The following is a 115343-nucleotide window of genomic DNA, read 5'->3' on the forward strand; positions in this document are numbered from 1 at the left end:
GTTGATGCTTTTTTAGTTGGTTTTTCTTTAATTTCTTTACTAGCTCTTGCAACTGGTTTTTGTTCAGTTTTAACTACATCATTAGATGTAACTACATTAGCTTCTTCTTTATTTTCAGTTTCTTGAATATTATTACTTTCCATAACAGCATCAGGTGTTAATGAAGGAACGTCGTCAAAGAATCCAAAATTTTCTTTTTCTTCTTGATTTAAAGGAGTATCTTTATAATTATTTGATGCATTTTCTAATGCTTCATCATAAAAACCAAAGTTTTTTTGATCCTCATCTACATCATCAGCAAAAATTCCATAAGATTTACTTCCAATTTGATCATTTAAATCATCATCAAAAAAACCGAAATTATCATCATCTGATACTTCAATTTCTTTTTTAACAGGTTCAGGTGTTGAGACAACAGGTACTACAACTTCAGGTTCTTCTTTTTTTACAGCTGTTCCATTTGTATATGCACGAATCTCAACTAATAAGCTAGACGTCATTTCTGTAAAAGTTTCTTTTGTTAAATCTTCTGCAACTTCAAGATCTAAAATCTCTTTCATTACATCTAAACCATCAATTAAAGTTCCAGCCATTTCAGGAATAAACTCAATTTGATGATTTCTTAATTTATCCATCATATTTTCTACATCATGAGTGAATTCAGCAAAAAGTTTTAACTCAACTGATGCACCACTACCTTTTAAGGTATGCACATCTCTAAATAATTGTCCCATTTCATCGTCTGTTAAAGAACCATTATTTTCTGCTTCTAAAAGTACATTATCTGCTGATTCAAAAAGTTCTTCAGCTTCTTCTAAAAACATTTCTCTATATTTTGAAATATCAAATGACATCTTAGATCCTTTTATTATCTACTTAAAACGATATTTACCGCTTTTAACAATTGATCAGGAACAAAAGGCTTAACTATCCAACCAGTAGCTCCAGCAGCTTTACCTTTAGTTTTCATTTCATCACTTCTTTCAGTTGTTAGTACTAAAATAGGTTTTTTAGAATATTTTGGTATTTTTCGAAGTTCGCCAATAAGTGTAAGTCCATCCATATTTGGCATATTTACGTCAGTTATTATTAAGTCAAAATCAGCGCTATTAGCTTTTGCTAAACCATCTACTCCATCAACTGCCTCAGTTACATCTGTGTAACCACCTTCATTTAATGCATAATTTAACATATCTCTTAGCATTGTAGAATCATCTACGATTAAAAGCTTCGCCATATCTAGTACCCCTTACCTTGTATATTAAAAAGTTATTAATCTATACTAACGTAAGAAGTATTAAACTAGGGTTAATTATTAAATTGAATTAGAAGCTAATTCAATTCTGTCTTTTGTAACTTTAAGTACTTTTATTTCTATTTCATCTGCAACACTTAAAACATCAGAAACATTTTTTACTCTTTGTTTAGATATTTTAGAAATATGAAGTAGTCCTTCTCCACCTTTTGGTAAGGCAACAAAAGCACCAAAGTCAACAATTCTTTCTACTTTACCCATTACAACATCATCCACTTTATAAAGTTTTTCAAAATCTAAATCTTTTGAATGTGGTTTTCTAGAAACTGCATTGTTTGAAATTGTTTTAATATGTTCACAAGCATCTAATACATTTTGCTTATTATTTCCACTTACTTTAACATTACCACTATCTCTATCTAAGTCAATTCCTACCGAGAATTTCTCAATTATTTCTTTAATTGTTGAACCAGCTTTTCCAATAACAACCATTATTTTACTAGGATCAATTGCAAATTGTTCAATTAATGGTAAAGCCTCACTTGGAATAATCTCTGCTGCTGCTGTTTCCATAAGACCTAAAATATGTTCTCGTCCTTCTTTTGCTTGTAATAATGCTTCTTCTAAAACACTTAACTCAATTCCACCAAGTTTAATATCCATTTGTAAAGCAGTAATACCTTTTGCTGTACCTGCAACTTTAAAGTCCATATCACCATCGTGATCTTCAAGTCCCATAATATCAGTTAGTACAGAATATTTACCATCTTCAACAACCATACCCATTGCAACACCAGCAACTAAATCAGAAATTGGAACACCAGCTGCTTTAAGTGCTAAAGAACCACCACATACTGTTGCCATTGATGAAGAACCATTTGATTCTAAAATTTCTGATACTAATCTTACTGTTTCAGAATAATCGTTATCAATAGTTGGTTCTAAGGCTTTTTTACCTAAATTACCATGACCTAATTCTCTTCTTCCTACTCCAAACATTGGTTTAGCTTCTCCTACTGAGAAACCTGGGAAGTTATAATGAAGCATAAATCTATCTATTAATGTTGATTTTTCAGTTAACATTTCATACATTTGTCCATCTTTAGCTCCAGCTAAAGTTCCTACAACTAATGCTTGTGTCTCACCTCGAGTAAATAAACAAGATGAATGTGCTGAAGGTAAAATATTTGTATCAATTGAAATTGGTCTAACATCTTTTAAACCTCTACCATCAGCTCTTACCTTATCATTTACAATCATTTTTCTTACGATTTCTCTTTTAACAACAGAAACTGCTTCATAAACAACTGAAAATTCAATTTCATTTTCTTCACAATATGAATCAATAGAAATCATTTTTGCAACATCTTTAAGTTCAGTAGCTCTTTCACTTTTAGCTAGTTTTTCAATAGCCGCTGTAATATTTGAAGAATAAGTGTTTCTTACATAAACAATAACTTCTTCAGGAATTTTAAATTCAACTAATTCAACTTCTTTCATATCTTTACAAGCTTCTTCAAAACCTGCTTCATAAGCACTATTTGCTTCAAATAAAGCTTTTTGTGCAAAAGCAATAGCTTCAACTAAATTAGTTTCATTAACTTCATTTGAATTATGAACTTTTGTAAAAGCTTCAATATCAACTTCAACCATATCAGTTGAAGAAATAGATTTCATTTCAATCATTAATAATTCATCTTTAGAACCTGCTATATATAAATCTAAAGTCGAGTTTTCTAATTCACTCATTTTTGGATTTGCTACATATTCACCATCAATTTTTGCAACTCTAACACCACAAACAGATTTTTTAACAGGTAAGTTTGATGTATATAATGCAGCATTTGCAGCATTTAAAGCTAATGCTTGAATATCAACTTCTTTATCTGCACTTAGAACCATTACAGTAATAGTTGTAGGATAAACATAACCTTTTGGAAATAATGGTCTTAAACTTCTATCAATTACTCTTGAAGTTAATGTTTCAAATTCACTGGCTTTTGCTTCTCTTTTAAAGAAACCTCCAGGTAACTTTGCTGCTGCGTATGTTTTTTCAATATATTGAACTGTTAAAGGAGTAAAATCTTCACTAACAGGATTATCAAATTCACTTACTACTGTTGCTAATACAACTGCATTTCCTAATTTTGCTAATACAGATCCATTTGCTTGTTTAGCTACTTTTCCAAACTCGAAAATCTCTTGTTTTTTACTTAATTCAAATTCACAAACTGTTGACATTTATCTTAATCCTTTTTTATTGTTTCTATATCTTTAAATTTTATTTCTTCTAATGTATCATAATAAAAATTAATAGATATAAAATGATCTAATTTTTCTACATAATACAAATCATCTGCAATTGATTCAATTGTTTGAATACTTGCAGTGGGAATTACTGGTGTTGCCACTGATATTGATTTTGCACCTAATTTAATTGCACTTTTAATACAAGCCATCATTGTTAATCCTGTATTTAATCCTTCATCAATAAGAAGTATATTTCTTTCATTTAAATTAGTTAAAGTTGCTTCATTTCTGAATTTACTCACTTCATACGATAGCTCATTTTCATATAAATATTTAGATTGACCATATATCAAATCTAAATTTATATCAAAAGATTTTACAAGTTCTTCATGAATTAGAACTTCCTCAGCTTCTGTTACAATAGCAATTTCGCATTCATTATTACTAGGTGCATATATTTTCTTTGAAAACATCATATCTAATTTGGCATTTAACTCTTTTGCAATAATACTTGCAATTGGATAACCACTACAAGAAGTAGATAAAACAGTCCAATCTTCTAGTTTCATTTTATCAATAGGTAGAACATCAAGTAATCTGTATGCAGCAACTTCTCTATTTTTAAAAAAAATTGGATCAGTAGTCATCTAGTTTTCCTCAAGTTCATATTGTTGTTTTATTCCACCAAGAGGTTTTAATTCTAGATTGAAGTATAATATTTTTTGATCAATACTAGAACTTGTACTTGTAGAAGGAATTCTTTCTCTTTCATATTTTATATCAAAATTCCAACATGCATCATTTATATTGAAGTTAATACCTTGTTTACTTTTTACTTCTTCCAAAATATTATAGTTTTCATAATAAGAAACTTTATAATCTTTTGAAATTTTGTAATCTGCTTTAACTCTATAAGACTCTAATTCTTCTTTATTAGAATTAGTTGTTTCTTTTGATTTATAATACCCTGCACTTAATGTTAAATCTTTAATTTTATATTTAACATCTAAAGAAGCCTGAGTAAAATAATTATCTTCAACATTGTATGTAATCTTATTTGAAACAGAGATGTCATTGTAATTTAGCTTTATATAATTTTCTGCATCTTGAAGTTTTGGCTTGTCAACGCTATTATATAGAATTGATTGAGTTAATTTATGATTTATAACTTGTTTTAAATTTTTATTATCATATAAAGATTGATTTAATGAAATGTTAATTTCTCTATCTTCTTCAGTATTAGCAAATGAAGATAATTCACTTGTAGAATCTTCTGTAGTAATTCCATATAAATCACCATCTTCTCTTAAATTTTCAGGATGAGAGTATTGGGCATTTAAATTTATAGTATGAAGATAATTATCATAAGGTTTTATTAAATCAGTTCCAACAGAAACTGAAAAAACATTTTGTGCTAATGTCCCATCATCATAAGTTGAAGCATCATTAGTATATTTATATTTACTAAGCACAACTTTGTTTTCAACATTTACATATAAATAATCATCTAAAAAATATCTACTATAATTTATAGGTAATGAAAGTTCATAATACTGTGCATTTAAACCTTCTTCTCTAGTGTAATTTCGATATTTAGTATCAAGTGAATATAAAAGATTATCTATACCAAATAGTTCTTTATTATATGAATGGAATTGTAAATGAGGTAATTCTTGTAATGTAGAATCATTTGAATCTTCTGATGTATCAATATAGTATCTTCCATATACTCCACCATAATATCTTGGAGTGTTATAAAAGTAGTTTATTTTTGATTCTACTTTTTCATCTGTAGAAATAGTACTTTCTTCATCTTCTAAAGTTTCATATTCAACATCATTTAACCAATTAATTGAAGCATAAAAACCATCTTGATGGTTTTTCTTTGAAAATAGTTTAGTTCTTTCATACTCTAAACCCCAACCATAATGCTTTTGGTTGTCTAAGTCATTTTCTATTTGATAAGATTTTTGTTCTTTGAAAAAACCTGCATTTAATTTTAGTAAAGAATAAGGTGAGTCTGCATATCTAAAGTAAGTATATGCTCCATATCCTCTATCACTTCTAATTTGAGGTTTTATTTCTAAATCATAATTTGCTGCAGGTGCTATAAATAAGGATTGAGAATAGTAAATTCCTTCGCTATTTGAATATCCAATTGTTGGAGGTAATAAGCCAGTTCTTCGTGTAGTATCTGTAGGAAACCCTAAATAAGGACTATAAAATACGGGAACATCTCTAAAATATAATCTTGGATTATATGCATGAACCCACTTATTATCTGTATCATAAGATGCTGATGATACACGTATACTCCAAGCAGGATCAACACAATCACAAGAAGAAATTATTGAACTTTCTAATTCTATATTTGTATCATCTTTAGTCGATTTTTTTGAATTAACCCATAGATTACTTTTTTTATCAAAAAGTAAAACAGGTGATTGCGAATAAGAATCATTCTTTAAATTAACTAAAGCATAATCACTTTGAGTTTGAATTGTATTATCTTTTAATATTAATACATTATCAAATAATTCAAAAGTCTCTTCTTCTTTATTATATATTACCTTTGAGGCAGAAATATAGTATGTAGGAGAGAAAATAACTACATTACCACTTGCTATTACTATATTATTCTCAGTATTAATGTTTTGAGATATAAGCTGAAATTTTTCATTCTTTAATTCATCAGCATTAGCTAATGTAGTAAGTAATAAAAATGAAGCTACATAATTTCTAAGCATTAACAACCAATGTTTTACCTGTTAAGTCATGGAATGTTTTTCTTCCATCATTAAAGAATCCGATTAAAAAACCAATATAAAAGAACATTTCAGAAAAAATTCTACCAATTGATCTCAAAATTGCAGAAAACAAAGTTACTCTACCCCAATTATTAGAATCAATAACTCTAATTTTAGTAATAATTTTACCAATAGTTGCACCATAATACCAAACAAAAACTGTTTGATATACAAGTTTTAGAAATATTAAAGGCATAACTAAATCAGTTTTCATAAAATACATCATTGCATTAACATCATGACTAACAGCCATTATATTATTCCAAAAAATGATAAGAATAATTGCAGTTACAAGTAAATCATCAATTACAAAAGCAGTTGCTCTTGATCTCATTGATGCTAATTGTAAATCGTCTGTATTATTACTCATTGAACTACTTTAATGCTTGATATGCAATATCAGTTCTGATTTTTTTACCAGCAAAATGTACTTGACCACATAATTCATAAGCTCTATCTCTAGCTTCTTTAATACTTGTTCCAAAACCTACACAAACAAGAACTCTTCCACCATCAGCCATTAATTTATCATCAACTTTTGAAACACCTGCATAAGAGATATGTGAATTATTTAGTAAGTCTTCATCAACAATTTCATCTACAATTATTTCAGCAGGAGTTGAGCTTGAATATGGATAGTTTTCACTAGCCATAACAACACCAACACCAAATTCGTTTTTAATTTTAATATCTAATTTATCAAGTTGTTTTGTAGCACCTTTATAAAATAAATCAGAAACAGGAGATGCTAATAATGGCATTAAAATTTCACACTCAGGATCTCCAAATCTTACATTATATTCTAAAATAATTGGTTCACCCTTTACAACCATTACACCAATAAAAAGTACACCTTCAAAAGGAGCACCTTCTTTTTTCATTCCTTCTAAAGTTGGTTTAATAACTCTATCTTCAACTTTTTGGTATATATCATCATTCACAAGTGGAGTTGGAGCATACGCACCCATTCCACCAGTATTTGGTCCTGTATCACCATCCCCTATTCTCTTATGATCTTGAGCTGCAGGTAAAACTTTATAGTTTTCACCATCACAAATTGCAAAAATAGAAAGTTCATATCCATCTAAAAATTCTTCAACAACAATTGAAGTTCCAGCATCTCCAAAAGAAGTACCTGCTAGCATGTCCGAAGCTGCTTGTTTTGCTTCATCAAAACTTTGTGCAATAATTACACCTTTACCACCACATAAGCCATCAGCTTTTACAACAATTGGTAAATTCATTGTATCGATAAAATCATGAGCTTCTTTTTCGTTAGTTGTTTCTATAAACGCTGCTGTTGGTATGTTATATTTTTTTAATATATTTTTCATATAAACTTTTGAACCTTCAAGTTCAGCTGCTGCCTTACTTGGTCCAAAAATTGTTAAATCATTTTCTTTAAATATATCAACAACACCATCTACTAAAGGAGCTTCAGGTCCTACAATAGTTAATTCTATTTCATTTGTTTTAGCCCAAGAAGCTAATTCATTGTAATCTTTGATATTAATATTTGTCCCTAAGTTATCCGTAGCACCATTTCCTGGCATAAAAAATAAATTATGTTCTGTTTCTTCTTTAGAGATAGCAAGGCCAATAGAGTACTCTCTACCACCACTTCCAAGTATTAATATATTCACGATTATTCCTTGTATTTAATTATTATTTATAAATTTTATTTAGTTTTCCAAGTAGCCGTTAACCATAAATTTGGCCCTGAAAAGCCAATAACTGCACGTAAGAGAAATACTTTAGGAGCCTAAACACAATGAAAGGCTGCACACCATACTTCTACACTTACACACAAAAATAAATTATCGGACCCTCAACAATGGAAATCCCGTACTACTTAGATGGCAATATTTTATCTAAAGATGGTTAAATTAGAGTTTAAATAAGTAATTGCTTTGCAAGTTTTATACATTCGTCTATTGATGTTTTTTCACTTATTTGATATTTAATATTTGATGGTAAATATTTTGCAGTTGTTTTACCAATTACAATAGCTTTATAAGAATTATCCCATGAATAATTTTTAAAAAAACATTCAACACTAGAAGGCGCAGAAAAAATAAATACTGAGTTTTTTTCTAGTTTATTTGAAGATTGTAAGCATGAAGTTTTATAAGTAATTAATTCATCAATCTTGATATCATTTTCTTTTAGTATTTGTGTGATTTTAGAAACAGTTTTTAAAGCTCTTATATATAGAGCTTTTTTATTCTTAAGTATTGGTATAAGCTCTTTTGCGAAATCATTTCCATGAGAACTTATACCTGTAAAAACTAGTTTACCTTTATATTCATTTATTATATTCGCAGTCTTTGGAGCAATTGCATAAGAAGGAATTGATTTCCAGGATTTATTAAATGAATCTAATGAATATATTGCATTTTTAGAAGTAAAAATCAATGCATCATATTTTGATAAATCAATTTGTGATTTTATATATTCAATACCAAAAACTTCTAAATTTTCAACACCTTCATATTTTAAATTATTTAATAAATATATTTTAGACATTTTGCTCCATTTGCAATTGTTGTGTATAATTAATTGCATCATCCATATGAAAAAACATTTTATTTTTTTTGAAAGAACCATCTGTATCTACAGCTAAAATGTGTCTTTTATGTGCATGTTTTAAAACAAGAAGTGTTTTTATATTTCTATTTTTTAATTTTGCAATCATATCTTCAATTGTAAAAATTGCAGATATATCTAAAAATGAAACATTTTTACAATCAAGTATAACTATTTTATTTTCAGATATTTTATCTAATTTATTATCTAGTTCAGAAACTGTACCAAAAAATAAAGAACCATCAATCTTGATAATTTCAATATTATTGTTTCCAATATCAATTTCAAAAGAACTTTTTGATCTTTTTGTTTTCATTCTAGTATTTCTTGATATTTGATATACAGCTAAAATAGATGAAATTGTAATTCCAACTCCTACAGCCATAATTAAATCAACAAAAATTGTAAGTAAAAAAACTGTAATCATAATAAGTAAATCTTGTCTTGACACCTTGTTCATAATTCGTAAGAACTTATAATCTAAAATATCAAAACCAACTTTTATTAAAATACCTGATAATACAGCAAGAGGAATTTCAGATGCAAGTGGAGCTAAAAATAAAATGATTAATAAAAGGGTAAGTGAATGAACCATTCCTGATAATTTCGTTGTTCCTCCACTATTAATGTTTATAACAGTACGCATAGTTGCTCCTGCTCCTGGTATTGCACCAAAAAAAGAACAAGCCGCATTTCCAATTCCTTGACCTATTAACTCTTTTTTAGGATTGTGTTTTGTTTTAGTCATAGAATCAGCAACAAGTGAAGTTAATAAAGAATCAATTGAACCTAATAACGCAAGTGTAATAGCCAAAGTTATAATTGAACTTAATTGTAAAATATCAAAAGATATAGGTAAAATAAATTCAGGTAAACCAACAGGAATACTTCCAATTGTTGCTACTTCATAGTTTGTACTAATTGTAAAATAAGTAACAACAAATAGAGCAATTAATGCTGAAGGTACATATTTTGTAATAAATTTTGGAGTTAAAAACATAATTCCTAATGTGATATAAGCCACTACTAAAGCATGGTCATCTGCATTATGAAGAGTATTTAGGACTTGCGTTAATGTATGAATTACAGAACTATTAGATTCAACACCTAAAAATGGATTAATCTGTAGTATGATAATAATCACACCAACACCTGACATAAAGCCAGAAATTACAGGATAAGGAATATATTTAATCCATTTCCCAATCCCTACTAATCCAAAAGAAATTTGAATTAGTCCAGATAGAAAAATTACTGTCATAACAGTTGAAAAATCATTTGGGAAAGTTGCAATAGCAGCAGCAGTTACTACTGTCATTGGACCAGTTGGTCCTGAAATTTGTGTAGAAGTACCTCCAAAAACAGCTGCAAATAAACCTAATATAATCGCACCGTATAAACCAGCAATAGCACCAGCTCCACTTGCAACTCCAAATGCTAAAGCTAGAGGAAGTGCAACAACGGCAGCTGTAATACCAGCAAATATATCATTTTTTATAATATGCATTACTGCTCCTTAGAATTAATTATCCTCTTCTAAATATTCCTCATCACCAACTTTATCATTTTTACCACGAGCAATAATATGAATTGGACAACCTTCAAAATTAAAATTATCTCTTAAGAAATTAATCAAATATCTTTTATAAGAGAAATGAAGAAGTCTTGGTTTATTCATTACAAGTGCAATTCTTGGTGGTTTAGTTTCAAATTGTGTTGAATAATAAATTCTTAAATAAGCACCATTTGGACTTGGAAGAGAGTGTCTTATAACTGCTTTTTCAATAACTCTATTAAGCTGTGATGTTGGAATTCTTTGTGTATAGTTATCATATATTTCAATAATTTTATCTTTTAATCTATCAATAGAACGACCAGTTTTAGCCGAAACTGCAATAATTGGAGCATAATAAAGGAATTTAAATCTACCTCTAATTAGTTCTTCCATTTTCTTGAAAGTCTCCATGTTTTCATCCCATTTATTAAGAACAATAATAGTACCTAATCCGTACTCATCAACTAAACCTGCAATTTTTTCATCAAGGTCTGTTAATTCAGAAGATGCATCTAGAACTAATAAAGCTACATTAGCTTTTTCTAACATCTCTTTTGTTCTCATTAAAGCAAACTTTTCAATTCCTTCAATTCTTCCACGTCTTCTTAAACCAGCTGTATCAACAAAAGTAACACTTTTATCTGCATATTCGTAAACTTCATCAACAGGGTCAATAGTTGTACCTGCAATTGGAGAGACTACAGATCTTTCTTGTCCAACAATAGCATTTAATATTGAAGATTTTCCAACATTTACTCGACCAATGATTCCAACTTTTATTTTATTATCAACAACAAAAGCATCAGGATTTTCAATTTCTTCGTCATCAAAAACAATGTCTTCTTGAATTTCATAATCTTCTAATTCTTCACTAGTTTCCATTTCATCTAAGGGAACAATATGAGATTCTGTAATGATTTCTTTAACTTCAGAAGATTCTAAAACTTCTTCTTCTGGTTCAGGAAGTTGATTATAAAGCCAATCAAATAAATTCTTTGTACCTCTATTATGTGAAACAGAAATTCCAAATAAGTTTTCATCTGAAATACCAAATTCAAAGAATTCCCATAGTCTTTCAAGCTCTTTATCATTATCAATTTTGTTTACAATTAGAGCTAATTCTTTACCTAATCTTTGAAGCTCATAAAATAATTCTTTATCTTTATCATCAGGTATATTTTTACCATCAACCATAAAAAGTATTATATCAGCCTCTCTTGCAGTCTCGATAGCTTTTCTTTTTACATTTGAAAATATTGCATCATTAGTTTCATCAATACCACCAGTATCTAGCATTAATGCTGTCTTATCCATAATTGTAACTTCATGTCTTCTAATATCTCTTGTTGTTCCTGCTAAATCAGAAACAATTGCAATTCTTTTTTGAGCAATTCTATTGAATAGCGAAGATTTTCCTACATTTGGTTGACCAATAAGTGCAATTTTTTTTAATGTTTTATTCATAAACTTTTAATATCCTATTTGTATATTATTAAAATTAAAAAAGGCATTAGTCATTAGACTAATACCTTTTTCATTATAAAAATTCGAGATTAGTATAATCCGAATTTTCCTTCTGTACTACTTTTATATAATACTCTCATATTATCATCTTTATCATAGAATACTTTGAATTGTGCATCAGAACCTTTTAATTCTTTTAATGCTTCTTCAATATCCATTGGTTTGTATGAGTTAAGTCTTGCAGGTGCAATCTCATCTTCAAATCTTTCTAATTCAACAGCAATTTTATCTTCAATTTCTGAAGATACAACTTCAGTTAATTTAGTAGCTTTATGTGCTGAAATTTTATCATGATGTCTTCTTAAAACTTTTGAAACTCTATCTACTGCAATATCAATTGCAGAATATAAATCTTTGTCTTTTTGTTTTACAACAACTGTGTCTATATGAGCAACATTTAAAGTGAATTCAAATGAAAATGCTTTTTTACCATTTTTCTCATCTTGAGAAATAATTGAATTTACAGAAATAATATCTAAATTATATTTTTTAAATACTTCTATTGAACTATTAATATATTCTTTAATTGGCTCAGTTAAATCTATGTGTCTTCCTACAATACTTGTATTCATAACAAACTCCTTATAATAATTTATTTATTTTATCATAATTAAAATAAAACAAGGCTCTATGCTAGATTAGATAAAACTTAAAACAGTTATTTAAACTAGTATTTCTCTATTTCCTTTGATATTTGGTTCAGATAATACTCCTGTTTGCTCTAATTGCTCAACAATAGTTGCAGCTCTGTTATAACCAATTCTAAGTTTTCTTTGAATATATGAGATTGAAGTTTTTTGATCGTTTAATACTACCATCTTTGCAGATTCATATAATTCATCAACATCACCAAGTTCTGCACTTGTAGATGTATTAGAACTTCCTTGAGAATTCCTATCTTTTATAAAATCCATATCATATTCAACATCTCTTTGGCTTTTTAAGAAATCAACAACTTTTTCAATCTCATCTTCGCTTGACCAAGGAGCGTGAATTCTTACAAGTCCAGACATTCCAGGAGGAGTAAATAACATATCTCCTCGACCAAGAAGTGATTCAGCACCCATTGAATCTAAAATAATCTTAGAATCTATTTTTTGCCCTACTTTATATGAAAGTCTACTTGGTAAATTCGCTTTAATAAGACCAGTTACAACATCAACAGATGGTCTTTGTGTTGCAACAATTAAGTGAATCCCTGATGCTCTTGCCATTTGTGCAAGCCTTGCAATTGAATATTCAACATCTTTTCCACTTGTCATCATAAGGTCAGCTAACTCATCAATTACAACAACAATATAAGGTAAAGTTTCAAAACCTTCTTTTTTACCTTTTTCATTATAGTTTTCAATATTTTTTGTTTTTGTCTGAGACATTAAAGTGTAACGTCTTTCCATTTCAGCTACCATATTTGCTAAGGCATTGATTGCATCCCCAGCTTTTGTAATAACTGGTGTTAATAAATGTGGAATATCGTTATACATTGAAAATTCAAGCATTTTTGGGTCAATCATTACAAGTTTTAAATTATCTGGTGAATTTTTATATAATAATGAAAGTATCATAGAATTAATACCAACTGATTTACCAGAACCCGTAGTTCCTGCAATTAGTAAGTGTGGTAATTTTTTTAAATCTGTAATAAAAGGTTTTCCTACAATATCTTTTCCCAAAATCATTGTTAATGGTGATTTTGAATTTTCAAATAGTTCACTCTCTAACATTTCTTTTAAATAAATTGTTTGAGTATCTTCATTAGGAACTTCAATACCAACAACATCTTTTCCTGGAATTGGTGCTTGAATTCTAATAGTTTGGGCTTTTAAAGCCATAGCTAAATCATCTTGTAGATTTAAAATCTTAGATACTTTAACATTTGGAGCTGGTTTAAACTCAAAAGTTGTAACAACTGGTCCTGTATATGTTCTTACAACATCACCTTCAATTTTGAACATTGAAAGTTTATCTAATAAGTCACAGATTTTTTGATCAATTACTTGTTCAGATACTTTAGATTTTTTTTCTTTTGGAGTTGATTGAAAGAACTTTGTTGGTGGTAATTCAAAATCATTTGGTTTTTCAGTAGCACCTTGTTCAATTTCATCTAAAAGTTTTTTATTTTCTTCTAATTCTTCAACAATTATTCCATGAGCCTCAGTAGTTTCTACAACAGGTCCAGTATTTTCATCCAAGTTTGATTCTGAATTTATTTCAGCTTCTTTAATTTCTTCTACAACTTCAAGAATTTCCATTTCATTATTTATATTAGCATTATCTTTTACTTCAGGAATTGATTTTTCAAAGATAGGAGTAATTACTGGATTATCTACAATAATTTCAGCAGTATTACCATTTTCTTTTATTGAAACTTTTTCTTCTTTTCTTTTTTGCCTAGTATTATTTTCAATTCTTTTAACTTTTGATGACTTATTAGTTTTTAAATTACTAACTATTTTTTCTACATCCATATCAGAATTTTCAAATAAAACTAAAAAAGAGATGACAAAACCTACTAATACAAAGATATAAAGTCCTGCATAGCCAATAAATGGGCTTAAACTCTCTACTAAAATATTTCCAATTTCTCCACTGAAAATACCTTTTTCAACAATTAAAGATTGTAAAATCAAAGATACAAATAATATTAATAAGACAATAATAATATTTAAAGTTAAATCTTTACCCTTAATATTTTCTTTAAAATTTATTATATATAAAGGATAAAGGAACAATAAGAGATATACATAAGATAAAAAACCAAAATATATATGTGAGTTTTGAGCAAAAATGAATCCAACTTTTCCAACACTATCTTTAGTACTGAAAAAAGTTGAAAACTCAAAATAAACTATAATAAATAGAACAATTAGTGATAATATTTTTTTAGCTATGGGATGGCCTTTATTTTAATAATTTTGCAATTTTTCCTTGAAGTCTAAGCCATTGCTTATGCTTCATTAAAGGAAATCCTGCCCAAGATTGTTTGGGTTCTGTAATATTTTTTGTTACACCACCACGTGCTGCAATAGTTGTAAATGGTGCAATTTCTAAGTGCCCTGCTGTTGCACTTTGACCACCCATAATTACATAATGATTAAGTGTAGTAGAACCAGAAAGTCCAACTTGACCTGTTAAAATACAACCAGGCCCTATTTTACAGTTATGTGCAATATGAACAAGATTATCAATTCTTACACCATCAGAAATTACAGTTGATTTAAATGCTGCTCTATCAATTGCAGTATTAGCTCCAATTTCAACATCATTTCCAATCTCAACATTTCCATTTTGATAAATTTTTATATATTTACCTTCTTTTGTATTTGCAAAACCAAAACCATCACTTCCAATAACAGTTCCAGCATGAATAATACAATCATTTCCAATATTACAATCTCTATAAACTACAACATTTGGATGAATAATAGTATTATTTCCAATTTTTACATTATCTCCTATATAAGCTCCAGACATAATAGTACAATCAGAACCAATAATTGAACCTTTTCCAATATAAACATTTGGCATTACTTTTGTAAATCCACCAATTACTGGTTTCTCACCTTCAAGTTCAATTACCTCAGGTGCAAATAATTTTGATAATTTTGCAAGATTTAAATATGGTTCTTCACAAATAAGAGCAATAGTACCCTCTGGAACTTTACTAGCAAACTCTTGATTAATTAAAACAGCTGCTGCTTTTGTATTTTGTAAATCATTTAAATATTTTTTATTTTCTAAAAATGTCACTTCTGTTTGTGTAGAATCTAGTAAAGTACTTAAACCTGATATTTCTTTTGTATTTTCACAATCAATATTAATAGATTGTGCAATCTCTTGTAGAGTCATTTGTTATCCTTTTATAGGATAAGATAAGAAAAAGCTTTCTTATCTTTCCATTGCTACAATACCACTTCTTACGACTTCAAGTGGATTGAATTTTTGCATTACTTTAATAAAGTTCATAATTCTCATTGATGAATCAGTTGCAGAAACTATAATTGCTTCATCTGTAACATTTTGTATTGAACCATGATAAGCACGAGCAATAACATCAATATCAGATAAATTATTTTCAATAGAGAATTTCATTAAAACTGTATCTTTTTCAACAACATTTCTATGTTCATTTACTTTTAATACTGGAATTAATTTATTTAATTGTTTTACAATTTGATCAATTACTCTTTTATCACCTGTTGTAACAATAGTCATTCTTGAGTATTCACTACCTTCCATAGGTGCAACTGTTAAAGAATCGATATTATATCCACGTGCTGAAAATAATCCAACAATTCTTGATAAAACATTATGTTCGTTCATTACAACTACTGAAATTACTTGTCTTGTAGTTTCTGAATCATAATAGTGATTAAAATTATTCATTATTTTCCTCCTTCAATTAGTGTCATTTCATTTAGTGCATGACCATTTGGTACCATTGGAAGCACTTCTTCATTTCTAGCAACAATAACTTCAATCATTGCAGGTTTTTTCTTTTCAACTGCATCTTTTAATGCTGCATCAAACTCTTCTTTAGTTGTAACTCTATATCCAAGTCCACCAAATGCTTCAATAAGTTTTGGGAAATCTGGTTGTGCTGATAAATCTGTTTCTGATAATCTATTTTCATAAAACATTGTTTGCCATTGTCTTACCATTCCTAAATAATTATTATTTAAAATAATATTTATTACAGGTAAATTATACTCAACGCAAGTCATTAACTCTTGAATATTCATTAAAATTGAACCATCACCTGTGAAGTTAATAGAAACTCTATCTGTTCCTTGAAGAGCACGTGCTACACCCATTGCTGCAGGTAGTCCAAATCCCATAGTTCCTAATCCACCAGATGTAATCCATTGTCTAGGCTGTGAGAATGGGTAAAACTGTGCTGCCCACATTTGATGTTGTCCAACATCAGTTGAAATAACAGCTTTTGAACCTAACAGTTTTCCAACTCTTTGAACTGGCCATTGAGGTTTAATAACATCATTTGAGTCAATAAATCTTAATGGTTCTTTTTCTCTGTAATCACTTAATAATTCAACCCAATTTGAATAATCATTAAATTCAATATCTTCAATTGATTCAAGCATACCCTCAACTGTTCTTTTTAAATCTCCAACAATTGGATAATCAGCAGTAACTAACTTACTAATACTTGCTGGGTCAATATCAACATGAATAACTTTTGCTTTTGATGCAAACTCATCAAGTCTTCCAGTTACCCTATCATCAAATCTAGCACCTAGTGAAATTAAAAGATCCGTTTCATGTGCTGCCATATTAGCTGCAAATTCACCGTGCATTCCTAACATCCCAAAGAACAATGGATTTTCATCTCCCATTGCACCTCTAGCCATTAATGTTTCAACTGCAGGAATATTAAGTTTTTTAGCTAATTCTCTAATTTCATATGAACAGTTAGCTAAAATTGCTCCACCACCAATATATAATAATGGTTTTTTAGCTTTACTAAGTTGATTCATAGCTCTTTTTAACTGTTTTTTATTGTAATTTACAGTTGGTCTATATGTTGGTAAATGTACCTCTTTTGGATATACAAAATCTGCCATTTCTGCTGTAATATCTTTTGGAATATCAACATGAACAGGTCCTGGTCTTCCAGTACTTGCTATATGAAAAGCTTCTTTTATAATTCTTGGTAAATCTTCTATTTTATTTACTAAGTAATTATGCTTAGTACAAGGTCTTGAAATTCCTACAGCATCAATTTCTTGGAAACCATCAGTACCAATAATATGTGATGGTACTTGTCCCGATATTACAACCAAAGGAATAGAATCCATATAAGCATCTGCTAAACCTGTAACTGCATTTGTAAAACCAGGTCCAGAAGTTACAATAGCAACTCCTACTTTTCCTGTTGATCTTGCGTAACCTTCAGCTGCTATAATAGAAGCTTGCTCATGTCTGTTAAGAATATGTTGGAAATGATTCTGTTTATAAATTTCATCATAGACGTTCATAATAGCGCCTCCAGGATATCCGAATACGACTTCAACCCCTTCTTGATGTAATGATTCTACAACCATTTTAGCGCCACTCATTTTCATTATACTTCTCCGTTTTAAAATAGTTGGTATTCTACAAAAGATAATATTAATTATTGGTTAACATCTATCATCTAAATATTAGATTTTAGATTGCTTTTAGTTTAATTAACATATAATCACAATAGAAACTAATTATAAGGAGTTAATTTATGGATGTAAGTAACATAAATAACAATATTAGTAACCTTAATCAATCAACACAACTTCAAATTGATAAAGCAGAACAATCAAAGCAAGTACAAAAAGTTGATAACGATTCAGCCTCTTTTCTTTCAATAAATGAATATAATCAAAAAAGAGATGAATTATCTTCAAATGTTCAATCACTTAATAATGGTATTGCAATTAGCAATATTGCAACAAATGCTCTAGAAAAAGAACAAACATATATAAGTAATATTCAAGAAGAATTAGAAAACTTAAAAAGTGATGATAATCAACTACAAGATAAAAATGATATTAAACAAGTTATAAATGAAAATCTTAAAGATTTTAATGCAACTGCATACGAAACGAAATTTAAAAATGAAAACTTATTAAGTATAGATTATTATGATGAAAATAAAAATATTTCTATTAACACTGACTCAGAAAGTTTCTCAATAGATAAAACTAACACACCAGATTTTGCAACTGGAATATTTGAAACACTAAATGCATCAAATTTAAATGATCCAAAACAATTAAATGAAGTAATTTCAAAAGTAGAAAGTACTACAACTCAAATTCAAAATATTGCAGAAGAGTTTAAAGAGTTTGGGAATAAAATAGAAGAAACAGCAAGAGAGAATATAAAAGAACAAGTTTCTTTATATAATGAAAATAGAGATTATGGAAAAGAGTCTGTAGATTTTTCAAAAAATAATATATCTGCTAACCTTGGCTATTTAGCTGCTTCACAAGCTAATATTGTTCAAGCACAAAGTGTAAGGTTATTATCTTAAACCTTACTCTTTAAACATGCATTAAGAGCAACTCCTTCTCTTAATCCATCATCTAAAACTATTGATTCATTTTTTCCTAAAACTTCAAAAATAGCTCTATAAATATAAATTCCAACTTGTATAAACTCAACTCTTCCACTTCCTACTAGTTTTGTAATTTCTTCTTTTGAACATGTATCAAAAATACTTAAACAGTCTTCAAGATCTTTTAAATTAACAATTGTTCCATTTACTGTTTGTCTATCATAAGAGAAAAAATCTTGTCCAAGTTTAACAGCAGCAATTGTAGTAGGAGTTCCAGCTGTTGCTACAAAAGTATAATCTTTTAAATTTACATTTAAAGAATCTAAATATTTTTTTACTTGTATTTTTCTATTTTTTAAATCATTATGTAAATCGTCATATTTTAAAAATTCTTGAGTCATAGTTACAATACCAAAATCAAAGCTATTAGCTTTATATTCATTATTAGTATTTACAATTATTTCAGTTGAACCGCCACCTATATCTAAAAGAATAAAATTAGAAGAATCAATTTTTTCTCTTTTTAAAGCATATTTAACTGAAAGAAGAGTTAATCTAGCTTCTTCGTTACCATCAATAATAGTAAACTTTACACCTGTTTGTTCTTCAAAGTTTTTTAAAACTTCTTGATTATTACTAGCTTTTCTCATTGCAGCTGTTGTAACTGCAACGGCACAACTAGGTTTATAATCAACAACTTCAATAGATTTCTTTAAAGCTTTTATAACTCTTTGTTGTGCTTCTTGCGATATTAATCCCGTATCAACTAAACCATCTGCGGTTCCTACAACTTGGTTATATTCAGCAACAATTTTGTGATTTTTACAATCATATTTTAAAACTCTAAAAGAATTAGAGCCTAAATCAATACTTACAACTTCTTCACACATTTAATACTAATCTTATAAATGAGGAATTTTTATTTTAGAGTTTAATAAGTATCCAATAATAATCATTAAACCTAAAACTACATGTTCGTGCATAAATCCAGTTAGATATATTAAATAAACAAGCCATAATAAAATTGCACCTAAAGGAGTTGGAATTCCTACAAAGTGTTTTGCAACTTCACCTTCTTCTGCATTAATATTAAATTGAATTAATCTTCTTAATCCTGATATTACATAATAAACAAATGCAAATACAATAAGTGGTGTATTAAGCATTAGCTCTTTTGTATCTATTACTGCAAAATAAATAAACATTGTTGGAACGATTACAAATGATAAAAAGTCTGCATAAGAATCTAATTGAATTCCAAATTCTGTAGAAAGATTGTATTTTCTTGCAATTTTCCCATCAATAATATCAAATCCACCAGCAAGCCATGCAAAAAGTGCAGCCGCAAAAAACTCATGATGAGTTAAAAAATAAATTGCAAAAATACCTGCTGCAATATTAAAAAAAGTTACTATGTTTGCTAAATTAAAATGATTATTTTTATTAAATAAAAAAGACATTATTTTCCTTTATGTATATGGTATTGGTTTCTACCATTATGTTTTGATTTATATAAACTATCATCTGCTTTTTTATAAAGCTTATTTGCAGAGATATATGTATTTGGTTCGTACATTATTGCACCTATAGAAATAGTAACAACATCTAGAACATCACTTGTTTTATGTTCAATTTTAAGATCAACAATTTTTTGATTTATATCATTTAGACATGATTCTAAAATATCTAAATCAATATCAAATAAAATTACTCCAAACTCTTCTCCGCCTAATCTAAAGACGAATTCATATTTATTATTAAAATACTCTTTTAATACTTTTGCAACTTTTTTTAAAGTTTCATCACCAGCATCATGTCCATAAGTGTCATTATATTGTTTAAAATAATCAATATCAAACATTATAAAAGCACATTCCCAGTTATTTGCATTTGCAATAAAAGGCATATTATCGAATATTGTATCAAAATATTTTCTATTATAAAGACTTGTCATAGAATCTGTAATAGAATCAATCTTGTATTTTGTATTTAAAACTCTTAATTGATTATCTTTTTTTACTACTTGATAAATAATATACGCAACAATACCAAAAGTTAGAACTAAAAGAAGAACAATATTAATAAACAAGTAGTCTTTCATTCTTTTATATTCTTCTACAAAAAGTTTTCTTTGCTTAAATGCCATTTTAGTTTCATAATCTATTAAGAATTCTATTTTTTGTACTATTTTTTTAAATTTGTGAAGCTTATTTATTTTGAATGTTTCTTTTAATGCAATATCAACATTATTTATAACGTTTCTTTCTTTTTCATTTTTATAAGCGTTGTAATAATAAGACCAATCTTCTAAAATGATTTTTTGTTCTTTTTTAAAATCGCAAATATATTTAAGAGTACGACATGAAATGATTGTTTTATAATTATCTTGAATGTTTTCTAATTTAACAATAGGAATAAAATTACCAAAATAAAGATTATCTATTTGTACTTTTAATTTATCAATTTGAGAGTTAAATAAGATTGATGTACTAATTAAAGCAAAAAGAACAACAAGAACTAATAGAATTAGTTTAAATGTGACAGATTTAAATAGCTTTAATTTCATTACGATATTTTATCTAAAAATCATTTAACTAAGATTAAATTTCTACTTCGCTATAATCGCGAATTATTGAAAACAAAAATGTTAAAAAAGGTTTAAATTTGTTAAATATAAAAGATACTTTTATAGGGAAAAATGCAAAAAGTGATATTTTGTCAGGACTTGTAGTTGCTGTTGCACTTGTACCTGAAGCTATTGCTTTTTCATTTATAGCACAAGTTAGTCCAATAGTTGGATTATATGCTGCATTTATTTTAGGATTAATTACAGCTCTTATGGGTGGAAAACCTGGAATGATTTCAGGAGCGACTGGTGCTGTTGCAATTGTTTTAGTAGGAGTTAGTCTTGCTTCTAAAGAGATTTTGATCTCGCAAGGACTAAGTGGTGATGAATTATCATTTGGAATAGTTCAGTATATTACATTAACAGCAATTGTTGCAGGTATTATTCAAATAATAATTGGTGCTTTTAAAATGGGTAAATTTATTCGTTTAGTTCCTCAACCTGCACTTCATGGATTTGTAAATGGACTTGCAGTTGTAATTGCAACAAGTCAATTTAAATTTCTTGATGGTGCTGGAATTATTATGTATGCAATTATTTTAGGAACAATGGCTACTATGTACTTTTTACCAAAGTTTACAGCAGCAGTTCCTGCAGGACTTGTTGCTATTATTGTATTTACTTTAGGTGTTTATATTACAAGTGCTGATACTAAGCTTGTAGGAGATTTAGCTAACTTATCAGAGTTTAAAGGATTACTTCCATCTTTTCATATTCCTGATGTGATTCTAGATTTTGAAGCATTAAAACTTGTTCTTCCTTATGCTGTTATTGTTGCACTTGTTGGAGTTATTGAATCACTTTTGACACTTTCAGTTTTAGATGAAATTGGTGGTTCAAGAGGTAGTGCAAATCAAGAATGTATTGCACAAGGAACAGGAAATATTACTTGTGGTTTATTTGGTGCAATGCCAGGATGTGCAATGATTGGTCAATCAATTATCAACTATACATCTGGTGGATTAGGACGTCTTTCAGGTGTTGTTGCATCAATTGGATTAATTCTTTTAGTAGCAACTTTAACAGACCTTTTAAATATAATTCCTGTTGCTATACTTGTTGGTATTATGTTTATGGTATCTATTGGAACATTTGAATGGAGCTCATTTGCTAGAATTACTAAAATGCCAAAAAGTGATGCTTTTGTACTAGTAACTGTTACTTGTATTACAATTGTTGCTGATTTAGCAATTGCAGTAATTTCTGGTGTGATTATTTCAGCACTTGTGTTTGCATGGAATCACGCAAAAGTAACTGCAAAAACTCATTTAGAAGATGATGGAACAAAAGTATACGATTTTGATGGGCCATTATTTTTTGGAAGTGTAACATCATTTAATGAAAACTTTGACATTGAACATGATCCAGAAAATATTGTATTAGATTTTAAAGATGCAAGAGTTATGGATATTTCAGGAGTAGAGGCTATTGATGCAATTACTAAAAAATATCTTGAACTTGATAAAAAAGTAAAAATTAGACACTTAAGTTCAGAGTGTAAGACAATTATGAAAAATGCAGGTCAATTTTGTACTTATGAAGAAGATGATCCAAAATATAAAGTTGCATACGATTATTAAAAGTCCTTTTGGGCTTTTAATATACACCTCTTTAAAACAAACTTTACAATTCAACTCAATTTTGCTAAAATAATTATAAATAATTTATAAATAGAGTACATTATGGAAATAAATAATAATTATAGTACTATTTCATCTATCAACCAACAAATAGCTGTTAAAAAAGCAGAACTTAGTAGTATTGATAAAAAAGAAGATGAAAAGTCATTATTTGAAAATAATGATAGTGTTAATATTGTTGGAAAAAACTATGATGAAGAAGATTATAAAAGAGTTCTTCAAAAATATAAAGACCTTGATAGTGAAGTTCGAACGCATGAACAAACTCACTCAGCAGGAGCTTCGACAACTGCACCTATAAACTATTCATATCAAGTAGGACCAGATGGAAAGGTATATGCATCAGGAGGAAGTGTACGATTTGACACTAGTATTCCCGATAATGAAGTTAATGCTGAGGTAAAACTTGATAAATTAGCCAGTGCTGCTTCTGGACCAGCACAATTGAGTTTTTCAGATAGTCAAATATCAAGAGCTGCTAATTTAAACAAACTATTACTACAAGGTATTGAACAAGGAGTAGATTATGGAAATAACTAATAACTTAGGAGGAATGCTTGCAGCACAAGAGCAAGTTTCTCAAAATGCTAGTAAAATTGCACAAGTAGCAAATACAGTTGGTGATCCAGCTTTACAAGAAGTTAGTCAAGATTTAATAGATGCAATTGTAGGACAAATTCCTGAAGTTATTGCATATTCTGCAAATGCAGAAGGTATTAAAACTCAAGATGCAGTTTTAGACACATTATTAAATATAAAAGCTTAAATAAATGAATAAAATAAATGTTGTATGCCCATCATGCTTAAAAGTAAACTCTATTCCAAAAAAAGATTCTTATTCAAAAGCTAATTGTGGTTCTTGTAAGAATTCTTTGTTAGATACAAACCCAATTGAACTAGATGAATCAAACTTTGATCATGTAGTTGTAAACTCAGATATCCCTGTAATTGTAGATTTCTGGGCTCCTTGGTGTGGACCTTGTAAAATGATGGCACCAATATTTAATGAAGTTGCTAATAAGTATCCACTTAAAGCTTTATTTGTAAAAGTTAACACACAAGCCCATCAAAATTTAGGAGCAAAGTTTAATATAAGATCAATTCCTACACTTGTAGTTTATAAAGCAGGAGTTGAAGTAAAAAGAGTTAGTGGAGCATTAGATCCATTGAAATTATCTAATTTAGTAAATGAAAACTTATAAAGCAAAACTTATTATTTAAGTTTTGCCATCTCTTCTATATGCTTAGGACCAGTTTCACAACAACCACCTAAAATAGTTGCACCTGAATCTTTAAATTTTTGCACTAGTAATCCTATCTTACTTGGAGTTAAATCCATTCTTTGTCCTAAAAATTCACTTGGATTTTTTGTTTTACTATTATTATAGTTATTTGTGTAACCTAATTTAGGTTTTGTTGTTACAAATGCATTAAGTTTAAAACCAAAAGGTACACCTAAGCTTTTAAGCTCATCCAAATTATTTTCATAAGTTTCAGGAGATACACAAGAAAGTATAACTCCAAGAATATTTTTATGCTCAATATTAGTAATAATATCACTAATATTGTCTCCACTTGGCATTTTATTGCCTTCAGAGATATGAGCACCAATTAAATATGGTTTATTAAACTCTTCTATTGCTTCAATTGCTAATTTTATTTCTCGTACACTACTTAAAACATCAAAATAAAAGAAATCCACATAAGGATTTAATAATTTAGCTTGCTCATAAAAGTTTTCTTTAATCTCTTTTTCTGATCTTGTATCTGTTTCATAAGTTAAATATTGAGGAGGCAATCCACCTGCAATTAAAACATGTGGATTTAAATCTTTTGCTTTTTTTGCTATTTCACCTGCTTTTATATTTAAATACGCAAACTTATCTTCAATATTATTATCTTTTAAACGTAGTTTTCTTGTTGTAAATGTTGCAGTAATTATAACTTCAGCACCAGCTTTTATAAAATCTAAATGTATATCTAGTAAAAGTTGGTGATATTTTTCTTGCAGTAAAGCATTAGCACTCCAAAGCGTACCTTTTGGATTCATACCTCTTAATAATAATTCTTGTCCTAATCCACCATCTAATATTCTAGTTTCTTTGAAAAAGTCTTTATTCATACTTTTTAAAACCAATCTATTTAGTTAGATTGAATAAATTGATTTAAAGATTCAAGTTGTGTTTCATTAAAAACTTTTATTCCATTTTCTTCTAAAAGTCTAGCTGTTAAACCTTGACCTTCTATTAAATTATTTGAAAAAGTTCCATCATAAATTTCTATATTTCCACATGATGGAGATTTAGATTTTAAAAGTGCTACTTTTATATCTTCTTCCTTACAAATATCTAGAGCATTTTTTGCTCCAATTAAAAAAGGTATTGTTACATCTTTTTCTTCAATTGTTTCAACTTTAAAAGGTTTATTTGCGCTTACTATCTCTGATTTTACTCTAGGAACTCCTAAACCACCAGAAACCTCTGGGCAAAAAGAGTATATTTCATTATCACAAAGAATATCCATAAATATTTCTTTTTGGGAAAAAGTAAATGAAGAACCCATTGTAATTGAGGAGTTATTCCCATCATATCTTACATCTTCACCTAATAAACAAGATGATACTAATACCTTCATATATTAAACTTCTTCATCTTCAATAATTCTATTTAATTCTTCTTTATTGAAGAATGTTGAAGGTTGGAAGTTTTTAAATGCTGCTTTCATAGATACAAAAATTTGAGGATTATCAGCTTCTAATTTTGCTAATAATTCTTTTGTAGTAGCTCTTGCATGAGGCATTTTAACATCAAATCTCATACCTGGACATGCTTCATCACCAATTACATTGATTTCATTTTTATCAGCAAAAGCTCGAAGTTGTCTCTCTCTACAAAAAATTAGAGGTCTAATTACTTCTAAACCGTTTTCAGCTTTATAAATTGGAGGCATTGATCTCATTGTTCCATTATAAAAGAAGTTCATAAAAAATGATTCCATTGCATCATCTAAATGATGACCTAAAGCTACTTTATTAAAACCTTGTTCTAAAGCAGCTGTATATAAGTACCCTCTTCTCATTCTAGAGAAAAATGAACAAAACGATGAATTTTTTCTAATTTTTTCACCAGCTAATTCAAAGATTTGAGTATCGATTATTTCATGCTCAATTCCATGTTCTTTACAATGGTCTGCTAAAAACTGTACTTGTTCACCCATTCCATAAGTAACAGTAACTGCTTTAAAATCAAAATCATATTGTGCGACTTTTTTCATTCTATTTAGAGTATGAAGTAAAGTTAAAGAGTCTTTTCCACCTGAAAAGCCAACTAAAACCTTATCACCCTCTTTTATTAATTCGTATTCGGCATTAGTTCTACCAACTAATGAAGATATTTTTTTACTTAATTCAAGCAATATATAAGTCCTGTGTAAAATTTTTGTGATTATATCTAAAAGTTTATCAAATAAAAGAGTTAAGTAACTCTTTTTTAATTATAAATCAATGCTAAAGTGATGTGATACAATATGTAGGTCTTGACTTAAATAAAATTTATGAGCATCATATCTATCAACTGAAGAATCTAAATGAATTGATTTACAATCTTGTTGTTTTGCATATATTTTTATAAAATTTAACAACGCTTTACCAGCATCTGTTGACGTAAGGCTTTTATCTGTTACAAAATCATCAATATAAAGATGTTTTCCAATTGATAGTTTTTGTCCAATTGTAAATCCTGCAACACAAATAACTTGTTGTTCATGTAATACATAAGCTAATTGATATCCATTTTTGATTTGATCGGAAATCATTTTTTGTAATGCTTTTTCTGATAAGTCTTCTCTTATTTGATGCATCATTTTATAACAATATTTTATTTCATTCTCAGTTGCAATTTTAATTTCCAAACAATTAACCTTTTATCATTATTTATATTCTATACTATAATCATATCAAACCTTTTTTTAATATACTCATAAAAAACTAAAAATAATGATTTTTTTACCAATCTTTTATTTAAATACTATATAATTCAGATTAATTAATCAATAAAGATAAGAGATATAAAAATATGACAAAAGAAGAAGAACAAGAATATAGAGAAAAACTTGCACAAACAATTTTTCCAATAGTTTCAAATATGACAGAAGAACAGATTAAACAAATTATAGTATCAGTTGAAAAAGAAAATCCAAGTCTAACTAAGGGTTTTTCTAATATGTTATTTCAACAAATAATGGTTTACAAATATAATAAATAACAAAAAATAAGTTTTTATATGTATATTGTATTTTACTCTATAAATTATACAATTATTAAAAATGTATAACACTAAAGTATATTTATTATAAATATCTTCTATTTCATTTGGATATATCCATATAAAACACAAGAATAAAATAATAAAAAGGTTTTAAAATTAGAATTACTATATCAGTAAAAGAATTGAAAGTTTTACAAGAATTATGCAAAGAGCATGGGCAAGCAGAACTATATAAAAAACTTCATCAAGAAGAAGAAAAATATGAGAAAAGTATAACAGAGAAAAAGACTAATGCAACAAAGAAAGCTACTAAAACTAGACAAGAAGTTGCAAAAAAGAAAATTGAAGCATCTGTAAATATGATGAGAATGTTTAATCAAAAAATAACTATTTACTCAGTTGCTAAAGAAGCACAAGTAAGTTATAATACAGCATTAAAATATAAAGATTTTATTATACAAAATCAAGATAATTAGGAAAGAACATGAGAGAATTTATTAACTATGATAAATCTATTGAAATATTAAATAAGATAAAACTAAATAAAGCTACAACAGAAAAAAAATTTATAATTGATGCGATTGGAAAAGTAATCGCAAATGATGTGATTGCAGATCATAATAGTCCAGAACTTCCAACTTCAGGAATGGATGGCTATGCTATTAAATTTGATGATATTAATAATGAGAGTATAAAAATTATTGATAAAAATCCTGCTGGTAGCGTAGTTGAATCTGAAGTTATAAATGGTGTTTGTATTAAAACTTTCACAGGCTCACTAATGCCGCAAGGAAGTGATACTTTAGTTCCTATTGAAAATGTCGAAGTATTTGAAGATACAATAAAAATTACAAAAAAAGTGCCTTTTGGTTTTGCTACAAGAGCAATTGGTGAAAACTATGCAAAAGATGAAGTACTAATAAAAAAAGGTACCGTTATTGGTTTTGCTGAAGTTGGAGTATTAGCTTCTTTGAATATCGCACAGATTAACGTAATTGTAAATCCTACAGTTGCAATTGCAAGTACAGGAAGTGAAATACTTGATTTAGGCGAAGTTCAAACAAATGAAGCTCAAATTAGAAGTTCAAACCATTTAACAATTGAAGCCCTTTGTAAAACAAATGGTGCAAATACACTTCAAATGGGTATTGTCGAAGATGATATAGAATCAATTACAAACTTACTTGAAACTGCTCTACAAAAAGCTGATATAGTTGTAACTACTGGTGGTGTTTCTGTTGGCGATTATGATTTTGTTCAAGATGTTATAAAAGACAAATTGCAAGCTGAAGTATTATTTCATGGTGTTACTATTAAACCAGGAATGCATATACTTGTAGCAATAAAAGATGGAAAAACAATTATTGCACTTCCTGGTTTTGCATACTCATCAACTGTATGTGCTATTTTATATGTATTACCACTTATATATAGATTTAGACAATCAAATGAAGCTTTACCAATTGTAAAAGCTAGAATAAATGAAGATTTTCCTAGAAAAATGCCAAAAACAGTATTTACTGCTTGTAATGTTGAATATACAAATAACGAATATAAAATCAATTTTGATGGAAAGAAAAAAGGAACAAGTGCTATTTTGACAAATATGCTTGAAAGTCCTGCTTTATTAATTCAAAAAGAAGATAGTGAAGATATTAAAAAAGATGATTTAGTTGATATTCTTCTGTTAAATCAGTTAAAGTAAATTTCACTTTAACTGATATTGTAATATTTTTTATTTAAATGTATTACAAGCATCTAATGTAGCAATTGTATATCCACGATTAAACCACTTCATTCTATCAGCAGATGAACCATGAGTAAAAGCATCAGGAACTACATATCCTTGTGCTTGTTTTTGTAATGTATCATCACCGATTGCACTTGCTGCTCTTAAGGCTTCATCAATATCACCATCTTCTAAAGAATTAAAATTCTTTTTACTATAATGTGCCCAAATTCCAGCATAACAATCAGCTTGAAGCTCTACTTTAACTTGTAAGGCATTAGCTTGTTTTTTACTTGCATTTTGTTTTGCTTTATGTACTTTTGGAATTGTTCCTACAATATTCTGAATATGATGTCCAACTTCATGAGCAATAACATAAGCTTGTGCAAAATCTCCAGGAGCATCATGTCTTTTTGCTAATTCATCAAAAAATGATAAATCTAAATAAACTTTTTTATCAGCAGGACAATAAAATGGTCCAGTTGCAGAAGAAGCAAAACCACAAGCACTCTTAACAGAGTTTCTAAATAATACTAATTTAGGTTCACTATATTCTGAACCATATTTTTTAAAAACTTCTGCCCAAATATCTTCAGTTTGAGCAAGAACTGCACTTACAAATTGCGCACTCTTATCATCTTTTACCGTATTAACAACTTGTTTTGTTGTAGTATTTGATGTTTCTCCTAAGCTTAAAAGAGATAAAGGGTTGTACCCCATAAAATATGCAATAACTCCAACAACTAATACAATTCTTCCTATTTTTGTTCCAATTAACATTTTAACAATTGGAACTAGCATCATCATTGAGCCTTTTTGATTTGAACCAAAGTTCATTCCTCCTGACTCATTTCTTCTATCTTCCATATTAGAACTTCGTCTGTTATCTTCCCATTTCATATTAAACCTTAAATTTATTTTCTTTTTTAAATATCATTTTATTTAAATCTTTTTTTTCATTATCATCTTTTAAAACAAAAGATGTTTTTTTAATTTTCTCTTCTTTTATAGTTTTTCTGCTTACCCAAGGTTTGATTAAATAATACGACATTAAAGCTAACATAATTAAAGATGCTATTTGAGAAATAAGTGTTGACTCTTCAATATTATTTGAAAAATTAATTATATTAATATTTGCAAAGAAAAAATCATATATAAAAGCGAATATAAACGATAATATAGCAATAGTTGATACATAAACTATTAAAGATGTTCGTCCTAAAGTTTTATATACAACACTCATAGTAATTGCACTTGTAGCTGGTCCTGCTGTTAAAAATATAAACGCGGCTCCACCACTCATACCTTGAAGTATAAAAGCTGCTGCAATTGGCAAAGAAGCAGTTGCACAAACATATAAGGGCATTGCAAATATCATAATAACAATGTATGTTAAAATTTGATTTTCAAAAAGTAAAGAAGTATATTCTTTTGGTGTAAATGTAGTAAAAATAGCACCTAAAAGTAAACCTATAAATAGTGGTTTTACCATATCTATAAAAAGTGTTTTGTATGCATAAGAAAAAGCATTTTTCAAAGAAAACTTTTTCTTTTCTTGTGTACTTGAGCATGAACTATTACTACATCCACAAGAACTATCTTCTTTAAAGTTTTTAATGTCATCTTCTTTTTCAACAAAATTTTGAACTAAGCCTACAATAATTGCAATAATTACAGAAGAAACAACTCTAAAAACAGTAAAAACAAAACCAAAAAAAGAAAAAGTAGCAAGAATAGAATCAACACCAGTAATAGGAGTTGAAATAAGAAAGCTTTGAACAGCACCTTTACTAGCACCCTCTTTTCTTAAACCTTGTGCAAGAGGAATAACTGAACATGAACAAACAGGAAGTGGTATTCCAAAAAGTGTAGCTTTTAAAACTGAAGAGGTAGAACCTTTTCCTAAGTGTTTTATTACAAAATCATCAGGAACTAATTGTTTTAATATTCCTGCAATTAGTAATCCTATTAAAATATAAATTGCCATTGCATCTAATAATATTAAAAAATTATTTGCGAAATCTATAGCAAAATTCATTTTTTACTCAATTGACGTGTGTTTTTTAATTATTTGTTTCTTGGGTTTAACACCTAATTCAATAAACTCTTCAGATCTTTTAATTAGATTTCCATTTCCAGTTGAAAGTTTTGAGAATGCACTTTCATAAGCTTTTTGAGTTCTATTAATATTAGTACCTATATCTTCTATATCACTAATAAAACCATGAAACTTATCATATAAATCAGCAGCTTTTTTTGAAATAATTTCTGCATTTTCATTTTGATGTTCATTTCTCCAAATATTCTCTATTGTTCTTAAAGTTACAAATAAAGTAGAAGGAGAGACAATCATAATATTATGATCAAATGCCATTTTGAATAAGTTCTTATCTTCTGATGAAGCTAATAAAAAAGCACCTTCAATTGGAACAAACATAAGTACAAAGTCTAATGTTTTAACACCTTCAATATCCTCATATTTTTTAGTACTTAAACTTTTGATATGGTTTGTAATTGATTTAAGAAGTTCTTTTAAAGCTAGTTCTTTTTTAGTTTTATCTTCTTTTTGAGTATATGCAAGATAAGAGTTTAAAGAAACTTTTGAATCTATAATAATATCTTTGTTTGAAGGAAGATGAACAATAACATCAGGTCTTAATACTTTTCCATCTTTATCTGTATATGAACCTTGTGTGTCATACTCTTTACCTTCTCTAAGACCAGTTTGATCTAGAATTGAAGATAAAATCATTTCACCCCAATCCCCTTGAGTTTTGTTTTCACCTTTTAATGCTTTTGTTAGATTAACTGCATCTGATGATATTTTATTGTTTAAATCTTTTAATGTTTTTATTTCAGTAATCAAAGAAGTTCTTTGCTTTGTTTCTTCATTATAAATATCATTTGCTCTTTTACCAAAAGATTCAAGTTGATCTTTAAATGATGTTAAAACTTGAGTTAGATTAACATTTGATTTTTTTTGATTATCTTCAAAAAGTTTATTAGCTAAGTTCTCAAATTCCATTTTCATTTGAACTTTTGATTCTTCTAATAAATCAATTCTTTCATTAAGATTTTCTTCTTTACTCTTTGACATTTTCTCTTGGCTAGATAATTTAAGCTCATAATTAGCTGTAATATTATCTAAAGTCTGGTCCGTATGTCTTTCAAGCATTTTTAATTTATCTTCAAGACTCTCTTTAATTAGCTTTTTTTCTTCTTCTAGTTTTCTATTTGCTGTATTTAAAGTATTAATCTGACCTTCATATGAACTATGGTTTAGTTCAATTTTTTCATTTAATGCTTTTAGCTTTAATAGTGCTTCATCCTGTAAAGCACTTAATTTATTCTCATATTTTTGTCTTGAAAATTGTAAAATTATTAATAAACCTGATAATATACCAATTATTGAAACAATTAAAGTTAAATAATTAACTTCAATTATACCGCTATTCATCATAATCGAACTCCTCTTTAAGTGCTGTGTTTGAATTATTTTTTACATCATATCCTAATTCTTTAAACCGTTCTGTTAATGGTGGATGTGAATAATAAAAGAATATATATAAAGGATGAGATAAAGGAAAAGACTTGTTTTCATTTGCTAATTTTAATAAAGCATTAACTAAATCATTTTTTGAAGAAAGATTAGATCCAAATTCATCTGCTGCATATTCATTATGTCTTGAAATCAATGAAATTAAAGGCATTAAGAAAAATGATAATATTGGTGAAAATATTAAAAATACAACAATAATTGATGATGCTTCTTGATTTAAATGTAAGCCTAAAAATAGCTCTTCAGGTAAATTACCAAAAATTGCAAAAAACACAAACATTACAAGTCCCATAATACCAATATTCTTAAGAATATCTCCATTTTTAAAGTGACCTAATTCATGTCCTAATACAGCCAATAATTCATTATGTGATAATTTTTCAACTAAAGTATCGAATAATACAACTCTTTTTGTACTTCCAAGACCACCAAAGTATGCATTTAATCTATTATCTCTCTTACTTGCATCTACTGAAAAAACACCTGAACTTTTAAATCCAACTTCATCTAAAAGCTTTTCGATTTTACCTTCTAATTCTTTGTCTTTTAATTTTTCAAATTTATCAAACATTTTATCTCTAATAACAGGATATAACATGTTAATTAAGATAATAATTGCAAAAATAAAAGCAAATCCCCATATCCACCATGCAGGAAAAGTTTCAACAATAAAAGCAATACCTGCAATCACTAGAGAACCTAATACTAAAAATAGTAGAGCAGACTTTAGGGTATCTTTTATATATAAATCAACAGTCATATTTGAAAAACCATATTTTTTATCTAGTTTGAAAGTTGAATATAATTCAAAAGGTAATGTTAAAATCCAATTGATAATAATAAAAGCATTTACAAATATTACTGCTTTTAACCAAAAAGATTGAGTAGTTACAAGAGAATCTAAAGCAGATAATCCAAAACTAATCCACATCATGAATATAAGAAAATCATAAAAAGTTGATAAAATTGAAATTTTTTCTTTTTCAATAGAATAATTAGCTGCAACAGTATATTTTGAGGCATCTAAAATAATAGGTTCTAAGTTTTTTGCTTTTTTTACAAAAGCTACTTGCATAAATGAAGTATAAATATTAAATGAAAAATATAGGCAATATCCAATAACAAATATCTCTAACACAAAATAATCCTTTTTTAATCTATAAATTAAATTATATAATACAATCTTTTTACTTGTGTTATAGTAAAAATTATTTGCTTAATTATTTTGTTTTTCTTCTTTTGAAATTTCAACTCTATTACGACCGTTTCTTTTTGCTGCATATAAAGATAAATCTGCTTTATGTAAGATAGCTTCAAGATCTACATCTTGGGGATGAAGCATCGCTATACCAATACTTACTGTAAATTTTATTCTTTTATTATTAGCACTTATATATTCTAAGTTTTGTATTTCTTGTCTGATATTTTCAGCAGCTTGTAAAGCTCCACGTTCTGAAGTATTTGGTAAAACAGCTGCAAATTCTTCTCCACCTAATCTTCCAAAAATATCACTTTTTCTAAGTGTTGAATTACATTTATTTGCCATTAACTTGATAATTTCATCACCTATTCCATGACCATATGAATCATTAATAAGTTTAAATTTATCAATATCAATCATAAGTACTGCTAATTTCTTTTTTTCTCTTCTATTATATGAAATTATAGGCCCACATGATTCAAAAAAACTTCTTCTATTTTTTACACCAGAAAGAGAATCTGTTGTTGCTAAAACGTTTAGTTTTACATTAATTTTATTAAGTTCTTTAGTTCTTTTATCAACTGCTGCTTCAAGAACATCTTGGTATTCTTTTAATCTTCTTTCTTGTGCATTCAATTTTATTGCTTCTAAAATAATAAGTTCAAAATCAACTTTTTTTAATTGTCTTGGGATAACTTTATATACACTTGAATTGTTAATAATATTTTGAAGACTATCTAAGTTAAGTATATCTTTAAATATAATATTTTTTGTATTAGGAGAGTTTTTTGATAATTCAACTAAAAATTCATCACATGTGATATTTGAATTATTATTTCCATTAATAGTAATAAGTACTTCATTTCCTGCAATAATATTGTTGAAACATCCAATTAAAGCTTGTTCTGCATTAATATAGCTTTCTATAATATAATCACTATCTACTATTCTTGAAATCTTACTATATAAAGCATCAAGAATCTCAACATCATTATCAATACAGGCTATCACATATTTAGTCATTTAAATCTCCGAATTAGGATAGTACCTGATATTAATTTAAAATAAATTTAGTTTTTATTTTTAATCTAAAATTTATTTAGAAAAGTTAACATTTTATTTATTATTTTTTTATCTTTAGTAAACATTACTACCTCATAATTATTTTTAAAAGATTCTTTTGTCCAATTTATACTTCCAAGAACTGCTACTTTTTCATCAAATATTGCTATTTTAGTATGTAGTTTTTTATTTGCTATTTTTACAATGATTCCATTATTCTTTAGATATTTATAAATTTTATCATTTTTATCTATTTTAGACTTATCAAGTACTATTTTAACCTTTACCCCTTTTTTTGAAGAAGATACAAGTTCTTTAGCAAATTTCTTATATGAAAAATTATACATTGCAATATGTATATTTCTTTCTGCAGTTTTAATCAATTTTGATATGTTATTTTTTGTTTCTTTTGTTTCTATAGGTAGAAAATATATTTCATTTAAACTTGTAAACGCTATTGCTTTATTATCTTTTGCATATAAGTTAAAACATAAACATATTGAAATAAGTGTTATTTTAAATAAAGACATTCATTAAATCCTTTGGTATTCTAGCTGGTTTAAAGTTTTTTAGAAAAGCTAACTTAAATTTTCCAGTAAATAAAACTTCCCCATCTTTTAAAACTTCTTGATACATTATAATAGACGCAGCTTTCTTTTCAATAATTTTACAAGTAACATCAAGTTCATCACCAAATACAGCTGATTTAATATAATCAGCTTCAACATGCTTTACTACAAAAAACTCATCACCATTATGAGGACTCATATTTTTCTGAAAAAATAAATCTGATCTAGCTCGTTCACAAAATTTTAGGTAATTTGCATAATAAACTACACCACCTACATCTGTATCTTCATAATAGACTCTTATTTTCATTCTCTAACCTCTTATTTATGGACTTTTTTTAAAGAAAAATTAAATAGCGCCTAAAATCCTGCCTATTTTATATTTAAAGCTTGTTGAGATAACTTTAAAATAGCACTATCTCTCCAGTCATAAAAAAATATTCTTCTTCATCTAAAACCATTTTATCATAATAAAAACTAGCTCTATATTATCATCTTCTTTTATATATTTTGCGTATTATTGTAATATAACTGATAAATCTATTAACTTATTTAATGTTGACTTATTTGAGACTCATAATTTAAATATCCTTTCTTTCTATTATTAATATAATACATCTTTAAAAAATAAAAGGGACATAAATGTTGAGTAAAATTAATACTAAAAAGAAATTATTATTATTTCCAAGTATTTTTGTAGTTATAGTACTATCTGTTGGTATACTTTATAGTTATTGGAGTAATGTATCAAATACAAAAATAGATGCTGCAATAAAGACAGATATTTTTGTACAAGATGTGCTAAAAGGTAGGATATCAGTTTATCAGTTTTTAAGAGCACCAAATGAAATTAATGCACAAAAAGTAAGAGATATTTTTAATTCATTAAATTTAGATGTTTCAAATTTTAAGAATGGATTAGATCTTAAAAAAAACAAACTTATATGTGATGAAATCGTTTCAAGTTCAACAAAATATATTCAACATTTTGATGATTTTGCTAATAAAAGAATAACTGACTTTAAAAATGGAATAAAAGATGAAACAGCGGAACTTAAACTTATAATTTCTAAAATGGTAAAAGTTGGTTTAGTATTAGAAAAGAAAATAAGTGAGATTAATATAAATGCACTTGAACTAAAAAAAGAATCAAATGGATTTTTAAATGAATTATTAATTATAGTAGTTTTAATTTCTATTATAGTTTTTTTAATAGTTTCATTATATATCTCTTCTGTGATTGTAAAATCATTAACAGATTTCAATAATGGATTGATATCTTTCTTCTCATATTTAAACAGAGAAACAAATGAAGTTAAACTCTTAAACGCCTCATCAAAAGATGAATTTGGGAAAATGGCAGAAGTAGTAAATACAAATATTGAGAAGACTAAAAAAGGTATAGATGAAGATAGAGAATTAATTGATGAGACGATAACTGTTCTTTCAGAGTTTGAGCAAGGTGATTTATCTCAAAGATTAAATCTTTGTGTTTCTAATCCATCATTAATGGAATTAAAAAACGTATTAAACAATATGGCAGATAACTTTGAGACAAATATTGATAATGTACTTAATATACTTGAAGAATATTCAAATTATCATTACTTAAATAAAATCACTACTAAAGATTTGAAAAAACATCTTTTAAAACTGTCAAATGGTGTTAATACTCTTGGTGATTCAATAACTCAAATGCTTGTTGAAAATAAAACTAATGGTTTAACATTAGATGAAAGTTCTGATATATTATTAGCAAATGTTGACAAATTAAATATAAGTTCTAATGAAGCGGCAAGTTCTTTAGAAGAAACAGCTGCGGCATTAGAGGAAATTACTTCAAATATTAGAAATAATACAGAAAATATTGCAAAAATGGCTACATATTCTAATGACGTGACAAAAGCAGCTCAAGATGGTGAAAAATTAGCAAATCAAACAACAACTGCTATGGATGAGATAAATGTGCAAGTTAATTCAATCAATGAAGCAATTACTGTGATTGATCAAATAGCATTCCAAACTAATATTCTCTCTTTAAATGCAGCCGTAGAAGCTGCAACTGCAGGTGAAGCTGGTAAAGGTTTTGCTGTTGTTGCACAAGAAGTTAGAAATCTTGCAAGTAGATCTGCTGAAGCTGCAAAAGAGATAAAAAGTATAGTAGAAAATGCAACAAAGAAAGCAAATGATGGAAAAGAAATATCATCAAAGATGATTATAGGATATAAAGAGTTAAATCAAAATATTTCTCAAACAATAAATTTAATTACTGATATTGAGATGTCAAGTAAAGAACAATTAATGGGTATTGAGCAAATAAATGATGCGGTAACACAACTTGATCAACAAACGCAAAAAAATGCTATGGTTGCATCTGAAACACATGATGTGTCAATAATTACTGATGAAATTGCAAAACTAGTTGTTCGTAGTACAGACGAAAAAGAGTTTGAAGGAAAAGATCAAATTAAGGCTAAAAGTATGAAATCAAATTCTAATACATCATATTCAATATCAAAAGATACTATTTCTAAAGAAATTTAGGAAGACTAGGTTTTCCAAATAAATATCCTTGAAACAAATTACAACCCATCGAACTTAGCTTTGAATGTTGTTCTTTTGTTTCAACTCCTTCTGCAATAACTTCTAAATTAAATTTACTTCCTATTGATAACATGGTTTCAACAATGATTGAATCATTAGGATCTACTACTAAATCTCGAATAAAAGATTGGTCAATTTTTAGTTCATTTATTGATAACTGTTTCAAATATGCCAAAGAAGAATAACCTGTACCAAAATCATCAATTGATAAAGTTATACCCATTTTATGTAAGTGATTGATTTTTCTAAGAACATTTTGTGTATCTTTGATTAATAGATTTTCTGTTAATTCTAATCTTAATTTTGAAGGATTAATTTTATATTCTTCTATTAATGAAGTTAATATTTCTAAAAAATTTTCTTGTTCAAATTGTCTATAACTAATATTAATAGATATTCTCCAATCTTTTTTTATGGAATCATTTTCCCATTCTTTTAATTGCTTCATTACTTCTTTAATTATCCAATTTCCTAATGGTATAATTAAAGCTGTTTCTTCTGCTAAGGGTATAAATTGATCAGGACTAATAATTCCTTTTTCTTTATCCTTCCATCTAATGAGTGCTTCTACTCCAATAATCTTATCTTGATTATTTTTAATTAAAATTTGTAATTGATAATATACTGCCATTTTTTCATTTTCAATTGCATCTCTTAAACACTTAGTCAAATCTGCTTTTTCTTTTATTATTTGTTGTAATTGAGGATCAAAATAACTATATTTATTTTTACCATTCTCTTTAGCATTATACATAGCAGTATCGGCAAAACTCATTAGGTCTTCTATCTTCTGATTTTCATCTTTAAATAAAACTATTCCAATACTTGCAGTCAATCTTAAATCAAAATTTGATATTAGATAAGGTTTTTTTATTTCCTCAAGAATCTTTTCTGCTACAAAATTTACATTATTAATTACATCTTCTTTATTACTTTCATTTAAATCAAGAGCAATTATAAATTCGTCACCACCTAATCTAGATAATAAGTCTGTTTGTCTTAATACTTTTTGTATTCTTTTAGTTGTTTCAATTAAAACCATATCTCCAATATTATGGCCCTTTGTATCATTAACCATTTTAAAATGATCTAAATCTATAAATAGTATCGCGCCATAAGAATTACTTCTTCTATTTCTTTTGGCCATAGTTAGTAACTGTTTTTTAAATAAAGAACGATTAGGGATTTTAGTTAAGCTATCATATTGTGCTAACTCTAAAATCATTTTTTCTTTTCTCTTTTCTTCACTTATATCTATGATTGCAACTATTTTTATTTTTTTTCCTAAAAGTGTTAATTCTTTTATTCTTAAATTTACAGGAAGTATTAATCCTTTTTTCGTAAGTAATTCTACTTCATAAACTTCTTGATTATGTTCATGAATTATATTTTTTATTAAATTAAAAGAGGAAGGAGCAATAAAGTCAAATAGATATTTATTTATCATTTCATCATTTTTATAAGATAATAATTTTGGAGCTATTGTGTTAGTTTGAAAACAATTTAGATTTTCATCATAAACCATAATTCCTTCAAGAGTAGAATTTATTAGAGTCTTGAAGAATGTTATAAAATTGTCTTTTTCTTCTAAAATTTTTTCTTCTAAAACTTTCTCTTTAGTAATATTAATTCCTAACTGCATATTAACTTTACGGTTATCTTCAGATTTTGTTATATGACTTATAAACATATAATGTTCATTATTTAAAGAATTTTTATTTGCCCATTGATAAGTACTTTCTAAAGAATGAGGGAAAGAAGTTGTTAATTGATTTGTAATAGGACAAAAAGAACAAGGGTTTTTTTGATTTTTTTGTAAAACTTTATAGCATGTTTTTCCAACAACATTGCCAAAAATATCTTTAGCATTTTTATTAGCATAAATTATTTCATTAGTTTCTAAATCAATTGAATAGACTAAAATTCCAGATGCATCAATGGCTGTTTCCATAGATTTAAACATTATTATTACCTTTTAACTTACTGTCTTAATATATAGGGATAGAATACATAAATATTAAGTCACAAATAGGTCAAAATACAAGAAAAAAACTTTTTCATATTATGTTATAATTACAAAGATAGGGGTTTTGAGTGGTTAAATTATTGTTTTTATTTATGTTGGTTATTACATCTTTTTCATCTGAAATTATTGTTTTAGAAAATGATGATGAATATAGTGTTATTCCAAATATTCAAATATATAATAGTTTAGAAAGTGTAGATATAAATGTCATTTCTAAGAATTCTACTAATTGGACAAAAAGCAACGATAATCAATTAAATTTTGGTTATGGAAACAAAAGCTATTGGTTGAAGTTTGAAGTTATTAATAAGTTAGAAAAAGATTTTTTTCTTGAGTTTAATTTAACTACTATTGATTTAATTAATATTTATAAATTTAAGCAAAATATATTGATTTCAGAGTACAAAACAGGACTGGATAAACCTTTTTCAAGTAGACCTTTTATTTCAAATAAATTTATAATGCCACTTGATTTAGAAGAAAATGAAAAATATACTATTTATATTGAACTTAAAAACTCTTTTAAGCCAAATACTTATTCTTTTAAACTATCTTCACATAAACAAATACATAGTGAAATGATTTCTAGAAATATATTTAATGGAATTATTATAGGTATTCTACTAGTAATGCTTTTTTATAATTTTCTTCTTTATATTTTTACTAAATATAAACCCTATAGGTTTTATTTAGTATATATTTTTTCAGTAATTGCACTAAGTATAACACTTTTAAATTACGGATACATGTATCTATATCCTGATAATATGATTTTAAATAAAATATTAATAAGTTTAGCAGAAGTACTAGTTCCTATAAGTATGATTTTATTTTTAAAAGATATTTTAGATATTAAAAGACCAAGTATCACTAATAAAACTTTGAATTTATTTTTGTACCTTCATCTTATTATAATTGTAATACAAATACAAAATATTGCCATAAGCTATGAATATATTTACCTAAGCTCGCAAGTTGGTACTTTCTTTACTGGAATTACTATTTTCTATTTAACTTTTATAATTATAAAAGAAATAATAGCTAAAAATAAATTAGCAAAATTATTACTTGTTGCCTGGTTTTTTCCTTTAACTACTTTAACTTTATATATAATAAATAGATTTAATTATTTTATTGATATTGATTGTATAAATAAAATAGTTCAATTTTCATTTGTTATTGAACTAATTTTAATGTCATTACTTATTGCTTATAAAATAAAAAATATTCAAGAAGAAAAAGATAAACTTGTAGATAGTAATCAATTAAAAGACTTAGAATTATTAAAACAATCAAAATACGCTTCCATGGGAGAACTACTACAGTATATAACTCATCAATGGAAACAACCTTTAATGAGAATCAATTCAATTCTTTTAAATATAGAATCAAAAATGGACACTTCTAAAGATAATTTACTTATAAGTAAATGCGCCTTGATTCTATTGAATCTGAAACTGATTATATGTCTAAAACTATAAGAACATTTTCGCAATATTTTCATCCTTACAAAGAAAAGGCATCAATAAATTTATACTCACTAATCAATGAAATCATTTCTTTTTATAAAAAGACTCTTTCTTCTATAGAAATTAGATTTCATATAAATTGCGATAATAAAAATATAGAAACTATAGGATTTAAAGAAGAATATAAAGAAGTAATATTAATTATTTTAAATAATGCTTATGATGCATTTAAACAAATGAATACAAAGAATAAGAATATAACTTGTACAATTAGTACAATTGGAAATAAGCCATTTTTATCAATTGAAAATAATGGGAAAAAAATTGATGAAAATGATATAAATAAAGTTTTTGAACCATATTACTCAACAAAAAATCAAAATGAAAATGATGGAATGGGTTTATATATTGCGAAAATGATTATAGAAGATAGTATGAATAAAGAGATTACAATAAAGAACACTAAAGATGGTGTTAGATTTACAATTATAGGATAAAAATGAAATTATTATTTGTAGAAGATGATATTGAAATTAGAGAAAATCTCAGATTCTATTTAAAATCAATTTTTAGAGAAGTTATTGAGGTATCTAATGGAAAAGAGGCTCTAAAGGAGTATTATAATTGTACTCCTGACATAATATTATTAGATATAAATATTCCAAAGTTAAATGGGATTGAAGTTGCAAAAGAAATAAGAGAAAGAGATAATAAAACAGTTATTATAATTTTAACTGCACATGATGATAGAGATATTCTTATCCAAGCTATTGAACTAAAACTTACAAAATATTTATTGAAACCTGTATCAAGAAATGTGTTAAAGCAGACTCTAATAAAAGCAATATCTGATGTTAAAGAAATTCAAAATATTGATTTAATGTATGATTACAAATGGAATTTAAAAAATAAGATATTAAAACATAAGAATGAAATTATAAAATTGACAAATAATGAAATAAAATTATTTAATAGATATTGTAATAATACGCAAGAAATGTTTAGCAATGAAGACTTATCCTCTCTTTTATATGAAGATGAAGAGTACAACGAAAATAAAGTAAGAATGTTTTTAAAAAGATTTAGAAAAAATATAAATCCTGAATTAATAATAAATATTTACGGATTAGGTTATAGATTTAATTATTTTGAAAGTAAACTAAATAATTAATAAATTTAGATGAATTACTTAAAGTGTTTCATTTTATGAAGTAATAATTATTGATATGTCTTTTTAAATTAGCTATAGTATAATTTATTTTCAGAGTATCACTCTTTAAAAATATAGAATACTAATTAAAATGGATATTTATGGTCATAGTAGGAATAGGTAATATATTACAAAAAGATGATGGATTAGGTGTATATGCAGCAACATATTTACAAGAAAACTATACCTTTTCTCAAAATATTAAGATTATTAATGGTGGAGTTGAAGGAATACATTTATACAATGTTCTTGAAGATAATACTCATATAGTAATCTTAGATTGTTTACAGTTGAATGATACTCCTGCTTCAATCTACGCTATTCCTGCGAAAGAGATTTCTGGATATGGTCTTAACAATGGTGGTGCTCATGAAATAGGCATTTTACAATGTATGGATATGATGGAACTTCAAGGTAAAGAAATCCCAGAATCAATAGTAATTGGAATAATTCCAGCAAGAGTTACTTTTGAATTTGGATTAAGTCAAGAGCTTTTAGATGCTTTTGAAGGATATATTTCTGTTGTATTACAGTACTTAAAAAAACAAGGTATTGAAGCTACAAAAGTATCTTCGCATACAACATTACATCAAATCATAGATAAAGCAAAAGATCCATCAGGAGTTATGATTTAAGTATATATCAAAATAGCAAGGATTAAATACCTTGCTTCATTACTGATTTTACAACACTAGTTTCCCAACCATCATATTGAGCTTCATAAAATTCTGCTATTTCTATTAAGTTTAATGTCAAATCATCAATATCATGATAAAAAGGTTTATCTAAACGATAGAAATCTAAACCTTTAACACCTTCTTCATTTTCTATTTCTTTTTTAATTTTAAAACCTTCTTTCTCTAAGGCTTGTATTAAAGATTCTTTGGTTTCTTCATTTTTATAATAAACTTTATGCTCAATGGCTCTAGGAGTTTGTAAGTTATCACCTTGTTCTTTTAAATTATCACATACTTTATGATTTTGTATAATTTGCCATTCTTTTGCTGTTGGGTACAATAACTTTTTATAATAGTTCCAATCTGAATCATGACTATGTCCATTACTTATCTCATATGAAGTATGCTCATTTAAAGCATATTCTATAAAATCTGGCCAATTATAAGTAAATTGTAAATAATATAAGAAGGTAACATAACCATCTGAAACAATACGTCCTACATATTTCCCAATACGAAATTTAAGCATAGCTGATTCAAGTTTGTCTTCCATAAAAAGTATTTCAGGTTCTTCTTTTTCAGAAATAAAACCTTTTGCAGTTGCATCTTTTAGTTTTGCTTTCACAAATCCTACTGTTTGGTGAGTAAATTCTAATTCTTCCATATCCATAGAAATACCTGCATTAAACTGTATAAGTGCAGCCTTTCCTTCTAAGTTTTTCATATATAATTCCCAATATTCTTGCATATTAACTCCTTTATTTCATTTCTAAACTCATGAGGTGCATATCTTCCCCATCAAGTATTTTAACTCTAAGACTTTCACATTTTATACAAAAATAACGAACTTCTTCTACCTCAAAAATATTCCCACATTCCTTACATTCAAGTTTCAGTTTTTGAGGATTAATAATCAGCTCTGAGTCTTCACATATTGTTCCCTCTTTAAATGTATCAAAAGCAACTTTTAAAAGATGTATTTCAATACCAGCCATAACACCAATTTTGACAATTATCTTTATAACTTTGCTAGCATCATTTTGCTTAGCTACTTCTTCACATTGATTTAGTAAAGCTTGAACAACACTATATTCATGCATTTTTATAATCCTTTATCATTTCTATTCTTAACCTTGAAGGTGTTTGTAATGGGCTTATTTTATTTACAAATTCATAGCGTAAGTTATGAAACTTACTTTCTTTATCCCAAAATTCCGAATGCATTATTTTAAGTTCTTCTTCTTTTAATACTTCAATCATCTGTGTATTTTCTTCTAAAAATTCTTCTTTATCCCATAAAAATTCTTCATCATATTTTGATATTGCAAAACTATGAAGTGATTCTAAATACTTATTATGACTAAATACCTCATTAACTATACCCATATTCTTACCTTCTGTAATAGATATAGGTAAACAATCATTAAGTAATTTATCTGCTACATCTTTTCTAACTCTTTTAGCTAAAGAATACGTATGATATTCACTTCCACTTAATCCTAATGTCTTATAGTGAGGGTTAAGTACTATACCTTCTTTTCCAACAACATAATCACAAGCAAGTCCCATAAAAAACCCACCAGCTCCTGCATTTGCACAAAAAGAAGCTATAGTAACAACTTCACTAGCATAAAGTATCGCATGAACTACATCATTCATTGCATTTATATTAGCCCACCCATCTTCGCCTTGTTTTTTACTATCTTCTAAAATATTTAAATGTATTCCATTAGAGAAGAAATCTTCTCCTCCCATTAGAACCAAAACATCGCATTGAGTTTTTATATACTCAATTGCATACTTAAGACGAATACACTGAGCCGTATTCATTGCACCATTATGAAAATTAAAATGTAAATAAGTTACATTGTCTTTCTTATCTACGCTTAACTCATAAAATGTTTTATAACTTTTATCAAAAATAAGAGGTAATCGTTCTTCTTTTATGCCTTTTAGTTTTTCTTTAAGCACATAAGTTGAAGGTAATTTAAAACCATTAGGTTCTTTTAGATGACTTATCCATAAAGCTGCATCAACTGTTCCTAAACATATAGCTCCATCTCTTTTTGCTAAAATTTCTTTAGGCTTACCTTTTAGTTTTTCTTCTTTATGTACTCCATATAAATAACAAGGTAAATCTAATATATCATCAAGTAAACCAGGAAAAGAGTCACAAAGATTGACTTTTTCTATTATTTCTTGTGTTGTATCTATTGTCCAATTTATAGTTTTATCTTCTTTTGTCAACTTTTTATGAATTGGATTTAATATTTGTTCTACAAAATTATCATTTTTTATATTTTCTAACAAAGTATCTAAAGCATTAAGAGAAGCTCTTACAATCTCTTTTCTATAAATAGAAGCTTTATAAGTATTTCTAACATCAAAGCTTTCTTGTGCATAAATATTTCCACCATCATATTCTTTATTTGCCTGAAAAACTACTAAACCCCATTTTTTAGTATGACTTTTCAAGGCATGTTCTAAAGAGTTTGGACCTCTATCTCCTCTTGGACCTGGATGAAAGATAAAGACAGGGTATCTATCATAAATGATAGAAGAGATATAACTTTTTAAAAAAGGACAAAGAATTAAATCTGGGTCAAACTCTTCAATTTCTTTTAGTGTTTGTTTTTCTTCTATTGCAAAACATACAGATACAATATGGTTAGAATCTATAAGTTTTGTATGTATAGCTTGAGTAACAGAATTAAAAGATGTAACTAAAAGAAGAATTTTCATTTATTAACTTAACAAATCCGAGGTAATAATTCACCAGTTGGTAAATCTAAAAAGCGTTTAGTACCCCATGAAGAGTTTAATAAAACTTTTCCTTTATACTGATTAGTAACACTAGCTATTATTCTTGAAGTCTTATGTGTTTCTTGTAATATTTCTAAGGCTTTTTCTTCATCTTCTTTTGCTACTGCTAAAAGAAAAGTACCTTCATTAGCAAGATTAACTGCCTCAAAACCTAGCATTTCACATATACCTCTAACTTCTTCTCTAACAGGAATACTCTCTTCTTCAATTTCTATACAAACATCAGAGCTTTTAGCCCATTCATTTAAAACAGCACTAACTCCACCTCTAGTTGCATCTCTTAAAGCAACTATATTAATTCCAGAATCTACAAGTTTCTTTATTTCAGGATAAAGTGATGCACAATCAGTTTGTAAAGTACTAGTAAGTTTTATACCCTCTCGTTCTGCAAAAATTGTAGCACCATGAGTACCAATATCTCGACTTACTAAAATACTCATCTCTTCTTTTAAAGCAGATGCAGAAATTCCTTTATGTTCTATTTCCCCAATACCTGTAGTATTTATAAATAACTTATCTACACTTCCTTTTGGAACTACTTTTGTATCACCACTTACAACAATAGCACCATTTATATCAAGTTCTTTTTTCATTGATTTAACTATTTTTTCTAGTTCTCTTGTTAAAAAACCTTCTTCAATAATAACGGAACAAGTTAAGTATTTAGGTTTAGCTCCCATCATAGAAAGATCATTACATGTTCCACAAATTGCTAGTTTACCAATATCACCACCAGGGAAAAATAAAGGACTAACTGTAAAAGAATCTGTTGTAAAAGCTAGTTTACCCTCTTCTATAACTGCGGCATCTTCACTTTTTGATAAAATGTCATTTTTAAAATGTTTATAAAACACTTTTTCAATTAGCTCATTATTCTCTGCTCCACCATTACCGTGTGCTAGTGTAATTGTTTTTATCATTTTGTTCCTTTTTTAAGTAGTAGTACTAAAAGTTAAATTTCCATATTTATAATATGCGGCACAAGCACCTTCGCTACTTACCATACATGAACCAACAGGAGATGTAGGTTTACAGGCTGTACCAAAAATAGTACACTCTTTTGGTTTAGCCATTCCTCTTAATATATCCCCACAAATACAAAGTTTATGGTCTTCTATTTGGGAGATTGGAAGTACACTTGAATAAACTTTTTCAGCATCATATTGTGCATATTCATCTCTTAACTTTAATCCACTATCAGGAACATTACCAATTCCTCTCCATCTAAACAAACTCATTTTTTCAAAATAAGTATTTATCAAGTCTTGGGCTTTTAAATTACCATCATAACTCACTACTCTTTTGTATTGTATTTCAAGCTCACATCTTTTTTCTAAAAACTGTTTAATTATCATACTAATACCCTGCATAGCATCTACAGGTTCAAATCCAGTTACAACAACTGGACGTTCATAATCTTTTGGAAACTTTTCATAGATTTTAGATCCAGAGATAACACTTACATGACTAGGTCCTAAGAAAGCATCAATTTCATTATTATAAGAATCTACATGAACATCTCGACTATCAATAAGTTCAACCATTACTTCAGGAACTGTTACATGATTTATATGAAATAAAATGTTTTTTATTTTTTTACTTATAACTTCTTTAACAAGAACTGCTGTCATAGGAGTAGTTGTTTCAAAACCAATAGCAAAAAAGATTACCTTCTTATCAGGGTTTTCATGAGCTATTTTAATACACTCCATAGGTGAATAAACAAAACGAACATCAGCACCTTTTGCTCTAGCATCTTGTAAACTACCATTTGATCCTGGTATTTTTATCATATCACCTAATGTTACTAAAATAACATTTTCTTGCATTGATAAAACATATGCATGATCAATTCTTTCTTTTGGCATAATACATACAGGACAACCAGGTCCATGAATAAAGTTTATATTTGATGGAAGAAGCTGAGGTAAACCAAATTTCATAATCGTATGCGTGTGACCACCACATACTTCCATAATATTAATAGGTCTTTTTAACTTTTTTGCATCTTCTGCAATAATTTTGGCGTATGCTTTAATTGTTTTGGCATCACGAAAATCATCATAGAGGTTTTTGAGTTCAAGTTCCTTCATTACTCTTAATCTCCTCAGTATATGTTGCTCCACGCGCTGCACATTCATCATCTTCAAGAATTGCTCTTTGCCTTTCTTCTTCATCCATGTGATTTAATATTTCTTTATATGTATCAATAGAAGATAAAGCTTCTTCCTCATCAATTTTATTCATAACAAAACCAATATGTAAAAGTACATAATCTCCTAAACTTACATCACCATCTTCCATCATCATTAGATTAGCATCACGTTTCACACCCATTGTATCAACAGTACACATTGTTTCATCTTCTGAGATTTTAACCACTTTACTTGGAATTGATAAACACATATTAGCCTCTCATTTTACGTTTAAATTCTATCCAATTGGCAACTGCTTTAACAGAATTTAAATCATTCACATTTACTTCTAAAATATCAACACTTGGTTTTAATCTTCTAGCTTCTGCTTTTTCTGCTTCTATATCATATTTGAAATGTGGCAATAAATCTGTTTTAGTAATAAGTACTAAATCAGCTTGACGGAACATCACAGGATATTTAGCAATTTTATCTTCACCTTCAGGTACTGAAACAAGTACTATATTTAAGTGTGTTCCTACATCATATGAGGCTGGACATACAAGATTTCCAACATTTTCTACAAAACAAATATCTATATCATTAAGTGGCATATGATGTAAACCTTTATGTACCATAAAAGCATCCAAGTGACATGCTGTACCTGTTTGTATTTGTTCAGCGTGTATTCCTTTAGCACGTAAACGATTTGCATCTCGTTCAGTTTCTAAATCACCTTCTATAACTCCAAATTTAAACTCTGCAACGTCACTTAGGTATTCTAATAGTGTTGTTTTACCAGAACCTGGACTAGACATAAGATTAACACCTAAAATTTTATTATCTTCTAAATGCTTTCTATTATGATTTGCTTCTTGATCATTTTTATCTAATATTTTTTGAATAACAGAAATAGTTTTTGTATCGTTTAACTGAGGGTTATGATGCAAATGTTCATGCGCTTTTTGATGATCACTAGATTTATTTTCTTCATCTGTCATTTTTTCATGAGAATGAAATGTTTTTCCGCCATCATGACTATGTTCATGAGCGTGTTCATCCATTCCTCTTATACTACATCCACAATCTGTACACATATTTAATCTCCTATCCTAATAAAATATTTGTTCCTACAATAAGTGAAATAATACCTACTATAGAAAATGTTCGTCTTACATTTGTAAGACTACCTAAAAATCTTTGATTTATATAAAGCATGAAAAGTCCAAATACTCCAAAAATAAGCATAACACCTAAAGTAAATGCAGCAACCATTGTCAAATCAACAGTACCATTACTAACAGCACCTAATGTAATAAGCATACCTCTTACACCACCTGCTCCCATTAGAAGTCCTAAGCTAAGAGAAGAAGTCATAGCAGTAGAATCATTATTATGCTCATGTGATTTACCAAAGTAAATGTGAATATGTTCTTTATTTTCATGGCTATGCTTTTGTAATTGAATACGCTTAGTTATTACCATAAAGAGTAAATATACTCCCATTCCTATAATAACTGTTGCAGAAACAATATCTCCATATGCTAATAGTTCTTCTGAAATTTCTACAGATTCTAATAGTTTTGCAAAAATAAAAAGACTTACTCCATGTCCTAAAGCAAATAAAAATGTTATAAGTAGTGTTTTTCTTTGATTTTTTCCAACAGAAAAATCAGCTATAGCACTAAGATGATCAGGACCAAAAGCATGAAGTATTCCATACCAAAATATAACAAGTAAAGTTAATTCCATATATTCTCTCCAAAATGAATGTTTATTCATTATAATAGTATTTAATAATTAAATATTTATTAAGAAATTTACTTCTACTCTATTTTAGGAACTAAATAGTATAATAATTAATGAAATGTATCTATTGTAATCATCCTCATACTTATGCACTTGCCAATACGCAAAGAAAATGCAGTAAATGTAAAAGAAAATTTAGCCTGAAAAAAATACAAAGAGAAGAAAGAGTTTTCGACCATTTTAAAAAAGGTGACACAGCAAGACAAACAGCTATTAGTACTAAAATGCACTTTTTAACTATTCAAAATTACTTTGAAAAATTTAGAAAGAATATTGCAATTTATGCAGATGAAATATATCAAAAAAATTCTCATAGAGTAACAAACTATGATGAATATCTTTATTTACCAAGAAGTCTTCAAATTGAAACAAATATAGATAAACTTCAACATTTTCTCACATTTTGTTATGATGATACGATTTATAATATAATGATGCCTAAGAAAAAACTATCATTGATTAAAGATGATGATGAAAAAGAGCATAAGCTTTTAATGAAATATCTTAAATTTAATACAATATCAAAGCTTTCAAAATCTCAAAATACTATTACAAGGTTTTGGGATTATTTTGAAGAGTTTATTTGCCGTTACAAAGGTGTGAGTGATGAAAAGTTTATTTTTTATCTTAAAGAAGCTGAATGGAGATTTAACCTTCAAAGAAAAAATATAGAATAATTTAAAGGAATACATATATGAAACACCCAGTGAGAACTTACCTAAAAAAAGGTGAAACTTATCAATTCTGTACTTGTGGACAAAGTGAAGATGGCGTACTTTGTGATGGAAGTCATAAAGGTACTGATTTAACTCCAAAAGAGTTCATAGCTACGAGAAATGCCGAATTTTTATTATGTCTATGTAAAAACAGTACCTGTACACCTTTTTGTGATGGAGCACATGCAAAACGTGAGAAATTGGACTTAGATTTTTTATTAGAATAAACAAAAGTATTTAATATTTTAAAGGAATTTAGGTGAAACTTTAAATAACTGATTTGAAAAGTACTATTTAGTTATTCCATAATTCTTTAAAACTTATGGAACTTTGTAGTTTTTAATTTTTGAACACTTTGTGGAACAGGAAAACTCACTTGAGTGTTTTCTGTTCCAAACATAAGAGGTTTTGTAACTTTTTCTAAGTTTCAAACTAAATTATTGTTTCTCTTGCATCTTTTCTATCATTTGTTCTTTTAGTTCTTGAAGTTTTTGTTCTTGTGTAACTGAACCTGCAATGATTCCTGCAGATAATAGTAAGATAAAAATAGCAGCTAGTAAACTAAAAATATGAGATAGTATTTTCCCTTTTTGTTTTTTATTAGCTAAATACTTATATAGAAGTACCCAAACTAAGATGAATAATATAAATGGAATAACTTTCATTTATTTCCTTTTTTTGTAAATTATAGCAAATACATTTACAATAAGAAATATAATACTATTGGTATAGCTATAACACTAAAAACGGTATTTTGAGAATGTTCAACAATTCAACTCTTTTTGGAACAAGCTTTTCATTAGTAAAAACTGCTTAAAATATAAGAGGTTGTTGAGAAAGATATTATGATGAATTTGATTACATAGATATTATAAAGCAAATAAAATATATTAAATTATGTGCTTGAAATAAATATAGAATATATATTGTTTATTGATATATGAAAACCCACACATATAGAAATTTATTTTCGTATTCCAATCCGATAATGTTTTCATACATACATATAATAGTACTTTCTTGATTATGCAAAGTTATCGATAGGCGACGGTGAACAGATGATTTAAAATTAGTCTTAAAAAAGTTATATATTCTATTTTATTTTTATTAGATTTAAAGAGAATTTAAACACTTCCTTGGAATGAAATCAATTTATCATTCAAATAAAAAATGAGTATATAAAATTGTACCCCATGTTACTACAAATATAAAAATACTTATAAACACCACAGTACTTCCAACATCTTTAGCTCTACCTGCCATTTCATGATGTTCAAGAGTAACAAGGTCAACAACTCTTTCAATAGCACTATTTATAGCTTCTGCTAAAAGCATTCCTGTTAAACTAGTAAACATTAAAAGTTTACTAATTATTGTTACATCTATTATAAAAAGAGTAGGCATTAGAATTATTGCGATTATTAATTCTATTTTAAAAGATGTTTCATATTTTATTAAATCTTTTAAACCTTTTAATGCATAATTTGTATTTTTAAAAAAATTGTATTTTGGTTGATTTCTCAATATTCTTCCTTTTATTATTATTATTGTTGTTGTACATATTTTCTTTTTCCCATATAACTAATTATTTTATAAATAATTAGAACGAGTAGCCAAGCAATAAGCATTGTAATAATTGTATGACTTAAAAAATGGTCACCAATTAGCATCTTATACGTACCCATACTCCATCCAACAGTCAAAGCAAAGCTAAGTGCATATATTTGATTCCTTCGTTTTTTAAATAAAAAGAATAAAGAAAGAAGTGCAAAGCCACCACTCGCATGTCCTGCTGGCCAACATTTTATTTTTTTGTTTTGCATAAACTCTATTGGATAGGAATCAAGCAGTTTTACATCTGGATAATTTCCACCAAAAAATTCTATATTTTTAGGACAAGGCATATTTGTTGTAGCTTTTAATGCACCAACTGTTACAGGAATAATTATGGCGGATAATAAAACTATAATTAATCCCTTCTTATAATTAATTATAATCTTTTTTTTTCTAAAAAATATTAAACTACAAAGAATAAGAAAAGCAAAAAATATTAAAAGTTTTTTTATTCCATCATAAAGTAAAAACTTTAAAATAGGTTCACTACTATCTAAAGCCCAAGAACTTGTATCAAGATTATAAAAATAACCTTGTACGATAATATCTATAGCTGTGAATTCAAATAATGCAATTGTAAAAATCAAACATATAATAGTAATTAGAATATATTTAGTGAGATTTTTTTGCATCATTTAATATGTCCATCTCTTTTTCATAAACATCTGTTTCAACTTCAAAAAATGATAATAAGGTATGAAATAGATTATCCTGTGAAAACTTTTTATCGGAATATGATTTAAGTTTATCAACATCAATATCTTCTTTAATATCACCTTCACCAAACCACATAAATGATGCTACATGTTTTTGTTCATCAGGAGCCATAAAATAAGGCATTCCATGTAAGTAAAGTCCATTCTCTCCTAAGCTCTCTCCATGGTCGCTCATATAAACCATTGCTGTTTCATAATCTTTTGAATATGGTTTTAAGAAGTTTATAGTTTTAGATAAGAAGTAATCAGAATATAAAACTGCATTATCATAAGCATTACTAACTTCTTCTTGTGTACATTGCTCTAATTGATTAGTTTCACAAACTGGCGTGAATTTTTCGTAATCTTTTGGGTACCTCTTATAATATGCAGGGCCATGATTCCCCATTTGATGTAATACAATTAAAATATCTTTATCTTTATTTTTTTTAATATAATTGTCTAACCCAATAAGCATACCCTCATCTCTACATTCATCATCGCAAATTGTATTGTTTTTATTTGTTCGATAATCTTCATAATCAACTCTGTCTGCAACACCTTTTGAACTTGAGTTGTTATCTCTCCATAGAACTTTTACATCTTTTGTATTGATTAATACATCTAATACATTTTGAGTAGTAATCCCTTTTTTATAATCATAAGTATCACGATCATAAATAGAAAACATACACGGTACTGATTGTGCAGTTGAAGTACCACATGAATAGAAGTTTGAGAAATTAACTACATCTTCTTTTTTAAGTAAGGGGTTTGTCTCTTTTTCATAACCATTTAATGAAAATCTATCAGCTCTTGTAGCTTCTCCTACAACCATTATTATTAATTCTTTTTTATCAATTTCATCTTCAGTTTTTTGGATTTTTGCATCAAGTCCTATAGGTTTTACAACCATAGGACCACTGTTCATTGTTTTGCTAATATAATTTCCTGTACTATAAATCCAATAAATCGGGTTTACATGGTATCTAAGAGGTTTATGTTCTCTAAAAAAAGAAGTATAGAATTTACTAAAAGAGAAGATTGGAAGTATAACAAAAATTAAAGCTACAATAATAGTTCCTACCTTTAATAATAATTCTTTTTTTAAAGGTCTGTATTCTAGTTTTATTTTATAAACAAAATAAGAGGGCAATATTCCTAATAATAAGACATAAAAAACTAGTTGAAAACTAAATAAGTCACTAGATTCTGCTAAGTTTGTTTGTAAAGAGTTTCGTATCATTTCATCATCAATAACTACACGATATGTATCCATAAAATATGCAGTAAATGAAGAAACCATTAATGTAATTATTAAAAGAGGTTTAGTTGTATATTTTGAAGAGAGTAGTGTAAATAAAAATACAGTAAATGCTACTAAAACAATAGCAAGAGAACAAATATATAAAATATTTTTACCTACGGGTTCATAAATTGATATGACATTTGTAAAAAAAGATAAATTATAAAAAGTTGCAAAAAATATGGCAACTAATAGTATAAGTTTATATTGTGAAATAAATTTCATTATTTTCCTTTAGTTTCTGATATTAATAAATTAACAATTGAAAATGAAATGAAAATGAAAGAGAAATTTATTAGATTTAAAATTTTCCTCGTAAAGAATGATTAACTCCACCTATATGCTTACTAAATCTAAGAATCTACCCATAGTTACCTTTTTTTGTAAAATCAACATTTACTAAGTAAGAGGACTATTTTTCTCTTTACTTATTGATAAAGTAGACAAATAACCTTTTAGACCGCATGATGATATTTTATTTAAATTGTCTTGAACAAATAAACTTCCAACAAATAATCCTAAACTCAATATTGTAATTTTTAACATTTTTATCTCCTTATTAAATATATTTCCTAATGATATATAGTAAAAATGAAATGAAAATGAATGATTTATAACTAAGTTTTCATTTTCATTTCATATGGGTAAATATAATTAAAGAAAAAGAAGGAAATATTTTGGAACATTTAAATATGAATTTATTTTTATTTATAAATTCATTCGCAAAAATAAGTGAATTTCTAGATAATATAATGATAACATTTGCTGAATATTTGCCATACTTATTTCTTATAATAATGGTTTATACATGGTTTACAAATAAAAAGAATGAAACATTATATGCAGGATATACTGTAATTCTTGGTTTATTAATAAATCAAGTTATTGGTTGGTTTATTTATCATAATAGGCCATTTGTAGATGGGTTTGGAGTAACATTAGTTATACATAAAGTTGAAAATTCTTTTCCATCTGACCATACTACTTTTTTAATATCAATTGCACTAGCATTTTTAATATTTAAATCTTCTAGGAAAATTGGATATCTATTATTTATATTAGCCATAATAGGAGGTATATCAAGAGTTTATTGTGGAGTTCATTATCCATTTGATATAATTGGTTCACTTGTAGTTTCTATAATGGCTATTAGTTTAATTTATACGACAAAAGATGACTTTAACAATATAAATTTATTTTTAATAAATACCTTTAGAAGAATAGAATTTTGGAAAAATTGAAAAAATTGAAAAGGAAATCTTATAATGGATACATCAACATTAAGTAATCAAGTGAATCATTATGTATGAAGTAGCTGGATTTATTGTACATTTTTTTTCAAAAGAAAAAATAGAATTATTATCAACACTACAAGTTTTTAGATTTAAAGAATTATTTCTATTTTTGTTCCTTTATTTAGAACAGATTCAATTTTTAATTGACCATTATGAAGTTCAACACTATTTTTAACGATAGATAATCCTAATCCAAAACCTTCTATAGTTTTATTTCTTGACTTATCAGCCCTATAAAATCTATCTGTAATCAAAGGCAACTTTTCTTTTGAAATACCAATACCCTCATCTTCAATGCAAAAATGCATCTTTTCATTTTGATAAAGTTTAATTATTATATTTTTATTATCTAAAGAGTACTTAATAGCATTATCTATAAGATTTGAGAAAATTGTTTTAAGAAGTAAAGGATTTAATTTTTTAGTAATAGTTTCCATTTTATCGATAGTAAGAGTAATATTTTTATTTTTTATTTGAGTATCATATTTATAAATAGTATCAAGCAATAATGAATCAACACTTGTTTCTTCAAAAGTCTTTTTTATATTCTCTTTTGAATATTTTGTTAATAAGAGTAAGTTTTCAATGATATCTTCAATTTGTTTTATTTCATAATAAACTGTATTCATAGAATCAATATAATATGAGCTTTCTCTCTCCCTTCGTAATGAAACTTCAATTTCCCCTCGAATAACAGTTAAAGGTGTTCTTAACTCATGTGAAACATCGCTATTAAATCTATCTAAATTCTTAACACCATCTTGAAGTCTTTCAATCATAGTATTAAAGGATTCTATTAATTCAGAAATTTCATCATTATGTTTATGAGGAGGAATAGTTTTTGAAAAATTATTTATAGTAATATTCTTTGCACTTCTTGTTATATGGTTTATTGGTATTAATATTTTATCAATAAGTCTACTTCCTAAAAAAAGTAAAGTGAAAAAAAGTAAGGGTTCAATAACCAACATAACTTCTATTATGTCTTCAATCTTATCATCTATATTATCTTCATATAAGATGATTTTTAACTTATTATTTACCTTTAAAGTATAAATAGCATGCATACTTTCATCATTATGTATTAATAAAAAAGATTTTTCATTATCTAAATAAGAACTTATCTCTTCAAATTTAAAATCATCTGTTTTTTTTATTATTTGCTCATTCTCAAATAATGCAGCTTTAGAAGAAAGGAATTCTCTTTTATTAAAATTTTCTTTATTATCATTTAAAAGATTTTCTTTTATAAAAATTGCTTCTTTATATAATTTTGATTCAAAATTAAAATAAGTATTTTTTTCAAAGAGGAAATAGAAAGAAAAACTAAATATTAATAAAACTAAAAAAGTACTACTTCCAAACCAAAATAGTATGCGTGTTTTTAAACCTTTAAACTTCAATTTTATATCCTAAGCCTCTAAAACTTTTTATTAGATTTTTACCTATTTTTTTTCTAAGATGATAAATGGTTACTGGGATCACATTACTATTTATAAATTCTTCATTATTCCATAATTGTTGCTCAATCATACCATTTGAAACCATTGAGTTTTTATTCTTAATTAGAAAAAGTAGCAGTTCATATTCTTTTGCAGTTAATGATATTTCGATGTTCTCTTTTTTTACAATTTTCTTACTCATATCAATATTTATGTCATTTATTAAAACTTCATTTTTGCCATCAGACAAGATTCTTCGATATATTGCTTCAATTCTTGCTATTAATTCTTTATAGGAAAAAGGTTTAGATAAATAATCATCTGCTCCATGATTTAGTCCTAATACTTTATCATCAATCTCACTTTTTGCAGTTAACATTAATACCGGAATAGTAATATTCTTTTTTCTCAAAGATTTTAATATCTCTATCCCTTCTTTGTTAGGTAGCATCCAGTCAAGTATGATTAAATCATAATTATTCATACTTGCTAAATATTCACCTTCTTCTCCATCTTCTGAAGTTTCAATAAAATGACCATCTTCAACTAATCCTCTTTTTAAAAGAGATACGATGTTAGGGTCATCTTCAATTAATAAGATTTTCATAGACTACCTAATTCATTAATCTTTCTTTTCTTTTTCGTTCTCATCATTATCTTCATGCTCATCTTCTTTATCAGATTTATCTTTTTTATCAACTTCTTTATGTAATATTTTACCATTTCCGGCATCAACTATAAAATCTATACTTTGATTATCTTTGATAACTTCAGCTTTATAAACTAAATTACCATCTTCATTTTCTAATTCTACGTTTATGATTTTACCAGATTCTTCTTTTCTTAAAATATTAATTACTTCATTAACATCAATTTTAGCATAAGATTTTTCTTCATTTTCTGATATATCATCATTTACTTGAATTGAACTTTTTATTTCTAAATCTTTTTTCTCATCATCTAACTCTATATCATTAGCTAATGCTACACTTCCTATTAAACTTAATCCAATAAGACTTTTTACAAAATATGAACTTTTTTTCATTTTAAATCCTCGTATAATTTATTCAATAATTATTCTATTGATAAGGAAGTATAAGTACTGAAAATGAAGTATAAATGAAAATTACTGTTAAAAAACATTATATTAAGCAGAGGACTTATATGCTTTCTTTTACATTAAAATCTTTTGATAAAAATTAGTTTTATAAACTAGTATTCAGTGATACTAAATTAATGTTCTTGTTATACACTAAAACTACTTTTATATTTTCCGGCATCTAGTGAAAAACATGTTTTCAGTTTTCGTATATATTTTAAATTTGTAAATGATATTTATTTTAATATTTAATCAAATAAAATTTATATTTGGAATTGCAAGAAGTTCCACTCTAGGACATGAAAAGATGGCTCATAATAATAAGTTCCACAATCTGTACCTTTTGCAACTCTCACTCAATAAGTAGCAAAAGATATACTATTATATAATTATAATAACTATTACTTGCTTACACAAAATTTTGGATAATCTTGTTAAGTTATGTACTATTTAAATAAAAATAAGGACCTAATCCTTATCTATTTTATAATTTTCATGAAGTTGTCTTAACTCTAGCTTATTATATTTTAATAGCTTGTCTTCTTGTAGTTTTTCTTTATATTTATCTATATCAAAATCTCTTAACATATCTAATTTCATAAATTCAACTATTCTTTCATTATAGAAATTTGCTAGTTTGATTATAAAGTTAGTATATCCATTTCTAGTATTGTTAATTTCAAGAGAATAGTATTTTAATAGCTCTTTAGATTTTTCTATATAGATAGGAAACTTCTCAATAAAAGTAATTAAAATTTCTTTTGCAGCTATTTTAAATTTATCTTTATTGACTCCTAAAATATCAGCAAGTCCGTAAAAATCTTCAACTCTAAACTTAACCTTTTTATGCAAGTATCTACTATTGATAGATAATCCCAGTGCATCACTATTTCCATAATAAACACCAACTGATATAACATCATAAAGAGGAGCAAGAATATTTTTTTCTCTTCCTATATTTAGCGCACCAATATTTTTTGCATGAAGATCACTATGGTTAATAATACTAGAGTAAAAATAGAATCTCAACGCATCAAACTTTTCATCTTCACTATATATAACCTCATTTAGTTTAGTAAACAATACTTCACTAGTCGTTTTGTATTTTTGAGTACTTTTAATACCAAGATATTGAGCAAAGTCTTTTTGATGATATTTATAGTTTTCATATCTGTCATATCTTTTTGTAATATAATGAAATTCTTTTTCTCCTTCTATTAATGCAGTATATGGTACATTGAAACCCAATTCATTTTTCGCAAAACTCATAAACAGATGTTCATTAATTGCAATATGAGGATAATACCCTTTATCTCTTTTTTTAAACTGCTCAAAATAACTAGATAAATCTTCACTATATGGTTTTAATAGATATAAAGCAACTTCATCTTTTGTAACCTCTGCAATCTCTTTGTTTTTAAAATCAATATCAATATCTACCTTATTCTGATTTCCACTCAGTGCAGAGTGTTCACCTTTTGTTTTAGCTGTTAATATTTCTTTTTCTACATTAAGATTGAATCCATATAAAACATTTGGATAATCATTGCTTCCTAGAATTTTATTTTTAATACTATACCAAGAAGGTCTATTTGAATAATCACTTACATATTTACTTTCTTCATAGCTATTTATAAAGTCATATGCACCATGGGTATTTTTTAAATGTACTAACAGTTCAGATAAATATTCTGTATTATATTCATTTATTAACTTATCTCTTCTAGCATATTCAGGAATAAGATTTTCAAACTCGGGAAACAAGTCAGGGCTTTGCACATTTTCTAAAAGGCTAGTAGGTTTCTCTCCTTTATAGTTTTTATCATATGTAAATTCAAAACCATTTGCACCAAATTGAAGTACTCCAAACTTAATACCCTCTTTAAATACTGTAATCTCTTTTGCAATATATTCATTAATAATCACTCTAGAGTAAAAAGTACCTTTTCCCGAACCAGATTTTTTTGCTAGGCCATGTTTAATTAAGAAGTTAATATTATCTAAAAAAGTTCTTCTAGGAAGTCCAAGTTCTTTTGTAAGTTCACTAGTTGTTCCCTCTTTTACTTTTTCAAGTATTGCAATAATATTTCTTTGATTTCTTGATAAATCATCAATTTTCATAATCTTCCTTTCTATGCGATACTGTGCGAAATACCGAATATTTAAGTTTATATTAAATATTATCATAAAAATGGTGATAAATCAATTTTTCTTTGTGCGGTACTGTGCGAAAAGTGTAATTTTTAAATTTAAATTAATATTTACCTAAACTAACTCCAAAAATCTTGTACATTCTCTTTTTGAAACTTATATCCTAAAACATCACAAAGAATATCTGAAGAATAAGAATTGTTTTTATCTATTATATTACTAAAAGATGGTTCTTTAAAATTGAACTTTTTACTATTTTGAGTAAATATTTCTTTTTTTGTTGATTGAATTGGTGCTACAACATTAAATATCTTATTTCTAACATTTTTATCAATAATAATTTCAATAACACCTATAACATCATCACGATGTACATAATTTGTAGTAGAATCGTTAGTCATTTTGCCAGCAGTATTTTCTCCCGCAATTCTATCATATCCCATAAGTTCACCAAGTCTTAAAATTACTGTGTTTTCATCTTTTATTTTTGCTAATTCTTCAGCATCTGCAATTAGTTTATCATTATCATAAAAAGAAAGAGAACTTAAAAGTATCATTTGTGTATTAATAGCTTCATTTAAAGAAACAGAAAAATATACATCTTCTATAACATCTAAGTATTCATCTGAAGGTGGCACAGCAATAATCAAAGCATCACAATTATAAAAGCCTACTAAAGAGTCCATATTAATATCACGACATAGACAATTTACTTCATGTCCTTGTTCTTCCATTTTTGTTTTAAGAGCATTTCCTACCCATCCACAACCTAAAATAGCTATCTTTTTTTTCTTACTCATCTTTTTCCTTTTTGTTTCTTTTTAAATTATATATTTTTTTATAAATTTCTTTGCTTGTAGCGTAAATATAGTGTTTCTCTTTACTTAATGTAAATTTAGTAGTAAAAGTAGCTATAGGTAATGAACGTAGAGGTAATACAGATTCTTTAACACTTACTTCATAAGATAAATCAATATTTTGATAAACATAAAAAGATTTATCTTCAAACATATAACTTTCAATATATCTGCTTTTACTATATCCAATACCAATCATAATAATTGAAGCACTACCTATATAACTTAAGAAAAATAGAGTGTATCCTGTAGTTTTCCAAAGTGCTTTTTTTGTTTGATTATCATAAATATTACAAATTATTTTATATGCAAAAAATATTGATAATAAATATAAAAAGATAATACTAATATTAACAATACTTATAAGAATAAATGACGGAATCCATTCTATAATATTTAGTATAAAGCTTAAAACTAAACAAAATGTTACTTGTATAAAACTTTTTAAATAACTCATTAGTTTTTATATCCTGATGTATTAATTGTAGACATAACTTGGCCTAAAGCAATTCCACCATCATTAGGAGGAATCATGTTAGAAATTATAGCCTTTGGAAATCTATCTAAAACTAAACTTAAAAGCACTCTATTTTGGAAAACTCCGCCACTTAAAACTAGAGGTAAATCATAAGGCTCATATACTTTAACTATTACTTCAACTAAAGTATAAAAAAACTTACTTACAGCAGTTGAAATATCTTTTTCTTTTAACAGTAAAGGAAGAATAGGAAGTATATCTATTTTTCCATTTTCATAATTAAAAGGATAGTATCCTGTAACTGAACTATCAAATAATTCTTCTAGTAACATTCCACTTTCACCCTCAAAACTCATAACTTGGCAAATACCAAGTAAGGATGCAACTGCATCAAATAATCTTCCTACTGAAGAACTTAATGGTGAATTTAATCCTTTTTCCCATGCTACATAATAAGCTTTAAGTTCTACAGATGAGAATGCTCTAGTAGTAGGATTATCCAACTCAAAAACATCTTTTCCATAAAGACTAAAAAGTACTGAAAGAGCAACTCGTTTTGGTTCTTTAATAGCTTTTGTTCCACCTAAAAGCTTAAAGTATTCTAGTGAAGCTATTCTTTTGTAGTCATCAAAATCACATACTAAAAACTCACCACCCCAAAGCATACCATCATCACCATAACCAGTACCATCAAAGGCAACTCCAAATACTTTTTCTTTTATCTTTTTTTCTGCCATAACAGATAAGATATGTGCATAGTGATGTTGAACTTCTTTACCTATAATTTTCTTATTATTGCTTATTATTTTATTTGCTATCTTAGTTGATTCATAATTAGGGTGCTTATCGTAAGCAATAATATCTGCTTTAAAATCATATATTCTCTCTAATGTTTCGATATTTTTTTCATAGTATTCAACAGATGAAATACTAGATAAATCTCCAATATGAGGAGATAAAATCACTTGATTATTAAAACCAATAGCTATTGTATTTTTCTGATTAGCTCCAAGAGCTAAAACATTACTCTTTAATGCAAAAGGTAATGTAACTCTCATAGGAGCATATCCTCTAGCTCTTCTAATAACAATTGTTTGTTCTTTTACTACCATAACTACAGAATCATCACAACCATTAACAATATCTCTATTATGGTCTAAAATATAATCATATACTCCATGTAATTTTTCTAAAGTTTCTAAGCTTGTACAAATTGGTTCATTACTTATATTAGCAGAAGTGAATACTAAAGGACGGTTAATATTATCTATCAAAAGTAAATGAAGAGGAGTATAAGGTAATAAAAGACCAATATAAGAAATATTAGGTGAAATAACACTTGAATGTTTTTGTTTCATTTTAACAATCACAATAGGTCTTTCTTTTGAAAGTAAAAGATTCTCTTCATCCTTAGAAATAACTGCAAGTTCTCTAGCCATTTCCATATTACGAACCATTACAGCAAAAGGTTTTGTTTCTCTTTTTTTTCTATTACGTAATTTTATTATTGTACTTTCATTTGTTGCATCACAAACTAGATGATAACCCCCTACTCCTTTAAGAGCAAGAATATTACCTTCTTTTAATAATGAAACAGTTTTATCTACTTCATTTGTTTTTATATCTATTCTTTTTGCAACCTTATCTAGTAACTCTAGTTTTGGTCCACAATCATTACATCCAATAGGTTGAGCATGATAGCGTCTATCAAAAGGGTTATTATATTCTGTTTCACAAGTCTTACACATCTTAAACATTTTCATTGATGTTTTGTTTCTATCATAAGGTAAATTATGAATTATAGAGTATCTTACCCCACAATGAGTACAGTTTATAAAAGGATATTGATAACGACGATTATTAATATCTAAAAGTTCTTTTTCACATTCTTTACAAACACTTACATCAGAAGGAATATTAACAACAACATCACCTTTACTTTGAGTTTTGATAATTTCAAAACTATCAAAAGCTTTATAATTAATCTTTTTGTGTTCGATAGTTTCAATAGAAGCTAAAGGTGGATATTCGAACTCAATCGCTGTTAAAAACTGTTTTAAAGTAATGGTATCACTATTAATAATTATTTCAACACCACCACTATTATTACTAACTGTACCAGTTAGTATGTATCTTTGAGCAAGTGAGTAAACAAAAGGACGGAACCCTACACCTTGCACAGTACCAGTGATATTTATTTTATAAGTACAAAGCTCCATATACCGCATTCTCCTTACCTATAGGAAAGTTCTTATTCATTAGAGGTTTTTTAGCCCCAAGTGTTTTTTGAATACTAGCATAAAGTGATTGATTTGCAAAAGTTTCACCACTAAGAACTACTATATTACTTCCTACTTTGTCACAAAGTTGAGGAACAAGTTCTCCTATATAATCACCAAAAGATTCATAAATACTATAACAAATATAATTATTCTCTACATCTCCTAATTGATAAGACATGATACTTGTTAAAAATGCGTAATTATCAAAACGATTATCTTTGATTTTAGTATCTATTTGTAATCCACCTTTTCCTAAAAAACTAAGAGATTCAGAGGAAATACCTTCAAAACTCTCATTTTCAAGTCCAAGAGTAATAGCTGTAACTTCAAAAACATCCATATCTCCTTCTAAGTTATCTAAACGATCCCATATTTTAGGATATGCTTTTTTATAATTATTAACTAATCTATCAGAACCGTCTCTAAGTGTTCTAATCTTTTCCCACAAGTTATCGGATTCAAAAGGTATTGCTGGTACTGCATTTATAACTTTTTTTCCATTGTAATATAAAAAATTCAAGCTTCCATCAAAATGAACACCAATAGCTTTTTCTCCAACTTTTTCATATTCTGCAAGTACTGATAGCATCGACGCTTCATATTGTTCAAATTTATTCTGATTATTTTCTTCATTTCCAAAATTCTTTTGAGCATCTAGTACATATAGTTCTGATGTATATACAGAATCAAATACACTAAATGAATCTATAATACTTTCTTCTTCTAAAGGAACGCAAGCTAAATCATGTGCTACAGTAACCCTAGCTTTTTCATTTTTTGCTATTGTAGGGTAAATAATACGTTCACCTGAAATAAAAAATTTTGCATCTTGATTAATAAAAAGTTTTGTATCTTTTTGTGTATTTATAGGCATATCAAAATCAACTAAGAAATCAGCTTCTTCATCACTACTACATTCTATATAAGCCATATACTCTAAACCATGTTTCACAGCTTCTGCTGCTAAAAGCATTGTCATACCATCATCTGGATATTTAACCAAAGCAGATGAACCATAAAATTTCTTTATTTCATCACTTTTTGTTGCAACTCTTAAAAGTGGACGTTCAATACTAAGTAAAGCATTAAACTCTTGTTCAACAAGCATTAGATGCTTATTAAAACCTGCAGAATTTGCCATAAGTAATGTTGATAAGGCAACGTTATTTTCAATATGTTTTGTTGAAGTATTTTGAGGCTTAGATAGACCTATATCAACTTTATTTGTTGTAAATTTTATTTTATCTATTGAACTAGCATTTGGTTTTGGATAAAAAAACTTTCTATATCCATGTATTGTTTTCATTAAAACAGTTTTACCTGTGCTAATTGCACCTGCACTTACTTTAAAAAGATTGTGGTAATCTCCTTTATTAAGAGCCATATGTTCTGTTTCTTGATTAAGCATTCTTAAGCCTATACCACATTCTATACATGAAATCAGGGGATAGTCTTTACGTAAAAAATTAGTTTCTCTTTCTTTTTCACACTCTGAACAAGGTACTAAAAATTTCATTGTTGTATTTGCACGAATATAAGGATACTTAGTCAAAAAAGGATGTTGTGAACCGCAGCTATTACATGAAGTAAAAGGATAATAAAAACGACGAGAGCTTACATCAAACATTTCTTTTTGACAACTAGGACAAGGTGCTATATTTACAGGAAGATTTGACTGTTCTACTGCAACTAAAGATGGTTTTTCTTCACTAAAATAGTGATTAGCATTTCCTAAAAATAAAGAAGCAGGTAATAAATCTTCCATATTTAATAAAAAACTTTCTAATTTTTCGTCATCTTGATTAAAAATCATAACTATCTTATCTTTTGTTTGAACTATTTCTACTTCAATTTCTGTTTTATTCGCATATCCACGTATTAGTTTTGATATATAGTTCTTGTTTGAGCTAAATGTTATCTCAAAGATAAAATACATTACTTTTCCTGATTTTAAATTTTTATTTACTAAACAGATAGATTAAAAGATCTACCTGTGTACTAAATAAGTTTTGACATATCTGTAAAATCCGCAATTTTAGGATTTGCATAGGCTTCAATTATATTTTCAAAGCTTACTTCATCAGATTTTTTTCTTGTAAGTTCAATACCAGATTCTTTTAATTCATAAAGCGTTTCATCAACAAGTGAAGGCATATGCTCTAATGCCTCTGGTGTCATAGCATTTTTAACATCTATAATATCATGAGGAACCATGGTTATAAGTTGTACTTCACCCATATCTTCATGAAAAGAACATATTTCTATCATCATTGTTATTTCTACTTCATTTGCAGTTCTTCTTGTAGATGTTGAATTCGCCATTACCTGCTCAGAATTTTCTGAACTTATAGTACCAACAGGACCTATTTTAGATCCTGTTCCAACAACAATAACTTTATCATATTCTTGATAATAAGTCATCAAAGTAAACCCTAATGTACCACCCTCTACAATAGTTAGTTTAGGATGTTCTTCATAGTTTTCTTCGATATACTTTACTAAATATGCACCTAAACCTTCATCATGAAACATAATGTTTCCAATGCCAATAAGTGCTATTCTTTCATGGTTCAAATTTATGATTCCTTTTCAGTTTTCACAAATTTATCACCACCAACAACTATTGAAATATCACCCTCTTTCCAAAAAATTGTTCGCCATACTTGATAATAAATATGAAAAACTATCCATGTAATTAAAAGCCACATTGTCAAGTGATGAGAAATACGTACATCCATAATATTCGCACCAGTAGCAGTTGTTCCAATCATCCATGAACTAACTACTTGTGTCCAGTCTGTTGTAGCATGTAATATCCAAGGCCACCATGTTCCAACACTACTCTCTCCTGAACCTAATGCATGTACATAAAGCTGAAGACCTGTTAAAAGCATCCACCCTAAAAGTAAATGAAAAATTAAAAAATAAACAGAATTAAAGCTATCACTATGTGTTGAATCAAATTTCTTTCGTCGGTTTAGTGTTATTAAGTTTAAAAATACTTCAGCAAACTCTTTAATATTCTTTCCTGTAGGAATAACCTTTTTCCATGGCTTTTCAAAACGTGAAAAGAAGAAAAGATAAGCAATAATAACAGAAGTAACATCAAAAATAATAGCCACTATAAAGTGACCCCATCTATTCCAAGCCATTACATATTTGTCCACTGCATCATCAGCCATAAAAGTTTGATAATACGGTGCAGCAATATAAAGACCTGTAGCAATTGCTACAATCATTGAAATAACATTAACCCAATGAATGATTCTCATTGCAGGGGTCATACGTCTTATACGAGTATATCCTTCTTTATTCTCCACAATTTACTCCTTAAAAGGCACTAGTAGGGTCAACTTTATATACAGCTAACTCCTTACCATTAGTGTCCATAACATGTACTGCACAAGCAATACAAGGGTCAAAACTATGTACTGTTCGAATGATTTCTAATGGTTCTTCAGGGTTTGCTACTTTTGTTCCAATTAATGATGCTTCATAAGCCCCAATTTCACCATTTGGTCCTCTTGGTCCTGCATTCCAAGTAGAAGGTACAACTGCTTGAAAGTTAGATACTAATCCATCTTTAATAACAATCCAGTGACCTAATGCTCCTCTTGGAGCTTCTGCCATTCCTCTACCTTTACAGTCTTTACTTACTTCATCAAAATCAAAACTTGTCCAAGTACTAAGATCACCATTAGCAGCATTTTTTGCAAGCTCTGATGCCCATTCTTTCATACCATCTGCTATCATTTCTGTTTCAATTGCACGTGCGGCTGTTCTTCCAACAGTTGAGAATAATACTGAAATAGGTAAACCTGAACGCTTAAGAAAATCACCAACATATTTAGTAATAACTTTATCGCCTTTTGCATATCCTATAACCATACGAGCAAGTGGTCCAACTTCTACTTTACGTCCATCATAAAGTGGAGATTTAATCCAAGAATATTTACCTTCTGTTTTAAGATAAGCATATCCATCATCTTTTTTATCAAGTCCAGTATATTCAGGAATAGTAGTTCCAACATAAGGATGTTCTGGTTCACCTGTACCTTCAAACCATGCGTGAGTTACATCTTCAGTAATTTTATCTTCATCAAGTTCATGTACTTTAGAAATGTCTCCATCAAGTATTACACCAGCAGGTAAAAATAATGCAGAATTATAAAATCCTGTATCATCAAGTCTAAAGTCACCATAAGACATGAATGATAACAATCCTCCACCAGAACCACCAATAGCTTTTCCTAATGTACCTTTATGCTTAGTACCATGAAAAGATTGAGATGAATCCGTTGCTTCTTCTGCATAAGCCGTTCCTGCCATATAGATATCTGGAAGATATGCTCTTTTAACAAAATCAGTAGTTTCTCTTAATAATTCTTGGAAAAGAGCTATACGAGCAGGGTTTTGAATATCTTGAACACATGTAACTCCACCAACAACAATTGATTGAGGATGTGGAGATTTACCACCAAAAAGTGCATGCATTTTAGACATACGTCTTTGTACATCTAACCCTTTAAGATAGTGTGCTACACCAATAAGATTTTGTTCAGGAGTAAGTTTATATCCTTTATTCCCCCAATATCCATTTCCAAAAATACCTAAACGACCCTCTTTTGCAAATTTTACAATTCGGTCTTGAATATCTTTAAAATCAGTAGCTCCTGCAATATATGGAGTAGTTCCTGCAATTTTTGCCCATTTCTCTGCTTCTTTTGCAGTTTTAACTGGATCAGCTTTTGTAGCTGAAATAATATCTACAAAATCAAGAGCATGTAAATGATAAAAATGTACAAAGTGATCATGTACTTGAAGTGAACCTTGAATAAGATTACGTACAATTCGAGCATTTTTAGGAATAGTTACATCAAATGCATCTTCAACAGCTTCAATTGATCTTTGATAATGTGTACCAGTACAAACACCACAAATACGCATAGTCATTAATCCAACATCTCTTGGATCTCTATTTTTTACAATAGTTTCAATTCCTCTAAACATAGTAGAAGAACTCCATGCATCAATAATTGTATTGTCCTTATCAATTACAGCTTCAATTCTAAGATGTCCTTCAATTCTAGTAATAGGGTCAACAATAATATGCTTATTCCCATTTGAATCTGTTTGATGGAAGTTACCATCTTTTCCATGTAATTTACTCATTTAATTCTCCTGCCTTTTCCTTTTTACCCGCAACAGCACTTGCTGCTGCATGTATTGCAATTCCAACACCAGCAGCTGTTAACAATCCAAGACCAAACTCATCTACTGTTTTTTCAACTCCACCTGTTGGAGCTTTGATATTAGCATTTGCCATTGGTCGTTCATATGCGTACTTATCCCAAAAATCTGGTTCTGAACATCCTATACAACCACGCCCTACACCAATAGGCCAATTTACACCTTCATTGTAACGAATAATAGAACAGTTATTAAAAGTCATAGGACCTTTACATCCTACTTTATAAAGACAGAAGTTGTTTTTAGCCCCTTCATCTCCCCATTCTTCTACATATTCTCCAGCATCAAAATGTGCACGTCGTTCACAGTTATCATGGATTCTGTATCCAAATGCAAACTTAGGACGTAAAAGAGAATCAAGTTCAGGAATTGAACCCGTAAGTACATAATGCAATATAACACCAACCATATTAGATGGATTTGCAGGACAGGCAGGAATATTAATAAGTGGTTTACCTTTAACAACATCCATTACTCCAACTGCATCAGTTGGATTTGGAGCAGCTGCTGGTATACCACCATAAGTTGCACATGAACCAACAGCTACTATTGCTGCGGCACCTTCAGATGCTCTATGTAAATGATCTACAAATGTTTCACCTATAGCACCAATTGTTCCATAGTTTCCATTTAAACCTAAAGGAACAGCTCCTTCAACAAAAAGTAAATACTTTCCTTTGAAATGTTCCATTGCATCATTCATTTGTTTTTCAGCTTGATGTCCAGAAGCTGCTTGAAGTGCTTCATGAAATTCTAATGAAATAATATCTAAAATAATTTCATCAATTTTCGGTCCATCTGAACGTAAAAGTGCTTCAGAATTACCTGCACAATCTTGTAATTCAAGCCAAATAACAGGAACTCTATTCATAAGTACTGCCGCTTCAGCTACTAATGGTGTAAAAGATGCAGGAAGCATCAACATAGCTGTAGTTGCAGATGCCCATTTTAAAAAGTCTCTTCGTTCAAGACCTTGTTCTTCTATACTTTCTGTAAAGTCCATTCTGTTATTTAGAGGTGCAAGTTTTTTTAAATCTTCGATCCTCTGTTGACAAGATTCATATAGTTTTTCATAATATGTATCACCTTTATTAGTATCAACTTTAGCACTTTCTGCTGTAAAAAGTTTTTTTACAGATTCATCATTTGCTATATTCATTATCTCCCCTTTTTATATTTAATTGAATATCCATTCAACTGAATAAGTATTCAGTATAGTATTTTATAATAACTTAAAGGTAGTTTAATGATAATCAGTTTTAATATCTATGTAAAACTAGTGTGTAGTACAAACAGAACATACATCAAATGTACGAAAAATAAAAAGTGCTTCTGCTTTAGTGTGTCCAAACATAGTTTTTTGAACAGGAGTTAATTTATCTTTAGTAGAACTTCCAATATTCCATTGAGTAGGAGTAATAATTTCATATTTATTTATAATTCCATTTTCTATATCAACTTTGTGAATTAAAGGTCCACGAGGTGCTTCAACTATACCTATACCACTAGCAGTTACTTTTTCTATAGAGATAGGTTTATTACATGAATTTTCAGAAATAGAAATAGTACTTAATAGCTCATTAGCATGTTTCATTAAATGTGCTAGTTCATATATACGTGCAATTACACGAGAATAAGCACTATCTTTATATCGTCTATGAATATTTTTGATTAAAGGTATTTGTAGAGACATCATTCGTGATAAAGAACCAACTTCATAGTAATCATCTTTATACATAGCATTTCTTGCATAAGTTTTTTCATTTGGAGAATAAGATTCAACAGTACTAACATGCTTTATATCAACACTAAAAGGCCGTGTTTGTTTCATTTTAATAGGATTAATAAAAAGGTGATCCCCTAACATTATAAATCTATCATAAGCCAATCCTTTTTCTTGCATGCCTAATTCTATTAAATGTTCCTCTATTTTAGAAACATCTGCTTCCCCTACTGAAATCTCTTTAGGTGTTTTATATGTTAAAAACTCATCTAGATTAACTCCTAAACTTTCTTTTTCAAAAAATTGTATAAGATCTTTAAGTATACTTTGTGCTTGCAAAATTTCTATATAAGTTGGATCGCTAGTGACTCCACCAGGAACCATATATGAAGAATGAGGCCATTGTCCTCCAAGAAGCGATATAGCCTTCGTAGCTAATCTAGCTCCATATGCACCTTTTAGGGTATAATTCTCTTCATTAGAGTTTCTTAATTTTGAGAGTTCTGGTATTAGTACCATATACACCCACTTTAAATGGTTTTGTATTATTTCCATTACTAAAGTAAATTCTCGTATTTTTTTTGCTTTTTTACTTAAATGTACTTCATATCCCGCATTTTTATATGCATCTTCTATAGCCCTTACACTAGACATCAAATGAGCATGACCACATATTCCACATACACGAGGAGTAATTACCAAAGCATCAAGAGCATTTTTTCCTTTTAAAATATTTTCGATTCCTCGAAAATGAGGAAAAGCAATAGTAGAAAAATTAACTTTTTCATTTTTCATATCAAAATAAACAGATGCTTCACCTTCTATTTGATCAATCAGTTGTTTCGTAATCAATGAGTTTTCCTTCAAGTCTTTTAATACTAAATGTTTTTGCCATTCCTGTCATAGTCAAATAAGTCCTTTTGGGAACACCAAGAGGCACATCTTGTGGTATAGACATATTTGTTTTTGTGCTATAAAGATTTGATCTTGGAAAATCTGGTTCAGTACAACCAAAACACGGTGTTCCAACACGTGTTTTAGAGCTAACCTCATTCCAAAGAATCTTATTACAAGAAGCGTGTGTCATTGGACCACGACACCCTTGTTCATAAAACATACAACCTTCTTTTTTCCCAAAACCTTTTGTATCAATCTTCCATTCAAAGTATTCATTTCTTGTACATCCATGATGAGCAAGATTACTATACAATTCCAAAGGTCTATAAAGATTATCAAGTGGTACTTCTCTTTTATTTATAATCATATTTAAAGTATAACTAAGCCATTCAGGATGAATCGGACACCCTGAAAGATTAATCACCTTAGCCTTAGAATCAAGAAGTGGTCCGAATTCTTCTTTTTCGTTAAAGATAAGTCCACTATTTCGCTCAGGAGCAGAAGCTTTAAATATTCCACCAAAGCTTGCACAACTTCCTAATGCAATAACATACTTTGCATTAAGAGAGTAATGTTTCAAAATATTTTTAACTAATACATCATTTCTTTTTAAAAGAGGATCATATGCTCCTTCAAAAATTAATACATCACATGAAGTTTCTAATAAAGTAATTTCCTCAAGAGTATGTAATGATGTCAAAGAAGGGTGATATACCATATCTAAATTATCAAGTAAAGATGGTAGTGATGGTAAGTTTAAAAAAGAATGTATATTTGCATTACAAGTAACCCCTTGTATCCAAATAATACGAAGCTTAGTTTCTGGATTTAAGTGCATTGAAAATGTTTTCAGAAATATCTTTTTTATACTCGTCTAAAGACCCAGGTAAAATTTCTTCCCCATGTAAAAAAACCATACCACCTAAATAACCCATAAAAAGTCCAAAAGCACTGAAGAAATCTTGATTATGTAACTCACCACACTCTACTCCTTCATCAAAAAAGATCATCATTTCCGTAACAAAAGATGAAACACAAATCATACCCTTACATTCTTTCCCAAAAATTTCACGGTTTGATAAATAAACTCGTAAAAAATATTCTATCATTTCAGGCTTTTCTTCTGCCATAGTAAAATACATCGAAACAATTTTTGAAATCTTTTCTTCAGTACTTATTTTTTCTTCATTTATCTCTCTAATGCGTTTACCTAGGTATTCTGAAATAAATATAACCAGCTCTTTTGCTAATAAATCCTTAGAAGTAAAATAATTATAAAAACTACCAACACTCATCCCAACATATTTTGCAATATCAGGGATAGTTGTCATATAAAAACCTTTCTGCGAAAATAATTTCAATGCAGATAAGACTATAATACTTTTTCTTTCTTCTTTTGTTACTCTTGCCATATAAACTCGTTTCTTAATTATTTTTTATCATAGTATATAATATAAAAGTTTCTGAATGACTGAATAAAATTGATTTCTTTAAATGTTTTAGTATCTATTTAAAAGATTAGTTTATTAAAATTTCTAAAATTAATTTTACTAGATAATAAATAAAGTTCATTACTTAAAAAAACTATTAGATTTGTATAAATATATCTTAATTTAAAACATAAATATGCTAAAATTAAATATTAAAATAAAGGTGTACTCGTGTCAATATTTGCTTTACAATCACTAGCTGGTGGCTTCTTAGATGAAGATTTACAAAATTTTAATAAATATTTTGATGATTGGTGTATTCAATTTGAAAGTTATGATGAAGCGAAAGATATTGTACAAACTTTAGAAAATGAAGAGGCTATAGATATAGTCGAAATTACACCCTTAACTTATCCAAAATATTTTTTTAATTCTTTGCAAGGTACTATTTATGCTACACGTCAAATTGAAAATAATATCATTTGTGTGGTAGAGCCATCAATGGGTTCTAGTTTTAAACTTGCAGTATGTGACTTAAAAACAAAAAGAGTAAAACTATCAAAAACAAGCTACAAAAATATTCCAAGTATTGAAAGTGCTTTTGCTAGTTTTACTCAGTAGTTACTTTTAGTTCTTATCTCATTGTTTGATAAAGTTCTTCAGCTTTTTTAATATCTTCTCTTGAAGGTTTTCTTCTACAAGAAATATAAGACTCATTGCCATTAGCATCTTTATAGGGATAAACTGTTGCAAAAACCCAATAAAAACCACCTAATTTTGTTGCATTTTTTACATAACCTTGCCAAACTTTTCCAGATTTTACAGTACTCCATAAATCTTCAAATGCAGCTTTTGGCATATCTTTATGTCTTACTATATTGTGTGGCTGATTTTTTAATTCTTCTGATGTATAACCAGCAACTTCACAAAATTCTTCATTTGTAAAAGTAATAATTCCTTTAGAGTCTGTTTCACTAACAAGAAAAGCTTCTTCTTTTAATACAGTTTCATTCATACTAATTCCTAATTCCCACAGTTGATTTCTCTAATTTTGTTTAATTTATCAAATACAATTTCAATATTTGTTTCAATATTTCTTGTAACTGCAAATATTTGTCCATTATCATAATCTTGTGCATATAAATCTACCGTATCTTGAACCATAGTATGTACTCTACTATGTGCTTCTAATAACTCTTCCCATTCTTTAGTTTTTGCAAACTCACTATTTGAATTTGCATCAATCCATTTACCAAGATTACACTCATGATGATTTTTAACTTTGAAAGTATGTCCAGATTTACATTCAGCAAAGTTAACATTTTTAAATGAAATATGATCTGATTTTAATTTATTTATATCAAAAATCATATCTGTGTCACAAATTCTTTTTTTTGCTTCTTTATCAAATGATGTTTTATTTACAGCACTTTGTAATTGAACAGCTAAAGATGTTGTAACATCTGCCATTTCATTAATAGTTGAAGCTAAAGATGCATTTTGTTGTGTTGCTTGATCTAATGAATTAACTGTATCGTTTATTTGTGACATTGCAAGTTGTTGTTCTTTTGAAGCTGTTGCAACATCTTCAATAAGCTCTATTGTAGTTCCAATATTTTCATTTAACTCATTGTAACCACTAATCATTTTAGTAGTAATTTCTTTTCCATCTTTTGCTTTTGATGTTGCACTTTCAACTAAATCTTTTATTTCTTTTGCCGCTTCTGCACTTCTACTTGCAAGATTTCGCACTTCTGCAGCAACAACTGCAAAACCTTTTCCTGCTTCTCCTGCAGTTGCTGCTTCAACTGCTGCATTTAAAGAAAGAATATTTGTTTGGAAAGCAATTTGATCAATTACTGAAATTGATTCATATATTGCATTTACTTCAACACTTAAGTGTTCCATTGATTCAGATGTTTTAAATGCTAAATCTTTTCCAACTTCATTTGATTTAGTTACATTTTGCGCATATTGAGCCATTTTTGTAGCACTTTGACTACTTTTATCAATAGTTGCAGAAATTTCTTCAATTGCTGCTGCTGTTTGCTCTAATGATGCAGCTTGAGCGTTTGATGAATCACTTAAACTTTTAGATGCATCAGATAATTCACTTGCACTATTTGTTAATTTATAATTTGATTCATCAATTAAACACATAACTTCATTAATAGTTGATTGAGTAACTTTTGTACCAGAAAATAATGATGCAACAGAACCTGTTAAACCTTCAATTTCTGGTATTGGCTTATCATATTTTGCGTTTGCTAAATCAACTAATACATTAGATAACTGAGCTAAGTTTGACTGCATAGTACTAATCATATTATTGATTTCAATAACTAATGAATCAACTTCAACAGAATGAGCTTTTCCTTTAATTCTATCATTTAATAAACCTGTATTAACTTTTTCTATAACTATTCTAGTTTCATCAATAACAAGCTTATCTTGATTTAATCCTTCATCAATAGAATCTAAATATTCATTGAAACTTGTAACAACATCACCAATTTCATCTTTTGATTTTACTTCTATTCTTGTTGAATCTAATGATGAATTATTTTTAATTTGGTCAATTGAATCTTTTAAATTTAAAATAGGAGTTATAATATTTTTTTTCATATTTATTATAGAAATAATCATTGTTAATAATAAAGCAATAACTAAAATTGTTAAGGCAACCCAAATTATTGATGAAGCATTGTTTACAGCAACTTCTACTTTATGAATATTTCTTATAGTTACTGCAATACCAAGTTTTTTACCATTAAAATCTTTTATATCAATAAAAGAATAAAAATATTTATCATCAAGTAAATATTTATTTTTAATTAATTCATCAAAATTAATATTTTTTAAATCACTTAATATTTCTTCATTAACAAACTTTTGTGAAATAATGTATTTGTTTAATTTCTTTTTTTCATCAACTTTTGCAACAGAGAGTGAACTATCCATAAGTAATAAAAAACCATCACCAATTTTATCAAAAGATTTTGCAACAGAATTAACACCTTGCATAAATTCTAATGAACCTAAGTGATTATTTTCATTATCCATAATTGGAACAACAGACCTAATACTAAGTCCTGCTTTTCCAACTTCAAAAGTATTAACAGAATTTTTAGTATTATTTACTTTTACAACACTACTTCTAAATGAACTTAAATCGTCTCCAAACTTATCACTTTTCCATGATCGTAGAAAAGATTTATTATCTTTTGTATGAACGTGAACTTTAATATTTTTAAATGGAGTATGTGCTTTCATATTTTTTGATAATGATTCTAATGCTTTTATAGATAATAATCTATCATTTAAAGATAAAGCATTTTTTATCATTCCATCATTTGCAATTGAGATAGCATTTGATATACCAACATCTAGCTTTGATCTAAGTTTTTCACTAGCTAAGTAGTTTAATTCAACACTTGTATCATTATAAACTTGCTGCTGTAAATCATTCTTATACTTATTTAAAATAAAATAACCAATAATCAACATAACTAAAGTAACTATAATAGTTACCCATGCTGACTTTTTTGCAAGACTCATACTATTCATTTTAGTACCCTTTAATACATTTTTATTAATTCATTATAGTATTTTTATTATTAAAATAAGTTATACTAGATTATAAAAATAAAATAATAATAATTATATTTATAAATTGATTATACATATGATAATTAGATATCCTAAAGGATAAATAATTATCTATTATCATGTATTAGTTTAAAAAGTCATTCTAAGACCAGTAAAGTAGTAAGTCCCTACATTTGTGCCAATTTCTTCATCAACTTCTTTATTAAAAATATTATCAATACCAATGTAATACTCTATATTTTTATTGATTTGATATTGCGCACCTAAATCAACCAATGTATAGGCATTTGCTTCTTCAGTATTTGTTGAGTTTGTGAATTGCTTACCTATATATCTAAGCATTAAATTTGTATTAAATGCATCAGTGATTTTATAATTTGTATTAAATGAAACAGAAATATCAGGTGTATAAGTTAACTCTTTTCCTGTACTTTCATCTTCTGTTTTCAAATATGTTGCATTTATTCCAAAATCGATATTTTTATTTAAGCTATAATCAAAAGAAACTTCAGCCCCTTTAATATCAACTTTATCAATGTTTTCTGATGTATAATATTTTGTAGAAGAGTTAGAGTCATTATATGAGACTAAATCAATTTTATCTTTTACTTTATTATTAAAGATTGTGAATGTAGATGAAAGGTTTTTATATTTATTTGATAATGATAGTTCAAACGTTTGAGACTGTTCAGGTTTTAAGTCATAAGCTTCTGTTTTAATAGTATTAATAACTTCAGCACCATATCTTTTTGCTCCCTTATAATACATAGAATTAACATAAAGTTCAGCAATATCAGGTGTTCTGTATCCTTGTGCATAATTTGCTCTAATACTAGTATTATCCGTTAAATTTTTAACAAGTCCTGCTTGAAGGGTGATTTTATTATCAGCATTTGAAATATTGTCATATCTAGCACCAATAATTGCATTTAGCGTATCAGAAAACTCTATTTCATCTTGAATAAATAAAGATTTATATTTTACAATTTTTGTAACAAATTCACTTGATGATGCAATAGGATTGATTGCTCCCGAGTCTCTAGTTTCTTTTCTATATTCAAGACCTGTTGTAATAATATTTGAATCATTTAAAATATAAGTTAAACCTGATTCTAAAGTATCAATAGTAACATTTGCACTAAATTTTGTATTTGTAGAACCATCAAATGTTAATGGATCTGTATAGTTTCTTTTTTTATAATATGATCTATATATGGAGTGGTAACATGAATTCATACTCGGAATTTAACAATTCTGAGATAAAATAAAATGAATAAAGGTTACAAATGAGAAAGAGTAAATACAGTAAAGAGTTCAAAGATTCCACAGTACAATTAATTTTAAATGATGGTGAAAGCGTTGTAAAAGTAGCAAAAGATTTAGGTTTAAATACAAAGACATTATATCATTGGGTTACTATATATAAAAAAGCTCATAATATACCAATACGAGATATAAATTCTTCTTCTAAAGAAAGTGATAATGAAGAACTAAAACGACTGAGACGTGAGAATAAAATACTAAAACAAGAAAGAGACATTTTAAAAAAGGCAGCAGCATACTTCGCAAAAGAAACTCTATAAGGTATGCTTGGATATTTGAGAATAAAAAGAGTTTTAGCATTAAGCTTATGTGTAAAGTTGTTAAAGTAGATTTATCTTCTTATTACCATTGGATAAAAACAGGGTCTGTTGTAAAAAAAGTAGATAAAAAACTTAATGAATTAATTGAGATTATTTTTCTTCAAGGTAGGAATAACTACGGTACTCGTAGGATTAGAGATAAACTAAAAGAATTATATGGATTAATTATTTCAAGAAGACGTATTTCAAATATCATGAAAGATTTAAATCTAAAAGTTAAAATGAAAAGAAGATATAAAAATACAACTGATTCTAATCATAATCTGCCAATTGCACCTAATATCTTAAATAGAGACTTTTATGCTTCAAGTCCAGATCAAAAATATGTAGGGGATATTACTTACATTCCAACAGGTGAAGGCTGGTTATATTTAGCAACGGTAATTGACCTATACTCAAGAAAAGTAGTTGGCTGGAGCATGGATGATACGATGAAAGTATCATTGGTAAATGATGCATTAAGTATGGCAATACTTCATAGGAATCCACCTTCTGGACTCATTTGGCACACAGATAGAGGCTCACAATATGCTTCTTATAGCCATAAAGATTTATTATTAAAAAACAATATTACACAAAGTATGAGTCGAAAAGGCAATTGCTGGGACAATTCTGTTGCTGAGAGTTTTTTTAAATCATTGAAACAAGAATTAGTTTATAACACATATTTTTATACAAAGAAACAAGCTAAAAAAGAGATATTTGAATATATTGAATTTTATTATAATAGAGTTAGAAGTCATAGTTATGTAGGAAATTTATCTCCTGTTAAATTTGAAGAAAAACAAAATGCGTTACAAAGTGAAATGGTGGCTTAGGGATAAGCAAAAAAGTGTATGAATTTTAGTTACCTCTCCAATAGTTTTGTATTCATTGATAAATCATCATTTATAATATAGTTAAAATCACTTGAAATATCAATTCTTCTATTTTTATCTTCAGAATTTACAGGAGTATTTGTAATTAAGCCTCCAAGAGATGACGCAGCATTTCCTAAGTATTGTCCTTCTCTATTTTCTGTAAAATAGTTTAAATCAAACCCTGCTGTAAAATTATCTGAAAAATCATATTCTAATCTTGTTCCAATAGTTCTAACAGTAGCTTCATCTTTATACGTTACATCATAATCTCCAGATGCATTATCTAAAGGATATGAGTTTAAATCTGCTCCCGAACTTGGATTAATAGCTTGCTGTGTATATGATTTGTTTTCTGTGTAAGGAGTTGTATCATCAATAGATGCATGGATTTTATATTTAAATTTACCTACACGTCCTCTATTTGTTAGGTTTGCATTTTTATTTATAGCCTCCCCCTCACTATTTGAACCATATTTTAAATCTAATGTTGTAACATTTTTATCTATTTTCTTTGTAATAATATTAATTACACCTCCAATAGCATCAGAACCATATAAAGTAGACATTGAACCTTTAACTATCTCAATTCGTTCAATCATTGAAGATGTTATTCTAGTCATTTCGTATGGACTTTCAGTTTCTCCTGATAATCTTTTACCATCAATTAAAATCAGTGTACCATTTGATCCCATACCTCTTAATGAAATAGAAGCTTTTGATGAAGAACTAGGGTGTGGGAACCTTCCATATTGTGCATTTATAGATGGTATTTTTTGTAAAATTTTATCTAATGTAGAAGCACCAGTTTTTTCTATATCTTTTTCTGTAATAACAACAACAGATGCAGTTACTCCATCGATAGATTTTTCAGTTTTAGTCGCAGTCGTAATTGTAATTTTATCTAAAGTACTTGCTTGTATAGTAGTGCTAGATACTAGTCCTATAAGTGCAGTTGATAGTATTTTATTATGCATTATTTATCCTTATATATAGTTATTTACTCTCGTTTTTGAGAATGTATCATCTTTGAGATATTTAACTTTATTTATTTTTATGTTTTTTTCATTAACACATTTAATTATTATTGACTTTAATCCATCATTTTTATTACTTTGTTTTAAATATTTAGATTCAATTAAATCACAATAATCCTCTATATCTTTTTTTAGACCCTTGCTTTTAAATTTAGCTAAGACTTTTCTAAATTCATTTATATTCTCCTTATTAGCAAATTCTTTTATGATGTTAATTCTCGAATCAGATGATGATAATATCGTTTCTAAAGCACAAACATTTTTATTTGTAAAAGCATCTTTGAAAACTGTATTTATGTTAATAAAAATCATTTTTGATCCTTTTTCTTTTGATTCTTTTTCATTGCATTCCATCTCTTTTGTAAATCATCCATATCAATAGTTTCGTTTTCTTTCATTGTTCACTCCTTAATTGATAACTATTATTAAAAAGAAATAATAACAATTTAATCTTAGAAAATTATTAATTTTGATAATCATTCTTAAAATTATAACGGAATTAAATTTTTAATTATTGATACAGATCATTTCTTTTTAAATTTAATTATGATAACAATTATCATCATTAAATATAATATTAAGATTTATTATAATAACATTCAAAAAAACAAAGGATTTAAAATGTTTAAAACACTAATTACAGTACTTGTACTACTTTCTTGCGTAAATATAAATGCACAAGATAAATTAAAAAAACTAGTATTAAGTGGTCCAGTAGCTTCTGTTTCTCATCCACTTATTCATATGGTTAAGACTGGCGCTTTAAATGATATTGCAGAAGTAGTTGAGTTTAAGTTATGGAAAAATCCAGATGAATTAAGAGCTTTAACTTTAAAAAATAGAGCTGATTTTATTGCAGTTCCGACAAACGTAGCTGCTAATCTTTATAATAGAGGTGTGAGAATAAAGCTCTTAAATGTTTCTGTTTGGGGAATATTAGGAATGATTACAAGAGATGAAACTCTTAAAACATTAGCAGACTTTAAAGGTAAAGAAATAGCAATGCCTTTTAGAGCTGATATGCCAGATATTATATTTGAAGAGCTTGTAAAAGCACAAGGGATGGATCCTAAAAAAGATTTCAAATTAAAATATATGAGTAATCCTTTTGATGCAATGCAAAACTTAATTTTAAGACAAGTAGATCATGCATTACTAGCAGAACCAGCAATTTCTATTGCTTTAATGAAGACAGGTTCATTTCCTTTAAAACTTGTAGCACCTGATTTATATAGAAGCGTTGATCTACAAAAAGAATGGGGAAAAACTTTTAAAGTTGAGTCAAAAGTTCCACAAGCGGGAATGTCTGTTATTGGAGATATGATTTTAAATAAAAAAGCAATCAAAAGATTTAATGAAGAGTATGCAAAATCATTACAATGGTATAAAAACAATCCTAAAGAAGCTGCTAGCATTGTAGTAGAAGAAATACCAATGCTTGATGAAGCTGGAGTTGCCGAAAGTATTAAACATGTTCAGTTAAATACAGTAAGCGCAGAAGATTCAAAAGAAGACTTAGAATTCTTCTATAAATTATTAGAAAAAAACAATCCTAAAACAATTGGTGGTAAATTACCTAATGATGCTTTCTATTTCAGATAATAAGAATAAATATTGATATTAGTCAATGTGGAAAAATAAGACCTCTGATATTATTACAATAATGATTATCATTAATATAAAATTTGATACTAAGGATATTTAGTGAAGTTTTTACTAAAAATATTAAAAGATTTTCCTGCTTACCTTTGGAGCGGATGGGGTGCGATTGCATCTATTCTACTTTTTATTGCTTCATGGGATGTAGGAAATCAAATTTACGGGGATTTAATACTCCCCTCCCCTTTAGAAACTTTCCAAACACTAGGACTGATGCTTCAAGATAAATCAGTAATTGAAGAAATTAAAACTACTTTATATCGTTCTGCTGTTGGTTTTGGTTTTTCATTACTTGTAGGATCAATTTTAGGTCTTCTTGCTGGTTTCTTTGCGACTGCATCAATGATGAGTCGTCCTATTGTTACAATTTTAATGGGAATGCCTCCAATTGCATGGATTGTACTTGCAATGATTTGGTTTGGAATGGGAGATGAAACTGTAATTTTTACAGTTGTTATTGCATCTTTTCCAATCATATTTGTAGGAGCATTACAAGGAACAAGAACATTAGAAGGAGATTTAAAAGAGATGGCTGATAGTTTTAACTTGCCATGGCATATGAAGTTTATTGATGTTTATTTTCCTCATATTTTTTCTTATGTTTTTCCTGCATGGGTTAGTGGTCTTGGAATGGCTTGGAAGATAGTTGTTATGGCTGAATTACTTGCAACTTCAAATGGTATTGGAGCTTCTTTAGCAGTTGCTAGAAGTCAACTTGATACACCGACAGCTTTAGCACTTGTTTCTATTATGGTTGGTTCATTAATGTTTATTGAATACATCATATTAGAACCTATAAAAAGAGAGGTTGAATTATGGCGAGTTTAGAATGTTTAGAAGTAAAAAGATTAAATCATAGTTTTGGTTTTACTCAAATATTAAAAGATATAAACTTTTCAATAAAAAAAGGTGAGGTTTTATCAATAGTTGGGCCATCAGGTGGTGGAAAAACTACATTAATGCATTTATGTGCAAATCTTCTTGATGTTCAAGAAGGAAGTGTAGAAAACACTTTTACTAGTTCATCTTTTGCTTTTCAAGAAGCAAGATTACTTCCATGGAAAAATGTTATTGATAATATAGCTATTGGTTTATTAGCAAAAGGTATTAAAAATAAAGTTGCTAAAAAAATGTCAGAAGAAATAGCACTAAAATTTGGATTAGAAAAAGATGATTTTGATAAATTTCCAAAAGATTTAAGTGGAGGAATGAAACAAAGAGTTTCTTTTGCAAGAGCTTTAGTTGTAAATCCATCTTTATTATTTCTTGATGAACCCTTCTCTGCTTTAGATATTGGTTTAAAAATGGAGTTACAAACATACTTAATTCAAATGGTTAAAGAAAAGAACCTTACTATTTTATTTATTACTCATGATTTAATGGAAGCGATTAGATTAAGCGACAAGATACATTTATTACAAGCTGACCCTGGTCATATAATAAAAGAGTTTGAATATGACTTATCGCAAGAAAAAAGAGATGATAAATTTGTTTATAATGAAACAGCAAAGATATTGCAAGATGAAACTATTATAAATACATTTGAATTACAAACAATAGGATTTAAATAATGGAAAATGAATTAAAAAATAATACCCAAGAACAGCCATTGCACGCAACAAATCATTATATGTACTACCCCGATGAAAAAGATGTTCCTCCTTATTTAGCCTATGGATTTAGACCAGTATTTTTACTACTAGCACCTTACCTTGTTATTTCAATGATATTATGGGGATTAGTTTGGAATGGTGTTTTATCAATTCCTTTTATGGATGCTTCTTTAACTTGGCATATTTATGAAATGTTATTTGGAATATTAACAGCTGGAGTTATGGCATTTTTAACGACTGGTCTTCCTGAACTTTTTCCAGGAATGATTCCCTTTGTTGGACAAAGACTAAAATATATAGTTGCTTTATGGGTTTTAGGACGTGTTAGTTTTTGGACTATTGATATAACAGGAATATGGCTTACAGCTATTTTAAATATTTCAATGCTTATATGGTTATTATGGTTTGCAAAAGATGTAGTTCTTGATAAACTTCAAAGACATGCCAGTTTAGGTTATAGTCTTATTAGTATACTAGCTATTGAAATATGGTTTTTCTCTTCAAAATTAGGATTTGTAAGTATTGAAGGAATAAGTATTTTAAAAGTTGCAACAGGCGCAATTGTTATTTTAATACTACTAGCACTTAGAAGAGTTAATATGGAAGCAGTAAACGAACTAATGGAAGATAAAGGCATTGATGATATTTATATATCAAGACCACCTCTTACAAATCTTGCAATATTTGGTATAGCTTTATTTACTACTATAGAGTTCTTATATCCAGAGAATAGTGCTTTAGGTTGGTTAGGACTTGCTACTGCTGCGTCTATTTTAGCACTTACTAGTGATTATATTTTAAAAGATAAATTTATTTTGAATCAACCTTATGTAATATATCTAGCACTAATTCCTCTTATGCTTAGTCTTGGTTATGCACTTATGGGTTGGGATATATTAAATGACAATATATATGGAATAAATCACTTTAGACACTTTATTACAAGTGGAGGTATTGGTTTATCTTATTTAATTGTAATGATGATTATTGGTTTTGTGCATACAGGAAGACATTTAACTTCAAATATTTATACTCATATTATGATTTTATTAATTGTTATTGCAACTCTTATGAGAGCTTTGATTCCATTTTTTGAAAACTATATACAAGAATTATATATCTACTCATCAATTCTATGGGCGATTCCTTTTGTAATATACATAAAAGTATTTTATAACTTTTTATTAACTCCTAGAGCTGATGGTATAAAAGGATAAAAAAAGATTAGTATAAATGAAAATTTATACTAATCTTTAGAGATATCTTATTCGTAAATGTAAACGATATCTGCTTTATTAACATCAAGTTTTAAATCCTTATCTTTTTGTATCTTTTCATTTGAAATAGTTACAAAAGGAAGATTACTTAATCTTGCAAATCTTAAAGGAATACCTAAATTTTGTTCAACATGCATAGCACCTGCAAATACAATAAGTTTGTCTTTTGGGTTTTTGATTACTTTTTTAGCTATTTTTGCTAGATTTTGTGCCATATAGGTATCCCATGTCACTTGAACTCTATACATTCTTTCTTCACATGGTTCAGGATTATCTGAAGGAGGCATTTTATTACAATGTTTTAAATATGGCATTACTAATTGATTATGAGCACTAACATTTAAATCTAAATTATTGTAAAACTCTTTTTCTTCTTTACTCATTTTATCAAAAAGTTTTAAAGATATTTTTTCTCTTTGTTCTTTGGATATGTTGATACCATAAAGTTTCCCATTGTTTTTCTTTATAGCTTCATATAAGGGTTCTACATATTTCCATTTATATACTGTAAATTCATCCCATTTTCTTTTTTCTTTTAAGGTCTTACTATCAATTTTTCCATCTGTAAAGTCTTTTAACAACTTATCATGTTGTGGTGTAAACCATTCATTTGCTAAAAATAAATTTGTACCATTTTTATCTAATTCTTTTAAAAGATTTTCAAAAAACTTATGTGTTTTTTCAGTATTGTGATGATCACCAACAAAGATTATTGGATAATATTCTATTTCTTTTACAAGCTGTTTCATATTTATATCTTTTGCTTGTTTTATAGAATAAATTCCTTCTTTTTTTTCTAGATTATGTGTTAATAAGAGTTCTTTGTTTGTACAACCTGAAAATATATAAATGACAGTTATAAATATTAATAAAATTTTTAACATATTTTTACCTTTTGATTTTATGTAATATTTTAACACTAAGAATGTATATGAAGAAGATGTAATAAAATTACATCTTCTTTTTAATTATAATAATTTAATATTATTATCCCATTGGATATAAAATATCAGCTTGAATTCTTTCAATTTTACTCATTAACTCATTATCAATATTAAATTTAAAAGCTTCTAGGGATTCATCTAATTGAGACAATTCTCTAGCACCTATAATTGTAGAAGCTACAAAATCAAAATGTTTTGAATAAGCAACTGCTAAAGTAACAGGAGAAATACCATACTCTTTTGATAATTGCACATATCTACTTGTAGCTTCTAATGTTTTAGGATTAACAAATCTTGTAGCTTGTGCTTGAACTCTTGGATTTGGATTATTTACATAAGCTGAAAACCTTGCATTTTCTGGATAAAAGTTATTACTATATTTTCCTGATAAAACGCCCCCACCTATTGGTGAATATGGAAGAAGCGAAATGTTTTCATTTTTACATACAGTAGAAAGTTCATCTAGAAATCTAGGATTTAATAGTGAAAAATTATTTTGAATAGATTGAAACCTAGATAAGTTTTTATTTTTAGCCGTTTCATTCGCTTTTGTAAGTCCATAAGCAGAATCATTTGAAGTTCCTAAGTATCTTACTTTTCCTTCTTTTACTAAATCATCAAAAGCTCTTAAACTCTCTTCAATAGGTACAATTGGGTCTGGCCAATGCATTTGATAAAGATCTAAATAATCAGTGTCAAGTCTTTTTAAACTTCCTTCAATTGCTTTTTTAATATGAAAAGAATCAATAGCTGTAAGCCCATGTCTTTGAGGTGGAACAAACCAACCTGCAGCTGCTCCACTTACTTTTGAAGCTAAGATAATAGAATCTCTTTCTTTAGTCTTTAACCACTCCCCTACCCATTCTTCTGTATCTCCAGCAGTTGCTTTTTTAGGAGGTACGGGGTAAAGCTCAGCTGTATCATAAAAATTTATTCCATTATCATATGCTTTATCCATTATCTTAAAAGCTTCTTTCTTAGATGTAGTAGAACCAAAAGTCATAGTTCCCATACAAATTGAAGAAACTCTAAGTCCACTATTTCCTATGTATCTAAAATCCATAATATTTCCTTCATATTTTTAATAAGTGATTATAACTATATAAAAAGTTTATTTCAATTAATTTTTTATTGAATTTAAAATTGTTTCAACATTACATTTTGTAGAATTATCACAATCTTTAAACTCATGACTTAAAGACATAACTAAATTTCCTAAAATACTTGAAATGATTTCAATAGATATCTCTTCTGTATTGCAATCTTTAAACTCTTTAGTTTGTATTCCTTTTTTTAAATGATAATTTATAAGATTTAAAACCTGTTCATTAAAACCATGTAATTTTTTTACTTCATCATTCTTTTTATTAAATGTTAATCTTAAAAATTCAATTAAAACATAAGTAAATTTTTCATCTTTTTCTTTCGATTTAAAAAGGTATTTAACAATAAAGAGAATCTTCTCTCTATTGCTTTTAAAATCATCAACTTTTTCATTGATTTGATTATGAACATTATCGAAATAATCTTTTATATATTCATTAATTACATCATCTTTATTTTTAAAATATTCATAAAAAGTCCCCTTGCCAATATTCGCTAGATATGTAATTTCAGAAATTGTTGTTTCACTTATACCTTTAGAATAAAATAAATCTGAAGCTATTTTCATAATTTCATTTTTTCTTATTTTCTTTAAATTATTCTTATCCTCATTCATAATATCAACTTTCTTTGTCTTCTAATAATCTTTTTTTCTCCATTTTTTCATCACTATTTGTAAGTTTTTCAACTACATAATAAAACATTGGAATAAAAATAATTGCTATAAATGTAGCTGCTAACATACCCCCAATAACACCTGTACCAATAGAGTGTCTACTAGCTGCACCTGCTCCTTGAGATATTGCTAAAGGAACAACTCCAATTGTAAATGCTAATGAAGTCATAATAATAGGTCTTAATCTTAATTTTGCAGCTTCGACTGCTGCATCAACTAATTTCATTCCTTCTTTTCTTTTGTGTAATGCAAACTCAACGATTAAAATTGCATTTTTTGCACTAAGTCCAATAAGTACCAATAATCCAACTTGGAAATAAATATCATTAGATAATTCTCTCCAAACTGTAGCTTCAATAGAACCTAACACTGCGAACGGAACAGCAAATACAATAGCAATTGGTAAGAACCATCTTTCATATAAAGCTGAAAGAACTAAATATAAGAAAATAATACCTGCTATAAATGCTAAACTACTATTAGTTGATAACTCTTTTTCTTGATAAGCAGTTCCTGTCCATGCAATAGAATAATCACTAGGAAGAACTTCTTTAGAAATTTTTTCAATTACATTTAATGCTTCACTTGAGCTAACTCCAACAGAAGGAGAACCTGAGATTTTAGCTGATTGGAACATATTCATTCTAGTAATAATATCAGTCCCTGTTGTTTTCTTAATTGCTACAAATGATGTAATAGGTAATAATTCTCCATTACTTCCTCTAACAAAAATCTTATTTAAATTTTCTGGGTTTTCTCTATATTTTTGAAGTGACTCAATAACAACATTATAATTTTTACCATTTAATGTAAAATCATTCACATACTTGTCTGCTAAACTTGCATTTAAAGCTGTAAAAATATCACTTGTTGTAACACCTTTTGAGAATGCTTTTTGATAATCTACTTCCATTTTGTATTTTGGAGTATTAACATTAAGTGTAGTTCTAACTCCTGTTAAACTTGGATTAGCATTTGCTTTTTTTACAATTTCACTTACATATTTGTTTAATTCTAAAATATCTGTACTATTTCTAGCTTGTACATACATATCAAAACCACCTGTCATAGACATACCTGGAATTGGAGAAGGAACAACACCGAAACTAAATCCTTCACTTGTAGTTTGCATTAATTGACCTGTAAACTTTTTAGCTAAAAATGGAGTTTGTTGATCAGGATTTAATCTTTGACTCCAATCTTTCATATCAACAAATGTAATCATTGCATTTGTTCTATTTGTAAATGTACCAAAATCCATACCAGGAATTTGGAATACTTGTTCAACATTTGGGTTTTGTGTAACAGTATCATAAATTTGACCTGCAAGTTTTTCTGTTCTTGTTAATGAAGAACCTGGAGGATTATAAGAAAGAATAAATACATTTCCTTGATCTTCTGTTGGAACTAATGATGTATTCATTTTTCCATATTCCGAATATGTAACATAAACTATAGCTGCATAAATAACTAAAAATACAACTGATAATTTAATTACAAATTTAACTAATTTTGCATATCCATTAGATAAAGATTCAAACATTCTATTAAACCATCTAAAGAAAAAGTTTGGCTCACCATGGTTTGGTTTTAATAGTAAAGTACAAAGTGCTGGTGTTAATGTTAATGCAACAAAACCTGAAATTGCAACAGAAATTGCAATAGTAACAGCAAATTGTTTATACATTACACCTGAAAGTCCGCCAAGAAAAGCTACAGGTAAAAATACAGCAGATAAAACTAAAACAATTGCGACTAAGGCACCTGAAACTTCTTGCATAGCTTTCATTGTTGCATCTTTTGGACTCATACCATCAGACATATGTTTTTCAACATTTTCAATAACAATAATAGCATCATCAACAACAATACCAATGGCTAAAACTAATCCAAATAATGTAAGAAGATTTATACTATAACCAAGTGCATACATACCAGCAAATGCCCCAACAATCGAAATAGGAACAGCTAAAATTGGAATTAGTGTAGCTCTCCAGTTTTGTAAGAATATATAAATAATTAACATAACTAAAATCATAGCTTCAATAAATGTATTAACAACTTCATTGATAGAAATTTTAATAAATGATAATGTTTCATAAGGAACTTTATAGGCAACTCCATCAGGGAAAATCTTCTCAATTTCACTAATTTTTGTATTAATTGCAGCATCAGTATCTAAAGCATTTGCCCCTGATTGTAAGAAAATACCAAAAGGAATTGCATTTTTACCATTATATAAAGGCTTTCTTGAATAAGACGCAGCACCAAGTTCAACTGTTGATACGTCTTTTAATAATACATTTCTTCCTCTTTCATCAGACTTTAAAATAATATTTGCAAATTGTTCCGCATTTTCAAATCTATTAGGCGTTTGTAATGTATATGTAAACATTTGCTTACTCGCAGTTGGTTCTTGACCAAATTTACCAGCAGCATATTGTTCATTTTGATCTTTGATTTTTGTAATTACTTCAGCAGCAGTTAAATTGAAACTAACTAATTTATCAGGATCAATCCAAACTCTCATAGCATATTCTTTTTCACCAAAAATAACTACATCACCAACACCTTTAATACGTTTAAGTTCATCAACTATATTGTTTTTTGCATAATTTGATAAAAACAAAGTATCTTTAGAATTATCAGGAGAAATTAATGCATAAACTTTTAGCATACTTGCTGATCTTTCACGAACATTTAATCCTTGACTTTGAACAACTGTTGGCATTGTAGAAAGAACTGTTTGTACTCTATTATTTACATTTACTTTTGCATCTTGCTTATCTGTTCCTACTTCAAAGAAAATACTAATAGAAGCTGTTCCATCATCTGATGTTGTTGATTCCATATAAATCATATTTTCAACACCATTTAAGCTTTCTTCTAATGGTGCAACAACTGTTTGTGCAATAGTTTGAGCACTAGCTCCAGCATATGTAGTAGATACAATAATTTGAGGAGGCGATACTTGAGGGTATTGCTCAACTGGCAAGTTTTTAATTGCCAAAAGTCCAGTAAGAAATATGATAATTGAAATTACCGATGTAAATACTGGATTTTTTATAAAATAAGTTGAAATCATTTTATTTTTTTCCTTCTACTATTTGTACCTTTGAATTTGGTCTAAGCTTTGCAATATTACTTAATACAATTTTCTCTCCACTTTTTAAACCACTACTAATAACAACACCTGTTTGAGTATTTTCACCTGTTAATACAACTGGTCTAATTTGTACTGTAGATTTATCATCAATTACATATACAACTGAAGCACCCCCATTTTGCATAATTGCAATTTCTGGAATACTAATTACACCTGGGATAGCTATATTTTCTACATTAATATTTGTAAACTGTCCTACAATAACTTTATTATCTTTATTAGGAAACTCTGTTCTTAATAAAAGTGTATCTGTTGAAGAATCTAATATAGGAGAAATATATTTTAAAGTTCCACCTACAATACATTCATTTTGACAATTCATAGAAAACTTTACTTCTTTTGATTTTATATGACTTAAGTATTTACCTAAATCAGTTTGAGGTAATGAGAATTCAACGTAAACAGGATCAACTTTTGTAATAGTTGTTAATACAGTATTTGCATTTACATAGTTACCAACATTTAATAAAGTAGTAGAAATAATACCATCCATTGGCGCTTTAATTTGTGTATAACCATATTGAATTTTTGCATTTGTTAATGCAGCTTCAGCATTTTTTGTATTTGCTAATGCATTTTGATAGTTGTAATAATATTCATCTTTTTGAGATGCACTAATTGACTTTTGCTCATATAATTTTTTATATCTTTTCCAATCATTTGTAGCTTTTACTAATAATGATTTTGCGCTATTTAAAGCAGCTCGTGATGAATCAATATTTGCTTGATATGTTCTTTGTTCAATTTTATATAATTTTTGACCTTTCTTTACAAAAGAACCCTCTTCAAAGTATCTATTTTGAAGTGCACCTGAAACTCTTGCAATTATATTAACGCTCTTTTCTGCTTTAATAGTCGCTGGATATTTTTTACTAATTGTTACAACATCATTTGTAACAGTAAAGGCTTCTACCTTAACACTTGGTGCTTCTTTATTGGCTGCAAACACAAATGTGCTTGTTAATAATACTAAACTTGCTAATAATTTTTTCATTTTACGTACTCCCATACATTTTTACCTTTTTGATACATTAAGTTAGCTTTTCTAACTTCAAAATTATTTTCTGCTAAACTAAGTGAACTTTGAGCATTTGATTTATCACTTAATGCTTCTAAATAACTTACATTATCTACTAAACCATTTTCATATTTATTTTTTACTACATCATATGTACTTGATGCAGCTCTTACTGCTGCTTGTGCTGATTTAATTTTAAGCTTTGCAATATCAAAAGATTTTTTTGCTAAATTTAAATCTACACTTGCTTTGTTTTTTTCATATTCAAGTTTTGATTTTGAACTTAAGAAAGATTTGTGAGAAGCCTCATAAGCAGCTTTTGTTGAACCAAAATCAAATAATTTCCAAGTAAGATTTACTGAGAAAATATTTTGTCTATCAATATTACTAGCACTTGTTTCATATGTTGAACTATTATAATTATTATCATAATATGTAAACTTATTATCCAATGTAATTTGTGGATTATCCTCTGTTTTAACACTTTTAGCATCTATAAATTTTGTTTGAACACTGTGTTCTAAAGATTTTATATCATTTCTTTGTTCATTTTCATCATTTATTACATCTATATATGATCCAACGTCAATATTAACTCTTTGTCCTGTTATATATTCTAGTTCATGTAAAACTGTTTGAATATTTAAATCTAATTCATGAAGTTCAACTTTTGCACTTTCTAAAGTTGATAGAATTCTATCAAGTTCATCAATTGTAGTAGTACCAACAGCTAGGAACTTACTTAATCTTTTATGCTGAGCATTTAATTGTTCTATTTCTTTTAACTTTGCATCTTTTTGAGAAACATATGTTAAATAATTGAAGTAATGTTCTATAACATCTAATGATACTTCATTTTTTAATGTTGACAAATCTTCTTTAGAAGCTTTTATTTGTGACTCATAAGATTTATAAGTTAAATCTTTTTTTCCACCATCATATAAACTATAAGATAAGTCTACATATGCATTTAATGAATTATTTGCATAAGATGCAGTCTCATGAGAGACATCAGTATATGCTCCACCTATACTTAATTCTGGCAAATAGCCTTTCTTTACGCTTTTATACTCTTCTTGAATTGATTCTACACTTTTTTGTGTTGACATAATATTTTTATTTTTTAATGACATTTCTATTAAATCATTTAAACTTTCTGAGAAAAGTAAGATAGGTAAAGTTAATCCTATTACAACTTTTTTTATCATTTTAAATCCTTATTAATTACCTTCCTAGGAATTTAACATCTTCAAACTTACAAAGTGCTTTCCTAAGAAGGCACTTTATGTGAATTTCTAAATTTTTGTGATATAATTTATACATGAAGAAAAAAATATTAGATGCATTCTATGCATATGAAGAAAATGAAAATAAAGAAGGTGTTAGAAATAATACTGCTGCAATATCTATTCCAATGACCATTATTTCAAATATGTTACATTCAAGAGGTAAACATATATATGAAGAATATGATGTAACTCAAGCTGAAATTGATGTGCTGGTTGCTTTACATATATATAAAGAAGGTCTAACAGCTTCTGAAGTTTCAGAAAGACTTGTATTCTCTTCAGGTGGAATTAGTAAAGTTGTTACAAAGCTAGAGTTTAAAAAACTTATCTATAAAAAAGATTCTAAAGAAGATAAAAGAAGTTCACTCTTATATCTTGAAGAAAGAGGTAGAAGAATTGTAGTTGAATGTTTTCCTTTATTTCAAAAGAATGATGATTATTTTTATGATATTTTAAATGATACAGAAAAAGAAATTCTAGAAAAAGCTTTTAAGAAGATTCTATACTCAATTGCAGAAGAAAAAGAAAAGTAAAATATATGTATTATGGATTACTCCATAATACATATTTCTTTTTTTCTCATGTGTGCAATAGTTTCTTTAGCAACTAAAAATACAACTATAGTTGTAATAACCATAAGTGCATAAGATAAAATTGCATAAAATGAGAAAGCTGTTAATTCGTACATTAAGATAGTTGCAAGTGTTATTGCCGCCATTGGAAATGTAAATGCCCACCATGAAATAAAGAACTTAATATTAATATAGTTTTTATACATAGTAAAAACAAGAATAGTAAAAAACAGTCCTAAACTATATAAAATATGGGCAAAGAAGTCTAATTCTCCTGTTAATTTAATATATGATAAAAAACCTATTGCAGGTGGTGCTATTAAAATAAACAGTGTTGGCATAAACTTTGGTGCAAATTGTTTATGAAAGATAATTCTATTTAATATAATTGAAAAAAGTATAATCCAAAAGAATATACCAATTGAAAAATAAAAATATAATATAGAATCATCAATAAAACCTTTTCCTGCAATTGGAACAATTAAGTTACCAACAATTGGTATAAACCATGCTGGATTTGAGTGTTGTATTTCAAGATTATTATTTATCCAAAATTTCATAGTATAAAAAGTCAATCCTATATGTATAATTGCTCCAACTATAAAGAATATTTGTGATAAATCATCTAAACTGTGTCTATAAAGAATTGACAATATTAATATTGAAATTGAAATAGCAGCAAAAAAGTTGATTCTAATTGGGTGAGTTATCTCAGTTTTAACTTCTTCTTTATATTTTAATAGTTTATAAAGATAGTTTCCTAAAATTAGAAAAAATATTATTGTTGATAATAAAGTAAATAAAATTCCAACTATTGATGGAAAATATAAAACTTCACTTAATTTTTTAAATACTAATGACAATCCAGATAATCCCATTACAATAGCGAACATCATTACTGGAAAGAATTGTAATCTATTTGATGGTATTGATTTAATACTCTCATTATTTTTCATTTCTTACATCCTATTTATAAATAATTTAATATAATTAAAAAAAAGGTTAAAAATGGCAAAAAAGAAAGCTGTATTAGTAGATTTAAAAAAGATGAACCTCTCTTTTGAAGAGAAAGGTCAAACAATAAAACTAATAAATTTTAAAACTCAAACACTAACTTTAGATACTGAAATCTTTGAAAATCAAGATTTTATAGCCAAAAGAACCATGGTATATGCTCATTTACCTAAAAAGTTAAAAGCACAATTAAACAGTTTTTTCTAATTATATTTATAATTATAACTTATTATTATTAAAATTAGTTTTAAGTTACATAAGTAAAAATTATAATAAAAAAGAATTAACAAAAAAAAGGAAATTAATGAAAATAGCAATTTTATCTGACATAAAATCTAATGTTTACGCTTTAGAAGCAGTTTTAGATGATACTAAAAAAAATCATGTTGATGTATTACTAAATCTTGGAGATTCTTTTTTCGGACCTATTGCTCCGAAAGAGACATACGATTTAATTAGAAAAAACGATTTCATCACTCTTTTAGGAGATGAAGATAGACAAATTCTAGAAGCATCTTTAGCTCAACTTGAAATAAATGAAACACTAAAATTTGTTTATAATGATTTGAATGATGAAGTTTTATATTGGATTCAAGAGTTACCTTTTGAAAAACTAATAGGCGATGATTTTTATATGGTTCATGGAACATATCAAGATGATTCTTTATATATGTTAGAAGATGCATCAAGTGGAAGATTAGAGCTTCATAATGATAAAAAAATATTAGAAATATTAGATGATATTAAATCAAAATTTATATTTTGTGGGAATTCTTGTACTCCAAGATGTGTAAATTTAAGTTCAGGACAAGTTGTAATAAACCCAGGTTCAGTTGGGCTTCAAGCATGTACTAAAAACATTCCAAATAATCATACTATTGAAAATAATACACCAGAAGCTTCTTATGTAATTTTAACAATTGAAGATGATAAATATGATATTCAATTACGTAAAATTCCTTATGATACAGAAAAAGCAGCTTTAAAAGCTAGTCAAAATGGTAGAGATGATTGGGCTTATAGACTACGAACAGGAAAACTAAACTAAGAGTTTTACTCCTAGTTACTTGCATAAAAGACCAACATTAATGCTAAAGATTAAAGTATATTTTTATCTTTGAAAAGTTGTTTCTAAACATTGTATGTAAGTAAGTTCCAAAAACTTTTTCTTTTTTAAAGGCAGCATAAATTTCATATTCATTTTTCTTTTTGTATAAAGTATATTCACCTTTAACATCTGTAATAATCTTTGTATAATGAAAAGCGTGTCCTGTTATACCTAGATCATTGTCATAATACCCTAACCTATTTGGTCTATTTGTTAGTTCAAAATCTAAAGATAAAAGATTTAACATCTCTTTATCATCAACTTTTCTACCAAGTAAAATAAGCCCAGCACATTCACCATAAACAGCTTTGGTTTTAGCATGATTTACAAGAGAATTTTTGAAGTTATTTGAATTTTTAAATTTATCGTATGCTTTTTGTGTTTCAATATAACCACCACAAATAAATACAATATCACAATCATTTGGAATTATCTCATCTTTAATACTATTTACAATTGTAACTTTTGAAAAATGCTCATTTAAAAATTCTAAATTATCATGATAGAGAAATGCAAAGTTATCATCATTTACAACAGCTATATGTTTATTGTATTTTTCTATTTTCTCAAAAGGATAAATATCATTAGTTTCATAATTTGAAGAAGCTATATTTTCTAGTTTTTTTAAATCAATATTTGTCAATACTTCTTTTGATATTTCTTCTAATTTTTCTTTATCATTATCACCTAAATCTAGTCCTAAATGAATTGAATCTAAAGAGTCAAGTTTACTTTTTATCCAACCTAAAATCACAATATCATCAAAATCTTTTTCTACTTGTTTTCTTATAAGTTCAAAATGCATTTGTGAAGATACATGATTAAAAACAACTGCCTTTACAGTATTTCCTTCTCGATACTCTTTTAAACCTTTTATTATTGCACTGAGGGTCGTATAAGAGCCACTTGCATCTAAAATTACTACTGTTGGTATATCTAGAAGTTTTGAAACATCATAAGCAGATGAGCCTTTATCCATGCCATCATAAAAGCCCATAACACCTTCTAATATAGAAATATTTTTATTAGAATATTTATTAAACATCCATTTAACTTGATTTTTATTCATAATACAAGTGTCAAGATTTACACTTTTTGTATCACATACTTTTTCATGAAATAAAGGGTCAATAAAATCAGGACCAATTTTAAATGGTCTTACAGATTTTTTGTAATGATAAAGTAAAGCCGTTGTTAAAATGGTTTTACCTTGATTTGACGCAGTTGCACTAATACATAAAGCCTTGATATTAATCCTTTTTATTTCTTTTTATTAATAGATATACAAAGAAAGGAGCACCAATAAATGCAGTCACTACTCCAATAGGCAAACTTGAAGCTGTATTTAAATTCCTAGCAATTAAATCAGACATTACTAAAAATATTCCTCCATAGAAAAATACTGGAAAAATTAACTGATCCGCACTTTTTTTATAAATAAGCTTTATAATATGTGGAACTACTAAACCAATAAAACCAATGGGACCAACAAAGCTAATACTAACACCTACACAAATAGAAATAACTATAAGTAAAAGAAGATTTAACTTATGTACATTTAGACCTTTTAAAAATGCAGTATCATTTGAGATTAGAAGCAATTTTATCTTTGCTCTATTTACATAAATAGTAAAGTACATAATTGTAGCCATTACAAAAATCACAAAAGAACTTGTAAAACCAACTGTATCTAAGCTTCCTAGTGTAAATCTTACTATTGAATAGTTTTGCTCTAAGTTACTCATATAAAATACTAACATCAATGCAGATGAATAAAAGTAAGATAAGGCAATACCAATTAAAAGTATTGAGTTTGTAGAAACTGCTATTGTGTTTTTATTGATGTTTTTTGAAATATAGTATAAAATTGTAATAGTGATAAGTGAACCAAATGCAGATGATATAGATAAAATCATAGCAGGAAAGAAAACTATTGATATTGCAGTAAACAGTGTCGTACCACTTGCAATTCCTAAAGTATAAGGAGTTATAAGTGCATTTTTAAATATTATTTGAAATATCAAACCACTTAAAGCAAGTATTCCACCAACAAAAAAAGCTAGTAATACTCTAGAAACCCTAAGCTCCCAAAATACTTTATATGTAATAGTACTTGAATCAAATAGTTCCTTTAGATTTAAAGTGATTTCACCTAAGAAAGGAGAGATTATTAAAATAATTATAGAAAATATATATAAACCTAGTTTCATAAGTTTACGACCAAATGTTCATTTATTTTTGTTATTGAATCATTATAAAACATTTTAAGATTTTCATTACAAAAAAACTCATCATGCTTTCCAAAAAATTCTATTTTCCCATCTCTCATATATAAAACTTTAAATTTTAGAGCATAAGCTAAATCAAGATTATGAGTAATTATAATTTTTTGTTTTAGAAAATCTGAGTTAAAAATATCAAAAACCTCTTTTAATCTTGTAATATCTAAGTTTGCAGTCAATTCATCAAAAATAGTAATTTTGGCATTATGTAAAATACTTGAACCTAAAAGAAGAAGTTGTTTTTCCCCTGAACTAAAAGCTTTACAATATTTATATTCAAGCTTTTTTAGATTTAAAATATCAATTAATTCATCTATTTTTTTATTATCAACTTGATCAATACATGCTAATTCAAAGAATTCTCGTAAAGTTATGTACTCATCAAATATTGATAGTTTTGGAGGAATATAGTTTATATATTCTGCTCTTTTTTTGTCACTTAAATCACATAGATTTTCATCAAAAAGCTTCACATTATTGTTTTCAATTAGATTAGATAAAACTTTTGCAAGAGTTGACTTCCCTGCTCCATTTTCACCTAATATAAGAAGATTTTCATTCTCTTCTAAAGAAAAAGTAACATCATATAAGATATCACTATTGTATTTATTTATTTCTAACATTTTCTAATATCTTTTTAAAATCATTTATAAAATAAACTACTCTTTGACTTGGTATTCCAGCATACAGTTTATCTACAATATAAATATTTTTTTTAATTGCAGCATTTACAGGTAACTCTAACCAATTAGACATAAGTTCTTTTTGTTCTTCAATTTTTCCATCTAAAAAAGGAGATAAAAGAACTATTATATCAGGATTCATATTGATAATTTTTTCACTATTTACAACTGGTTGATTTTTACTTGTTGAAAAAAATGCATTTTTATTATCTGAAGCTTTTATAATATCTTCAAAATAAAGATGATTCCCTGTAATATAAATCTGATTGTTTAGATTTTTTTTAGGACCTATTACTATTAAAACTTTTTTGTTTGAAGTAATTCCTTTTAAAGAAAATAAAGAAGAGTTAATATTTGATATTAACTCATTTGCTTTTTCTTCTTTTTGGAAATACTCTCCTAAAGTTTTAATAGTTTTTTTAATAGCATCAATAGTATCTGTTTTAAATACTAAAGTTTTTATATCTAAACTCTTTAAATTTCGTAATAGTTTTTCATCATAATTTTGAGCAATTACAACTGTAGGCTTTGCTTCTATAATTTTTTCTAAAGATATAGTTGCATATCCACCTACTTTCTTTACGTCTTTTGACTCAATTGGGAAATCACAATATTGAGTATTAGCTACTACACTATTTCCCATTCCAAGAGCATAAACTATTTCATTTATTGAAGGAGTCAAAGTTACTATTCTGATCTCCCCAAATAAATTTATACAAAAGATAAAAAGAATAAATATAATTTTTTTCATATTAGAATGTAGCCTTTAAACCTACATAAGCACTTCTCTCTGCTGTTGCATAACCATCAACTGTTTGGTAGTATTTATTAAATAAATTATCAACTTTTAAATATGTTGAAAAAGTTTTGTTGATTTCATAATTTATAACTGAATTCCAAACTGTATAATTTCCTGTTCTTGCATCAACAGTATGTGTTCCATAAGAATATTCAACTCTATCTCCAACATATTCACTATTAATTCCAATGTGTAGTTTGTCTATACCATAATAATCAAAACTTACTTTAAAAGTTTCAGTAGGAACTCTTTCAAGTTTATATTTTTCATTATCTTTTGCATAGTTTTTTGTATAATTTAAAGTTGTAAGAAGGTCTAATAATATCTCTTTTTTATATTCAATTTCAAAACCTTTAATTGTTGATGTACCATCTAAATTAGCATATTCAAAAGTGCTCTTATCAAAAGTTTTCATATTTTTAATTTTATTGTGGAAATATGTTAATTTAAGGCCATTAAATCCAAAAGTTACATCAGCACTTTTAGTTGTATCTGGTTGTAAATCATAACTTGAATTTGAATACGGTCCAAATCTTTCATAAGGAGTTGGTACATTATAAGCTGTTCCTGCATTAGCCGATAAATAAATAGATTGGTTAAAGCTATATTTTAGACCTAATTTTCCTGTTAATTTGTTATCAAAAGCTGTATACTTGTCATATCTTAATGATTCTGTTACCACAAGATTATTAAACTTATTGCTATTAGTTAAAAATATACCTTTATTGTTATATTTCTCATTTATGTCATCTTTATGCTCAAAATCTTTATAATCAAACCCAAATAATAAAAAAGAATCCGTATTATATTTTAAATTACTTTTAATTCCATACTCATTAATATCTCCATTAAAAGATTTTGTATAGCCAGTTGGATAATTTCTTTTAAAGTCTGATCTTTTAAAACTTATATCAGTTGTAAAGTTTGAAGATATATTCTCTAAATTTACACTTGTAATTCTATTTTTAAATTCTGAATCACTACTTCCATTTGGATTATTATATGAATCTGCTTCATTGTCTGCATTTATAAAGGTATGGGATAAAGCAATTTTATTTGAATCATTTAATTTATAATCCACTTTAGCAGATGTTGTTCTATTTATATAACCATCTTTTTCATAACTATTAACATCAGTTCCTCTTGGCGCTTGAGCAGTAAAACCGTCAGTATCTAAAAATGAATGCGAAATTTTTGTAGATATTTTTTCATTCTTATAAGAAATATTCGTAGATATCTTTTTTGTATTAAAGGAACCTGCTTCAAGATTAATATTTCCATGTAAACCACTCTTAATTGGATTACTAATAATATTGATAACTCCAGAAGTAGCATCAGCTCCCCAGATTCCTGATTGTGCACCTTTAATTACTTCAATTTGTTTTATATCCGATATTTGCAAATGCTGTATTTGTGCACCACTTGTTCCAGTTAGGTCATTAAGTCTAACACCATCTAATAGTAGTAGAACCCTATCAGAATCAAAGCCTCTAACTCTAATTGAAGTTGCTTTTCCTAATCCACCATTACTAGTATATGAAATACCAGCAAGCGTATTTAAAGCTTCAGAAACTGTAGTAAAGTTTCTTTCTTCTAATTCTTCTTTTGTAATAACATCTATATTTGATGTAACATCTTTGATTGATTGGCTTGATTTTGTAGCACTTGTAACTGTGATTTCGTCTAATTGGGCAGTGTCATTTGCGTAGATATTTGTGGCTATTAGTAAGCTTAGCCCTAAGCTTGTAGATATTTTTTTATTCATTATTTATATTCCTGGTTTTTTTATATTTTATTTGTTGAATCTAAGTTTATGGGTTTTAATTCTTTTGCTAGTAATATTTTTAATATTTTTGGCAAGAAGCTATCTAAAATTGCATCTATCATGCAGTTTAAAGATTGCATTTTTTTATCAACAGTAGCTGCTAATATTCCAAAAATTGTAAAATATTTTTTTGATTTACTAATCATGTATCCTCCTTTAAAAAATTTTGTTTGTAATAATTATCGGGATTATATAGAAAAATAGATAAAACTATTGAATTAATAGTTTTAAATATGACAGCTTAGTATGCTTTTTGTTGGATCAATGATGTATTCATAACCTAAATAAGCTATATACAGTCCAAAAGCAATAACTAAAAAAGAAGCCATTTTAATAAATAAATCTCTTAAATTAGTTTGTTTAAAAAGTCCAATGAAAAAACCAAGAGAGAATAAAGCAGGAATAGTACTAAGTCCAAAAATAAACATTACAAAAGCACCCCAAAAAGCACTTCCTGTACTTGCAGCTGTTATTGCAAAAACATATACAAAACCACAAGGGAGTAGTCCATTTAGCATTCCAAGTAAGTAAAAACTCATCAATGAATCAGAACCAATTAGTGATTTGAAAGTACTTTGATAAAGTGGTGATTTTGAACATGAATGCTCTAACATAGTAAGAAATTTAATTTTTCCCATTAAAGACAATCCAATTAAAACCATCATAGAACCAGTTGTAAGAAGTAAAATACCACTTGTTAAATTATCAAAAGTAACAACTCCACCAACAAGACCAAATAATGCTCCAAGAATTGTATAAGTTGTAACTCTTCCAAGTGAATAAAGTAAATGAACAGTAGTCTGCATTTTTTTAGACCATTCACTTTTAATTTTTGTACTTGAATATGCGATTACAATTCCACCACACATTCCAACACAGTGACCAAAAGAGCCTAAAAAAGCGATAGAAACAATAGTTAATATACTTATAGTTTCCATTAGTTACCTACTAATTCTTTTCTGATATATGGATTTGTAAGGTTTTCACCTCTAATCATTTTTAAAACTACTTCCTCAAAAGATATAAATTTCTCTTGTTTTTCCTTATATGCACCAAAACCATATCCCATTGGTGTTCTTTCAGTTCTACTATACCAAGCATCTCTTGCATTTATATATTCTTTTGTATCATTTGAAAAAACCCATAAAGTAGCTTTTTCTTTAAATTTAATATTATTGTACCAAAGTACTAAACATCCAACATCATCAAAAAACCACGTTTTTCCATCAGGAGATACTGCTTGTGCAGAATTGTCATCTTGAGTAATTGTCATTCCACATTGTGTATCTTGAAAATGATCATGTTTTATATTAACAGGCTGATGAGTATGATTACCTTCATGAATTACTACCATTTGTTTTTTATTAGACATTGATAGAAATATTATTACGATTACAGCTATTATTATGATTATTGTTAAAAAAGGTAAGATTTTTTTCATTTATAGAACTCCAAAGAAAATATTATACAAAAAAAAAGCTTCACAAAGATTTGTGAAGCCGCATTCAAATTTATTATAATAGTATATAGGATACTAAGCTCGTATATAATCAGTTTAGTAGGAGGATTAATCTAGTAATACCCTAAATTGTTTCGTAGTATAACAAGTATTTGTTAAGTATTTGTTAAATGAGGATACAAACTGTCCTATTTTTATAATTTTTCTAAAATTTAATCTTACTTTATCATTTAAATCATATAATACAAAAAATATATTTTAGGAAAATAAATGCGTTTAATTATGTTTGATATGGATGGAACTTTAATTGATAGTGGCTTTGCTATTACAAATACTATAAATTATGTAAGAGAAAATCTTGGCTTTGAAAGATTAGAAAAAGATTATATTTTAGAAAAAGTAAATGAACCCCATCTAAATTCAGCTGATTTTTTCTATGGAACAAAAGAGTTCACACAACAGCAAACCGAACTTTTTGAAGAGTATTACAATGAACATTGTTTAACAGATTTAGTACTTTATGATGGAATTGCAAAGTTAATTGATGACTTAAAAGGTGATTTTGTTTTAACTGTTGCTACAAATGCAAATTCACAATATGCAAAAAAAATGCTAGATCATGTAGGTATTGGAGCTAATTTTTCTACTATTTTAGGTTATGATAGTGTGAAGAATCCAAAACCACATCCTGAAATGGTAAATAAAATCTTAAATAAACACAGTATTACAAATGTAAATGCCCAAATGATTGGTGATTCACATAAAGATATACTTGCTGCAAATAGTGCAGGAGTTGATTCTGTACTTGTTAACTGGGGATTTTCTAATCATGAAGAAGGTGCAATTGAAACAATAGAAGAATTAGAACAAAAAATATACGAAAAATTTAAATAAGTTTATATAGTATTGGTATTATAATATCGATACTTTTTGATACTTTAGGAAAGGAAACAGAAGCTTTTTCAACAGCTTTTATAGCTGATTTGTGAAGATGTTTGTTTCCACTTAAAACTTGAATATTTTTTACTTTTCCATTTGAAAGAAGAGTAAATTTAACTTTTACAGTATCTTCAATACGAAGTCTTTTGGCACGCTTAGAGTATTTTGCGTTTTTTATAATATGTCTTCTAACTTGCGCTAAATGTTTACTCAAATAATCCTTTTTTATATCAACTTGTTTAGCTTCTTTATTAACTGTTTTTTGAACTATTTCTTTTTTTACAGGTTTTAAAACAGGTTCTTCTATCACTTTTTTTACGACTTTTTGTTCTACTATTTTTTTCTTAATTACTTTTTTTTCTATCTTCTTTTCTATCTTCTTTTTTACAATTTTCTTTTTCTTAACTATTTTTTTCTTTACTACCTTTTTTTTAACAACTTTCTTCTTGATAATCTTCTTTTTTGGTTTTTCTTTTTTTACTATTTTTTTTGGTTCAACTTTTTTAGGTTTTACAATTTCTTTTTTAGGTTCAACTATTTCTTTTGGTTTAACAACTTCTTTTTTTATTTGTACATGATTTAAAGAAATAGTTTTTAAAGGTTTTGTTTCTTTATGTATAATTTTCTTATCTTCAAAAACTACAAATAAACCGTAAGCTAAACTTCCATATAAAAAAACGGTGATAAAAAAAGAGTTTAAATATCGATTCATTTTTCCGTCACAATAGAAATATTTGAGTATTCGTTTTCTTTTAACATATCTAATACTTTTACAAAAGTATCAAACTTAGATTCTTTATCAGAATTTATATGAATAGGTGTATCTTTAGGGCTTAATAATACATGTTTTTTGATTGCTTCAATTCCTGAAATATCTTTATTTGCAAAAATAGTGTTATCTTTTTTGATTGTAATTACAATCTCTTTTTTAGGTTTCATATCATCTGCACTACTAGCATCAGGTAGTGAAACTGGAATAATTCCTTTTGAAATAAAAGTAGAAGTTAATAAAACAATTGTTAATAAAACTAATAATACATCAATAAAAGGTATTACATTTATTGATTCAAACTTCTTCAGTTTCATATTCACTCTCTAAAACTTCAGCATATCTTCCTAAAATATTATAAAAGATTTGAGAAATAATTGCTACAACTAAGCCAGCAGCTGTAGCTTTTAGTGCAAGTGCTAAGGAACTCATTATTTTTGCAGCTTCAATATCACCATTTCCCATTGTAAAAAATGTAAGCATAATAGCTAATACAGTTCCTAATAATCCAATATAAGGAGAGTTTGATGCGATTGTACCTATTATCGTAAGATTACGAGTAAGTGCTACATCTAAACTTTTTTTATTTTTATATGTTTTTACGTCTAGCTTTTTATAAAAAAACATTCTTTCTATAAAAAACCAAACAGATAAAAAACTCATAAATACTAAAAGTGCAATAACACCATAATCAATTAAATCTTTTAAAACTTCTATATCCATTACTTTTTACCTTTTATTTATTATTGCAAAATTTTTATAAGTTTTTGAAACAACTACTTTTTCACCTTCAGTAAAAATTGATTCATCAACTGAACCATCAATTTCCCAATAAGTTCCTTTATAAAAAATCTTTTGATTTTTTATAATTCCAAAGCCTTTTTCATTTAAAAAATTGTCATTTATCTTTTTTTCTGGGTTTAAAAAACTTTTAAAAATTTTCTTTCGTAATATTGCTAATAACAATAAAGAAATAAAAGAGGCAATTGCAAGTTGCCAAATTCCATCATCAAAAGCATAAAAATATGAGATTAGTGCAGTTAACATAAACCCTATTCCAAACCAAATAAGAATAAATGATGTAATAACAGCCTCAAGTGCAATTAAAACAATTCCAATTCCAAGTAAGATATATGGGTCAATTACACTAAGCATTGTTTGTATTCTCGTTACTTACACCTTTGAAAAAAGCATCACCAAGAACACTTGTACTTCCAATCATTTGTGTAACATCATAAGGTAAAATCATTTTATCATTTGATGGACTTTCAGCTAATGATTTAAAAGCAGCAACTCTATCTTTCGCAAGTAAAAACTCTGCACCATCTTTATTATAAGACATTGATTCATTAATTAATCGCATAGCTTCCATTTGTCCTGCTGCAACTTGTTCTTGTTCATATCTTTTTGCATCTGCCATTCTTTCAATTGCTTCTGCTTTTAAGAACTCTTCTTGTCTAAATCCTTCAGCTTTTCTAATTACGGCTTCTTTATCTGCTCTTGCTTTTGTTTCAATAGCTCTTTTTTCTCTTTCAGCTTCCATTTGCATATTCATAGCTCGTTCAATTTCTGCAGGAACAGAAATATCAGATATTTCAACACGAGTTACTTTTATTCCCCAGTTAGCAGCTGCACTTCCTAATTCACTTTGAAGTTTTGCATTTAATGTTTCTCTATTTGATAAAGTATCATCTAAATCCATTCCACCAATTTCAGATCTTAAAGTTGTCATTGCAAGGTTTGCAATAGCATTTTTAAAATCTACTACATTATATGTAGCTTCTTGTGCATCATCTACTTTACAAAAAACAATTCCATCAATTGAAATATTTACATTATCTTTTGTAATTACTGATTGTTTTTCAATATCAACTAATTGTTCTCTTGAAGTTAAAACATTTCTAATCGAATCAACTACAGGGATGATTAAATGAAACCCACCATGAAGAACTTTATTAAATTTTCCCAATCTTTCAACAATATATAAATCTGATTGAGGAACAATTCTAACCCCTTTTAAAACTATAATTAATGCAAAAATTATAATTGCAATGGCAAAAACCAAACTTTCATCTATTATCATAATAACTCCTTTTTATTTTAGTATATTTTTTATATTTAAATTAAATGTATTTCCGTCTTTAAATGTATCAATTTTAATAACAATCTTATTTTTATCACAAAACTCTTTTACAATATTTAAACCTAAACCAAAGCCTTCACTTGAAGAATCTGATTGATAATATCTATCAAAAATTATAAGTAAATTTTTTGTATCAATTTTTTTACCCTTATTAAATATAGATAAAATATTATTCTCAAATGTAATCTCAACAATGGGATCTTCACTACTATTATATTTAATCGCATTTAAAATAAGATTGTCAATTGTTTTTTCAAAACCATTGATATCAGTTAAAAGCTTGATATTTGGAATACTTGATTTAATTATTACATCTTTTTTTATATCATCAAATTTATTTATTGAATTTGCAATTATCTCATCTAAAAAGCATTCTTGTTTATCAATTACATCTATTTCTTTTTTTATATCATATTCCATATCGTCATATAATTTTATAAGATTATTAGAAGCTTGTTTAATTCTATTAAGACGTTTTAAACTCTTTTCATCTTTTATACTTTTTTCTAAAAGCTGAGTATTCATTTTTATAGTTGAAACAGGAATATTTAACTCATGTATAGTTTCTTTTAAATTTTTTTGTAAGTTATCATCACTTGTAAATAAAGGCTTTAAAATACTTGATGTAAAACTAAGAAAAATACCTAGAGCTAAAAGTAACAAAGGAATAATTATATAAATAAAATTTTCTTGATTTAAACCAAAAAGAGAGATTAAAACATAATTAACATATAAAACTATTATTAGTGTGAAAATAAAAACAATTGAAATAGAAATTAGAAAATCTTTTTTCTTAGAATTCAACTTTGTACCCAATACCTTTAATATTTAAAACGGATTCTTTCCCTAAAAGTTTTTTCACTTGATTTATATAAACTCTAATAGAGCCTTCACTATAATCTTCATCAACATTCCATAATTTGGAAATAATCATTTCTTTTGTAACAATTGAGCCTCTATTTTCAATAAAAAGTTCTAAAAGTTCTGTAAGTTTTACAGGAAGATTTAAATCACAATTATTTTCAAAAACTCTTTTTGTATCAGGATTAAAAGTAAGCGTTGAATTTAATTCTACTATATCAAATTGTTTTTTATTTCTTTTTAGTAAAGCTTTTATTCTTAAAATCAATTCATCTAAATCAACAGGTTTTCTAATATAGTCATCACAACCATTTATAAAACCCTCTTTTAAAGTATCTTTATCTTTATATGATGTTAAAAATATAGAGGGTGTTTGGTCACCTGAATTACGTAGTTGCTTTAATAAATCTAAGCCATTGATTTTAGGAACATTAATATCAAAAATATACAAATCATAGTTTTTTTCATAGTTTAAATCTAAACACTCTTCACCATCACTTGCAATATCTACTTCAAAACCTTCATCTTCTAAAAAGTCTTCTAAAGTAGAAGCAAAAAGTTCATCATCTTCTAAAACCAATATATTAAACATATTTAATCTCTACTTGAAGTCGTTGTAGTTTTGTCTTAATGCCTCATAAGCAATAATAGAAACAGAGTTTGCAATATTTAAACTTCTAGCTTCATTTGTCATAGGAATTGTAATACAAGCCTCTTTACTTTTATCTAATATTTCTTGAGGAAGTCCAGCATCTTCACGTCCAAAATAGAAGTAATCACCTACTTCAAATTTTGCTTCAAAGTAGTTTTGAGTTGTTTTAGTAGTTGCAAAAAAATGTCTTGGAGAGAATGGATTCTTTTCCCAAAACTCTTCAATATTTTCATATTCTCTTACATCAAGTTCAAACCAGTAATCAAGCCCTGCTCTTCTTACTTCTTTTTCTGTAATATCACCAAAACCATAAGGTTTAATTAGATGTAAAGTACAATCCATTGCAAAAGCTAGTCTTCCTATAGTTCCAACATTTCCTGGCATTCGTGGTTCTAATAAAACTAAATTAAACATTATAAAATTACCGTCTTATTTCCATGAACAAATACTTTATCATCAAGTAACATATGTAGTGCATTTGATAATACAATTTTTTCTACATTTCGCCCTGCTTTTCTCATATCTTGCCAAGAATAAGAGTGATCAATATTTACAACATCTTGGAAAATAATTGGACCTTCATCCAAATCATTTGTAACGTAATGAGCAGTTGCTCCAATAATCTTAACACCTCTTTGATGTGCTTGTTTATATGGATTTGCTCCAATAAATGCAGGTAAAAATGAATGGTGAATATTTAAAACTTTTTTAGGGAATGTTACCACAAAATTTGGAGTTAATATTCTCATATATTTTGCTAAAACAATTAACTCTGGTTCATACTCATTGATTTTTTCAATTACTTTTTCTTCATGATCTTCTCTACTTAATCCCTCTGCACTTATACATGTAAATGGAATATCAAAGTTTTCAACTAGTGATCTTAAATCTTCATGGTTTGCAATGACCGCTTTAATATTTGCATTTAACTCACCATCAATATATCTAATAAGTAAATCACCTAAAACATGTGATTCTTTTGTAGCTAAAATAACTATATCTTTCTTAGATTTTTTGCTTAACTTTATTTCTGCATTTTGAGGTAAGACTTCTTTTAACTCTTTTAAAAGTATATTCTCTAAAACATTTCCTGATATTATTGATCTCATAAAGAATTTATTTGTCTCTTTGTCAACATATTCAGTATTTTGTTCTATATTTAAGTTATTTGCAAAAAGCACTTTTGAGATATTATATACTAAACCTTTTGCGTCTTCAGTATCTATTAAAAGTATGTATTCTTCCATGTTTGTCCTGTATTATTCTCATTAAAATTTTAAATGAATAATACCATTTTATAAATTAATAGTTTATTTCAAAAGCTAAGATAATGTTCGTTGAACTGCATCTTTCCAACCATCATAAAGAATTTCTCTTTTTTCTTCATCCATTGATGGTTCAAACTTTCTTTCAAGTTTCCAAGAATCAGAAAAACCTTCTTCATTAGGATAAAAACCTGCTTTCATACCTGCTAACCAAGCAACTCCTAGCGCTGTTGTTTCAAGTATTTCAGGTCTATCTACTGCCATTGCTAACATATCAGATAGAAATTGCATTGTATAATTAGATGAAGACATACCACCATCAATTCTTAAAACAGATTTTTTATTACTATTGCTTTTTTCAAAACTATTCCAATCATCAAACATAGCTTCAATTAAATCTCTTGTTTGATAAGCAACACTTTCTAATGCTGCCTTTGCAAATTCATTAGGACCAGAACCACGAGTTAAACCATAAATAGCACCTCTACATTCCATATCCCAATAAGGAGCACCTAGTCCTGTAAAAGCTGGTACTAAATAAAGCTGTTGATTTTCATCTGCATTAAGTGCCATTTCTTGTGCATTGCTTGCTTCTTCTATAATTTTTAGACCATCTCTAAGCCATTGAACAACTGCTCCTGCAATGAAAATAGAACCCTCTAATGCATATGTTGTTTTTCCATTCAACCTATATCCAATAGTTGTAAGTAGTCTATTTTTTGATACAACCATATTTTCTCCGAGATTAAGTATTGCAAAACAACCTGTACCATAAGTAGATTTTGCCATTCCTGGTTCAAAACAAGCTTGACCTACAAGTGCTGATTGTTGATCTCCTGCAACACCATTAATTGGTATTTCTTTACCAAAAAAATCTTTATGTACAGAAGCAAAATCATCTGCACAGTCTTTAACTTCAGGTAATATATTCATAGGAATATCTAACAAAGAACAAATCTCTTTATCCCATTCATTTGTTTTAATATTAAAAATCATAGTTCTAGCAGCATTAGTAGCATCTGTGACATGGTTTTGTTTATTACTTAGTTTCCAAATTAAAAAGGAATCAACTGTTCCAAATAATAAATCACCATTTAAGGCTTTTTGCTTAGCACCTTCAACATTTTCAAGAATCCATCGTAATTTCATTCCTGAAAAGTAAGGATCAAACAATAAACCAGTTTTTTCCATAATCATTTTTTCATGACCATCTTTTTTAAATTCATTACATTCTTTAGCTGTTCTTCTATCTTGCCATACAATTGCATTATAAACTGCTTCTCCTGTATGTTTATCCCAAACAACAGTTGTTTCTCTTTGATTAGTTATTCCTATAGATACAATATCTTCAATTGTAGCATTAGCTTCTTTTAATACATTCTTGCAAGAATTTATTACTGTTTGAAAAAGGTCATTAGGATTATGTTCAACCCATCCTGAATTTGGAAAGTATTGAGGAAATTCTTCTTGAGAAGTTGCTTCAATTTTCATTTCTTTATTAAATAGTATTGCTCTGCTTGAAGTTGTACCTTGATCTATTGCTAAAATGTATTTCATGATTGCCTACTTAAGTATATTAGTTTTGTTAGTTATTTAAATATAAGTATAGCAAAGTTGAGAAAAACTCTCAACTTTTACTATTTTTTAGTTTATTATTTTGTCCATGACTTAATTAATTTGTCATAAGAAATAGTTACTGGAGTTGGTTTCTCATTCGCTAATTTAGCTTTAGGAGAACCTGGTTGCTTTAACCAATACTCTGCATCACTCTCTTTATTTAATTTTGGACCAATCTCACCTTGTACACCAGCTCTTTCAAGTCTTTTAAGAACTTTTTCTTGTGCTAAACAAAGTGAATTTAAAGCTTCTTGCGCTGTTTTAGCTCCAGAAGAAGCATCACCTATATTTTGCCACCATAATTGTGCTAACTTTGGATAGTCAGGTACATTTGTTCCTGTTGGAGACCATTGCACTCTAGCAGGTGATCTATAGAATTCTACTAAACCACCAAGTTTTGGTGCTCTTTTCGTAAATGATTCATGATTAATTGTTGATTCTCTAATAAAAGTTAAACCAACATGCGATTTTTTTACATCAACTGTTTTTGATGTAACAAACTGTGCATATAACCATGCAGCTTGCGCATTTTTAACAGGAGTTGATTTCATTAAAGTCCAAGAACCAGCATCCTGATAACCAATTTTTGTTCCTTCTTCCCAATAAGCACCATGTGGAGATGGAGCCATTCTCCATTTTGGAGTACCATCTTCGTTTACTACAGCAATTTTATCTTTTACCATATCAGCCGTAAATGCTGTATACCAGAACATTTGTTGAGCAATTTCACCTTGAGCAGGAACTGGTCCAGCTTCAGAGAATACCATACCAGAAGCACTAGGTGGTGCATATTTCTTTAACCATTCAGAGTATTTTTCAATTGCATAAACAGCTGCTGGCGAGTTTGTAGCTCCCCCTCTTTGAACACAAGACCCAACTGGTTGAGACTTATCGTTTACTCTAATTCCCCATTCATCAACTGGAAGACCATTAGGTTCACCTTTATCACCCATACCTGCCATTGACATCCATGCATCAGTAAATCTCCAACCTAAAGATGGATCTTTTTTACCATAATCCATATGTCCATAAACTTTTTTACCATCAATTTCTCTACCAGTAAAGAACTCTGCGATATCTTCATATGCTGACCAGTTTACAGGAACACCTAATTCATAACCATATTTAGCTTTAAAGTCAGCCATGTTTTTCTTATCTGTGAACCAATCGTATCTAAACCAATAAAGGTTAGCAAATTGTTGATCTGGTAACTGATATAACTTACCATCTGGACCAGTTGTAAAAGAAGTACCTATAAAGTCTTTTAAATCTAAATTAGGATTAGTAACACTTTTTCCTTCATTCGCCATCCAATCTGTTAAATCTCTAGCTTGCTTGTATCTCCAATGAGTTCCTATTAAATCTGAATCATTAATATATGCATCATATATATTTTGACCTGTTTGCATTTGTGTTTGCAATTTTTCAACAACATCACCTTCACCAATAATGTCATGAATAACTTTTATTCCTGTTAAATCAAAGAATGCTTTTGTTAATGTTTTACTTTCATAAACATGTGTTCCTATACCTTCAGATACAACTTTAATAGTCATCCCTTTATAAGGCATTGCAGCTTTTTCAAACCAATCCATTTCAGTTTTTTGTTCTGCTTTTGTAAGCGCAGAAGGTTGGAATTCTTCAATCCATTTACCCATATCTGCAGCACTTAAAGTACTTGCACTTAAACCTAACATTGCACCAAGAACCGATGTAGTAATTTTATTTTTAATTTTCATTTTTCTCTCCTTAAAAGTTAAATGTATTACAAATAGTTTTTATACCCAACGAAAAACCGCTAGAGCATAAATAAAACAAACAATCATTCCTCCATAAATTGGAGCACCAAATATTGCTAACCAGGCTAAACTAATAAATGCAGAACCTAATAGACTAAGAAAAAGTCGGTCACCAGGAGTAGTTTCAATTCTTAATATCCCTACTCTTGGAGCTTGAGGCCATTTAATTGCCCAAACTATCATACCCATCAAAGCTACAAAAATACAAATGAAAAACGTAGCTGTTCCACTTGTCCATGCCATCCATGATAAATCCATATTAAACCTCCTTAAACTCGTCCAAGAGATAGACCCTTGGCAATATGATTACGAACAAAATATATAACAATAGCACCAGGAATAAGTGTAAGTACACCAGCTGCTGCTAGTACACCCCAATCAACTCCTGAAGCAGATACAGTTTTTGTCATTGTTGCTGCAATTGATTTTGCATTAACTGATGTTAATGTTCTACTAAGTAATAATTCTACCCAAGAAAACATAAAACAGAAAAATGCTGCAACTCCAATACCAGACGCAATCAATGGAGTGAAAATCTTTGTAAAAAATCCAAAGAAACTAAAACCATCAATATACGCAGTTTCATCTATCTCTTTTGGTACACCACGCATAAAGCCTTCCAATATCCAAACAGATAATGGTACATTAAATAATGTATGAGCTAAAGCCACCGCTATATGTGTATCAAATAAACCAACACTTGAATAAAGTTGAAAAAATGGCAGCGCAAATACAGCAGGTGGTGCCATTCTGTTAGTTAATAACCAAAAGAATAAATGTTTATCTCCTAAAAACTTATATCTAGAAAATGCATAAGCTGCAGGTAAAGCAACTGCTATAGATATTATTGTATTAAGAACAACATATGTCATTGAGTTTATATATCCCCAATACCAAGAGGGATCTGTAAAGATTATAATATAATTATCAAATGTAAAGTTATTAGGAAAAAGTGAAAAAGTTCCTAATATTTCTTCATTTGTTTTAAAACTCATATTTATTAACCAATAAACTGGCAACATTAAAAATATTATATAAATCAGCATAATCATAGGTGATTTACTTGAGAAAAAACCTGTTTTTATTTTTGAATTATTCATCTTAATTCTCCTGCTTATCAATATTTGTCATGATTGTAAAAAATGCCCAAGATGTCAATAATATAACTAGGAAGTATATTAATGAAAATGCAGCAGCTGGTCCTAAATCGAATTGTCCTATTGCCATCTTTACTAAATCAATAGAAAGAAAAGTTGTAGCATTTCCTGGACCACCACCTGTTACAACCATTGGTTCTGTATAAATCATGAAACTATCCATAAATCTTAACAATGTAGCAATTAATAAAACACCCATCATTTTAGGAAGTTGTATATATCTAAATACATTCCAATTAGATGCTTGATCAATTTTCGCTGCTTGATAATAGGCTGAAGGAATTGACTGTAAACCAGCATAACAAAGTAGTACAACAAGTGATGTCCAGTGCCATACGTCCATAACAATAATAGTAATCCATGCATCTAACACATTTTGAGTATAATTATATTCAATACCAAAAGAAGCTAGTGTATGTCCTAATAGTCCAATATCAGTTCTTCCAAAAATTTGCCAAATTGTACCAACAACATTCCAAGGTACTAAAAGTGGTAAAGCAACTAAAATTAAACAAGCTGATGCCCAAAAACCTTTTTTAGGCATATGTAAAGCTATAAATATTCCTAAAGGAATTTCAATCAGTAAAATTATAGAGGTAAAAAGAACTTGTCTTCCCAAGGCATCATGAATTCGTTCTGAATGTAGAATTTCTTCAAACCATTCTAATCCAACAGCAAAGAACTGATTATTTCCAAAAGTATCTTGTACTGAATAATTCACAACTGTCATTAAAGGAATAACTGCAGAAAAACCTACAAGCAACAATACAGGTAATACTAAAAACCATGCTTTTTGATTTACTGTTTTTTTCATAGTAACTCTCCTTCTACTAACCAATC

120 protein-coding genes (2 of these 120 cut by a window edge) are annotated in these 115343 nt (G+C 27.7%); 27 read left to right on the plus strand and 93 right to left on the minus strand.

All coding sequences use genetic code 11. The features are described from left to right. From LPB137_RS07465 to LPB137_RS07535, 15 genes are all read right to left on the minus strand, one after another. Positions 1 to 854: the start of a chemotaxis protein CheA gene (locus LPB137_RS07465; protein ID WP_076086500.1), read on the minus strand. The gene continues 1213 nt to the left of window position 1, outside the view; only the first 854 of its 2067 coding nucleotides appear in the window; its start codon is at positions 852 to 854; its stop codon lies beyond the left edge, outside the window. Positions 855 to 868: 14 nt separating this feature from the next. Continuing rightward, the gene (locus LPB137_RS07470; RefSeq protein ID WP_076086503.1) at positions 869 to 1237 is read right to left on the minus strand and encodes a response regulator; all 369 of its coding nucleotides are present in this window, start codon (positions 1235 to 1237) and stop codon (positions 869 to 871) included. 78 nt (positions 1238 to 1315) lie between these two features. After that, the gene (locus tag LPB137_RS07475) at positions 1316 to 3496 is read right to left on the minus strand and encodes a polyribonucleotide nucleotidyltransferase (RefSeq protein WP_076086506.1); all 2181 of its coding nucleotides are present in this window, start codon (positions 3494 to 3496) and stop codon (positions 1316 to 1318) included. Between the two features lie 5 nt (positions 3497 to 3501). Continuing rightward, positions 3502 to 4152 (minus strand): phosphoribosyltransferase, encoded by a 651-nt coding sequence (locus LPB137_RS07480; RefSeq protein ID WP_076086509.1) that lies wholly within the window; start codon positions 4150 to 4152, stop codon positions 3502 to 3504. Further along, a complete protein-coding gene (locus LPB137_RS07485) occupies positions 4153 to 6252 on the minus strand; it encodes an LPS-assembly protein LptD (protein WP_076086512.1) in 2100 nt (699 codons plus the stop codon). Continuing rightward, entirely contained in the window at positions 6245 to 6682 is a 438-nt protein-coding gene (locus tag LPB137_RS07490) for an RDD family protein (protein WP_076086515.1), read from the minus strand. The genes LPB137_RS07485 and LPB137_RS07490 overlap by 8 nt, the downstream gene beginning before the upstream one ends. A gap of 4 nt (positions 6683 to 6686) precedes the next feature. Beyond that, positions 6687 to 7955 carry a phosphoribosylamine--glycine ligase gene (gene purD, locus LPB137_RS07495; protein WP_076086518.1) on the minus strand — a complete coding sequence of 423 codons (1269 nt, stop codon included), beginning with the start codon at positions 7953 to 7955 and terminating at the stop codon, positions 6687 to 6689. Positions 7956 to 8205: 250 nt separating this feature from the next. After that, a complete protein-coding gene (locus LPB137_RS07500; RefSeq protein ID WP_076086521.1) occupies positions 8206 to 8838 on the minus strand; it encodes a uroporphyrinogen-III synthase in 633 nt (210 codons plus the stop codon). After that, the gene (locus LPB137_RS07505) at positions 8831 to 10405 is read right to left on the minus strand and encodes a SulP family inorganic anion transporter (RefSeq protein ID WP_076086524.1); all 1575 of its coding nucleotides are present in this window, start codon (positions 10403 to 10405) and stop codon (positions 8831 to 8833) included. Before LPB137_RS07505 ends, LPB137_RS07500 begins: the two co-directional genes overlap by 8 nt. A 15-nt stretch (positions 10406 to 10420) precedes the next feature. Beyond that, positions 10421 to 11917 carry a ribosome biogenesis GTPase Der gene (der, locus tag LPB137_RS07510; RefSeq protein WP_076086527.1) on the minus strand — a complete coding sequence of 499 codons (1497 nt, stop codon included), beginning with the start codon at positions 11915 to 11917 and terminating at the stop codon, positions 10421 to 10423. 89 nt (positions 11918 to 12006) lie between these two features. Next, positions 12007 to 12549, minus strand: a complete 543-nt coding sequence (hpf, locus tag LPB137_RS07515) for a ribosome hibernation-promoting factor, HPF/YfiA family (RefSeq protein WP_076086530.1) — start codon at positions 12547 to 12549, stop codon at positions 12007 to 12009. Between the two features lie 90 nt (positions 12550 to 12639). Then, complete coding sequence (locus tag LPB137_RS07520) at positions 12640 to 14868, minus strand: DNA translocase FtsK (RefSeq protein ID WP_156981731.1); 2229 nt, start codon at positions 14866 to 14868, stop codon at positions 12640 to 12642. 10 nt (positions 14869 to 14878) lie between these two features. Further along, positions 14879 to 15826 (minus strand): UDP-3-O-(3-hydroxymyristoyl)glucosamine N-acyltransferase, encoded by a 948-nt coding sequence (gene lpxD / locus LPB137_RS07525; protein ID WP_076086536.1) that lies wholly within the window; start codon positions 15824 to 15826, stop codon positions 14879 to 14881. A gap of 39 nt (positions 15827 to 15865) precedes the next feature. Then, on the minus strand, positions 15866 to 16363 hold the full coding sequence (ilvN, locus tag LPB137_RS07530) for an acetolactate synthase small subunit (protein ID WP_076086539.1): 498 nt from the start codon (positions 16361 to 16363) through the stop codon (positions 15866 to 15868). Continuing rightward, positions 16363 to 18060, minus strand: a complete 1698-nt coding sequence (locus LPB137_RS07535; protein ID WP_076086542.1) for an acetolactate synthase large subunit — start codon at positions 18058 to 18060, stop codon at positions 16363 to 16365. The genes ilvN and LPB137_RS07535 overlap by 1 nt, the downstream gene beginning before the upstream one ends. A gap of 149 nt (positions 18061 to 18209) precedes the next feature. Here LPB137_RS07535 and LPB137_RS07540 point away from each other — a divergent pair, with 149 nt between their 5' ends. After that, complete coding sequence (locus tag LPB137_RS07540; RefSeq protein WP_076086545.1) at positions 18210 to 19004, plus strand: DUF5713 family protein; 795 nt, start codon at positions 18210 to 18212, stop codon at positions 19002 to 19004. Here the strand turns inward: LPB137_RS07540 and LPB137_RS07545 are convergent. Genes LPB137_RS07545 through LPB137_RS07555 form a run of 3 tightly spaced genes read right to left on the minus strand, consistent with a single transcriptional unit; the run spans position 19001 to position 21594 of the window. Further along, positions 19001 to 19918: a Ppx/GppA phosphatase family protein gene (locus tag LPB137_RS07545; protein ID WP_076086548.1), complete on the minus strand. Its 918-nt coding sequence runs from the start codon at positions 19916 to 19918 to the stop codon at positions 19001 to 19003. The two genes, LPB137_RS07540 and LPB137_RS07545, sit on opposite strands and share 4 nt — an antisense overlap. A gap of 12 nt (positions 19919 to 19930) precedes the next feature. Continuing rightward, positions 19931 to 20488: a CDP-alcohol phosphatidyltransferase family protein gene (locus tag LPB137_RS07550; RefSeq protein ID WP_076086551.1), complete on the minus strand. Its 558-nt coding sequence runs from the start codon at positions 20486 to 20488 to the stop codon at positions 19931 to 19933. Then, complete coding sequence (locus LPB137_RS07555; protein ID WP_076086554.1) at positions 20488 to 21594, minus strand: GGDEF domain-containing protein; 1107 nt, start codon at positions 21592 to 21594, stop codon at positions 20488 to 20490. The genes LPB137_RS07550 and LPB137_RS07555 overlap by 1 nt, the downstream gene beginning before the upstream one ends. A 98-nt stretch (positions 21595 to 21692) precedes the next feature. Here LPB137_RS07555 and LPB137_RS07560 point away from each other — a divergent pair, with 98 nt between their 5' ends. From LPB137_RS07560 to trxC, 4 genes are all read left to right on the plus strand, one after another. Continuing rightward, positions 21693 to 23234, plus strand: a complete 1542-nt coding sequence (locus LPB137_RS07560; protein WP_076086557.1) for a SulP family inorganic anion transporter — start codon at positions 21693 to 21695, stop codon at positions 23232 to 23234. Positions 23235 to 23336: 102 nt separating this feature from the next. Continuing rightward, a complete protein-coding gene (locus tag LPB137_RS07565) occupies positions 23337 to 23834 on the plus strand; it encodes a putative metalloprotease CJM1_0395 family protein (RefSeq protein WP_076086560.1) in 498 nt (165 codons plus the stop codon). Further along, entirely contained in the window at positions 23821 to 24060 is a 240-nt protein-coding gene (locus tag LPB137_RS07570; RefSeq protein WP_076086563.1) for a hypothetical protein, read from the plus strand. The genes LPB137_RS07565 and LPB137_RS07570 overlap by 14 nt, the downstream gene beginning before the upstream one ends. Positions 24061 to 24064: 4 nt before the next feature. Then, positions 24065 to 24496 carry a thioredoxin TrxC gene (trxC, locus tag LPB137_RS07575; RefSeq protein ID WP_172802473.1) on the plus strand — a complete coding sequence of 144 codons (432 nt, stop codon included), beginning with the start codon at positions 24065 to 24067 and terminating at the stop codon, positions 24494 to 24496. A gap of 11 nt (positions 24497 to 24507) precedes the next feature. Here the strand turns inward: trxC and LPB137_RS07580 are convergent, their stop codons facing one another. The 4 genes from LPB137_RS07580 to LPB137_RS07595 form a co-directional block, all read right to left on the minus strand. Beyond that, a complete protein-coding gene (locus tag LPB137_RS07580; protein ID WP_076086566.1) occupies positions 24508 to 25416 on the minus strand; it encodes a homocysteine S-methyltransferase family protein in 909 nt (302 codons plus the stop codon). A gap of 20 nt (positions 25417 to 25436) precedes the next feature. Next, the gene (locus LPB137_RS07585; protein ID WP_076086569.1) at positions 25437 to 25928 is read right to left on the minus strand and encodes a 2-thiouracil desulfurase family protein; all 492 of its coding nucleotides are present in this window, start codon (positions 25926 to 25928) and stop codon (positions 25437 to 25439) included. Positions 25929 to 25931: 3 nt separating this feature from the next. Beyond that, positions 25932 to 26708, minus strand: a complete 777-nt coding sequence (locus LPB137_RS07590; RefSeq protein ID WP_076086572.1) for a tRNA 2-thiocytidine biosynthesis TtcA family protein — start codon at positions 26706 to 26708, stop codon at positions 25932 to 25934. Positions 26709 to 26786: 78 nt separating this feature from the next. Next, on the minus strand, positions 26787 to 27203 hold the full coding sequence (locus LPB137_RS07595; RefSeq protein WP_076086575.1) for a GNAT family N-acetyltransferase: 417 nt from the start codon (positions 27201 to 27203) through the stop codon (positions 26787 to 26789). Between the two features lie 164 nt (positions 27204 to 27367). Between LPB137_RS07595 and LPB137_RS07600 the strand changes: the two genes are divergently transcribed. From LPB137_RS07600 to LPB137_RS07610, 3 genes are all read left to right on the plus strand, one after another. Next, entirely contained in the window at positions 27368 to 27556 is a 189-nt protein-coding gene (locus LPB137_RS07600) for a hypothetical protein (protein WP_076086578.1), read from the plus strand. 185 nt (positions 27557 to 27741) lie between these two features. After that, positions 27742 to 28035, plus strand: a complete 294-nt coding sequence (locus tag LPB137_RS07605) for a hypothetical protein (protein WP_076086580.1) — start codon at positions 27742 to 27744, stop codon at positions 28033 to 28035. An 8-nt stretch (positions 28036 to 28043) separates the two neighbouring features. Then, a complete protein-coding gene (locus tag LPB137_RS07610; RefSeq protein ID WP_076086583.1) occupies positions 28044 to 29264 on the plus strand; it encodes a molybdopterin molybdotransferase MoeA in 1221 nt (406 codons plus the stop codon). 30 nt (positions 29265 to 29294) lie between these two features. Here the strand turns inward: LPB137_RS07610 and ypfJ are convergent, their stop codons facing one another. From ypfJ to LPB137_RS07645, 7 genes are all read right to left on the minus strand, one after another. Further along, a complete protein-coding gene (gene ypfJ, locus LPB137_RS07615) occupies positions 29295 to 30188 on the minus strand; it encodes a KPN_02809 family neutral zinc metallopeptidase (RefSeq protein ID WP_076086586.1) in 894 nt (297 codons plus the stop codon). Position 30189: 1 nt separating this feature from the next. After that, positions 30190 to 31326, minus strand: coding sequence for an SO_0444 family Cu/Zn efflux transporter (locus LPB137_RS07620; protein ID WP_076086589.1), 1137 nt, complete (start codon positions 31324 to 31326; stop codon positions 30190 to 30192). Between the two features lie 3 nt (positions 31327 to 31329). After that, positions 31330 to 32745 (minus strand): DNA recombination protein RmuC, encoded by a 1416-nt coding sequence (locus LPB137_RS07625; protein WP_228144649.1) that lies wholly within the window; start codon positions 32743 to 32745, stop codon positions 31330 to 31332. Next, positions 32738 to 33985 (minus strand): M48 family metallopeptidase, encoded by a 1248-nt coding sequence (locus tag LPB137_RS07630; protein WP_076086595.1) that lies wholly within the window; start codon positions 33983 to 33985, stop codon positions 32738 to 32740. The genes LPB137_RS07625 and LPB137_RS07630 overlap by 8 nt, the downstream gene beginning before the upstream one ends. Positions 33986 to 34063: 78 nt before the next feature. Beyond that, positions 34064 to 35071 (minus strand): GGDEF domain-containing protein, encoded by a 1008-nt coding sequence (locus LPB137_RS07635; protein ID WP_076086598.1) that lies wholly within the window; start codon positions 35069 to 35071, stop codon positions 34064 to 34066. Between the two features lie 65 nt (positions 35072 to 35136). Further along, the gene (locus LPB137_RS07640; RefSeq protein ID WP_076086601.1) at positions 35137 to 35640 is read right to left on the minus strand and encodes a phospholipase D-like domain-containing protein; all 504 of its coding nucleotides are present in this window, start codon (positions 35638 to 35640) and stop codon (positions 35137 to 35139) included. Beyond that, on the minus strand, positions 35627 to 35989 hold the full coding sequence (locus tag LPB137_RS07645) for a YbgC/FadM family acyl-CoA thioesterase (RefSeq protein ID WP_076086604.1): 363 nt from the start codon (positions 35987 to 35989) through the stop codon (positions 35627 to 35629). The genes LPB137_RS07640 and LPB137_RS07645 overlap by 14 nt, the downstream gene beginning before the upstream one ends. A 332-nt stretch (positions 35990 to 36321) precedes the next feature. Between LPB137_RS07645 and LPB137_RS07650 the strand changes: the two genes are divergently transcribed. Beyond that, positions 36322 to 38223, plus strand: a complete 1902-nt coding sequence (locus LPB137_RS07650) for a methyl-accepting chemotaxis protein (protein WP_076086607.1) — start codon at positions 36322 to 36324, stop codon at positions 38221 to 38223. Here LPB137_RS07650 and LPB137_RS07655 read toward each other — a convergent pair. Next, positions 38210 to 40246: a sensor domain-containing protein gene (locus LPB137_RS07655; protein WP_076086610.1), complete on the minus strand. Its 2037-nt coding sequence runs from the start codon at positions 40244 to 40246 to the stop codon at positions 38210 to 38212. The genes LPB137_RS07650 and LPB137_RS07655 overlap by 14 nt on opposite strands. Before the next feature lie 131 nt (positions 40247 to 40377). On the opposite strand from LPB137_RS07655, the gene LPB137_RS07660 reads away from it, so the two are divergent. The 4 genes from LPB137_RS07660 to LPB137_RS07675 all read left to right on the plus strand — a co-directional run bounded on the left by LPB137_RS07660 (position 40378) and on the right by LPB137_RS07675 (position 43623). Then, positions 40378 to 41790 (plus strand): 7TMR-DISM family protein, encoded by a 1413-nt coding sequence (locus LPB137_RS07660; protein ID WP_076086613.1) that lies wholly within the window; start codon positions 40378 to 40380, stop codon positions 41788 to 41790. After that, positions 41775 to 42275: an ATP-binding protein gene (locus LPB137_RS07665; RefSeq protein ID WP_076086615.1), complete on the plus strand. Its 501-nt coding sequence runs from the start codon at positions 41775 to 41777 to the stop codon at positions 42273 to 42275. Before LPB137_RS07660 ends, LPB137_RS07665 begins: the two co-directional genes overlap by 16 nt. A 2-nt stretch (positions 42276 to 42277) precedes the next feature. Continuing rightward, positions 42278 to 42949, plus strand: a complete 672-nt coding sequence (locus LPB137_RS07670; RefSeq protein ID WP_076086618.1) for a response regulator transcription factor — start codon at positions 42278 to 42280, stop codon at positions 42947 to 42949. Between the two features lie 140 nt (positions 42950 to 43089). After that, the gene (locus tag LPB137_RS07675; RefSeq protein ID WP_076086621.1) at positions 43090 to 43623 is read left to right on the plus strand and encodes a hydrogenase maturation protease; all 534 of its coding nucleotides are present in this window, start codon (positions 43090 to 43092) and stop codon (positions 43621 to 43623) included. Between the two features lie 22 nt (positions 43624 to 43645). Here LPB137_RS07675 and LPB137_RS07680 read toward each other — a convergent pair whose 3' ends face one another. Genes LPB137_RS07680 through LPB137_RS07715 form a run of 8 tightly spaced genes read right to left on the minus strand, consistent with a single transcriptional unit; the run spans position 43646 to position 50375 of the window. Further along, on the minus strand, positions 43646 to 44413 hold the full coding sequence (locus LPB137_RS07680) for a DUF695 domain-containing protein (RefSeq protein WP_076086624.1): 768 nt from the start codon (positions 44411 to 44413) through the stop codon (positions 43646 to 43648). Positions 44414 to 44423: 10 nt separating this feature from the next. Beyond that, on the minus strand, positions 44424 to 44765 hold the full coding sequence (gene hypA / locus LPB137_RS07685; protein ID WP_076086627.1) for a hydrogenase/urease nickel incorporation protein HypA: 342 nt from the start codon (positions 44763 to 44765) through the stop codon (positions 44424 to 44426). Further along, on the minus strand, positions 44758 to 46407 hold the full coding sequence (locus LPB137_RS07690) for an enoyl-CoA hydratase-related protein (RefSeq protein WP_076086630.1): 1650 nt from the start codon (positions 46405 to 46407) through the stop codon (positions 44758 to 44760). Before LPB137_RS07690 ends, hypA begins: the two co-directional genes overlap by 8 nt. 8 nt (positions 46408 to 46415) lie before the next feature. Continuing rightward, on the minus strand, positions 46416 to 47408 hold the full coding sequence (hypE, locus tag LPB137_RS07695) for a hydrogenase expression/formation protein HypE (RefSeq protein ID WP_076086633.1): 993 nt from the start codon (positions 47406 to 47408) through the stop codon (positions 46416 to 46418). Positions 47409 to 47420: 12 nt separating this feature from the next. Continuing rightward, complete coding sequence (gene hypD, locus LPB137_RS07700; protein WP_076086636.1) at positions 47421 to 48581, minus strand: hydrogenase formation protein HypD; 1161 nt, start codon at positions 48579 to 48581, stop codon at positions 47421 to 47423. Beyond that, complete coding sequence (locus tag LPB137_RS07705) at positions 48568 to 48894, minus strand: HypC/HybG/HupF family hydrogenase formation chaperone (protein ID WP_076086638.1); 327 nt, start codon at positions 48892 to 48894, stop codon at positions 48568 to 48570. The genes hypD and LPB137_RS07705 overlap by 14 nt, the downstream gene beginning before the upstream one ends. Before the next feature lies 1 nt (position 48895). Next, positions 48896 to 49720, minus strand: a complete 825-nt coding sequence (gene hypB / locus LPB137_RS07710; protein WP_076086640.1) for a hydrogenase nickel incorporation protein HypB — start codon at positions 49718 to 49720, stop codon at positions 48896 to 48898. Positions 49721 to 49730: 10 nt separating this feature from the next. Further along, positions 49731 to 50375 (minus strand): hypothetical protein, encoded by a 645-nt coding sequence (locus LPB137_RS07715; protein WP_076086642.1) that lies wholly within the window; start codon positions 50373 to 50375, stop codon positions 49731 to 49733. Positions 50376 to 50485: 110 nt separating this feature from the next. Between LPB137_RS07715 and LPB137_RS07720 the strand changes: the two genes are divergently transcribed. After that, positions 50486 to 51109, plus strand: a complete 624-nt coding sequence (locus tag LPB137_RS07720) for a hypothetical protein (RefSeq protein WP_076086644.1) — start codon at positions 50486 to 50488, stop codon at positions 51107 to 51109. A gap of 17 nt (positions 51110 to 51126) precedes the next feature. Then, the gene (locus LPB137_RS07725) at positions 51127 to 51375 is read left to right on the plus strand and encodes a CDGSH iron-sulfur domain-containing protein (protein ID WP_076086646.1); all 249 of its coding nucleotides are present in this window, start codon (positions 51127 to 51129) and stop codon (positions 51373 to 51375) included. 210 nt (positions 51376 to 51585) lie between these two features. On the opposite strand, the gene LPB137_RS07730 is transcribed toward LPB137_RS07725, so the two are convergent. From LPB137_RS07730 to LPB137_RS14220, 5 genes are all read right to left on the minus strand, one after another. Further along, positions 51586 to 51813, minus strand: coding sequence for a hypothetical protein (locus tag LPB137_RS07730; protein WP_076086648.1), 228 nt, complete (start codon positions 51811 to 51813; stop codon positions 51586 to 51588). Between the two features lie 490 nt (positions 51814 to 52303). After that, entirely contained in the window at positions 52304 to 52672 is a 369-nt protein-coding gene (locus LPB137_RS07735; RefSeq protein WP_076086650.1) for a diacylglycerol kinase, read from the minus strand. Positions 52673 to 52692: 20 nt separating this feature from the next. Then, entirely contained in the window at positions 52693 to 53397 is a 705-nt protein-coding gene (locus LPB137_RS07740; RefSeq protein ID WP_076086652.1) for a phosphatase PAP2 family protein, read from the minus strand. After that, positions 53375 to 54988 carry a phosphoethanolamine transferase gene (locus tag LPB137_RS07745; RefSeq protein ID WP_076086654.1) on the minus strand — a complete coding sequence of 538 codons (1614 nt, stop codon included), beginning with the start codon at positions 54986 to 54988 and terminating at the stop codon, positions 53375 to 53377. Before LPB137_RS07745 ends, LPB137_RS07740 begins: the two co-directional genes overlap by 23 nt. 174 nt (positions 54989 to 55162) lie before the next feature. Then, positions 55163 to 55309, minus strand: a complete 147-nt coding sequence (locus LPB137_RS14220) for a hypothetical protein (RefSeq protein WP_156981732.1) — start codon at positions 55307 to 55309, stop codon at positions 55163 to 55165. Positions 55310 to 55440: 131 nt separating this feature from the next. Here LPB137_RS14220 and LPB137_RS07750 point away from each other — a divergent pair, with 131 nt between their 5' ends. Beyond that, on the plus strand, positions 55441 to 56004 hold the full coding sequence (locus LPB137_RS07750; protein ID WP_083657176.1) for an undecaprenyl-diphosphatase: 564 nt from the start codon (positions 55441 to 55443) through the stop codon (positions 56002 to 56004). Between the two features lie 143 nt (positions 56005 to 56147). Here the strand turns inward: LPB137_RS07750 and LPB137_RS07755 are convergent, their stop codons facing one another. The 15 genes from LPB137_RS07755 to LPB137_RS07825 all read right to left on the minus strand — a co-directional run bounded on the left by LPB137_RS07755 (position 56148) and on the right by LPB137_RS07825 (position 73649). Next, on the minus strand, positions 56148 to 57461 hold the full coding sequence (locus tag LPB137_RS07755; RefSeq protein ID WP_076086660.1) for a sensor histidine kinase: 1314 nt from the start codon (positions 57459 to 57461) through the stop codon (positions 56148 to 56150). Next, on the minus strand, positions 57451 to 58107 hold the full coding sequence (locus LPB137_RS07760; protein ID WP_076086663.1) for a response regulator transcription factor: 657 nt from the start codon (positions 58105 to 58107) through the stop codon (positions 57451 to 57453). The genes LPB137_RS07755 and LPB137_RS07760 overlap by 11 nt, the downstream gene beginning before the upstream one ends. A gap of 15 nt (positions 58108 to 58122) precedes the next feature. After that, positions 58123 to 58545 (minus strand): PepSY domain-containing protein, encoded by a 423-nt coding sequence (locus tag LPB137_RS07765; RefSeq protein WP_076086666.1) that lies wholly within the window; start codon positions 58543 to 58545, stop codon positions 58123 to 58125. A 522-nt stretch (positions 58546 to 59067) separates the two neighbouring features. Next, the gene (locus tag LPB137_RS07770; RefSeq protein WP_076086669.1) at positions 59068 to 60720 is read right to left on the minus strand and encodes a HipA domain-containing protein; all 1653 of its coding nucleotides are present in this window, start codon (positions 60718 to 60720) and stop codon (positions 59068 to 59070) included. A gap of 149 nt (positions 60721 to 60869) precedes the next feature. After that, on the minus strand, positions 60870 to 61550 hold the full coding sequence (locus tag LPB137_RS07775; RefSeq protein WP_076086672.1) for a Rossmann-fold NAD(P)-binding domain-containing protein: 681 nt from the start codon (positions 61548 to 61550) through the stop codon (positions 60870 to 60872). Continuing rightward, the gene (locus LPB137_RS07780; protein ID WP_076086675.1) at positions 61543 to 62064 is read right to left on the minus strand and encodes a hypothetical protein; all 522 of its coding nucleotides are present in this window, start codon (positions 62062 to 62064) and stop codon (positions 61543 to 61545) included. Before LPB137_RS07780 ends, LPB137_RS07775 begins: the two co-directional genes overlap by 8 nt. Then, positions 62064 to 64304: a carbamoyltransferase HypF gene (gene hypF / locus LPB137_RS07785; RefSeq protein ID WP_076086678.1), complete on the minus strand. Its 2241-nt coding sequence runs from the start codon at positions 64302 to 64304 to the stop codon at positions 62064 to 62066. The genes LPB137_RS07780 and hypF overlap by 1 nt, the downstream gene beginning before the upstream one ends. Further along, positions 64285 to 66303 carry a hypothetical protein gene (locus LPB137_RS07790; protein ID WP_076086681.1) on the minus strand — a complete coding sequence of 673 codons (2019 nt, stop codon included), beginning with the start codon at positions 66301 to 66303 and terminating at the stop codon, positions 64285 to 64287. Before LPB137_RS07790 ends, hypF begins: the two co-directional genes overlap by 20 nt. Positions 66304 to 66365: 62 nt before the next feature. Then, positions 66366 to 66941 carry a hydrogenase maturation protease gene (locus LPB137_RS07795; protein WP_083657180.1) on the minus strand — a complete coding sequence of 192 codons (576 nt, stop codon included), beginning with the start codon at positions 66939 to 66941 and terminating at the stop codon, positions 66366 to 66368. A gap of 2 nt (positions 66942 to 66943) precedes the next feature. Next, positions 66944 to 67651 carry a cytochrome b/b6 domain-containing protein gene (locus tag LPB137_RS07800; RefSeq protein WP_076089281.1) on the minus strand — a complete coding sequence of 236 codons (708 nt, stop codon included), beginning with the start codon at positions 67649 to 67651 and terminating at the stop codon, positions 66944 to 66946. 46 nt (positions 67652 to 67697) lie between these two features. After that, complete coding sequence (locus LPB137_RS07805; RefSeq protein ID WP_076086684.1) at positions 67698 to 69539, minus strand: nickel-dependent hydrogenase large subunit; 1842 nt, start codon at positions 69537 to 69539, stop codon at positions 67698 to 67700. Next, positions 69532 to 70776, minus strand: coding sequence for a hydrogenase small subunit (locus tag LPB137_RS07810; RefSeq protein ID WP_076086687.1), 1245 nt, complete (start codon positions 70774 to 70776; stop codon positions 69532 to 69534). Before LPB137_RS07810 ends, LPB137_RS07805 begins: the two co-directional genes overlap by 8 nt. Before the next feature lie 117 nt (positions 70777 to 70893). Then, positions 70894 to 72192: a nickel-dependent hydrogenase large subunit gene (locus tag LPB137_RS07815; RefSeq protein WP_083657182.1), complete on the minus strand. Its 1299-nt coding sequence runs from the start codon at positions 72190 to 72192 to the stop codon at positions 70894 to 70896. Beyond that, complete coding sequence (locus LPB137_RS07820; RefSeq protein ID WP_172802474.1) at positions 72170 to 73075, minus strand: NADH-quinone oxidoreductase subunit B family protein; 906 nt, start codon at positions 73073 to 73075, stop codon at positions 72170 to 72172. The genes LPB137_RS07815 and LPB137_RS07820 overlap by 23 nt, the downstream gene beginning before the upstream one ends. Further along, positions 73053 to 73649 (minus strand): TetR/AcrR family transcriptional regulator, encoded by a 597-nt coding sequence (locus tag LPB137_RS07825; protein WP_076086690.1) that lies wholly within the window; start codon positions 73647 to 73649, stop codon positions 73053 to 73055. Before LPB137_RS07825 ends, LPB137_RS07820 begins: the two co-directional genes overlap by 23 nt. Positions 73650 to 73898: 249 nt before the next feature. Between LPB137_RS07825 and LPB137_RS07830 the strand changes: the two genes are divergently transcribed. Next, a complete protein-coding gene (locus LPB137_RS07830) occupies positions 73899 to 74288 on the plus strand; it encodes a hypothetical protein (RefSeq protein WP_076086693.1) in 390 nt (129 codons plus the stop codon). 13 nt (positions 74289 to 74301) lie between these two features. Here LPB137_RS07830 and LPB137_RS07835 read toward each other — a convergent pair whose 3' ends face one another. The 3 genes from LPB137_RS07835 to LPB137_RS07845 form a co-directional block, all read right to left on the minus strand. Next, positions 74302 to 74682: a PAS domain-containing protein gene (locus LPB137_RS07835; RefSeq protein WP_076086696.1), complete on the minus strand. Its 381-nt coding sequence runs from the start codon at positions 74680 to 74682 to the stop codon at positions 74302 to 74304. An 8-nt stretch (positions 74683 to 74690) separates the two neighbouring features. Then, positions 74691 to 77234 (minus strand): methyl-accepting chemotaxis protein, encoded by a 2544-nt coding sequence (locus tag LPB137_RS07840; RefSeq protein ID WP_076086699.1) that lies wholly within the window; start codon positions 77232 to 77234, stop codon positions 74691 to 74693. Positions 77235 to 77405: 171 nt separating this feature from the next. Continuing rightward, positions 77406 to 78512 carry a TonB-dependent receptor plug domain-containing protein gene (locus LPB137_RS07845; RefSeq protein WP_076086702.1) on the minus strand — a complete coding sequence of 369 codons (1107 nt, stop codon included), beginning with the start codon at positions 78510 to 78512 and terminating at the stop codon, positions 77406 to 77408. A 50-nt stretch (positions 78513 to 78562) separates the two neighbouring features. On the opposite strand from LPB137_RS07845, the gene LPB137_RS07850 reads away from it, so the two are divergent. Together LPB137_RS07850 and LPB137_RS07855 are read left to right on the plus strand one after the other, a co-directional pair. Beyond that, positions 78563 to 78859, plus strand: coding sequence for a transposase (locus LPB137_RS07850; RefSeq protein WP_076083151.1), 297 nt, complete (start codon positions 78563 to 78565; stop codon positions 78857 to 78859). Continuing rightward, positions 78856 to 79737 (plus strand): IS3 family transposase, encoded by an 882-nt coding sequence (locus LPB137_RS07855; RefSeq protein WP_237671630.1) that lies wholly within the window; start codon positions 78856 to 78858, stop codon positions 79735 to 79737. The genes LPB137_RS07850 and LPB137_RS07855 overlap by 4 nt, the downstream gene beginning before the upstream one ends. Before the next feature lie 29 nt (positions 79738 to 79766). Here the strand turns inward: LPB137_RS07855 and LPB137_RS07860 are convergent, their stop codons facing one another. After that, the gene (locus tag LPB137_RS07860; RefSeq protein WP_076086705.1) at positions 79767 to 80753 is read right to left on the minus strand and encodes a TonB-dependent receptor plug domain-containing protein; all 987 of its coding nucleotides are present in this window, start codon (positions 80751 to 80753) and stop codon (positions 79767 to 79769) included. A 9-nt stretch (positions 80754 to 80762) separates the two neighbouring features. Continuing rightward, positions 80763 to 81125 carry a hypothetical protein gene (locus LPB137_RS07865; RefSeq protein WP_076086708.1) on the minus strand — a complete coding sequence of 121 codons (363 nt, stop codon included), beginning with the start codon at positions 81123 to 81125 and terminating at the stop codon, positions 80763 to 80765. Positions 81126 to 81434: 309 nt separating this feature from the next. Here LPB137_RS07865 and LPB137_RS07870 point away from each other — a divergent pair, with 309 nt between their 5' ends. From LPB137_RS07870 to LPB137_RS07885, 4 genes are all read left to right on the plus strand, one after another. Beyond that, a complete protein-coding gene (locus LPB137_RS07870; RefSeq protein WP_076086711.1) occupies positions 81435 to 82415 on the plus strand; it encodes an ABC transporter substrate-binding protein in 981 nt (326 codons plus the stop codon). A gap of 102 nt (positions 82416 to 82517) precedes the next feature. Continuing rightward, on the plus strand, positions 82518 to 83300 hold the full coding sequence (locus LPB137_RS07875) for an ABC transporter permease (RefSeq protein WP_076086714.1): 783 nt from the start codon (positions 82518 to 82520) through the stop codon (positions 83298 to 83300). Beyond that, a complete protein-coding gene (locus LPB137_RS07880) occupies positions 83288 to 84043 on the plus strand; it encodes an ATP-binding cassette domain-containing protein (RefSeq protein ID WP_076086717.1) in 756 nt (251 codons plus the stop codon). Before LPB137_RS07875 ends, LPB137_RS07880 begins: the two co-directional genes overlap by 13 nt. Next, positions 84043 to 85302, plus strand: coding sequence for an NnrS family protein (locus tag LPB137_RS07885; protein WP_076086720.1), 1260 nt, complete (start codon positions 84043 to 84045; stop codon positions 85300 to 85302). Before LPB137_RS07880 ends, LPB137_RS07885 begins: the two co-directional genes overlap by 1 nt. Positions 85303 to 85349: 47 nt before the next feature. Here the strand turns inward: LPB137_RS07885 and LPB137_RS07890 are convergent, their stop codons facing one another. The 6 genes from LPB137_RS07890 to LPB137_RS07915 all read right to left on the minus strand — a co-directional run bounded on the left by LPB137_RS07890 (position 85350) and on the right by LPB137_RS07915 (position 93478). Next, the gene (locus tag LPB137_RS07890; protein WP_076086723.1) at positions 85350 to 86246 is read right to left on the minus strand and encodes a ChaN family lipoprotein; all 897 of its coding nucleotides are present in this window, start codon (positions 86244 to 86246) and stop codon (positions 85350 to 85352) included. Between the two features lie 103 nt (positions 86247 to 86349). Beyond that, complete coding sequence (locus LPB137_RS07895; protein ID WP_076086726.1) at positions 86350 to 87369, minus strand: aldo/keto reductase; 1020 nt, start codon at positions 87367 to 87369, stop codon at positions 86350 to 86352. 57 nt (positions 87370 to 87426) lie between these two features. Next, complete coding sequence (locus LPB137_RS07900) at positions 87427 to 88026, minus strand: TetR/AcrR family transcriptional regulator (RefSeq protein WP_076086729.1); 600 nt, start codon at positions 88024 to 88026, stop codon at positions 87427 to 87429. Between the two features lie 4 nt (positions 88027 to 88030). Next, positions 88031 to 91171: an efflux RND transporter permease subunit gene (locus LPB137_RS07905; RefSeq protein WP_076086732.1), complete on the minus strand. Its 3141-nt coding sequence runs from the start codon at positions 91169 to 91171 to the stop codon at positions 88031 to 88033. Between the two features lies 1 nt (position 91172). After that, on the minus strand, positions 91173 to 92246 hold the full coding sequence (locus LPB137_RS07910; protein ID WP_164707185.1) for an efflux RND transporter periplasmic adaptor subunit: 1074 nt from the start codon (positions 92244 to 92246) through the stop codon (positions 91173 to 91175). Continuing rightward, on the minus strand, positions 92243 to 93478 hold the full coding sequence (locus LPB137_RS07915) for a TolC family protein (protein WP_122892978.1): 1236 nt from the start codon (positions 93476 to 93478) through the stop codon (positions 92243 to 92245). Before LPB137_RS07915 ends, LPB137_RS07910 begins: the two co-directional genes overlap by 4 nt. 113 nt (positions 93479 to 93591) lie before the next feature. On the opposite strand from LPB137_RS07915, the gene LPB137_RS07920 reads away from it, so the two are divergent. Continuing rightward, entirely contained in the window at positions 93592 to 94092 is a 501-nt protein-coding gene (locus LPB137_RS07920; protein WP_076086739.1) for a MarR family winged helix-turn-helix transcriptional regulator, read from the plus strand. Positions 94093 to 94109: 17 nt separating this feature from the next. Here LPB137_RS07920 and LPB137_RS07925 read toward each other — a convergent pair whose 3' ends face one another. Further along, a complete protein-coding gene (locus tag LPB137_RS07925; RefSeq protein WP_076086741.1) occupies positions 94110 to 95087 on the minus strand; it encodes an SLAC1 anion channel family protein in 978 nt (325 codons plus the stop codon). A gap of 52 nt (positions 95088 to 95139) precedes the next feature. On the opposite strand from LPB137_RS07925, the gene LPB137_RS07930 reads away from it, so the two are divergent. Together LPB137_RS07930 and LPB137_RS07935 are read left to right on the plus strand one after the other, a co-directional pair. After that, positions 95140 to 95352 carry a malate dehydrogenase gene (locus LPB137_RS07930; RefSeq protein WP_076086743.1) on the plus strand — a complete coding sequence of 71 codons (213 nt, stop codon included), beginning with the start codon at positions 95140 to 95142 and terminating at the stop codon, positions 95350 to 95352. A 97-nt stretch (positions 95353 to 95449) separates the two neighbouring features. After that, positions 95450 to 96193 carry a metallophosphoesterase family protein gene (locus tag LPB137_RS07935; RefSeq protein ID WP_076086745.1) on the plus strand — a complete coding sequence of 248 codons (744 nt, stop codon included), beginning with the start codon at positions 95450 to 95452 and terminating at the stop codon, positions 96191 to 96193. 43 nt (positions 96194 to 96236) lie between these two features. Here LPB137_RS07935 and LPB137_RS07940 read toward each other — a convergent pair whose 3' ends face one another. From LPB137_RS07940 to LPB137_RS07975, 8 genes are all read right to left on the minus strand, one after another. After that, positions 96237 to 97517: a cobyrinic acid a,c-diamide synthase CobB gene (locus LPB137_RS07940; RefSeq protein WP_337251434.1), complete on the minus strand. Its 1281-nt coding sequence runs from the start codon at positions 97515 to 97517 to the stop codon at positions 96237 to 96239. After that, a complete protein-coding gene (locus LPB137_RS07945) occupies positions 97504 to 98463 on the minus strand; it encodes a FecCD family ABC transporter permease (protein WP_076086749.1) in 960 nt (319 codons plus the stop codon). The genes LPB137_RS07940 and LPB137_RS07945 overlap by 14 nt, the downstream gene beginning before the upstream one ends. Continuing rightward, the gene (locus LPB137_RS07950) at positions 98460 to 99158 is read right to left on the minus strand and encodes an ATP-binding cassette domain-containing protein (protein WP_076086751.1); all 699 of its coding nucleotides are present in this window, start codon (positions 99156 to 99158) and stop codon (positions 98460 to 98462) included. Before LPB137_RS07950 ends, LPB137_RS07945 begins: the two co-directional genes overlap by 4 nt. Further along, a complete protein-coding gene (locus tag LPB137_RS07955; protein WP_076086753.1) occupies positions 99142 to 99969 on the minus strand; it encodes an ABC transporter substrate-binding protein in 828 nt (275 codons plus the stop codon). Before LPB137_RS07955 ends, LPB137_RS07950 begins: the two co-directional genes overlap by 17 nt. 1 nt (position 99970) lies before the next feature. After that, on the minus strand, positions 99971 to 101782 hold the full coding sequence (locus LPB137_RS07960; protein WP_076086755.1) for a TonB-dependent receptor plug domain-containing protein: 1812 nt from the start codon (positions 101780 to 101782) through the stop codon (positions 99971 to 99973). Positions 101783 to 101802: 20 nt separating this feature from the next. Further along, positions 101803 to 101988, minus strand: coding sequence for a hypothetical protein (locus tag LPB137_RS07965; RefSeq protein ID WP_076086756.1), 186 nt, complete (start codon positions 101986 to 101988; stop codon positions 101803 to 101805). A gap of 81 nt (positions 101989 to 102069) precedes the next feature. Then, on the minus strand, positions 102070 to 102780 hold the full coding sequence (locus LPB137_RS07970) for a sulfite exporter TauE/SafE family protein (RefSeq protein WP_076086758.1): 711 nt from the start codon (positions 102778 to 102780) through the stop codon (positions 102070 to 102072). Beyond that, positions 102780 to 103283: a hypothetical protein gene (locus tag LPB137_RS07975; RefSeq protein WP_076086761.1), complete on the minus strand. Its 504-nt coding sequence runs from the start codon at positions 103281 to 103283 to the stop codon at positions 102780 to 102782. Before LPB137_RS07975 ends, LPB137_RS07970 begins: the two co-directional genes overlap by 1 nt. 288 nt (positions 103284 to 103571) lie before the next feature. Between LPB137_RS07975 and LPB137_RS07980 the strand changes: the two genes are divergently transcribed. Continuing rightward, entirely contained in the window at positions 103572 to 104195 is a 624-nt protein-coding gene (locus tag LPB137_RS07980) for an HAD family hydrolase (RefSeq protein ID WP_076086764.1), read from the plus strand. On the opposite strand, the gene LPB137_RS14035 is transcribed toward LPB137_RS07980, so the two are convergent. From LPB137_RS14035 to LPB137_RS08060, 15 genes are all read right to left on the minus strand, one after another. Then, positions 104188 to 104952 (minus strand): energy transducer TonB, encoded by a 765-nt coding sequence (locus LPB137_RS14035; RefSeq protein ID WP_083657185.1) that lies wholly within the window; start codon positions 104950 to 104952, stop codon positions 104188 to 104190. The genes LPB137_RS07980 and LPB137_RS14035 overlap by 8 nt on opposite strands. Next, a complete protein-coding gene (exbD, locus tag LPB137_RS07995; protein ID WP_076086770.1) occupies positions 104949 to 105326 on the minus strand; it encodes a TonB system transport protein ExbD in 378 nt (125 codons plus the stop codon). Before exbD ends, LPB137_RS14035 begins: the two co-directional genes overlap by 4 nt. Further along, positions 105307 to 105732 (minus strand): TonB-system energizer ExbB, encoded by a 426-nt coding sequence (exbB, locus tag LPB137_RS08000; RefSeq protein ID WP_076086773.1) that lies wholly within the window; start codon positions 105730 to 105732, stop codon positions 105307 to 105309. The genes exbD and exbB overlap by 20 nt, the downstream gene beginning before the upstream one ends. A 6-nt stretch (positions 105733 to 105738) precedes the next feature. After that, positions 105739 to 106164 (minus strand): NfeD family protein, encoded by a 426-nt coding sequence (locus tag LPB137_RS08005; protein WP_076086776.1) that lies wholly within the window; start codon positions 106162 to 106164, stop codon positions 105739 to 105741. After that, positions 106157 to 107086 carry an SPFH domain-containing protein gene (locus LPB137_RS08010; RefSeq protein WP_083657334.1) on the minus strand — a complete coding sequence of 310 codons (930 nt, stop codon included), beginning with the start codon at positions 107084 to 107086 and terminating at the stop codon, positions 106157 to 106159. The genes LPB137_RS08005 and LPB137_RS08010 overlap by 8 nt, the downstream gene beginning before the upstream one ends. A gap of 18 nt (positions 107087 to 107104) precedes the next feature. Further along, positions 107105 to 107956: a sensor histidine kinase gene (locus LPB137_RS08015; RefSeq protein WP_076086782.1), complete on the minus strand. Its 852-nt coding sequence runs from the start codon at positions 107954 to 107956 to the stop codon at positions 107105 to 107107. Beyond that, positions 107946 to 108605: a response regulator transcription factor gene (locus LPB137_RS08020; RefSeq protein WP_076086785.1), complete on the minus strand. Its 660-nt coding sequence runs from the start codon at positions 108603 to 108605 to the stop codon at positions 107946 to 107948. The genes LPB137_RS08015 and LPB137_RS08020 overlap by 11 nt, the downstream gene beginning before the upstream one ends. A gap of 9 nt (positions 108606 to 108614) precedes the next feature. Next, positions 108615 to 109079 (minus strand): tRNA (cytidine(34)-2'-O)-methyltransferase, encoded by a 465-nt coding sequence (locus tag LPB137_RS08025; protein ID WP_076086788.1) that lies wholly within the window; start codon positions 109077 to 109079, stop codon positions 108615 to 108617. Continuing rightward, on the minus strand, positions 109079 to 109912 hold the full coding sequence (gene purU, locus LPB137_RS08030; protein WP_076086791.1) for a formyltetrahydrofolate deformylase: 834 nt from the start codon (positions 109910 to 109912) through the stop codon (positions 109079 to 109081). The genes LPB137_RS08025 and purU overlap by 1 nt, the downstream gene beginning before the upstream one ends. Before the next feature lie 75 nt (positions 109913 to 109987). Then, entirely contained in the window at positions 109988 to 111487 is a 1500-nt protein-coding gene (gene glpK / locus LPB137_RS08035; RefSeq protein ID WP_076086794.1) for a glycerol kinase GlpK, read from the minus strand. A 95-nt stretch (positions 111488 to 111582) separates the two neighbouring features. Further along, on the minus strand, positions 111583 to 113286 hold the full coding sequence (locus LPB137_RS08040; RefSeq protein WP_076086797.1) for an ABC transporter substrate-binding protein: 1704 nt from the start codon (positions 113284 to 113286) through the stop codon (positions 111583 to 111585). 39 nt (positions 113287 to 113325) lie between these two features. After that, complete coding sequence (locus tag LPB137_RS08045; RefSeq protein WP_076086801.1) at positions 113326 to 113604, minus strand: DUF2160 domain-containing protein; 279 nt, start codon at positions 113602 to 113604, stop codon at positions 113326 to 113328. An 11-nt stretch (positions 113605 to 113615) separates the two neighbouring features. Beyond that, positions 113616 to 114446: a carbohydrate ABC transporter permease gene (locus LPB137_RS08050; RefSeq protein ID WP_076086804.1), complete on the minus strand. Its 831-nt coding sequence runs from the start codon at positions 114444 to 114446 to the stop codon at positions 113616 to 113618. A 1-nt stretch (position 114447) separates the two neighbouring features. Next, on the minus strand, positions 114448 to 115317 hold the full coding sequence (locus tag LPB137_RS08055) for a carbohydrate ABC transporter permease (protein WP_076086807.1): 870 nt from the start codon (positions 115315 to 115317) through the stop codon (positions 114448 to 114450). Continuing rightward, on the minus strand, positions 115314 to 115343 hold the final stretch of the coding sequence (locus tag LPB137_RS08060; RefSeq protein WP_076086810.1) for an ABC transporter ATP-binding protein. The gene runs 1050 nt beyond the window's last position; the window shows 30 of its 1080 coding nt (coding positions 1051-1080); its start codon lies beyond the right edge, outside the window; it ends in the stop codon at positions 115314 to 115316. Before LPB137_RS08060 ends, LPB137_RS08055 begins: the two co-directional genes overlap by 4 nt.

The organism is Poseidonibacter parvus, from assembly GCF_001956695.1.
GTDB lineage: Bacteria > Campylobacterota > Campylobacteria > Campylobacterales > Arcobacteraceae > Poseidonibacter > Poseidonibacter parvus.

Excerpts from the sequence above, each read along its gene's own strand:
- LPB137_RS07790 (WP_076086681.1), bottom strand. The coding sequence starts at position 66,303 with ATGTATTTTATCTTTGAGATAACATTTAGCTCAAACAAGAACTATATA.
- LPB137_RS07895 (WP_076086726.1), bottom strand. The coding sequence starts at position 87,369 with ATGGATTTTAGATACATAGGAAATAGTGGACTTAGAGTTTCTTCAATT.
- LPB137_RS07490 (WP_076086515.1), bottom strand. The coding sequence starts at position 6,682 with ATGAGTAATAATACAGACGATTTACAATTAGCATCAATGAGATCAAGA.
- LPB137_RS07900 (WP_076086729.1), bottom strand. The coding sequence starts at position 88,026 with ATGAATGAGGATAAGAATAATTTAAAGAAAATAAGAAAAAATGAAATT.
- LPB137_RS07775 (WP_076086672.1), bottom strand. The coding sequence starts at position 61,550 with ATGAGTAAGAAAAAAAAGATAGCTATTTTAGGTTGTGGATGGGTAGGA.
- hpf (WP_076086530.1), bottom strand. The coding sequence starts at position 12,549 with ATGAATACAAGTATTGTAGGAAGACACATAGATTTAACTGAGCCAATT.
- LPB137_RS07740 (WP_076086652.1), bottom strand. The coding sequence starts at position 53,397 with ATGATGCAAAAAAATCTCACTAAATATATTCTAATTACTATTATATGT.
- LPB137_RS07965 (WP_076086756.1), bottom strand. The coding sequence starts at position 101,988 with ATGATTAGTAAATCAAAAAAATATTTTACAATTTTTGGAATATTAGCA.
- LPB137_RS08020 (WP_076086785.1), bottom strand. The coding sequence starts at position 108,605 with ATGTTTAATATATTGGTTTTAGAAGATGATGAACTTTTTGCTTCTACT.
- LPB137_RS07650 (WP_076086607.1), top strand. The coding sequence starts at position 36,322 with ATGTTGAGTAAAATTAATACTAAAAAGAAATTATTATTATTTCCAAGT.
- LPB137_RS07680 (WP_076086624.1), bottom strand. The coding sequence starts at position 44,413 with ATGCAAGAATATTGGGAATTATATATGAAAAACTTAGAAGGAAAGGCT.
- LPB137_RS07905 (WP_076086732.1), bottom strand. The coding sequence starts at position 91,171 with ATGATTTCAACTTATTTTATAAAAAATCCAGTATTTACATCGGTAATT.
- purU (WP_076086791.1), bottom strand. The coding sequence starts at position 109,912 with ATGGAAGAATACATACTTTTAATAGATACTGAAGACGCAAAAGGTTTA.
- LPB137_RS07665 (WP_076086615.1), top strand. The coding sequence starts at position 41,775 with ATGTCTAAAACTATAAGAACATTTTCGCAATATTTTCATCCTTACAAA.
- LPB137_RS07915 (WP_122892978.1), bottom strand. The coding sequence starts at position 93,478 with ATGATAAAAAAAGTTGTAATAGGATTAACTTTACCTATCTTACTTTTC.
- LPB137_RS07640 (WP_076086601.1), bottom strand. The coding sequence starts at position 35,640 with ATGTCTTTATTTAAAATAACACTTATTTCAATATGTTTATGTTTTAAC.
- LPB137_RS07970 (WP_076086758.1), bottom strand. The coding sequence starts at position 102,780 with ATGGAAACTATAAGTATATTAACTATTGTTTCTATCGCTTTTTTAGGC.
- LPB137_RS07610 (WP_076086583.1), top strand. The coding sequence starts at position 28,044 with ATGAGAGAATTTATTAACTATGATAAATCTATTGAAATATTAAATAAG.
- LPB137_RS07635 (WP_076086598.1), bottom strand. The coding sequence starts at position 35,071 with ATGACTAAATATGTGATAGCCTGTATTGATAATGATGTTGAGATTCTT.
- LPB137_RS07890 (WP_076086723.1), bottom strand. The coding sequence starts at position 86,246 with ATGTTAAAAATTTTATTAATATTTATAACTGTCATTTATATATTTTCA.
- LPB137_RS07975 (WP_076086761.1), bottom strand. The coding sequence starts at position 103,283 with ATGAAAAAAATCTTACCTTTTTTAACAATAATCATAATAATAGCTGTA.
- exbB (WP_076086773.1), bottom strand. The coding sequence starts at position 105,732 with ATGGATATAGAAGTTTTAAAAGATTTAATTGATTATGGTGTTATTGCA.
- LPB137_RS07835 (WP_076086696.1), bottom strand. The coding sequence starts at position 74,682 with ATGAATGAAACTGTATTAAAAGAAGAAGCTTTTCTTGTTAGTGAAACA.
- LPB137_RS07850 (WP_076083151.1), top strand. The coding sequence starts at position 78,563 with ATGAGAAAGAGTAAATACAGTAAAGAGTTCAAAGATTCCACAGTACAA.
- LPB137_RS07565 (WP_076086560.1), top strand. The coding sequence starts at position 23,337 with ATGGAAATAAATAATAATTATAGTACTATTTCATCTATCAACCAACAA.
- LPB137_RS07910 (WP_164707185.1), bottom strand. The coding sequence starts at position 92,246 with ATGAAAAAATTATTAGCAAGTTTAGTATTATTAACAAGCACATTTGTG.
- hypB (WP_076086640.1), bottom strand. The coding sequence starts at position 49,720 with ATGTGTACAGATTGTGGATGTAGTATAAGAGGAATGGATGAACACGCT.
- trxC (WP_172802473.1), top strand. The coding sequence starts at position 24,065 with ATGAATAAAATAAATGTTGTATGCCCATCATGCTTAAAAGTAAACTCT.
- hypA (WP_076086627.1), bottom strand. The coding sequence starts at position 44,765 with ATGCATGAATATAGTGTTGTTCAAGCTTTACTAAATCAATGTGAAGAA.
- LPB137_RS07805 (WP_076086684.1), bottom strand. The coding sequence starts at position 69,539 with ATGAGTAAATTACATGGAAAAGATGGTAACTTCCATCAAACAGATTCA.
- ypfJ (WP_076086586.1), bottom strand. The coding sequence starts at position 30,188 with ATGAAATGGGAAGATAACAGACGAAGTTCTAATATGGAAGATAGAAGA.
- LPB137_RS07930 (WP_076086743.1), top strand. The coding sequence starts at position 95,140 with ATGGCAAAAAAGAAAGCTGTATTAGTAGATTTAAAAAAGATGAACCTC.
- LPB137_RS07765 (WP_076086666.1), bottom strand. The coding sequence starts at position 58,545 with ATGAAAAAAAGTTCATATTTTGTAAAAAGTCTTATTGGATTAAGTTTA.
- LPB137_RS07545 (WP_076086548.1), bottom strand. The coding sequence starts at position 19,918 with ATGTGTGAAGAAGTTGTAAGTATTGATTTAGGCTCTAATTCTTTTAGA.
- LPB137_RS07745 (WP_076086654.1), bottom strand. The coding sequence starts at position 54,988 with ATGAAATTTATTTCACAATATAAACTTATACTATTAGTTGCCATATTT.
- LPB137_RS07620 (WP_076086589.1), bottom strand. The coding sequence starts at position 31,326 with ATGAATTTTGCTATAGATTTCGCAAATAATTTTTTAATATTATTAGAT.
- LPB137_RS07570 (WP_076086563.1), top strand. The coding sequence starts at position 23,821 with ATGGAAATAACTAATAACTTAGGAGGAATGCTTGCAGCACAAGAGCAA.
- LPB137_RS07485 (WP_076086512.1), bottom strand. The coding sequence starts at position 6,252 with ATGCTTAGAAATTATGTAGCTTCATTTTTATTACTTACTACATTAGCT.
- LPB137_RS08025 (WP_076086788.1), bottom strand. The coding sequence starts at position 109,079 with ATGTTTAATTTAGTTTTATTAGAACCACGAATGCCAGGAAATGTTGGA.
- LPB137_RS07550 (WP_076086551.1), bottom strand. The coding sequence starts at position 20,488 with ATGTCTTTTTTATTTAATAAAAATAATCATTTTAATTTAGCAAACATA.
- LPB137_RS08050 (WP_076086804.1), bottom strand. The coding sequence starts at position 114,446 with ATGAATAATTCAAAAATAAAAACAGGTTTTTTCTCAAGTAAATCACCT.
- LPB137_RS07865 (WP_076086708.1), bottom strand. The coding sequence starts at position 81,125 with ATGATTTTTATTAACATAAATACAGTTTTCAAAGATGCTTTTACAAAT.
- LPB137_RS07480 (WP_076086509.1), bottom strand. The coding sequence starts at position 4,152 with ATGACTACTGATCCAATTTTTTTTAAAAATAGAGAAGTTGCTGCATAC.
- LPB137_RS07540 (WP_076086545.1), top strand. The coding sequence starts at position 18,210 with ATGGATGTAAGTAACATAAATAACAATATTAGTAACCTTAATCAATCA.
- LPB137_RS07885 (WP_076086720.1), top strand. The coding sequence starts at position 84,043 with ATGGAAAATGAATTAAAAAATAATACCCAAGAACAGCCATTGCACGCA.
- LPB137_RS07980 (WP_076086764.1), top strand. The coding sequence starts at position 103,572 with ATGCGTTTAATTATGTTTGATATGGATGGAACTTTAATTGATAGTGGC.
- hypD (WP_076086636.1), bottom strand. The coding sequence starts at position 48,581 with ATGAAGGAACTTGAACTCAAAAACCTCTATGATGATTTTCGTGATGCC.
- ilvN (WP_076086539.1), bottom strand. The coding sequence starts at position 16,363 with ATGAATAATTTTAATCACTATTATGATTCAGAAACTACAAGACAAGTA.
- LPB137_RS07810 (WP_076086687.1), bottom strand. The coding sequence starts at position 70,776 with ATGAATATAGCAAATGATGAATCTGTAAAAAAACTTTTTACAGCAGAA.
- LPB137_RS07960 (WP_076086755.1), bottom strand. The coding sequence starts at position 101,782 with ATGAATAAAAAAATATCTACAAGCTTAGGGCTAAGCTTACTAATAGCC.
- LPB137_RS07825 (WP_076086690.1), bottom strand. The coding sequence starts at position 73,649 with ATGGCAAGAGTAACAAAAGAAGAAAGAAAAAGTATTATAGTCTTATCT.
- LPB137_RS07925 (WP_076086741.1), bottom strand. The coding sequence starts at position 95,087 with ATGAAAAATAATGAGAGTATTAAATCAATACCATCAAATAGATTACAA.
- LPB137_RS07880 (WP_076086717.1), top strand. The coding sequence starts at position 83,288 with ATGGCGAGTTTAGAATGTTTAGAAGTAAAAAGATTAAATCATAGTTTT.
- LPB137_RS07780 (WP_076086675.1), bottom strand. The coding sequence starts at position 62,064 with ATGAGTTATTTAAAAAGTTTTATACAAGTAACATTTTGTTTAGTTTTA.
- LPB137_RS07920 (WP_076086739.1), top strand. The coding sequence starts at position 93,592 with ATGAAGAAAAAAATATTAGATGCATTCTATGCATATGAAGAAAATGAA.
- LPB137_RS07555 (WP_076086554.1), bottom strand. The coding sequence starts at position 21,594 with ATGAAATTAAAGCTATTTAAATCTGTCACATTTAAACTAATTCTATTA.
- LPB137_RS08055 (WP_076086807.1), bottom strand. The coding sequence starts at position 115,317 with ATGAAAAAAACAGTAAATCAAAAAGCATGGTTTTTAGTATTACCTGTA.
- LPB137_RS07580 (WP_076086566.1), bottom strand. The coding sequence starts at position 25,416 with ATGAATAAAGACTTTTTCAAAGAAACTAGAATATTAGATGGTGGATTA.
- LPB137_RS07705 (WP_076086638.1), bottom strand. The coding sequence starts at position 48,894 with ATGTGTTTATCAATTCCAAGTAAAGTGGTTAAAATCTCAGAAGATGAA.
- LPB137_RS07470 (WP_076086503.1), bottom strand. The coding sequence starts at position 1,237 with ATGGCGAAGCTTTTAATCGTAGATGATTCTACAATGCTAAGAGATATG.
- LPB137_RS07950 (WP_076086751.1), bottom strand. The coding sequence starts at position 99,158 with ATGTTAGAAATAAATAAATACAATAGTGATATCTTATATGATGTTACT.
- LPB137_RS07840 (WP_076086699.1), bottom strand. The coding sequence starts at position 77,234 with ATGAATAGTATGAGTCTTGCAAAAAAGTCAGCATGGGTAACTATTATA.
- LPB137_RS07645 (WP_076086604.1), bottom strand. The coding sequence starts at position 35,989 with ATGAAAATAAGAGTCTATTATGAAGATACAGATGTAGGTGGTGTAGTT.
- LPB137_RS07770 (WP_076086669.1), bottom strand. The coding sequence starts at position 60,720 with ATGAAAATTGATGATTTATCAAGAAATCAAAGAAATATTATTGCAATA.
- LPB137_RS07535 (WP_076086542.1), bottom strand. The coding sequence starts at position 18,060 with ATGAAAATGAGTGGCGCTAAAATGGTTGTAGAATCATTACATCAAGAA.
- hypF (WP_076086678.1), bottom strand. The coding sequence starts at position 64,304 with ATGGAGCTTTGTACTTATAAAATAAATATCACTGGTACTGTGCAAGGT.
- LPB137_RS07625 (WP_228144649.1), bottom strand. The coding sequence starts at position 32,745 with ATGAATAGCGGTATAATTGAAGTTAATTATTTAACTTTAATTGTTTCA.
- LPB137_RS08045 (WP_076086801.1), bottom strand. The coding sequence starts at position 113,604 with ATGGATTTATCATGGATGGCATGGACAAGTGGAACAGCTACGTTTTTC.
- hypE (WP_076086633.1), bottom strand. The coding sequence starts at position 47,408 with ATGATAAAAACAATTACACTAGCACACGGTAATGGTGGAGCAGAGAAT.
- LPB137_RS07600 (WP_076086578.1), top strand. The coding sequence starts at position 27,368 with ATGACAAAAGAAGAAGAACAAGAATATAGAGAAAAACTTGCACAAACA.
- LPB137_RS07725 (WP_076086646.1), top strand. The coding sequence starts at position 51,127 with ATGAAACACCCAGTGAGAACTTACCTAAAAAAAGGTGAAACTTATCAA.
- LPB137_RS07690 (WP_076086630.1), bottom strand. The coding sequence starts at position 46,407 with ATGAAAATTCTTCTTTTAGTTACATCTTTTAATTCTGTTACTCAAGCT.
- lpxD (WP_076086536.1), bottom strand. The coding sequence starts at position 15,826 with ATGACTCTACAAGAGATTGCACAATCTATTAATATTGATTGTGAAAAT.
- LPB137_RS07800 (WP_076089281.1), bottom strand. The coding sequence starts at position 67,651 with ATGACCCCTGCAATGAGAATCATTCATTGGGTTAATGTTATTTCAATG.
- LPB137_RS07500 (WP_076086521.1), bottom strand. The coding sequence starts at position 8,838 with ATGTCTAAAATATATTTATTAAATAATTTAAAATATGAAGGTGTTGAA.
- LPB137_RS07935 (WP_076086745.1), top strand. The coding sequence starts at position 95,450 with ATGAAAATAGCAATTTTATCTGACATAAAATCTAATGTTTACGCTTTA.
- LPB137_RS07955 (WP_076086753.1), bottom strand. The coding sequence starts at position 99,969 with ATGAAAAAAATTATATTTATTCTTTTTATCTTTTGTATAAATTTATTT.
- LPB137_RS07720 (WP_076086644.1), top strand. The coding sequence starts at position 50,486 with ATGAAATGTATCTATTGTAATCATCCTCATACTTATGCACTTGCCAAT.
- LPB137_RS07670 (WP_076086618.1), top strand. The coding sequence starts at position 42,278 with ATGAAATTATTATTTGTAGAAGATGATATTGAAATTAGAGAAAATCTC.
- LPB137_RS08040 (WP_076086797.1), bottom strand. The coding sequence starts at position 113,286 with ATGAAAATTAAAAATAAAATTACTACATCGGTTCTTGGTGCAATGTTA.
- LPB137_RS07945 (WP_076086749.1), bottom strand. The coding sequence starts at position 98,463 with ATGAAACTAGGTTTATATATATTTTCTATAATTATTTTAATAATCTCT.
- LPB137_RS07760 (WP_076086663.1), bottom strand. The coding sequence starts at position 58,107 with ATGAAAATCTTATTAATTGAAGATGACCCTAACATCGTATCTCTTTTA.
- LPB137_RS07820 (WP_172802474.1), bottom strand. The coding sequence starts at position 73,075 with ATGCACTTAAATCCAGAAACTAAGCTTCGTATTATTTGGATACAAGGG.
- LPB137_RS07655 (WP_076086610.1), bottom strand. The coding sequence starts at position 40,246 with ATGTTTAAATCTATGGAAACAGCCATTGATGCATCTGGAATTTTAGTC.
- glpK (WP_076086794.1), bottom strand. The coding sequence starts at position 111,487 with ATGAAATACATTTTAGCAATAGATCAAGGTACAACTTCAAGCAGAGCA.
- LPB137_RS07675 (WP_076086621.1), top strand. The coding sequence starts at position 43,090 with ATGGTCATAGTAGGAATAGGTAATATATTACAAAAAGATGATGGATTA.
- der (WP_076086527.1), bottom strand. The coding sequence starts at position 11,917 with ATGAATAAAACATTAAAAAAAATTGCACTTATTGGTCAACCAAATGTA.
- LPB137_RS07585 (WP_076086569.1), bottom strand. The coding sequence starts at position 25,928 with ATGAAGGTATTAGTATCATCTTGTTTATTAGGTGAAGATGTAAGATAT.
- LPB137_RS07715 (WP_076086642.1), bottom strand. The coding sequence starts at position 50,375 with ATGGAATTAACTTTACTTGTTATATTTTGGTATGGAATACTTCATGCT.
- LPB137_RS07860 (WP_076086705.1), bottom strand. The coding sequence starts at position 80,753 with ATGCATAATAAAATACTATCAACTGCACTTATAGGACTAGTATCTAGC.
- LPB137_RS08005 (WP_076086776.1), bottom strand. The coding sequence starts at position 106,164 with ATGCTTAGTGTAATTGACCCATATATCTTACTTGGAATTGGAATTGTT.
- LPB137_RS07845 (WP_076086702.1), bottom strand. The coding sequence starts at position 78,512 with ATGAATTCATGTTACCACTCCATATATAGATCATATTATAAAAAAAGA.
- LPB137_RS14220 (WP_156981732.1), bottom strand. The coding sequence starts at position 55,309 with ATGTTAAAAATTACAATATTGAGTTTAGGATTATTTGTTGGAAGTTTA.
- LPB137_RS14035 (WP_083657185.1), bottom strand. The coding sequence starts at position 104,952 with ATGAATCGATATTTAAACTCTTTTTTTATCACCGTTTTTTTATATGGA.
- LPB137_RS07870 (WP_076086711.1), top strand. The coding sequence starts at position 81,435 with ATGTTTAAAACACTAATTACAGTACTTGTACTACTTTCTTGCGTAAAT.
- exbD (WP_076086770.1), bottom strand. The coding sequence starts at position 105,326 with ATGAAACTGAAGAAGTTTGAATCAATAAATGTAATACCTTTTATTGAT.
- LPB137_RS07475 (WP_076086506.1), bottom strand. The coding sequence starts at position 3,496 with ATGTCAACAGTTTGTGAATTTGAATTAAGTAAAAAACAAGAGATTTTC.
- LPB137_RS07505 (WP_076086524.1), bottom strand. The coding sequence starts at position 10,405 with ATGCATATTATAAAAAATGATATATTTGCTGGTATTACAGCTGCCGTT.
- LPB137_RS07730 (WP_076086648.1), bottom strand. The coding sequence starts at position 51,813 with ATGAAAGTTATTCCATTTATATTATTCATCTTAGTTTGGGTACTTCTA.